The organism is Candidatus Omnitrophota bacterium (assembly GCA_023819145.1).
GTDB lineage: Bacteria > Omnitrophota > Gorgyraeia > DTHP01 > DTHP01 > JBFWKV01.
The window spans coordinates 1-115343 of sequence record JAMWCW010000001.1; the positions used below are offsets into that span (position 1 = coordinate 1).

Sequence of the window (115343 nt, forward strand, 5' to 3'; positions counted from 1 at the left end):
TTAACAAACCTAACGAGGATAACGAAATTAACGGACCCAACCTATTTATTACCATAGACAACCACAAAGTTTAAAGATATAATTACAACTGATATTTGCACGTGGAAGAGGAAGGAGGGAAAAATATCTTGACAAAATATGTCTTATCTTGTATATTTGCATTGTGATTGCAAACTTGCAAGAAAGGATGAATAGATGCCTAAGCGGTATATTAATCGTCAGATAGAGCATATACTTAAAACTGCGGTAAAGCAGTTTCCTGCAGTAATCGTTACCGGTCCGCGTCAATCAGGGAAAACCACCCTTCTTACACATCTTTTTAGTAAAATCCATAATTATGTAACATTAGATAACCCTAATATCCGTCTTATGGCTACAAAAGAGCCGGAATTATTCTTTGAGAATTATAAGCCTCCAATTATCATCGATGAAATTCAATATGCTCCTCAATTATTTTCCTATCTTAAGATAATGATAGATAAACAGAGGACCAAAAACGGACAATTTCTATTAACCGGTTCACAATTATTTCCTCTAATGGCAAAGGTTAGTGACTCTTTAGCAGGTAGAATTGCCACTTTAACTTTATTACCGTTTTCTGTAAAAGAGCAATTTGGAAAACAATCTATTTTTGGTTTAGAAACCATTAAAAAAATAGTGCTAAAAGGAGGATTCCCGGCGGTAGTGGTTAGAAGAGATTTAAATCTTGAATTGTGGTTTTCGAGTTACTTACAGACTCATCTTGAAAGAGATGTTCGGCAACTGCGCCAAATTGGTGATTTAGGGGATTTTCAGAGGTTTTTGGGGCTTATGACTGCCTTTAATGGTCAGGTTTTAAATCTTTCTAATTTATCACGAGATTTAGGTGTTGCAGTTAATACTGTCAAGGCATGGTTATCTATCTTAGAGGCAAGTAATCAATTAATTTCTATAAAACCGTTTTATTTAAATAAAGGAAAACGCCTAATTAAAAGTCCCAAGGTTTATTTTATAGATTCAGGACTACTTTGTTATCTTTCAGGCATTGTAAGTCTTGAGCAAGTTTTCAAAGGGCCATTATCAGGGCAACTTTTTGAAACCATCGTTCTTTCAGAGATTCTTAAGAGTTTCTACAATAAAGGAAAAATCCCGAAGGTCTATTGGTGGAGGACATCGTATGGTGAAGAGGTAGATTTTATCATAGAAGACAAAGGAAAGATTATTCCCGTTGAAGTTAAATTAACTTCCAAGGTAAATCTACAGATGTGTAAAGGCATTATGGCATTTTGTAAATTGTTTACTGAAAAAATTGATAAGGCTTTTTTGGTTACTCTTACGGGAGAAAAAGTGATTTTGAAAGATAAAATAACTGCTATTTCTTTCTCGGAGTTTACAAATCAACTCTAAATTGAATTAATAAAAATTAGCGCAATTTTCTTGACTTTCATAGGATTTTTTTATTGAATATCTACTTGAAGAGGTAGACAAAGTTTATCCTTTCCCAATAATTTTTGCACCCCGCCACAAGCTTTAATCCAGAATAAACCTTAAAAATTATCTCTGATATTTGCGCAAGGAAGGAAAAATTTTTTCTTGACAAATTTATTTAGTTAAATTATAATTAGCATATGCTAATTATAGGAGGTTTTTATGCCTAGACCGTTTATTCCCAGAAGAGTATGTTGTCAGCCACAAGCTAATTACTTTAAACCAAAAGGAATTCCTCTTGATATGCTTAGGGAGGTAAATTTAACTTTAGATGAATTAGAGACAATTAGACTGGCAGATTTGGAAGGTTTATATCAAGAGGAGGCAGCACAAAAGATGGGTATTTCGCGTCAGACATTTGGAAATACTATAGATTCTGCCCATAAAAAGATTGCTGATGCTCTTTTAAATGGCAAGGCTTTAAAAATAGAAGGAGGTGTGGTTAAAATGGTGGAGAGACATTTTGTTTGTTATGATTGTAAACATACCTGGTCTGTGCCTTATGGTGCCCCAAGACCTGTTGAATGTCCACAGTGTAAAAGTACAAATATTCACCGAGCTCCTCAAGACAGAGGTTGGGCAAGAAGAGGTTGTGGTGGTGGTCGAGGTAGATGTGGGAGGTTTTAGGGATGAGAATATGTATTCCTACGGAAACAGATAAAGGTTTAAAAGCACAAGTTTATTCCCACTTTGGAAGTGCTCCTTATTTTACTATTTATGATACAGAGAAAGAGACTATAGAGACAGTCACCAACACTAATACAGACCATCTTCATGGTAATTGCCAACCAATGAAAATACTTGGTACAAAAAAATCGATGTGGTAGTCTGTAAGGGGATGGGAAAACGGGCGGTTCAAGTGCTCAATGCTTCGGGGATAAAAGTATATCGTGTTGATGGAGAGACAGTAGATGAGGTCATAAGAGAATTTAATCAAGGCTTTTTAGAGGAAATTACTCCGGAAGATTCTTGTAGCCAACATAGATGTCATTAACGTGCAGATAAAAGCAATAGCTTTAGGTTCAACAAGATGGCAGCGGTTCATTCGCAGATGGGGTGTTTCGTTTTTAATTGATGAAGATATCCTCTTTGATACATTAGGCAAGCCAAAAGTATCCTTAAACAATCTAAAGAAGTTTAAAGTAAATCTTCCCAACATTAAACACATCATTATTTCCCACGATGATTGGGACCACATTTCAGGGTTGTGGTATCTGCTACCGAACCAAAAAGATGTTACAGTTTATATTTGTTTCGGTTTTAAACAAGAAATAAAACAGAGAATCATTTCTTTTGGGGTAAAACTTATTGAAGTAAAAGATATGCTCCAGATTAAGGAAAAGGTTTATTCTACAGGTGAACTATATGCTGAGTCAGAAGGTAGAAAAATATACGAACAATCCCTTGTGATAGACACAGGTAAGGGGTTAGGGCTGATATGCGGATGTGCGCACATGGGAATAGTAAATATAGTCAAATATGTCAGGAAACATTTTCAAAAAAATATTTACTGGCTTATCGGAGGTTTTCATTTAAAAAATAATACAGATGAAGAAAATAGCATTGTTATAAAACAGTTAAAAGAACTAGGCGTTTCTAAAATCGTTCCTACACACTGTACAGGAAAAAGAGCAATTAGACAGATGTGCAAAATATTTGACTCTGATGTTATTCAAATAAAAGAAGGAGATATTATAGAATTGTGAAGATTAAAAATAAGTATAAAAGAATAAAAAAATTTTTCTATTATGACAATCTTTGGAGGTCCATCTCAAAATTGTTGGAGTTATAGATGATTTTTATTCCTCATAAGAAGCCGTCTCTTCAATTTAAGATAAGAAAGTTTTTTAATCAAACCCACAAAAATGACGAATTAAGTGAAATTGACGAACTTAACCTATTTAATTACTATAGACAACCTACCAAGTTAAGAGATATAATTACACCAATATTTACAGGATTAACCAGCCATAAGAAGTTAAAATTTATCTAAAGTGTACCCAACGGCGATAAATCCTGTTTTTACACTTAATTATTAAGTTACGATGAAAATAAAAGTAAAGCCAGAAGATTTTATTGTAGATGAGGAAGCAAAAATTGAATTTAAGAGAAACGGCAAGTTTAAAGTTTATCTTTTGACTAAGAAAGGATTTAACACTATTGATGTGTTTATTAATTTGTCAAAAAAATTTAATATTCCCTTTAAGAAATTCGCCTACGGCGGAAGAAAGGATAGATATGGGTTGACTACGCAGTACATTACTGTCGAAGGCATTAGATTAAAAGATGTAATAGAGAAATCATTTAAATTAAGTTATCTTGGAGACACAGATAGGCCGATGGGGCCGGATTTAATTCTGGCAAATGAATTTAAAATAACCATACGTGACCTGCAAGAAGAAGAAATAGAGCATGCTCTACGACAATTAGAATTTGTCAAAGAATACGGCTATCCTAATTACTTTGATGACCAGAGATTTGGTAATTATTCTCGGCAACAGGGTTTTTTTGCGGAGAGATTAGTAAAAGGCGAATTTAACGGGTCTTTAAAAGTTTATCTTACCGCTGTTCATCCCCAAGACAAAAAAGCAGAGAAATGGCGAAAGCAACTATTCTTCAATAACTGGAGGGATTGGCATAAATGTTTGAATCTAGCAAAGACGAGTTTTGAGAAAGAAGTTTTTTTCGTTCTTTTGAAAGGGGGAAATAAATCTTTCTTAAGTGCTCTAAATCTAATTCCTAAGGATGAATTGAGTATACTCATATCTTCTTATCAGGCTTATCTCTGGAATCAGTTGGTAGAAAGAGTGGTTAGGTTTTATAACAAGGATTTATTAGAATGCCGGGGAAATTACTGGAGTTATTTTTTTACAACTCTAATGAGAAATTTGACCATCTAAAGAATCTCGTTATTCCTCTGGCTTCACAAAAGTCAGAGATGCCCGATATCTTAACCGATAGGATATACAAAGAAATTCAATTCTTAAAGAGCGTGGATTAAAACCCGCCTCTTTCAATTTGAGAAAATTCAGAAAAGTGTATTTTAAACCTACAAAAAGAGAAAGCGTGGTTATCCCCCAGATAAAAAATGTTCTTGTTTCCAGTGATGAAATCTATGAAGGGAGAAAAACTTTATATCTTCATTTCAGACTACCGCGGGGAAGTTATGGTACAATGCTAATTAAACGTCTAATGGCCAAGGAGTGTCTATGAGATATAAAGCCATTACCTTATTGGGCATTATTCTCATCTTCGTTTTGGCTCTTGTTCATTTACCATCTCTCCTTACTTATTTAGTAAAAAGAGAGATTCAGCGCAATTTTAAGGGTAGCGAGGTCAATTTAGAAAAATGTATCCTGAAGCCAAAAGAATTTCGTTTGGTTAATTTTGAGATTAAACAAGGAGATATTTTTAGTTTTAAGACAGAAGAGTTAAATATAGAATTTACCCCTCTTTCTCTTTTACAGAGAGAAATTAAAAAATGTGTTGCTAAAAAGGGGTTCTTTTTTCTAAATTTTGAGAGCTTCGGGAAGGGTTTTTCTGGGGGAGCACTTCCTTTTAAGATAAAAGCGTTAGAATTTAAGGATATAAATCTTAGTTTAAAAGCAAAAGATTTTGATTTAAAAGCTTACTTATTTTATGCGGAATTAAATCCGAATGAAGAATTAGTCAATTTTCTTAATTTAGGGGTTAATTATTTTTCTTTCCATGGTCTTGAGTTGAAAGACGCTTTATTAAAGATAAACCGTGGAGCGCAAGGAAGTTTAGAGATTAAATTCATTTCTTATGGCAATTTAAAGGTAGAGGACGTTAGAGGGGTTATTCAGTATCATCATAAAGATAAGTTAGCGCTAAAACCTTTATCAGCAAGGTTCTTAAAGGGCTATATCGACGGCGAAATAAATTTAGAACTGGGTCGTGAGTTAAAATACAATAGCAATCTGCTTTTTTATCAGCTTGATATGAAAGGGATTGAAGAGGCGTTTAAACTGGATAATAAACTACAGTTAAGTGGATTGCTGGGAGGCAGGTTTGTTATAGAAGGCAGGGGTTATAATTTAGAGGTTATAAAAGGAGAATTTTCTTCTCTTGGGCATGGAGGGACTTTGATTATTAAGGACAAAAATTTGGTAAGAAATTTGGCGGAGAAATCAGGACAATCTTTTGATATAATATGGGAGAGTTTTAAGGATTACCATTTTGACGAGGGAGACATAAAGATATTTTCGGAGAATCGTGATTTAATTCTAAAGATTATTTTGGAAGGAAAGCGAGGGAAACGCGGTTTAGAAATAAGATTACATGAATTTGAATGGAGGAGGTGATTATATGAAAAAGATGTTTTTGTTTCTATGCGTTATTTTTATCTTTGGCTGTGCCAGCGTTGCCGTAAAAGCACCGAAGGAGCCAATCAAAATAGATATTACCATGCGTCTGGACATATATCAACATGTACAGAAGGATATCAATATGATTGAGGATATGATTTCTGGAGGGAGCAGCAAGACTGATAAAATTAAAAATGAGACGAAATCAAGCTTTTTCTTGGGAGTTGCTTTTGCCGAAGAGGAGTTCTTGACCCCTGAGGTAGCGGAGGCGGTTTCCCGAAGGCGTAGCAGGACAGAACAGTTGAATATCTTGAAGAGAGAAGGCATAATTGGTGAGAATCGTTTAGGGTTGTTGGATATAAGGGAGACAGGAAAAGCCGATAATAATTTAGGCAATTTAATCAAGGAAGAAAATAATGACCGGATGATTATCTATAAAGCGATTGCCAATAAAAACAATATTTCTATAGAAGAAGTGCAAAAATTGTATAGTGGGCGTCTGCAAAAAGATTCTCCTTCGGGCACACCCATTGAAATTTTTAATGCCTCAAAAGGTAGTTATGAATGGAGCATTAAGTAATTTGCATTTTTCAGAATTTTAGGATAAAATAATTTTTCCTTTGCGAGGGTGGTGGAACTGGCATACACACAGGCCTAAGGAGCCTGGCTCTTTGGAGCGTGAGGGTTCAAATCCCTCCCCTCGCATTCGTTATTTGAGTTTCGAATTTTGAATAAAAGGAGTAGAAATGGGGAAAGTTTTATTAGTGGTTTTGATTGTGGTCGTGTTTACGCTTCTTTCTAAACGCTGTGTTTGTGGCAAGAAAAAGGAAGAGAAGAAGTAATTTCAGTTATGTTCCTCTTCTTTCCTTTACATAGTTTGACCCTTCCAGAGATTTGGCATATTCTTTTAATTCTGCACCGATCTGGGCAATTTCTGCCACATGGGAGAGTTTGCGTTTTTCATTGGTTACTACCGCAATGGAAATCGTCATAAGGGGAGTTTGCAGAGGATTACCTTTTCTGTCTTTTCCTAAAATGTATCCCTTTGAGCGGTCTTCCTCATCATATAGTTCAGGGACCATCTTATCAAATTCCTTGATGATGTAAGGGCAAAGGGTATCAACTTTATCGGGAGTAGTAATGATTATAAAGTCATCTCCTCCAATATGCCCGATGAAATCTTCTTTATTTCCTCTGGCTTCTGTTCCTTTAATTAAGACTCTTGCAGTCTCCTGAATTGCCCTGTCTCCACGTTCAAAACCATAGCGGTCATTGAATACTTTGAATTTATCAAGGTCTATATAGCAAACCGCAAAATTTTTATTCTCTCTGATGCGATTTTCAAGCTCATTTTGTATTGAGACATTCCCCGGTAGATGAGTCAGAGGATTGGCATCTAAATCTATCTCTGTCCTGCGCATAACCATCTTTACACGGGCTACCAATTCCATAGGTTCAAAGGGTTTGACAATATAATCATCCGCTCCTGAATCTATTCCTTTTATTTTATCGGCTGTTTCTCCTCGTCCGGTAAGCATAATGATAGGGATATGTCTTAAGAGGATATCTTTTTTTATGGCACGGCAGACTTCCGGTCCGTTAAGTTTAGGCATCATGAAATCAATGATGATTAAATCCGGAGGTCTTTTCGATACCTTATCCAAACCCTCTTCGCCGTCACCTGCTTCGGTAACTTCATAACCTTCTGCTTCCAGCACTATTCTCAATACATCCCTGATATCTGGTTCGTCGTCAACAATAAGAATTCTTTTTTTAGCCATGTTTATTTAACCAAATTTGGTCTTTGTTTTTCGGGTATAGTAAAACTGAAGGTGGTTCCTTTTCCTAAAGTGGAATCTGCCCATATTTTTCCTTTATGCGCCTCAATGATTTTTTTACAAAGTGAAAGTCCCAATCCTGTTCCTTTCTTCTCCCGATTTATGGGATTATCTGCACGGAAGAATTCCGTAAACAGTTTTGGAAGGTCCTCAGGAGAGATTCCAATTCCCGTATCGGAAATATCCGTTCTTATAAAGCCGTCTTCTCGCTTTATATTTATATATATCTTACCTTTAAGAGGCGTAAACTTTATTGCATTGCCCAGAATATTTATAAATACTCTTCTTAGATGGTCATAATCGGCGAAGATAGTATTGATGTTATCCTGAACTTCTAACTTTAATTCAATGTTTTTCTCTTCGATTTGAGGATTAATTAGTTCCAAAACATTGTTCAAAAGTTCTTTTAAGGGAATTTCTTTAATGTCCATCCCCACTTTACCTGCTTCAATGCGGGATATATCCAATAGGTCATTGATTAACTTTGCCAGTTCCGAAGATTGTCGGTCAATTCTTTCCAGGCGTTCCTTCTGGACGGGAGCAATTTCACCTAACTTTCCTGTAGCAAGTATCGAGGCGTATCCTTTGATAGAGGTAAGGGGTGTGCGCAATTCATGGGCGACTGCTGCTACAAACTCCGATTTTATTTGGTTAAGTTTTTTTAGTTCCTCGTTTGCTTTTGCCAGTTCTTTTGTCCTTTCTTTTACCCGTACTTCCAATTCCTGATAAGAATGCCAGAGTTGTTCATAGAGGCGGGAGTTTTCTATACCCTGTGCAATCTGGTTTGCTAAGATAGAGATAAGTTCTACATCTCCTTCTGTTACTCGGGAATAAAGCGATTCATTGCCCATGACTACTATACCGATTACAATTTCTTTTAGATATATGGGCACAATGATTAAGGAACGAATTTTTAAGAGTTCTATCAATTCTTTTTCTTCAGAATTGGCAAGTTCCGGTCTTTCTACGAGAATAGATTTACCTTCTCGGATAATATTTTTGAATTGGGAATGGTCTTCTATCTTTTTCTTAAATTGGGAAATGTCTTCTTCCACAAAGCCTATCCAATGTCTGCATTTTAACTTCTTTGTTTCTTCGTCTAATGTAATGATGAGGAATTTCTCAAAACCGAGTTTATGAATGAAATTTTCTTTAATAGAATTAAAAACCTCCTCTATATCAAAGGTCATATTTATGCTTCTTCCCAGCTCATGTAGCGTGTAGAGTCCGTTTATTTTCTTATCCAGTTCCTGTTGTATCTTGTTTAGCTGTAGGTCTGTTCTTACGATCAGTTTTGCCTGTTCATCCAATTCGTTATATGCCTGGCGCAACTTCTCAAAAGCGACTTCACTTACTTTTCTTTTTCTTTCCTCCGCTTCAATCATCCATAAGGCGGTAAGGAAAAATGCTACAAGGATTAAGATACGCATTATCTCTCCGGCATAGGGGCCAAAGATTTGATTGAGGAAAATACTGGCGATGATGCTGAGTACTGCGGTGATAAACAAAATGCTTGTCTTTACACCCATTTATTCTCCTATGGCTAAAACAGTAAAGGAAGCGTTTTGAAAATAAGTCTGTCCGATATTTATCTCCGAAGTAAGAGGAGCCTGTTCACCGTATGTATAGAATCCGGCAAGCGGGGTATTTTTGCCAAAAACTTCTCCCACTACTTCTATCTCATTATACTTATATCTCCCTAAGAGTTTTTCACGGGATATGGAACTGAAGGCAATTACTATTTTAGGTTTAGCACCATGGAGGTTTTTAAGGGAAGTGAGCGCAGCGTGAGAAGCAGCCTCAAGGACTGAATCCTTATTCCCAATCATCAAACGAATTTCCTCTCCCTGAGGAACTTCCGCTCCACAGACAAGGGCACCTTCTTCGGTAACCGTGTAGGGATTCCTTAATAAATACTCTTCCTCTCCGGCTATAGCCATACCCAAAGGATAGAGAATAGCTAAGCTCGCGAGCGGTTCGGTTTTTAATTCCATAACCTCTGTGCCGAAATATTCCTCATATATTTTTACTGCGGGTTGATTATCTATTTCATAGATGATATTAGCTATTGCTTTTGTTACCTTGTGGGGTTTTCCTAATGGCTTCCAACCATGGCGGGAACCTATGCCAAAACTTAAATCTCCCCCCATCAGTACCCCTACAACGCTTTCCGAGAGCACCAAACGGTGGCAATATTGATAGGTTTTTCTAAAAAGGAAGTCATCTCCCGAAGACCCGCCGACAATGGGAAAACTTCTTCCCAAGATTTCTTGGATTCCTTTTAAAACATCTGCACAATTTCCTGTTAAGCCATCGGGAAAAATCACAAATAGCTTTCTTCTCAGTTCTCCTTGGGCACCGCTTTCAAGAAATTTACGATTGGCGCTTAAAGCAGACTTACGCCCAGCATCATGCGAGTTTCGGTTTATTCCTTCTCCCCAACCGAGAGCGAACTGGAGTTCATCAGATTTTAGCAGCACCACCGTTACCGAATGTCTTGCTACTCCCAAAGAGGTAAACTCTCCCGCCGTGCTTGAACCAACCAGAGGAGTTTCTTCTAAAATTGATTTTATTCCCTCTATAGTTTTTTCCTGCTCATGCACTGCAGAGATAAAGGCAAAAGCCAAATGAGGATAATCTTCTTTTAAGTCTCTTAAAGCAATTTTTGCTGCTTCTTTACCTGCAGAAAAACCTGCGGGATTTTTACTTTGTCCTATGCCTACTTTTAAAGCCATAATTTACTAAATCATAGAATAATCGTTTGCATATGTCAATAAATTTCTTGACATTAATACCTTAGCCTAATAAAATAAAATACCTAATTTTACATTTTGATTTTCACACTTTTGGACTTTTTGGCCCCATCGTCTAGCCCGGTCTAGGACGGGAGATTCTCAGTCTTCAAACACCGGTTCAAATCCGGTTGGGGCTATTAGGAGGAACAAATGTCAAAAATTGAGGGAGGAAACAAAATGAATGAGGTATTGGTAAAAGGAAAGAGGAAGGCTAAGTCAATGAAGGAAGAGGAGATGAGTTTAAAGACAGATTACGGATATTTTACAAATGATGGTAAAGAATATGTAATTATTAACCCCCAGACTCCTATGCCTTGGATTAATGTGATTTCCAATGGAGATTACGGTTTTGTTCTTTCCCAGACGGGCTCAGGTTTCTCTTGGTACAAAAATGCAAATTTAAGCAGAATCAACCGCTGGGACCAGGACTTAATTACCGATACCTGGGGTAAATATATTTATATTCGTGATGAAAAAACAAAAAAGTTTTGGTCGGTGTCTTGGAAACCTACATGTCCCTCCTTTAAAAATTATAGAGTAACCCATGGGATTGGCTATACGAAGATTTATTCTTTATACGAAAACATTGAACAAGAACTTCTGCTTTTTGTTCCGCTCGAAGAACCTTTGGAGATTTGGTGTCTTAAATTGAAAAATCTTTCCCGCCAGGCACGCAAGTTGAATATTTTTTCTTATTTAGAGCTTCTTCTGGGAAATGCTATGGACCCCCACCGTGAATTTCAGAAGACATTTATTGAAACCGATTTTGATAATAAAACAAAAATATTCTGGGGAAGAAAAAGAAAGATTCCTGTCCCTGACCATATCTCTACTGGACTTTCCGAATACCCCATTTCTTGCTTCCACAGTGTGAATATTGAACCCATTGCCTATGAAGGAGAAAAGCGTAATTTTATTGGGATGTATAGAAATCCTGCTTATCCGCTTGCCTTAGAAAGAAAGAAACTTACCAATACAACGGGGAGATGGTTTGATTCCGTCGCCAGTTTACAGGTAGAGCTTAAACTTGCTTCTCAGGAAGAAAAGACTGTTGTCTTTATTTTAGGCTCTTGCGAAGATGAGAATTATGTTAAAGAATTGGTCAAAAAATACAGGAATGTAGAAAAAGTAGAAATGGCTTTTCAGAAAACAAAAGATTTTTGGGAGGGTTTACTTTCGGGAATAAAGGTAGAAACTCCTGACCCTGCCTTTAACTTTATGACCAATTACTGGTTAAAGTATCAGGCAATTTCCGGAAGGCTTTGGGCAAGAACCGCCTATTACCAGTCTTCAGGTGGCTTTGGTTTTCGTGACCAGTTACAGGATTCCTTAGCTTGTCTTCCTTTAGCACCCGAGCTTACCAAGAAACAGATTATGCTCCATGCCGAGCATCAGTTTACGGATGGCACAGTTTATCATTGGTGGCATAACCTTTTGGAACGCGGTGCCCATACCAATATGTCCGATAATCTCTTATGGTTAGTCTATATTACTCTTCATTACCTGAATGAGACAGCGGATTTCTCTATCTTAGATGAAAAGGTGAAATACGTTGATGGAGAATCTGAGCCAATATATAATCATTGTATTAAAGCAGTGGATAAAGTTCTTTCTCGTTTTTCTCCACGCGGACTTCCTTTGATTGGAGCGGGAGATTGGAACGATGGACTTTCCAGTGTGGGTTTAGAGTGGAAAGGCGAAAGCATCTGGTTAGGACATTTTCTCTATGGGATATTGCAGCAATTCGCTCCCATTTGCGAAAAAAGAAACGATTTTGAAAGAGCGGGTAATTATCGGAAACGCGCTGAGGAATTAAGGGAAAATATCAACAAATACGCTTGGGATGGTGCTTGGTATATAAGAGCAACCAAAGACAATGGAGAAGTTTTAGGTTCTTCATCCTCGAAAGAAGGAAAGATTTTCCTCAATGCTCAAACCTGGGCAGTGATTCATGGAACCGCTACGCCGGAAAGGGCCAAAGAATGTATGGACTCGGTAGAGAAACATCTTTTGCGTGAATACGGACCTTTACTGTTTTATCCAGGATACACTCAACCCGATAAAGAAATCGGTTATCTTTCTCGTTATGGTGAGGGCTTAAGGGAAAATGGGGGAGTCTATACCCATGCAGCCACCTGGACGATTATTGCGGAAGTGATTTTGAAGCGACCAGAGAAAGCTTATGAGGTTTATTCCAAGATTTGCCCCGCAAAAAGAGGGTTAAAACCAGAGATTTATATGGCAGAACCTTATGTTACACCGGGTAATATTGATGGCCCGCAATCTGCCTATTTTGGAAGAGGGGGCTGGACTTGGTATAGCGGTTCGGGTGCTTGGTTATTCAAGGTGTCCTGTGAGTGGATTTTAGGTATCCGCCCCACATTAGAAGGTTTATTAATTGACCCCTGCATTCCCAAAGATTGGGCAGGTTTTAAGGTAGTCAAGAGATTCCGTGGGGCAACTTACGAGATAGAGATAGAAAATCCCCAAAAGGTAAGTTTCGGAGTAAAAGAAATACTTCTTGATGAACGAAGGTTGGAACACTCCCTTATTCCTGCGCTTTCTGATGGCAAAACCCATCAGGTGAGAGTGGTTTTAGGATAGATATTTTTATCCCTTGACAAAATTCAAAAAGCGTGTTATACCTTTTAAAGAAAGTTTCTTACTTTATAAAACGAAAAATAATTAACTTAAACAAAATCAGAGATTAGAAAAGGAGGTGAAAAACAATGAGTAAAGTTTTAGGAGGTTTGTTTTTAGCAGTGCTGCTGTTGGTGACCTCTTCTGCTTCTGCCCAAGAGAAGCTGGTGATTGCCGATTTTGACAGCGGAGTAAAACCCAACAACATCGGTGGCGACTTTGGGGCTTGGGATAAAGACCCTGCGGATTTTACCCAGATGTGTGTGGAGAGTTTTAATGTTACGGAAAGATATGGCGAATCTGGTTTTTGCATGGCCATTGATTATGATGTTGACTCTCCTAATCCTGCCTACAATGGTTTCTGGATGAAATTAAACGGCGCAGATTTTTCCAAGTATAAGAAACTATTGCTTAAGGTAAAAGGAGATGTCACCAAAGGTTACACCAAAGTAGTTAAAATAGAATTGAAGAATAATAAAGGAGAAGTAGGGAAATACTATATTACGGAAGTAGCCGATAATTGGAAAACTTTAGAAATACCCTTCTTAAAATTCGCTGGAATTACCGACTTCTCTAATATGACTGAATTTGTTATTGTTTTTGAAGATTGGCGTTCGACTAAAAAAGAGGGAAGAATCTATATTGATGATTTGATGGTAAGCGAATAATCCTAAAAGTTAGGGAAATTGGGCGCAGCAAATTTGCTGTGCCCAATTTTAACCGCCAATGAAAAAAGTTTTTATATTTTTTATAATTTTTTTATTATCAGTAGATTATGCTTTCCCCCAGGCAAAGAAATTGTCCCTTGTCCCCGAGAAACTTTTTACCACTAAATATATCGATGATTTTAATGATGGAGCTCTACCTAATCTTTTGGGAGGGGGGATGAAGGTTGAAGTAGAATCTCCTTCTGAACTTTCTTTTTCCCACGATAGAGCACAAGCCTTGGAGAGTAAAGGATACAGTCTTAAATTAAAGTATCGTCTTTATCCTCAGAAAAAAGCAAACCTGATTATTGATTTAAATGAGATTGATATCAGCCAGGCATATGGAATTTCTTTTTGGATAAAGTATTTAAAAAGGCCAAAACTGGAAATTTTCTTGGAGGATGGCAAGGGTAATCGGACAGGCGCGGCTTTAGAGAAATATCTTATTCCCCAAGAGAACTGGCAGAAGATTTCGCTAATGCGGGGAGATTTTCCTGATATTGATTTCAACTGTTTGAAAAACCTTACACTTACCATCTACGCTTCTGAGGTGGAGACGGGAGAATTTTTTCTGGATGAATTTTTATTTTTTGGTCCTTCCTATCTATTTTTTGAATCTATAAAGGATAATCTCTATGGCTTTCCTGTAAAAAAGAATTTAGACTCTAAATATTTACTAAATAAACCCGATGAATTTTTATTAAAAACCATTGCCCACGATACCTGGCTTTATTTTAAAAACTCGGTAGATAGAAAGACGCATTTACCAGTTGACTGGATTGATTTGGATGAAACTAAGGAATACCGCATTGGAGACTATACTTCGCCGACAAATATTGGGCTATATTTTCTTTGTTTAGTAGGTGCCTATGATTTAGGTTTAATTACTAAAGAAGAAGCAGTAGAGCGTATTGGGAATACCCTTGAGACTTTAAAAAAACTTTCCCGCTGGAAAGGTCTATATTACAATTGGTATTCCACGACGAACTTGCAGATTACCCGCAGATATATTTCGTCAGTAGATAATGGTTGGTTAGCTGCCGGACTTATTGTTGTCAGACAGACATTCCCCGAACTATATATTCCCTGCAGTGCGCTTTTAAAAGAGATGGATTTCTCTATCCTTTATGACCCAGTAGAGGGAAAGTTATACTTAGGCTACGAGTTAAACCGTGAACCACCCGTGCCCACTCCCTATCATTATGGTCAAATTGCTACGGAGCCACGGGTTACCTCTTTGGTGGCTATTGGGAAAGGTGATGTCCCTCCTGACCACTGGTTTAGAATCTTTCGGACTTTACCTATTTCTTGGAATTGGCAGAGGCAGAAACCACAAGGAAGATATCGGGAGTATTTAGAAATAGATGTTTTTGAGGGCTATTATGAATATAAAGGGTTTAAAATTGTTCCTTCTTGGGGTGGAAGCTTGTTTGAATTCCTGATGCCTTTGTTGGTTCTGAAAGAGAAAGAGCTTGCTCCTAGAGGTCTGGGATTAAATAATTTAAACGCCATAAAAGCACACATCGATTATGCCTTAAATGAGCAAAAGTATCCTGTCTGGGGACTTTCTCCTTGCGCTACTCCCGAGGGAAGATATGGAGGGTATCATGAATACGGAGTAAAAGATTTGGGAGCTAAAGGATATTCCGATGAGGGTGTAATTACTCCCCATGCATCAATATTAGCCATTGATTATCTTCCTGAGGAGGTGGTGAAGAATATTCGCCAGTTGCTTAAAAATTTTGATTTATACGGTGAGTATGGAATGTATGATTCTGTGGATATTCATACCCAGAAAGTTGCTTCACGTTATCTTTGTCTTGACCAGGGAATGATTTTTGTTTCTTTGGCAAATTACCTGACAAAAGGGAAAATTCGTGAGCGCTTTCACCAAGACCCGATAATTAACAGCGTGGAGTATTTGTTAGAAATAGAAGAATTTTTCTAATAAACTCTTAAACGCAAAACCCTAAACTCTAATTTAAGTTATTTTAGAGTTTGAAAATTTCGCGTCTTGGATTTTTAAATGAAAAGGAGGTGAGTTTTTATGTTTAAAAGGTTTTTTTGGTCTTTGTTGGTTATTTTTCTCCTTCTGGGCATAAGTCTCTCCTTATATAGTTGCGCTCCCAAGAAGGAAGCAAGTAAACCCGAGGAGAAAAAAGAGGAGGCAAAAGGGGTAATTACTGAATCTGCTAAAGTAGAGGAGCCGGTACAGGAGATTGAGGTAACCGGTGAACTTGCTAAGCCCAAGCTTAAACTCACCCGCGAAGGTGCCTTAATCGCTGCTGACTTTGACACCTGCAAAAAACCTAATAATCTGGGAGGAGACTTTGGCGCCTGGAACAAAGACCCTAATGATTTTTCTCAAGGATGTTTTGACAGTTTTGTTTCTACTATTAAACGTGGAGACGATGGTTGTTCGATGCAAATAATGTATGATGTGGATTCTGTGAATCCTGCCTACAATGGATTCTGGATGAGATTGGAAGGTGTTGACCTTTCTGCCTACAAGGCAATTTCTTTCTGGTTAAAGGGCGATGAGATGCGTGGATTTACAAAGGTATTTAAGGTAGAGTTGAAAAACACCAAGGGGCATTTAGGAAAATATTATGTAACCGAAGTGACTAAAGACTGGAAAGAGATTGTTATCCCTCTGGATAAATTTGCCGGGTTAGAAGACAGGACTTCCATGCATGAATTTGTGATTGTTTTTGAGGACAGGGTCGCCACTAAAAAAGAGGGAGCAATCTATATTGACGATATTACATTCTTAAAATAGGAAAATAAGGCAAGCATTGCTTAAAATTCTGCCTTAAATTAAATTTCTGGTCCACCTTGACGATTCAGATTTTTCATGCTATACTTTTTGTAGATAAGGCACAATGCTGCGGGCGGTAAATAGGAAGGCGGAGTTAAAATTTTAGCTCCGCCTTTTTATGTTTCTCTATTTGTATTTGTGGTTTTATACCGATTTCTTTCCTTCAAGAGATGGTTGTAAATTCGTGGCAGAGGGTTTAATTCTTGAAGTGCCTCTTGACACTGTCCTATTTATAAGCTACATTTTTAAAGAGAGTTTTTTATTTATAAAAGAGAGGGTTTAAAATGTCATTAAAGCAAAAATTTAATTATGTGTTTCTCTTTGTCTCGATATTGTTTTTTACTTTTTTTTCTACAAATTCAATAAGCGCATTTTTTTATTCCCAGAGTCTACCTCTTTTTAATCCCGATTTAAACACACCCCTTTTACAATCTTCCGAACAGCGGTCACAATTAAACATCCAGACCATTCAGCGCGAGCAGAGCAATTATTTTTTTATATAACATTGGTATAGACCCTGATACTAACCTTCCGCATAACTATGTTTTTGTCAAAAGTGATGGTGAATTGGAAATAGGATTCTACAATACCCCCACGGATATTGGGTACTACCTAGCATGTCTGGTGGGAATAGCAAAGGGAGATATAAGAAATGATACCGTCAGTCAAACAGATGCCATCAACAGACTAATTCATGCCTTGGAGGTTCTTAAATCCGCTCCCAAAAAAGATGGTTTACTTTATTGGTATGATATTTTTTATCCTGAGATAAAAATCTCTCCTACAAATAGTTATGTCTCAGCAATAGATAATGCATTTTATTCTGCAGCATTGGGTTTGATTATAGGGGCTTTTATTGACGACCAAAGCCAGTCGGCGCAGAGACTTGTAAATTTGGCTTTTGAACTACTTGCTGAACAGAAAGAAGGTTGGTCTCAACTTTATGACCCAGAGAGAAAACTTTTGCTTGGAGGTTATTCAACAACTGGCGAAGACCCTTTGTACTATATAGACCGGGCATACAACGAAGGACGTTTGGCAACGCTGATGGCAATAATTTTGGGAGATGTTCCGCGGGATGCTTGGGAGAATTTAGAAGAATTTTATTTAGATTATACCTTATCTCATGGCAAAAAGATGAAAATTCTTGCCCCTTGGGAAAGCGCTTTCCAGGCATGGATGCCGTTGGTCTTTGTGCCCGAGATGGAATGGTCTCCTCAAGGATTTAAGATTGCCCACCAGAGATATTTAGAAGTACAGATTGACTGGGCTCAACGGGAAAATATGCCTGCTCTTTACGCCGAATGTTCCGACCCTTTTACGAAAGATAAATATCAATATATTACAGGTATAGCCATACCTGGTGCCTCCGAGTCTTCTGCGTGGGGTGTGCCCATTCGCTCCGATATAGGTTCAGTATATGCAATTGGACTTGCTTATATGGTAGATGAAAAAGTTGGAGAAGATTTTTTTGCCAAATTAATTACGAGGTTTCCTGAAATAAGTTCTACGCTAGGTTGGTTTGATTCAGTGGGAAGGAAAGGAACAGAACCAGAGGTTTTTTGGGCTACGAGTAGGGCTTATGTGGCCAAGAACCAATTTGTATTACTTTCTGCCCTGAATTACCAAAATAACCATCGCTATTTTACACGATTTTTAGAGGTTATAGGAAAATTAGAGTATATAAGAAGTCTTTATAATAACAAATCATTTAATTTTTAATATAATGGATTATTTTTCTATAAAAAAAAGTAGTTTCTGGCTATGTTTAGTCTTCTTACTTTTGTCTCTAAAGGAATTAAGTGCCTTTATCGGCGTTGGTGATGATAATCTTTATAATATTTCTGCTACAAGTGGTGATTATTACCAAGTTGTAAGTCCTGCAGTTACTTCTTTGTTTCAACGGGCAAAAACAGAAATCTTTCCCCCTGTATTTAGTGATACTTTAGCTGCTTCCATTGGTATTATAACACAATACAGTTGGAAGAGTTTTCCCGATAATCCCAATCAGAGTATTTCCGCAGTATACGACTATGACCCCTATTTTGGTGCGCTTCCTATTTTGCGTATTGATTATGATGTTTCTTCTTACTCCGCAGGAGTATTTAACGGTTATGCCTTAAAAATTAATACACAGGATTTTTCGCAAGATTTTTATAACCCTATTGTTTTCTATATTCGCGGTGACCCGACATTAGGGTTTACCCGGAGGTTGAAGATAGAATTTAAAAATAGCCGTGGCAAAGTAGGTTCATATATCATTGAGGGAATTAGTGAAAACTGGCAGAAGATTACTATTGATAAAACCCGCGTAGGCAGAGATTTTTCCTTTAGAAGCGATTGGCAGGATATAGAAGAGATAGTTCTGGTATTTGAAGAATGGGGAGTTACTGCGCAGGAGGGAAGAATATATTTAGCAGGATTTACTTATCCTGAATCCTGGCAGGTTGCTTCTGCAGTAGAAAATATTTACGCAGAATTGAGCCTTCTTTCTCCTGATGAACAACAAAGAGTGCTTTCGCAGATTGTTGGTCCGGGGGTAGCCTATAGTTTCAAACCTTTAGATATCGCATCCATAAAAAATTGGATTTTATCTTCTCAAGAGCACATTGCTAACGATAGCGGAATTTACTCCTTGAACCAGATGCTTAGAAGTTTAGGTTCTCATACTCCTTCTTTTTCTGATTTAAGAATTGCGGGGGTAGTCTCTTCCCTGCTGGCAGGGAAAGAGGGAAGAGGAGGGTATAATTCTTCTTTATATGACTTATACCGTTCTGCACAGCTAAACGGTCATCCGATTTATGCATTTAGACTTCCTAATTTTTCCGCCTTGGAAGATTTCTTTAACAAAACAGGTAAAATTCCCCTTGTTGCCGAGTTAAAGACTGGAGAGTTTGTCCTCTTAAATGGATTTGAGAGAGGCGGGTTTCTCTGGCTAACCAAATTTGTCAAATTTGATTGCTTGGGTGAAGAGGTAACGATGAGCGAACAAGAGTTTACTCAACTCTGGACAGGTAACATTCTTAGTTTAAGAACTGCCTCTTCCTATCAGCCGTTAGCCAATGAAGAGGTTTTTCAAGGAACAAGTATAACTTCCTATATTGTAGAAGAAATGTTAGAGAGAGCAAAAGAACTTTCTAATACAGCATATCACCCTCCAGAGATAAAGCCCGTGAGTGTGCTTGACCCTCCTCTTTATGGTCGTCCTGAGGCAGAGGGTTTAGTTTATCAGGAATATCTGGCTATCGGAGGAGACAAATTTTATGATGATGGTTTGTGGTGGTTTCAAGCAAGACCGCGGGGAAGTCAAAATAAACTTCCGCTTAAGGTATTCTTGTATGACCCGAAAAGTCTTCGTTATAGTGAAGTTCCTTATGATTTTAATCGCTATAATTATTCTCGTGCTACACCGCCAATTACCTATGTTCCTCCAGAAGGGAGGTATATTACTGCTTTAGATATTGGACACATTCTGGTATCAGGAAGTTTTCCCCAGTTTTTTACCATTGGTGGGGATGGTTACATGCGTTTTGTGCCTTTGACAGAAGGTAGGGAAATGGGAGCATCTTTCCGAGTAGCTGGGCAAAACATTACCCACTCCCGGCAGGGAGGGGATCCTTACGATGAGAGTTTTCCTATTGTCAGGGAATTGTATGTGAAAAAGGTTTCGGAGAGCGTTATCAATCTCGTTGCCCTCGTGGATGCTGAGGGTTTTACCGGGGTTTTAGATATGTATCTCTATCCTCAGGAAATAACCCGTATGGAGGTAGATGCTCGGTTTTTTATGCGACGCGATATGCTAATTTCCCAGGAGCCAGATACAGGTTTTGCGGGGTTTAGCAGTATGTTTTTCTTGGGCGATGAAAAAAATGACGCAATGATTGGAGAAGTACGTCATACTCCTTGGAATCCTTATGATGAAGCCCATGATTCCGATTATTTAGTGGTGCATTTTGCGGATGGGAGTAGGGTTGAGCAACTAATTAATAGACCCTTCGAAGCAGGAAGGGTAGATAGATACGACTTTTCTAAGCCCGATACAGAAATTGTGGGGTTTTCTTTGCAACAGAGAGATAGAAATCCCAGCCACTACCGTGCTTTTCCTACCTCTGATTATACTAATCGTCCATCTTTTGATTTAAGAGTGCCTTCCTCCAACATTCCTCTTAGTGTAAAACTCTATGAGATATCTACCGATAACGAGTATGTAGATAATATAGTCGCTTTTTTGACCATGGGGAGGAGTTTATACCGTGGAGAAGAAGTACATATAAGATATGAGGTAACCGCTTATGATTACCCGGGATAAATTGGGGATTGTGGTCTTAATTTTTGGTCTGTTAGTCGGAGAGGGTGAGGCTTTTTATCTGGGAAAGAGTAATGATTATAATCTTCCTCCCGCAGGGGAGACTACGACTTTTATGCAGGCTAAGAGTGAAATACCGGCGATAACAAATGCCGCCTTACCTGATGTCTTAACCGATACAGATGGTTCCTTGGGGATTGATGCTCCTTACTGCAAATATATTTTAATTTATAACCTTACTCCTTTTTACATTGCGTTGGACGATAATTTAAGCCGAATAATTGATAGTGCTTTAACGAATTTTGGCATTGAGGACATAAGGTCCTATCTTTCTGCTTATAACTTAGAAATAATAGATTTAAGGTCAGCAATATTCCTCCTTTTAAAATCTCCATACTACGTTAACGGTAACCTTGCCCTTCCCGATGAGGCACTTTCTGGTTTAGATTCAAGAACAAGTGCACTCTTTTTGCTTGCCCAAGAATTATCACAAATGATTCCTTATGCGGATAAAGAATATATTCGTAATTTTAATGTTTCTATTGTTGAACCTGATATAAAATTAGGGCTATCTTATGAGAAGATAAAAAGCGTATTTCTTCAAGTCCGTCAACAGAAGATATTAGAGGGAAAAGTTGATTATGGTGTGTTTTATAAATATAAAGATGAGATAGAGCGAGCAGTAGTTTCCGCAATTGCCGGTTTTAATTATTCATCAGATCGTTTTCATCTCCTCTCTGAAGAGATTACGCCTCAGGCAAAAAATGATTTTTATAATCGGATTAGATTCTGGTTAAAGACGCAGGAATACATTCCACCTGAGATATTTTCTCTTGTTGAGGATAAGGCAAAGGAATTATTTGATTCTCTTCGAATTAAGAAAGGGCTATTTCCTACAAGCCCCTGGCAGGGAGAGATTGCCCAGATCTATCGCCTTTTTGGAGGCGAGATTCCCAATCAACTTGAGCGGGGGAAACTCTCTCCTTTTGCTGACTGGGGTGAGGATATTTATAAGCGTCTCTGGGATATTTCCAGTAATATTGAAAAAGCGTATTCTTCCTTTGGCGTTTTGCTTAAAGGTCCAGATATGACTTTGGAGCAGTTAAAGACAAAAATAGATTCTCTTGGTCCTGCAATTGTCGGTATAAATAGGGAAGGTAGAAAAGATTTTGTCAAGGTTTTAGAAATTTTCTCGCCGGATAAAGGGGAAGGCACAGTAACTTGTCAAGATGCAAATGGAAATGTTTTTGCTCTATTGCTTGGTGAATTTTTTACTTATTGGGACAGGTTTGTTTACATTCCTGAAGAAAAAAGTATTTCGGCTTCGGTAATTTCTGATTTTGATTTTTCAAATGATAGATTTGGTTTAATTAAAGGTTATGGCCAGTGGACGATTAATGAATTTGATGATTTAAAGGCAAAAATTGGTATAAACACAAATATTCCTTTATCATCCACTTTACCTTATTTTTATACCCAATATCAGATTGGGGGAGAGAAAACTTACAAATATGCTGGCTATTTCCAGACTGGCATATGGCTTACTTTTAAAGAAGACATAAAGTCGCTATTATTACGGGGCAGTGCCTTAAGTTTTGATGCTTATGTTTCCGCTTATCCAGGAATTAAGTATGTAAGGATAGAACTGAAAGAAGATGAAACAGGAAGAATAATTAGTGAATTCATCATCCCCCGCGAACGCCTCAATTTAGCAAACTGGAATACTTTTAAGATTCCCATTCACTATTATCCTGCGGGAACATTAGTGCTTACTTTGGGGGTAATCGGAACCTATCCCGGTCTTTACGCCCCCCAGAACCATTTTCTGGCGATTGACCGCCTTTATATTGAATAGAAAAACAAAAGCGAAAAAAAATCTTCCCTCCCTTGACGATTGGCAAAAAATATGCTACATCTTATATGGAAAATAAAAAATTAAAAACATACATAATTATTACCTTATGGCTAAAAGGTAGAAAATGAAATATTTATTTTATATAAAAATTGCACTAGACAATTCCCTAGCGTATTTAAGGGAGGAAAGGGAGGAAAAACGGATGAAAAATTTGGCAAAGAAAATAATTAGCTTACTACTCGTGGAATTATTCTTATTTTCTCAGACAAATTTTGGACTTACAACTCTTTTATCACCTCCACCACAACATTTATCAGTAAATAATAATCAAGATAATCAAACTCTCTTATTACCACCACCTCTTTGTGTTGATCAACAGTCATCTTTTCCCTCTTCTGTGGTGAATATACCTGAGGAGAGGATTAGAGCAGAACTTAAACCTTTGATTGAAAAATATCTTGAAGATACCAATAGATCGTTGAATGATTTGAATACTGTAGTTAATAATTTCAGCTATTTAGTAATAGGAGGAGATGATGGTTTAGACCTTTTCGCCTTAGAGGAAGTAAAAGCCATATTAGAAGACTCTCTTACACGACAACTAGAAACCCCTTTAGCTCAGTTTTTAGGAAAAGCTGTGCTTGATTTAAGCCAGCGCGAAGCGGTAGTTAAACTTTCTGCCTGGAGTGGTTTATATAAAGCGGTAGGAGGATTTTTAAACAGGGACTTAAAATTAGAAGATATAAAAGACCAAAAAGCGCTCAATGATTTTGCTTTGCTGATAGCAGAAAAAGGCTATGCTTTGGGGGGTATAAAAAGGGTTTTGGGAGATGAGAAGGTAAAAGCACTTTATAGTTTAGAGGAAATATGCAATCTGCTTTCCCAGTTGCGCGGAGGCGAAACAACCTTGACCTTATTACAGGCGTTAAACGGAAATTTGCCCTCAATAAACAATTTTACTCCTTTTTCAGCAATCCCAACTGGTTATGAAGGAGGATTCAGTTTATCAGGTAGCCGGCGTAGTCCAGCTGATGCGGAGATTGGATTTATTGTGCCTTCCCTGGAGTTAACAAATATTGCCTTCAAGATAAAGATAGATTTAGAAGAAGGTAGTGTTATGCCCGCAGTTAAATTAGAACTGGTTGATGCCCAGGGTAATAAAGCGACTACTACCTTAGATGAGGTTACAGATTCGGGTAAGGAATATACAATAAGTAGAGACAGAGATGATTTTAAAATAGATCTAATAACTACAGCATTTGACTGGAGTAAGATAGAACGAGTTAGCTTATTTTTAGTTACCGGTGGAAGTTCTCAAGGAAAAATAACCTTGAGTGGATTGGACGCTTTTTTACTTAGAGAAAAAAAAGAAGAGGTGTTATCAGCCGAGAAAATAAACTTTTTACTTAATTATGGGCTTTTGGGACTTAAGAAATGGGAGTTACCTCTGGATATAGAGTTTATCAAATACATCGGTCAACTTTTAGACCATGAAACTACACGGAAAATGGTGGCTAACTGGATGGCGGTTCTACCTTATGCTCCTCAGCTCATTTGGCGTGATTTGTTTATGGAGGGTTGGAATATTAAGGATGAAGGCATCTTGGGCTATCTTACACTTACTGCCTTAGAGAGGACCGGGAAGAATAAACTCAGTCCCGCAGAGATATTGGCGACCATTCAATCCCTCGTAAGTGAATTTGAAAAGGGTGATTTTGGGATAAGCGAGGATAGGGTCTTGGTGCAATTAATGGAGAATGCTTTGGGAAGAAAACTTGATTTTAAATCTTATATGGATGTTATGGCATACCGCTACTGGAGTAAATTAAGAGATTTATTGGGTCAGGAATTTGTTAGCGAAAAATTAAACAGCCGTAGTTTGGCTAAGAGCTTTCCAAAACTTGGAGATAAAATCGAACTCATAAGAAGATTAGCTTCGGCAATAGGATTTGATATAAAACTTATGACATCTAATCCTGATACTTGGGATTGGTTCTGGAAAGAAATGGCAATAGGCACCTCCCCAGATATGATTGTGGATATAATTTGGGGAGGTTTTGTCTTTAAAGAATTACTCGAAGGAACTCTCTGGATAGGCGAAATAGATGTGCACCATCATATCGAACAGCCTTTCTGGAGATATTTTGTGGAATATCTTCCTTATTCCGGAGCTTCCAAAGAGCAGGTAGTGAAATTTATTTTAGAAAAATACCGAAATTTACCTTATGATTCGGTAGCAGTGGGTTTCCCGGAAGTAGCTTCCTACGGAATTACTACTGCAGGTAGAACTTCCTATAATGTAGAGGCGCAAGGTCATCCTTTTACCGCGGATGAAACTAAGAGAATGCTTTTGCTTTATCCAGCGATAAACCAGTTACTTTCCCAATTAATCGGTCTTCCTCAGCAAACCGCGCCTGTTTTGAGCATTAGAAGTTTCTTCACCGATGAGCTTGATAGGTTGTTAAATTATTTTCTGGAAGCGCGGGATTTCTCCAGCGGAGCGATGGCTGATGCCTTGAGTGGAGTAGATAATTCTACGGCTGCCGGAGGATTTTTAGTGATGGCGGCAATCATTGCTGCAGAAGTGGGGAAGATATCAAAAGATGAGGCTAATAAGATTATTGGTAATTTCGTAAAATTTATCTCCGTGACCCAGAAGATGCATGGTTTGCTTTCCCATTATACACGGGGAGGAACAGCAGAGCGTGCAGGAAATTCAGAGTTTTCACTTATTGATACTTATTTAGCAGTTTCCGCACTCATTGCTTACCGAAATTGGCAAGGTGCAGAACCTGAAGTAGTAAAAGCAATTAACGCTTTTTTAGGTGCGGTTCAACTGGAAGCATTGCAGGTACAGGCTAGAACGACAGGACTAATGGCCCGGGGTGGTATTTTGAACTTTGGGGTTACACCCGAAAGGGGTTTTACCGGAGGAATAGTAGATTTTTATAACGAATATATTCTCTGCTATCTTATTGCCATTGGTCAGACAGATAATCCAAATTTTGCCAGAGATATGGCTTTTTGGTTCTATAAAGGCATCACCCGTAAACAGGGAAGCGGTGTTTCGGAAGAAGCATTTACTTATCCCTTTGAGAACTCGCTGTTTCAGTTTCAATATCCTTTGGTTTTTCTGCCGATGATGTTTTTAAGCGACATTGGTAGTGAATTCGGCACAACTGACTTGAATCATTTTCGTAACGCCGTAAGCGCCTTTTTAAATACCCATGCCACTGCGGTTAAGGAAGGAGATAAATTTCGCTCTTTTAACTATCATTCTTGGGCGATGAATGCTTCCGCTGCTTTAGCGAGTTATTATTCAATGGTTATAGGGATGCCTCCCCGGGATAAAGATGGAGGGAAGAGTTATTATGATGGTACTATTTCTCCCAATGCTACCTTTGGCGGTTTGCCGTTTATGCCTTATCTTTCTTACCAATCTCTGCGCTATTTGACACTTGCTTTTCCCCAGGCACAGGGTAGATATGGGTTTGTGGATTCGCTAAATCCCGAAAGAAACTGGTTTTCTCCCACCTATTTCAGTTTAGGTCAGGGGCTTGCTTTAATGGGTATCTGGGATACGCTTAATTACGGAAGATTAGACCGGGAATCTGCCTGGAGCCTAAATTTAAGAGATAAATTCTACCTAAAATCTTTGTTTGAATTAGGATTTAGAGAAGATTTAAGCCCGCAGTTTAGTGCAGTATATCAAGAGCTAATAAACGGTGCTTTAGGGATAGAGGAAGCAGTCAAGGCGATAGTTACGGAAAAGGATTATGCTGTTCTTCGGGAATATCTTACCAGTAAAGGATTAGATACTACTGTTTTGCTTCAGAAATGGCAGGAAATTGGTCCTTGGGGTTCAAGTTTAGAAAGAGGGGCAGTTATTTCCTTTATTCGGTCTAAAATCGCCGATGGCAGATTGGATAATGCCGAGATTCAGGAAATTCTGAGGCAAGCAAGGAGTATTGCTGATTACAACCTCATTGCCGAAGTGCTTTTGGGTGACCCTCAAAAAAACAATGGTTTAATGCAATGGGCATATGATAAAGAGAGGAATATCTATAAATTAAAATCCGATGAAGGTAGCCCTAACTATCTTCTGTTTCCGCTTCTAATGCAGTTGAGAATAGAACAGACCAAATTGACTTTGAGTAATGTTTTCTCCGAACCGGAGATAGTTGGCAAACAAGGCCTTGACCTTGCTCAAGCCTATCTGGATAAGGTAGAAGAAATTGCTCGCGCTGCCCAATTACCTGATGAACGGGCAATTTTTGCTTTTCAACATTTTACAGAGAAGGCAGAAGGATATTATGCAAAAGCGATTGAGATATTGCAGGGTTTAATTGATGGTAAGATTGATTCTTTAGAGGAAGTTAGAGCCCAAGCACTATTATTTACCGCTTACAAGAAAAACTGGCAATATGACCAGCAGAAAGAAGCATTTAAACTCTTAGCCCAGGCAGTAGAGGGTAATGTTACTTTTAGGACAGAGGCAATAGATATTATCGCCTCTTATTTTGGTAGAGAAATTCTTGCTGATTATTACCAAGCATGGGTCCATCCCCAAAAAGCTCTTACTTCAGAACAGGAGACAAAAGTAAAGGAGGCGATAGCCACTGCTCTGCAATATCCTGACCCCGATAATCCTCCTGCTGGGAAAAGTTATGTAGATGTTTTGCTTAATAATAAGATTTCCCTTATCTTTTTTAGGGAAAAATACTTAAGGCAGCCGGTAGTTATCAATCCTTATGATGCTACGCAGGCCGGGCAGATAGGCTATTTTGTAACTCAATTGTTCACCAAAGGGGCAAGCGAAGAGCAAATAGTGGGAATGTTGACCGAGATGCTCAGGTATAAACCTTTGGTAGAATCTGTTTTGGGAAGGGAATTAGACCTTCAGAATAACCGCAATGATTTATATTTGCTTTCCTTAGCGGTTGCACTTTCTCTACAAAATCTTCCTGAAGCGCGCATTGCAGAAATTATCGGAGGGACTATAGTTTCTCCAGAGAATTTAGAAACGGCAATTGCAGCGGTTCAGAATTTTATGCTTGCCCGAGATTTAAGGGCTTTTGTGGATAAAACCTTACAGCTTTCTCGCTATCTGAGAAATAAAGAAAATGTTCAGATTGCTTTTGATCCTCTATTAGGAAAGTTTTTGGGACAGGATTTGCCCACAGAAAAATGGACCGATTTTCTTATAGATATCTTGACTGTAGATAATATAGAGGAATATTTGACTTACAAGGTCATTGGGGAATTAAATAAGATTGAAAAGATAAATATTGAAAAAAACGCTTTTTATGAAAGGAGGACAACCCGCTATCGCTATAAAGATGCCTATTTTGGTGACAATACCAATCTGGATTTGGAAAATGAAAGGGTAAGAGAAATACTTGATAAGGCTTTTATTATTAAAGCGGAATTAGAGGCTATCTATCAAACTATAATAAATGTAGAAGAATCATCTCTTGACCATCTTTTACTTACTTCTTTGGTACGGCTATCTTTAGATTCAAAAGTGAATATAGAGGAGTTATTAGGCTCATTTACTGCTACATTGAGAAGTAAAGGTATGGTTGAGGAAAAAGCGCAGAAAATCTTTCTTACCTTTATTTTACCCAATATGCCTTTGAGTTTAATAAGCAGAGAAGGTTTTGAACAGTATGTAGCAGATGTTGTTCAATTGGCAGGAGAACTGCGTCTTTCTCTTTCAACTGCAAAAGATTTAGCCGTGGTTTCAAGTATAGTTAATCTTAAATATGCGGGGATAGAGAGTATTCCTCAAGATATAAAAGAATTATCAGTCCACTACCAAGCCCTTTTGCGGAGTCCGAAATTAGCCGATTTAAGAACTGCCCTTGGCCCTTGGGCAGGAGTAGTTTTGCCCGAGTTAGAGCGGATATTGGGCATAGATTTAACCCTTGCTACTGGAGAACAAATTTCCCAAGCAAAGCAGTGGCTTAATGTTTTAACCCTGCCTGAATTTTCTCAAGTAGCTTCTGCGGATATAGATTTTCTTAAGGTCTGGGCGAATATTGCGAAAGAAGCAAAAATTATTGCCCAACTAAGAAAAGAATTAGAAGGATTTAAAGATTCTGCCATTAGGTTCTTGGAACAATATGTTCTCGGTGAAACCTTCAATTCTTCTAATCCACAACATCAGGAGAAATATTGGGAATGGATAGGATATAGAATGCCTTATGTAATGGAATGCATGCATAAGTTTATGAAATTAGATACTGTTGAAGAGCAGAAGAAGATGTTTGTTCTGGGAAGTTCAGTTGATGCCACCATATTCAAACTTTCTACTCCTCAAACGCTTACTGTTTTGAGGCGTAGAGAGATTAGCCCTGTGGTTCAGGCATTGTATGGTGAAGGGGATATAAGAGAAGCCTACCGTTTTGGGGATAGCCCGATTACTGAGGACAATTATGCCTATCGAGCACTGTTAAGCTATTATGCGGAATTGACTGACAAAGAAGGCAATTACCTTCCCTTATCTTTACTGGCGACTACTCTTCTTTTAGAAAAGGAACTGGTGCGTGATGCAGGATTAGAAGCGCTTTATCAGGCACATTTTAATCTTGTTACCGGGCTTCCCACAAGAGAGGGAGTTCCGCTTACCGGAGCGATAGATGTTTCGGGAATTAGCGGTTTCTATGTGAGCCAGATGGAACAATGGGCGGGTTTAGGTGCATTAGATTATCTTTTGGCATATTTAATGAAAACAGTTTCTCTTAGCGAGGCGGAGAGGTTTGTGAATATGGGAGTTGCTTCGGCTATTGATGTATTTTTAACTACCGGTCAATTACCACCAATCCAAGGATTACCTTCAGGAATTATGGAGATATTCGCACCAGCGTTTGGAGACTGGCTGTTGTGGATTAAGGAAAATTATGCTAAGGCACTGCTCGGATTTTCAGAAGAAGATGTAAGGAGGATAATTAAAAATGATACTTTTGGCTTTATTACCAAAGCGCTTAACCAGGCATATGCCTTAAAAGAGAGCCTTGCCAGCGGAGATTCGGCAAACATAGAATCTGTTTTAGTAAAATTATTTAATTTAGATGGCAATCCTGCGTTAATGGAACATTTAAGAAAATTGTTGGAAGAAGATTATAATCCAGAAGACTCAGTAAAGGGATTTGATTCCTTGCGCTTACTTGCTCAGATTGCCCAGATTTCTACAATAGTACGACCCTCTGAGGACGGGAAGTTCCAGAATACAAGTATAGGAAGAGTGGGGTTGAGAAAGGAACTGGAGATTTTAAGCGCCGTAAGGGGAATTGTAGAAAAAGAATTCGGCACACTTGATTTATTAAGGAGAATAGATGCAGTTTGGGTTATTTCTGGTTTTGCCACTCCGGTTATCTATGGAGAGAAGACCATTGGTCAAATAGAAACCGAGATTAAAAAGATAGCCACTGCTTACCGTATGCTGAGAACGGTTTTACCTCAGGAGGTTTTTGCAAGTACTGACCCCTTGAGTTTACTCTCCAGTCCCTTTATGTCAGGGGTGCTTTCTTTTATTAGCCAGAGATTGCCAAGTCCTGCATTTAACATTACTTTTGATGTGGACTTAGAATACATTGTTGCTTACTTAACCGATGCTCAAGAAAAGCAGAGAATCGATAGGTTATATAAGGCAATAGTTGATGATAAAGAAGGAGTTTTAAAGTCTTTCTTGATAAATCCTGTAAATACCAAGGATGTAAACCAGGCAGGCTTTGTCAGCGCTCTGGTAAATCGTGCTTGGAGACTGATAAAGGATAAAGGTTTAACTGAAGAACAGGCAATTGGAGAAGTAAACAAATGGCTTGAAGGAATTAGAGAATTTTTGGTATCCGCAGGGCTTCATACCGCGGATTATGTGGCAGAAATCATTGCTGATTATCGTAAGATGGGGCTCTGGTCGTATTACTTGTCGTTCATTAATCCCGTGGCTGAACAGGAATTAGCCCATGCACAATTTTCACCCACTTTTCCTGATTTTGTTTCCCGTTACAATTATTCCTTAGATGCTTATCTTCAGACGCTTCCTAATTACTCAAGGATACCTGAGGCACAGCGCACAGAATTAAAAAGTTTATGGGATAAGGTGTTAAGTAATCCTACAAATAGTGGGGCTCTGGAACGCTTTAGAGATGTCCATGAGAGGATTACGGGTTATTCTGCGCGTGTTTTTGTGGAAAATTTTGTAATTGACCAAGTTTTAAAAGGGAAAGATGTAAGTAGTTTAATTGCTGTGGCTAATGGACTCTGGAGTGATTTTAGAATTAAAGATTCACGAGATTTAGAGAAAATTATCTGGCAATTGGGTTATAAACCTGATTGGTCGGATAGTGATTGGCAGAAATTTAAGGCGCTTTATGAAAGATACTTAGAAACCACACTTTTTACCTCACAAGCTTATGTTTTGCCCACAGGAGAAGAAGCGCAAGCCTTAGAACTCTTCCTTAGTTATTATCTCTCTTCTCGTTTAGGAGAAAACCGCATGAGTTCTTTAGAGGCAATGCGTTTCCATCAATGGGCGGTTTTGGTAAATACTTTCGGGAAAGGAACTACTATTGAAGAAAAATGGGAAAACTTCTTTAAAGAAGTTGTTTTGCCCATGCGTCAGGAAATTGAAGCTTTAATGCCTGATTATTTTGGACGTGACCCAGTAACTGGAAAAACCTATTTTGATAAATACAATCCCGTGCATGGAGGGGTAGTAGCTTACTTTATTGAGCAGGCACTGTTTAAGATGTTTATGAATAGAGAACAGGTGAACAAACAATGGAGTCAAATGCCTGCACAAAGAGGATGGCTGGTAGGCCCACGTTTTGACCAAAAAGGGAATAGAATCGCTCAGAAGGTTTCTAATCCATATAACAATCCTCAAGAATTCTTAAGACTTGTTTTGGATGAGGTTTTAGCAGACTTAAAAGTGGCGGTTGAACTTAAACCCTATGTAGAAAAAGCAAGGATGGCCTTTATTGATGTTACTGACCCAAGAATGGCAGGAATCTTATGGTTCCATGTAAATACGCTTAAAGACCCGCCACGCGACTGGACGCAGTTTAGTTCCTTGGGCACTTTGAAATCTCACTTAGAAAAAGAAGCGCGCATCATGCTTACGCTTGCCCAGCAAGGGCGATACTTGGATATCTTTAGTCCCGAAGATATGGGAGAGCTATCCTATTATGCTCAAGAAGGAGGAATGCCTTTAGGAAAATCTCTACGTTTAGAAAAGTTGACTCCGGAAAATGCCTTTGTCTATTTTGCCTATCCACAATGGTCCAAACTTCTTTTAGGGCAAACAGATAGTGCCTACGCCAGGATAAATGAACTTGCCCCAACCATTAAGAGATTAATCGCTTCTAATCCCTACTGGAGAGATGGGCTAACACACTGGGTTACTGATGGTTATGGTTTTGACTATGCGTTTCTTCTTCAGATTAAAGAAGAATTAGGTATTGCTTATTTATTGCAAGCTGAGGTAGCAAAGTTCTTTGGGGTGGAAAAACTTGATTTCAATAACCAAGAACATTTGGCAATGCTCTGGGAATATACGCAGCGCACCTACTTGAAAGCAAAAGGAAAACTAGAGGAAGAAATCCGTGCCGGAAGAGTAGCCAATGTGGATTCCGAACGAGGCTGGTCAATGCTTGTAGGTGATACAGGGAAGAATGTTTCTAAGATTGTTTTAGAAAAATATGGTCTGGACTTAACCTCCCCTGGCTGGGATAAGTATTCTCCTCTTCGGTTCTGGATTTTAGAGATGGCAAGCGCAGTCATACCTGAAGTTAGTTATGAACTTCGGGTTTTAAAGGCGGTAAGACCTATTGTAGAGACTATTGAAAAAAGAGCCCTTAAGTTAAACGATAGCTTAGATATGCGACTTTTAGAGAATTATAAAGAGATTGCGCTTGCTTTGGGAAGAGAAATTGTGTTGAATGCACATCGTGAAGAAATAGAAAATTTAGGTAAAGAGGCAATTTTAAGAACTTATGAGAAGGTAGTGCGTGGATTAATCCAGAAGGGAGATACCAAGGAAAAAGCAGAGGCCAGAGTACTTTTTGCTTATCGTGACCAAAGAGAAGCATTAGGAAAAACTGTCCTGTTTGCTAAATATCGAGAAGAAGCAGTTAATTTAGGAGTTCAAGAATTGGCAAGAAGGGCAGGTTTAATTACTCAACAGGCACCACCTACTCAACAAGCACCTGTAGAAGTAAAGCCTATTGAGCCTCCTAAACCACCGGAAGTTCCCCAACCACCTGAGACCCCCAGACCACCGGAAGTTCCCCAACCACTAATTCCTCCTGAGCCTGAGCCTGAGCCTGAGCCGTTTGCACCGCAAACTCTTCCTACCGTACCAACGGTAACCATTACTCAGACGCCTTCTATCACTTTAGCTTTTGAAATCAGCAACGGCTTAAGCCTGACCTGGTCAAGGATAAAAGATTCACAAAACAGAGAAGTTTCTAATTATCAGTGGGAAATTTTGGACGCAAAAGGAAATGTTGTGCGTAGTGGAGAAACATCAGCTTTAAGCACTTGGATAAAATATGAGGGACTACTCAGTGGAAATTATCTTTTCCGTGTAAGAGGAGTAATAAGAGAAAAAGGCATATTTATTGAAGGCGAATGGAGTGAACACAGTTTTAGTGTAGAAGGAGCACGAGAGCAAACTACTGAAACACCAGCTGCGGAAGGCAAGTTAAGTCCTGTGGTATTGGCTCCTTTTGTTTTTAAAGGAACAATTAGTGGAGGAGGAAATCTCAACGTTGGAGAGGAGAGTATCTTTAATCTTTGGGGGAATTATAATGAATTAGATAGTGGGTATATAATAATAAGAGAGAAAAATACAGGGAGAGAAATAGAAAGAATTGTCGTAAATAGCGGAGACAATCGTTATCGTTATTCCTGGACTAATGCCGGACAATATGTGATTCAGTTGGTAGGTACGAAAGCAGGTGCAACTTATAATTCTAATGAAATAGAGGTTTGGGTAAAACAACCAACTAGTGCAACGAGTGTAACCAGCGCAACGACTACTTCTCGTGTACCCGTAGCAGTTAATTGGTCAGCTTATCAATCACCCGAAATAAATCCCCGTGTAAGTGATTCTGAGAATGTCCGCCAGCGAGTTAGCCATTATCAAGGAACTACTTCCAAGGATTCCACAGCCCGTTTCTGGAGCGAAAAAGTTTTTGCGTCTATTTTGGCTACCGTAAGAGATAGACAAAAAGCATTTGTTTTAACCGATATGACAATGTTTGCTTTCACATCTGTTTTTGGAACTTTGCCCAATATGACTGAAAAAGGAGCAGGAATCTGGCACAATGAGATAATTAGAGCACCAACACAACAACAGTATATCAGTGCAGGTGTTTTTGCTCAGAATTTAGTTATTGATTGGACAACTAAAGCTACAAATTATTTCCGCATGAATTATTACTCTGGTTGCAACGCGGATAATTTAATTAAAAAGGCAATTGAAGAGGCAAACCGCTTTGTCTGGGAACGTCAGCATTTATATTTCTAAAATTTGGGATGGGGGATTGACAAAAGGTGAAAAGCATGTTATATTTTATTAGGGAATAAGCAGCGAAGCGGATTAATGCTTGAGAGAAGGTATAAGAGAAAATTAACGGGTAGCAACAAAAAGAAATGGATTATATATATTAATATTAAGTTTCACCTTTATTGTGTGCATGAGAGTGTTTACATAAATTTAACTTTTAACCATTAAACCGAGGAAAGAAAGGAGGGATAAGATGATGTACAAGAAGATTTTGATGGTAATAGCAGTAGCGGTGATGTTAGTTTCCATCTGTGGCATTAGAGAAATAGAAGCATGCGGTAGAGGGCCAACGCAATCTCCGATTATGATTGCTTTAAAATATCTTGTAGAGATTTGTGAGGCTAATAAAATAGACGCTTCTATAGGCAATATTTTATCGGCTGATGAAACTATTAGATATCTTGATGCTATTATTCCTTCTATAAGAGATGATTTTACTGCTATTGCCAAAGACGTAGATTTATATTTTAGATTAGTACGAGGATCTTGGGTTCCTGAACAGGTAATAAGCGTTGTAGAAGCATATTTGAGGCATAGAGGATACGGCGGTATGCTGGATAATGCTTTGAGTTATTTTGCAGAGGACTGGAGTTTTTTACCTGAAGAAGGCATAGATTTAACTGCCCTATTTGGTGGTCTTGAGAATTTAGAGAAAAAATCCACAATGGAGACTTTGACTGTTACTACTAACATAAATCCTTCAGGGGTTATTAGTCTTACCACAACGAGACAAATGACCGAGAAGAGTCTTATTGATTGGCTTCGTGATTGGTTTATTTTTAACCGAAAGATGGGAATTGGGTATAATTCTTTTGTTGATATGTTTAAAAACCATCTTCCCATCATAGTTAATTCCCCCGATTTAGACAATTTTTTCAGGGCAGCAGGCTATACTGGCGGGTTTGATAAAGGAAATTGGTTCCATGTTTCTGAGGCATTGTACTGGGCAGGTACCCTACAGATTTTATCATCGAACACTCCTGATACTTACCAGCGCGAAGGCTTAAATTTATTAAAAGAACAGGCAGAGGCTATTCTTGGCAAAACACTGGGTAAGGGTTCCCGATTTAGTACGCAAGAGGCAATAGAGGTGACCAGTAAGATGATTCGGGCAGGAACAGAATTAATTTCTTACGTAGAGAAATATATCGGGAGAAAAATTGATTTAGCCCAGAGTTACGACAAAGGATTGCTTTCTTCATATGTGGATGGGATTTTTGGCAGGATAAGGAATTTATACTATAATCCCGCCACGAAAACTTGGAAACCAGTAGATTACAACAGCGTCTTTACCAAGGCGATAAATGATATGAAAAAGGTAATAGATATTGGAGTGAATAAGATTGGGAATAGCGTTTATCTTGCCTTCTTTAAAGACAAAGGCGGTTCTGATTATATGGCGAAGATGAGGGCTTACAATGTGGTTATGGGATCGCAATGGGATGAAGCCCAGCACGTGAGGGCAATTCTAAATTCCTGGTCGTATCATGTTATAAATATAGAAGACTATACCGGAAATCCTACAGGAGCGCTTAACCTTGTAAAAACACTACTTGAATATGATAAAGGCGAAGGCAAAGTGTTTAAGGATAAAGTTGATACCTTTTTGGGGATTAAACTCAATCTGCTTAGAGAATTCAGGCATCAACAGGCATATAGTAATATGGTCTCTTTAATTGGCGAGGTGCTTTCGCGAGCAGATTATTTTAAGATTAGCCAAGGTAATATAGACCAAGCATATAACGCAGTTAAGGAGATGCTCGATTTAGCCCAAGGAAAAGACACCGGAGGAAAGACGTTGTTAGATAAAATAGCTGGATATCTATTTCCAAGTATTTCAGGTGCGCGTAGAGATAGTTTAGAGATGACTTCAACTCTCTACGGAGGCACAATCTCGGGTATAGCCACCTTCTGGACGCAGGTGCTTTACGCCCGGACAAAACAACTGGGAGATTTTAACAAGGCCATGGCTTATGTTGATGCCCAACTATCCGCAAGAAAAGAAATAAGGCAAGCGTTAGAGAAGAAATTCGGTATACCTTTAATGATAAATCCTGCGGAAATTAAATACGAAGATTTAAGACTACTCAATTTGTTTGAATCTGTTTTGGATGGAGATTTGGCTAATTTGGAGAATACTAAAAGGTGGGTAATAGATTATATTAATTCGGATAAAGTGAGATTTGCGAATTTTATCTTGCAGAACGCTCAACAAGTAGAGCTTGACCTCGAGGCTTATAAGAAGGCAAATGTAAGACAGCCACTTTATCCGGAATATCCTACCGCGCCTATCTTGACCGCGGATGTAGGCTTAAGTGGTTATGCCTTTGAGCTTCCGTTGCCTGTTTTAGAAGATAACAATGACAATAGTGGTTTGGCTACTGCACCACCGTATTTAGGGGATTTTTCATCAATTTTTAATTAATATCAGCATATTTACTTCCCTCTTCAAGAGGGAAGTAAATTGAGGGCTTATTAATAATTTTTTAAAAGGGGGTATAATGAAAAGAGGGGGATTAAATATTCTTTGTGCAGTGCTTTTTTTCCTTCCGGCAGGATATTGGGGAGATAATTTGAAAATTTCTGTTCTTTCTTCACAACAGACTCAAGATGCCCAGAAAGTGGCTGCGATAGCTTCTCCATCATTAAGCGAAATGGTTTCAGGACGTCCCACTGTTGAGACACCTTTTTTGGCTGGACCAGAGTATTATCTACCTTTTATTACTTTGCGCAAAAATTTGGATAAAAAGCACATTTGTTCTTGGGTTCCTCGGCAGTCCTTTTGGACGGGATGGCTCGAACCTAACAATTACTGGACAAGAATTGGTGACTTTATCAATCTCGATTATTTGTTGGAAGAGTCGGAAATAAATAGCGGAAAATTCATTCTTTATAATTTAGAAATCATTGATAGACTTTTACAAATGGACGTTAAACAAATCGCCGGCAAAAGGGTAAAGAAGATTGAAGAAATTTCTCCACTTAAAACTATTGGGATTGGCAGTCGCTTTCCCGAGGACAAAGATAAAATTTACCTTGACCAATTACCGGGGATAAAGGGAGTAAAATTTATTTTAGAAGATAATTCCGAGATTGTAGTCTTACCATCTTTTTACCAACAGCCCACTTTGGCAATCTTAACTTACGGCGGTAATAATAGAGACAAGAATGTTTCGGTTGCCATAACCCAGAAATTGGAAGAGAGCTTTCTGGATACGGTGCTTAACCAGGTAATAATCTCAGCTAAGGAGGAGATTAGAACCCAGACCTTGGAAGATGTGGTGAAGAAATATCTCTTTGGGGAGATACCTGCACAACTTAATTATGTCCAGTGGAAACGCTTGGTAGAGGAGATGGAGAGAGTAGAAACTGAATTAAAGGAAGTGACGGTTACTACCTCTTTAAGAGAGCTTTTAGGAAATGTTTTGCCCTCAATAAACAATTTTACTTCTTTTTCAGCAATCCCAACTGGTTATGAAGGAGGATTCAGGTTATCAGGTAGCCGGCGTAGTCCAGCTAATGCGGAGATTGGATTTATTGTGCCTTCCCTGGAGTTAACAAATATTGCCTTCAAGATAAAGATAGATTTAGAAGAAGGTAGTGTTATGCCCGCAGTTAAATTAGAACTGGTTGATGCCCAGGGTAATAAAGCGACTACTACCTTAGATGAGGTTACAGATTCGGGTAAGGAGTATACAATAAGTAGAGACAGAGATGATTTTAAAATAGATCTAATAACTGGAACGGCATTTGACTGGAGGAAGATAGAACGAGTTAAATTATCTTTAGTTACCGGTGGGAGTTCTCAAGGAAAAATAACCTTAGAGGATATCGATTTAAAAAAGGAATCTCCTGCTTCTGTTTCTTTAGGGACGATGATGGCAGAATATAAGTTACGGGCATACCTTAAACCTTATGTTGCCAAATTCTTTGACCTGCCTGTTTATTCTCCCTATTTTGACACCAAACCCATCGTTAAAAAATGGTTTGATTGCTTTGCCAATGCTACCTCTGCTGGCGTAGTCAAAGGAGATTTTTCTGTAGCGGAGGTACTTGGGTCTATAGGTTACTGGGGTATGCTTAAAGCATTTCTTACCTCTCTTCGTCAGATTATAACCTTGCCTTCTAATCCTGTAGAGGAAAAAATACTTTTAGATTTTGGTGGAGATATTTATTCTTTTGTGCAGGGACTTGACTTGTCTTCGGCAGTTCCCGAGGGAGTGGAGATAGAGTCATTGACTTTTGAAACAAAATTGCTATTATTACCCGAGGATATTTTGCTTTTTATAATGCGGGAGGCTTATGAAATATAATAAAAGGAGGGACTTATGTCGAAGAAATTGTTAATTATATGTTTTTTAATTATTTTCACTAAAGTTACTTCTGCGCTGGATTTAAGTTTGGGAGAATTTTCCTTAGGGCTTTCTGGTAACCAACTTTCTCCGCAAGGGGGAATTATTACTCCTTCACGGCAAACTGTTCTTCCAGAACCAGCGATAAGGGATAGGGATATATCGTATATTGAAGCATTATTGCCTTATATTGCTGCGTATTTAGGGGTGGACGAAATACCAAAAGATTCAGAAGGCAGTTATTTTTATAATACCCTTTATTGGCTTACCTTGCCGTTAGTGGATAGATTTAGTTTTGATGCCCGGGAAGTAGGGAAAGAGGTAGAGCGCAGAATAGAAAACTGGAAACGTCAGGGAATTGAAGTTTCTTCCTCCTGGAAGGAGATAATTCGAGGCGATGTCAGGCGAGATTTTGCTGCCAGGCAGATTATTCAGGAGATGTTAGATAATGGTTTAGTACCCACTATTAGTTCGGTGATTAGCTGGATGTCTGATCCGCAACGAGCACAGACCTACCTTTCACCAGCGGATATAAGCTTCCTTATAGAAGAACTCCAGATGCGTATCTTCCTAAAGGAGAAATATCCTGATGTTTTGGGTGAACCCGGCTTAACCTATCAACGCGAGAATTTAAGTGAAAAAGAGTTTTTATTAAGGATTATGAAAGATAAATTCAAGTTTGTTTTAGATATGTACACAGAATATAGCCGAGATGGTAAAACATATGGATTTATTTTAGATTCCAATGGGGGTATGGATACAAACATCGCAGCAATGGGCATGGGTTTAGTGGCTTTGACGCTTTTAGAACAGAAGATAAAAGAGGGGGTATGGAGTTATGATGATTTCGGTATAAAGAGCGGTACCATAGAAAGAATGATAGGTAACTGTCTTAATACGATGGAAGAAATCTTAAACAGACAGCCACAGGGTGAATGGGTGGAATATCTGCTAAAGAGATTTCCTTATCCTATAGTGAAGGCATTGGCGGCAAAAACGAAAGAGGAACTTGTTAGTGTTAATCTTCTGGATATATATACAGAATTACTGGCACGAGGTGATTTAAAAGATGAACAAGGAGTAATTGGAAATGATTTGAAGGACAAGGTTTTAACAGAAGAGGATATAGAAAACATTCTTAAAATTGCTGATACCCCCGAGATAAGAATTAGGGAGCTTGAGAAAATAGAGAAATATGGTTGGGGAGGATTGTGGTACCACTTTATCAGCCCTGATCCTAAAAAAGACCTTGCTCGTAGTAAGAAAGATGTAGAGATTTCTACTATGGATAGTGCTCTTCTTCTTCTCTATGCCAAGTATGCGGGGGTATACTTTGGAGGTTCAATAAAGGACACTATAGAGAGCATGCTAAAGAGATTTCCTGTTTCCGATAACTCTCCTTTTTATATTTCCCGAGAACGTGGTTATTGCCATGGTTGGAGAGTGGTCCCCGTGCAGGGTGATACCCCCACGGGATTCCTACCTTATGACTACCATGGAGATGAGCGTTTAATTTTAGACATTCTGAGACTCTCTCTGCTTTCGGAAGGGGAGATTACGTCAGAGGATTGCAAAATATACGTAAATCGCGTTATGGTCCGCAAAACACGGGAAGGTGATTCAGTTCCACCTGCAGTTGGTTTCTGGGGAAGTTACCAAGGAGCAAGCTGGACCTCGGAATACTTTAAAAATTTAGTGGATGTGAGTTCAAAGGAAGAGGTTTGGTTAAGTACGAACTGGTTTGGCAACGCTGTCAAAGCGCTTATGGCTAACAGGCATTATGCCTTGCAGAGAGGATATAATCCTTATGGGGCAGTTATTGGTTCTCAGGAGCTTCCTAAATATGGGTATAAAATGGACAGAGGTTCTGTACCTTCTATAATCTATGAAAAAACAGGGAAACCCCCCGATGATGGGGAAAGAAACTTTGCTCCTTCCCAAGTAGGAGTCTCTTATTTACCCTTTGAATCTACAGAGTCGCTTTGGGTGCAGTATATCTCCAATCCTAAATTGGCAAGAGGTCTATATGGGTTTCGAGAATCCTATACTCCGGGGACGGAGTTTGTGTCTCCCAGTAATTACACTTTGAACGAAGTAGGGTTGTTGTTAAAAATTGAAAATGCCCTTACCGGCCTTGTCTGGAAAACAATGATGGAAGATGAAGGAACGCAGTTAGCGCTACGGAGAGCAGGATTTAATAGAACTGATTACAATCACATTAATCGTTCAGGGAACTTAGAGAATACTTTAAGAGAGGTTATGGGGAATGGTAGAACTCTAGAAGATGCGGAGAAATTAGTCCAAGCAGTGACAGATGAGGTAAGAAATATGGTTTTATCTCAAGATGAGTCCAAATTAAGTTATTTCCGAGAGTATGTAGAATATAATGACCAGTTATATGAAAAGGCATTAAATATTCTCCAAGGTCTTTCTATAACCAGCGCCCCACAGTTGGCAGTAAAGGTTGCTGCTTTGAAATTTGTCATCTATAAGAATCAGAAGTTTGCCGATGAAATGCTCGAAGCAGCAAAAGATTTAATTAAAGCAATTAAGTATTATGGATGTATAGAAGAAGCCACTTCTATTATTAGTAGTTACGATTATGAGGCGGTAGCAATGTGGAAAGATTGGCGAAAAGATAAGGAATATATTTATATATTGGATGAAAATTCTGATGGAAATGTTTGGGATGATGTAAGTCAGAAATTAAGCAAAGCAGTGGCTACGGATAATCATTTTCTTCTCGTGCATTCCCAGTTGGAAGAGTATCTGACTACAACACAGAAATTATATACTATCCTTCCCTCAGATTCCGGAGTAATTTCTGCCCTTCTTAATGGTGCGGACTACCCCGGTGGCCATGTGAAGGGACTGCGAGAATTAAGAAATCAGTATGGGCTTTATAAAGCAATGGAGATAATGGCGGAGGAATTTAAGATTCAAGCATCCCTCAGGCCTTATGCAGAGAGATTGCTGGGTCGTAAACTTGACCTTACCAACCCTGACGGAAAAGATGCAGGATTCTTATCTGCGTTAGCACATGAGGTTAAAGGAGGGTTAGAAAATCCTAAAGCGGGAGAATTGACCATTGAACAAATGATTTGGAAGATGGAATTTACGCAGCAGTTAATGAATTTATTCCAGAGAGGTTCGGGGCATAAATTCTTAGATCTTATGGAAGAAGATAGTCAGGATGCAAGGTGGTATTATTATTGGCAGAGTAATTTATGGCATGACATTGCGCGTAGCGCAGGTTTACCCGGTTTTCATCCTCCCGGAACATATCATCCGCGCTACTATATATGGAATATCCAGCGGACCAGTGGTGTAGGTTATCCTGCAAATTATTTGGTTTCTCCAGCTCAATTACCTCTTTCGGGAGAGGAAAGCATTGAAGTTAGAGGAGAATTAAGAATACCGCTTTTGTATGGAGATTTAACTGCTATTGATAGAATTAATTTACAATTAAAAGCCGGTAGCGGGCAATTTGACGAGATAGAAATTAGAGATAGAAGTGGCAGAAGGGTTGTTTTTAAAATGGGAGGACTGTCGATGGAGAAATGGTATAATATAACCTTGCCCGTATATGGTATTTATTATGGCAGTGCAGATGACCCTACAAAACCCACATGGCTACAAGATTCAACCTGGGCGAGGTGGTTGACGCTTAATAAATCTAACGATGCCAATGAAAAAGAAGGTTTCTTCTGGAGACTTAGGCAAGATGGATATTTAGGTCTAAAAGAAGAGTTTTCTGCAGGTGGTGATATTTATGTGGCATTAGATGAACATGTTGATTGGGGTAACATTAGTGAAATTGTTTTTAGAACCTTTGGAACAATGTATGTAAAAGGGATTTATCAGTATACCGATGAGAGAATAGATATTTCTAACTTTACGAACTTAGTAGGGCATTTGGGAAAAGGAGGAGCGATATTATTTCGTATGAAGCCAGGAGTAACGATAAGCGTTCCCGGAACCGATAATCCCGGTTATAGTCATGCCTATAGACCAGGATTAAACCTTGTTACAGAAGGAGGGGATGCCTTAATCATAGATATGAAAGGAAACAAGGTGAGATTTGTAATCCCTGCGATTGGCCCCAATATTTTTGAAATAGATTACTATAAGTTTATAAATGAAATAATGGCTGGTTCTGTAGGATATAAACTCCTGCTTTGGGGACCAAAGGAGTGTAGAAAAAATATATAAATTATGTGTTTATAATAAGAAAGGAGTGGTTAAAAATGTTTAAGAAAAACACTCCCCGAGGAAAAATCTATAAGTATATTTGTGTGGTTGTGATTGAAATATTTATTTTTACATCCATTGTTTCTTCTTGCCCGTCTTTTCCTGCCTTTAATGATATTTTTTTGTTAAGAAGAATCAGAGGAGGAGTTTCTGTGCCGGGAGTGACAGGATTTAGTCCTGCAAGTGAAAGTGAATTGTTAGCATACCTTTCTTCTTTAGGCATTACTCAAGAAACGGTCCGCGGTTTAGGTGCCACCAGTATGGAGATTAGTGTTATTGATGCAAATTCTGATGGAATTCCAGAGGTTATAAAAATTGGAGATTATGTGACGATAGAATCCTCAATAGAAGGTTGGAAAGTTACTACTACCTTGAATTCTGGAGAAGAAGTTCCTTTTAGGTTTGTGGGAGATACCCTCCATATTAAAAATCCTAATGGTTCAACAGCATTGATAAACTCCCAGTATGTTGAGCAGGTTGACGAAGATTCTGTATCTGGTATAACCTATGATTTCAATGCCTTGCCGGACTTCTTTAGTTCCACTGATTCTGGACAATCACTTCAGGGATATCTCCAGGCAGGCTTAGAAGAAGATGGGCCAACTTATGGACTTGACGCGATGAAAGATGTAGGTATTGCTACGCTTGTATACGATAAAAGTGGAAATCCTACTACCGTAGTCGTTAGATATGACGAAAAAACTTCTACCATGCAGTCATTATTCTATAGAGGACGTCAAGTGCTTGAGTGGATTAGAAGTAGAATTAAATCTGGTAAGTCTGCTATTGAAGCGGTAGATGAAGCGGTAGATTCAGGTTATGGAAGGACAACAAAGGTCGGTGAAGGTGGAGAATTCGTAGATAAAAGTAAAAGGGGCTGGATTTTATTAGGACTGTCTTCAGCAATAGCCGCAGGGTTAGCGGTTTTATATACGTATGCCTTTATGAGTGTAGATGTCAGCTCTGTACTCACCCAGGTTCTCAATTATGTGTGTGCTACCGTTACGGGAATGTTAACTTATTCTATGTTTAGGCCGGCGGTAGCTCGAACCCTTAAGGGACTGGCCCTTCCTTTTTTAAATGTTCAAGATTTGGTTCATGAAGTGAAAGAAGACCCGGAAGTTTTAGAAAAAGGACTGCAGAGAGATGCAATGTATGTAATTTCCCATTATAGGAATTTCGATGTTTTAGAGAAGGCTTTAGAAGCCACAATTCAAAAGAACGCAGAAGATATATTTGTTAGGGGTCTTATGAATGGTAAATTTCATGTTGCATTGATGGGTATGGACAGTCTTAATCCCGCAAGTGTTGTGCGGGAAATAGAACTAATCAGAGATTTTACAGAAAGGACTTTTGAATATCAAGGTAAGAGGTATAGATATGGTGATTTTATAACTTTCTCATATTTCTTACGTAATCCTGCACATTTTATGCCTGAACAGGCAAGTGCTAAAGGATGGAAATGGCTTACTTTTATGTATTTAATAGACCTTGTCCAGAACGGGAATAGACTTCCTACCGCATATACTGAGTCTGAATTTGGAAGATACCAGGTTCCTGGTGACCAGCCTTCGTTCGCCGGGAGTCATCAAATAGTAGATGCTTTACTTGCTAAGGGTATAATCGATAGGGCAAAAGCAGAGCAACTGCTTAAAGAAGGGTTTATTACTTTTAATCAACCGGGCTATGTTGACTTGGCTAGTTTCTTAGGTATTCCTGAGGCCGGTGGTAAGGGTAAAGGGAGGATAAACGACTTTCTTATTGTTGATGAAGGGAATATCGTGGAAGGTCCTCATGATGGCAATATACATGGTGACCTTTTACGCTGGGCGGCAAAGGTTGCTTGGTCAGAGGAACATCTTACAAGACAAGACGGAAGTCCCTTTTACGATATGTATGTTCCTCGTTTAATAATTCCTGAATCGGGAGAATTAAAGGAGTATACAAGGACTTTATTAGAACAGTTGAATGCTCTTGATGATAAACAAAACTTAGGATACGTAATTGCTGAACAATGGTTTTATAATCTTTTTATGTCCTCTGGCAAGGCTTGGATTAAAGGGGATAGATTTATTGAGCACGTTTTCCATCCAATTCAACAAACCGCAGACCTTCCCCCCCTGAGACAATTTGCCCAGAGAGTTGCTGATTTGGGAAAAACCCATCCCGAAATAGCAAAGATTTTCAGACCCCTTGTATTTTTAGCAGAAAGATATGCTGCTACAGAATATCTTCCTGGCTTAGGAGCGATGGTTGGACCGAATATGACCTCGCACGACCATTGGGAGTCTTTTGTTAGTGCTTGCATGAGGATGTTAGATATAATTGTTCTTGATGATAGGCCAGAAACTATTCCTAAATCGGTTGACCAAAGTTCCAGATTTGTGTATGGAGATGCTACTAAATGGTACCAAAAAGATTTACCTGCTTCGCCTTTCGGAGATTTCTTAAGAAAAGTTTTAGGACTGGGTAAAGTCGATGTTACTCGTCCTTCCGCTCCAGAACATCATTTAGAGCACAAAGCAGCAGCTGTAGAATATGCTTTTGGAGATGCGAGATTCTTGGGATTTATAGCCTGGCAAATGCTCATGGCATATTTACCGGGATATATGGATTTACAGAATTTACCACTGGCTCTCGGAGTCGGTGCTTTTACCGCCCTCTTTGCGCATTCCATTATGCCTAAGTTGATTGTTCCTTTGATTACCGATTGGAAAACACAAATTAGCCCTCGTCTTGAGACAGCTTTTGCTAGTGGTGAAGCAGGAGAAATTTTAAAGGCAATAGGGAGTGGATTTTGGGCTTTAGGCAAGGATACGGCTTTGGATTTTCCCTTGAGTTTATTGGGAGACTGGTTTGTTTATATGCCGATGGTTTTGATTAAACCTTATCTGTTGGCAAAGAATATAATATACAATAAAGTATGGAAAGAATTTATAGGTGGAGAAAGAACTTGGTGGATTAAACCTGTGCATATTGCTTTAGAAGGTGCTGCAAAGGAATGGAAGAAGATGCATCTTGACACTGATAGGATTTTTAGTAATGTAGTTGTGCCTTTAATGGGTTATGGGCTCTTCCATTTATTGAGTGAACTCTTAGGCCCTGATTGGAGATGGATGGGAGCACCTCTGTTTGTTTCTTGGATGGCATGGCCAATGGTTTCTAATGCCGAATGGGGGGTAAGAAAAATTACGCAATTAATAGAAGCGTTCTTTAGGTAAAAAGGAGCAATAATGAGAACTGTTCGTATGAAAAAATTGAAAATTTGGATAACAATTTTCTTGCTTTTATCTTTCACAGAACACAGTTTATTTAATGTTTCTCTACCAAATAGCGCAGAAGGATATTTATTAAGAAGGATTAAAGGTGAGAGTTTCTCACCGACGGTCGTACTGAAAGGTTTAGGTTTTAAGGACGCACTTGAATTAAGAGTTGTAAAAAGCATTGATTCCTTAGCGAGTTTTAAAGATGGTGTTATTGAAATCTCCGAATCTTTACTTAATTCGGATTATCTCCTTCTTTTGGAAACAGAAAGAGTAGTAAATGAAAGAAAATATGCCCAAGAATTTAGGAGCAGTTTAAACTTAACTGAACAAGAGATAAGAGCTTTAGCAAGGGCAAGAGAAGTTGGTCGTTTTCTCAGTTTATCTCCTCAACAACAGGAGCATACTTTAGAAGCCCTAAGAGACATAGGAACTTCCGAAGCGCAACAGCTTCTGGTTTTATTTTCTAGAGCAAAAGAAAATGGTTTAGGGAGTGTTTTTGGTGAGATTTTTGCAGGGATGGGCTCAGTGCGAAACCGAGAAGTTTTTCTAAAGACTAATCCCAATTACAGATTTTTTATAGAGCGGTATGGACAAGGAGATGAACAAAGATGTCGAGAAGAATTAGAGAAGATTCTGGGAAGAAATATAACGGAGGATGAGTTTTTTAGAATTGTATTGGGAACTGTAGGTAGAGATGCTTTATTAAGGCCATCTCAAATAGCACTTATCAGACATTCTGCCCGTGCACCTCCTTCAGAAAAACCAGATATTACGGTTATCGGAGGAAGCACGTGGCCTAATTTATTAGCAGATAAATTGCGGGATGAAATACAACAAAACAACGGAGAAGTAACCAGAACAATAACCGTTGTTGTCTCTACCACCGATGATGGCGGTAGTTCTCGTATTATACAGAATATGTTAAGAGCTACCGATGCTTATCGGGTTTACATATTTTCTCCCGGAGATGCCATTAATGATTGGAAAGGATTTTCCGAACCAGCAATTCAAGCATTGATGGAGATACGTTTTAAGGGAGGTCGATATAAAAGTATGAGTTTTGAAGAAGCAGTTAAAGAAGCAATTGACCAGGTAGAGTCGGCATATCGAGGAGGATTTAAAGTAAATGTCAACGGCGAAGAAAAAATACTTTATTTACCCAAAAATTGGCTTGAATTTGTTTCGGATTTATTAAATGTCGCCCGGCATGTTGACGAAAGGTTTATTGCCACAGGCATTTTGTCTTTGGAGGGTCAGAGTTTAAGAAATCTCTTCTATATTGGCCTTTTAGATTATGCTGGTTATTTAGATGCAGGAGTAGTAAAAGGTGGAATGGAGAGAGGAAAACTTATAAGAGGAGCGAGCCTTTTAGCTCAAGCCCGTATAAACAAAGGATTTATTGATCAGGCTAATAAATTAGTGGCTAACATCCTAGGTGTAGGAGATATGGGATGGGTTGTTCCCAGTACCCATGATGAAGGAGTTGTTGTTGCCCGTCTCAGAAACGGAAATGTTGTGACCGAACAAACAGACATTTCTCGGCCTGCTCCTCGAAATGGAAGAGAACCATCGCGGGTTATAGGGGTCGATGGCAATCCAGTTTATAATCACGATGCTTTCACTAATCCTTCCCCTATTGACCATATGGAAATATGGTCTCCTGTTCGTAATCCAGATGGTAGAGAAACTTTATTAGATGAATATAATGAAGATGGAAGTCGAAAAAGAAAATATCAACAGGTAGCCGGTTATTTCTTACAAGCGGTAGCAGAAACGATAGAAGCTATTAGAAATGCTCAAGGTGCTATTTTTATAACCTGTGGAAGTATTTTAACCAGTGTGGGAGCGAATTTGGTAGTCAAAGGGATTGTGGAAGCGTTGAGGATAAAGAAAGCAGAGGGAAAAGTTCCTATTATTTTATCTTTAAAACCACTTACTTCTAATGAGGATTGGGGTATGGAAGAAGATGGTTCTCATATTATAGGCGTGCTCTCTGCGCTTGAAAAATCCATTCAAATAGCCTTAGGTGATCCAAGTATAAAATTGAGTGATTTTATAACTCACGTCGTTCTCTTTGATACTCAAGATGGAAGCGCTATTACTCCTACGATGGCAACTCAGATTAAATCAGGAATGTTACAATTTCCCGATGGTTCATTTGTCTTAGGTGAATATTCACATTTGGATCGAAGACCAAGAGGAGTGATGGGGGTAGCAGATAATCCCGATTGTTTACCTCAACGCCTTGGACAAATTGGCACAGAGGTAATAAAACATTTAGAAGAACTTACAAGTTCTAAAGATCCCCAAAAACCTCCACAAGTGATTCCTGGGTTATGGTATACGCACCTGAGCGCAATAAAGAAAGCGTGTGAAGTAAGAAGCCTCAGAGATTTGGGAGTGGAAAGCAAGAGCGAGGTGGAAGCAAGAATTAGAGCGCGATGGGGAAATTTGGGAATTGTTTATTGTTCCGAGATAGAAGAAGTCATAGAAGATTGGCGTTGGTATTTGCCCCCGACTTTACATGCCAAAGATTTGGAATATACCTATCGGTTTAGCTTAGAGGCTATATGGAGATTAATAACCGGAGGTATATAAAAATAATGAGGGATTTTTATGGTGAAAGAAGTTTCTAACAAATATGTAGAGATAAAACGTGGACTTTCTCGATTGGAAAAGTCTAAATTAGGACTTTTCTTTCTTTCATTGTCCTTTGTTTACTCATTATTTATCTTCACCATTAATTTTGACTTTGATAAAGTTAATATTACCCGAAGGATAAAGAGTCCTCTTCTAGATTTAGCTTCCTTGCGTGATGGAACAGATTTTTTCCCTTTTATGCTCTGGGAGGGGAAATTTACTGAGATTGTTTCTCGTAAAGAAGTTGCCAAGGAAAGAGTGGCTATTTATATTTGTAGAGGAGAGGGGAGGGTTTTAAAATTTTTAGTGGAGGTTCCCCAGGTTGAGGCATTGTCTAAGGATGACTTTGAAACAGTCTCTAACTATGTTGCCCTTAAGATTTATCACGCCCTTACTTTATTTGGTGGAGAAAGTTTAGTTATTAATGGAAGCCCTAAGCTTTATGAGTCGGTCAAAGATAGGATTTTAAACTCTCTTTCCAAACAGGGAATGGATATAGGAAGTTTCTTAAAAATGGTCAGGGAAATTGACTCTTTTGATATTAACAGATATGCAAATTTAGAGGATACAGAAAAAACTCAATTAGAAAGACTTGCCAAGCCCATCGAATCACTTTTTGATTGTGAAGAAGATAGCCGTATTGCAATTATTCCTCGTTCAGAAATGCAGGGGACGGTGATTGGTTTAGATTTTGGTGGATCAGATATTAAAATTTCTGTTTTAATAAATGGAGATTCTAAATTTGAGAAGAAATTAAAATGGGATTCAAGTCATTTTTCATCTCTTGAAGAGCATAAAAGATATGCCAAAGCTCTTTTAAATTTCGCTCGATATTATGTTTCTTTAGAAGCTGTTAAATCAAAATATTCTGAATTATTTAAAGAATTTAGAGAAGCGAAGGAAAGATACGAAATTAGCCCTGCAGAGTTAGAAGATTTAGTTGAACTAGCTAAATCTTTGGGTATTAAGCCGTTGGAAGTAAAAGGGTTGGGTATTAGTATTGCTTGTGCGGTGCATAATGGCAGAATTACTGGGCCCGCACCAATGGTGGGAGGCCTGAATATAAATGACCCAACGATAAAAGAGGAGGTGGCAGAATTCGGTTTTTGGATAGGTGAAAAATTATTGGGTTTACAACGTGAAAGAATAAAGATAATTAATGATGGTGATGCGGGAGCAGTATATTCTTCAGCCAATCTTGGTTTAAGAAATGTTTTAACTTGGAGTTTAGGAACCGGATTGGCTACAGGATACGTGGATAGAAATGGGAGGATTGCTACAGATTTACTTACCGAAGGAGGAAATATTGTGCTGGATATGTCTCAGTTTTATAGAGACGATCCCATTGGTCATTCCGTTACTGGGGTTCCTGGAGCCCTTCAGCAGTATCTCTCGCAACGCCCAGTGGTGAGAATGGTGATAGAGAAAGGAATTATTGACATTACTAATCCAGAATTCCGCAACCAGAGAGGAGATATAGACCAGAGAAAGATTCTTATCAGGATTCAAGAGATGTATAGCGATCCTGCAGTAGATAATATAGTAAAAAATCAGATAAAAGAAATATTTGAGACTATTGGTGTCTATCTTGCCCATGCTGTTGCTCAGGTTCAACCTTTATTAGGGATAGAAAATCTAATTATTTTTGGACAAGTGGTAGTGGGTGAGTTTGGAAGAATTGTCAAAGAAAAGGCAGAAGAGGTTTTAAGAGAACAATATCCGCAATTGAAAATAACAATTCATTCCGTAGAAAATCCTGATTTTGCTCAGGCAATTGGAGCTGGTTATCTTGGATATTCTCCATAAAAACAAAAGATAAAATAAATTTAATCACTAAATTCAAACTCTAAATATCAAAATGCGTAGCACAAAATAGGTTTCTAAGACAAATCGTAAAGACAAATGTTCGTAACTCAATAGAAAATGTTTTAATATAGAGGATATTGCTCATACGAAGTAATTTTATAGAGAATGTCCTTAGTGGGAAAGATTGGCAATCTGAAGTTAATAAGAGATGAATGTAGTATTTTAAAAAATTTTTTAATTTATGATTCAGCTACTCTTGACACTTTTATAAATTATGCTATCCTTTTTAAGGATGCATTAATTTTTTTAACTTTATTAAAATAAAAATAATTAACTTAAGGGGGGAAAGATGAAAAAGAATTTTGAAGGAATAGTTCTTTTTAGTTTTGTATTTTTGGGCATTTTTGTTATACTATTGAAAATGGACCTTAGCAGTGATTCTATCTTCAGAAGATTAAAAATCCCATTTCAATCTACACAAACCAATATGTCCGTGCGTGAGGAACGGTTCCCTTTAGACCCCAATAAAGGAGCTTGGCGAGAAAATCCTACGCAGGATACCCACTGGCTTACTTTACCTCTTGATTGTCAGGGTATGCTTGAGAAAATCGTTGATTTTGCCCAGAGGCATAAAGGAGAATACACCCATATTGTGGTTATTGGTATGGGTGGTTCATCTCGTCCGGCAGATGTAATTCGAGGAGTTTTGGGGACAGAAGAAGGTTGGGCAGAAATCCATGTAATGGAAAACCTTGACGAAGCAGATATTCAGAAAATTAAAGGAGAAATTGACCCTACGCGCACTTTGTTTATCTCTATTTCTAAATCAGGGACAACTGCGGAAACCAATGCCTTAACCAGAATTGCTTATGATTGGATTATTCAGGCAGGACTTGACCCCTCAAAACACTTTATTGCCATCACCACTACTTCCCGAGATAGTTTCTTGATGAAATTTTTGAAAGATAATAATGTTCCTTTAGAAAATATTTTTGAACATCCTGACCAGGTAGGAGGAAGATACACAATTTTTTCGGTTATTGGGATGCTCCCTGCAGCCCTTGCTGGTCATGATATAAACACCATTCTTTCCTTCGCGCGGCAAGCAATGGAATCTCAGGTTAAGTATGATTTAGGTGAGTTTTTAGCAAAGATGGAGTCAGAAGGAAGAATCTATATGCGCGTAGTTCTACCTGAGGAACTGGCTTCATTAGGCCCTTGGATTGAACAGCTGGTAGCAGAAAGTTTGGGTAAAATAGACGTGGTGGGAAGGAATAGAGGCATTGTCCCTGTGTTGGAACGCGATTATGATGAAGGGATTTATAATGAGGGTACCTTTTGTTTAAGAATAAAGTTGGGCAGTTCTGATGCTCGGGATGGTTTTACTGAGAGAGTAAAGGCAAAAGGAGTACCTGTTTGGGAGATTCAGGTAAATAGTCCTGAAGAGGCAATTGGTGGGCTCTATTTATTAGAATTTGCTACCGGTATGGCAGGAGTTCTTATGGGAATAGACCCCTTTGATCAGCCCGGAGTAGAAGAAGGGAAGAAAGCTACTAACAGGATGAAAGAAGAGATCCTTGCCCAGATTAATCAGGGCAAAACTTTAGAAGAGGCCTATGGTGATTTTCTTGAAAGCCAAAGGAGTATTTATCGTGTGGAGATTGCTCCAGGTGTAACCTTGGATTTTGGAGCCTTAATGCAAGTGGCACGGGATGAGTTTTTTGAATTTATCTGGGAAAAGAAAAAAGATTTAGATAATTTAACTGCCCAAGAGATTTATGCACTCGTTCTAGAATTTGCTAAAAGTAAGGGTAAAACTTATGGCGCAATCTTACCCTATGCACAGGAAACAACCGAAAGAGCAGTTACCTGGAGTCAGGCACGGGGAGTTTTAAGAAGGTTTGGATTGCAAGATATCTATGGAATTGGTCCAGTATATGAGCATTCATTAAGACAATATTTACAACAGGGACCTGATAAAGGAATTCCTACTTTTATTGTGGTTAATGACATTGGTACACAGGTGATTCCCGGGGAAAAGATTCCTGGTTTTACCACCGGAATGCAGAATGTCTTACAGGCATTAGGTACACAGCAGGCTCTAACTAATGCCGGTAGATATACCATAAGAATAGAAATTGAAGGACCACTTACCCTCGATAAACTGCGTGTTTTAGAATCATTTTTCAGCGGCATCTAACCGCTAACCTCATCCACCTCGTAGGTGGCCCCCTTGCCCACCTACGAGGTGGGCAAGGGTCTAAACGAAGATGTTTTCTAAAAATATAGTTCTAAAGACAATTCTAACTTTTATCTTTTTCTCTGCAAATTTTCTCTCTTCTCTAAATCACAATTTAGCTTTCCGTAGACAAAAAACTTATGCTTATAGTGAACTTTATATTGGAAAAAATAGAGTAATAGTTTCTGCTGATTATGAAGAAATGTCGCAGACTGCCTGCCGGATGCTCATGGCAAGAGTTCATCAGTTGGCTAAAGAAAAGGAAGAAATAGTTATTGGACTTCCTACGGGAAATACTCCCAAAAGACTTTATGAAATCTTAAGGACAGAGTATAAAGATGACCCTGTTTGGAAGAAGGTTATTTTAATACAGCTTGATGAGTATGTGGGAATAGGACCAGATTCATCTTTGAGTTTTCGCCAAGAATTAGAAGAACAACTTTTAAAATATCTTCCCTTTAAGCGATTCGTAGGTATTGTTGGCGGAGCTTCGGATATAGAAGAAGAAAGAGTGCGTTACGCAAGAGAAATAGAAGCTTTAGGAGAGATAGATATTTTGGTTTTAGGAATTGGACAAAATGGCCATTTGGCTTTCAATGAGCCAGGTTTTATTACGGGAAACTCAGTGGGAGTAGTGGAATTAACTCCCCAGACAAAAGAGGTAAACGATGTAGATTTTACCCATGCTTATACCTTAAGTCTTAAAACCATCCTTAGCGCAAAAGAAGTTATCCTTCTTGCTTCCGGAGAGAAAAAGAAAGAGATTATAGAAAAAACGATTTTCGGGATAGTTACTCCTTTTGTTCCTGCTTCTTTTCTTCAGAATCATCCTCAAACTACCTTTATACTTGACCGCTCTGCAACATCTGATAAGATATTGAAGTAAAAAATGTTAAAGAAATTTATTATCTTACTGATTTTTATTCCTCTGCTTTCACAAAATTCTTTTTTAAAGCGTGATTTCTCTTATAGAAGAATCCTCGCTCCCAGAGCTTCTTTCTATTTGGCTACAAGTGATGGCCGACCAATTAGTTTAGAATATGGGCAATTCCCTGATAAAGAACTCTACTTGCGTTTTCTTAACCCCCAAGAAATAAAAGAGGCTGCAATTAATTTCGCTGCTCGTATTGGTTCCGCAGATGACTTTTTAAAAATTCTTCTTACCTTAGGGGCCTTAAGGCAGTACCAAGCGAGAGAAATTACTCTTATCCTTGAAGACTGGACTCCGTTTTCTGAAGAAGACTACTTGTTGATTTCTATCTTCAGGATATTTGCGGATAAAGTTTGTCTTGCCTATACCCAAACCAAAGAGACTTATTTTTTGCCGATAAAGCCGATCACTCTCCAAGAAAAAGTAACCGGTCCAATACATATTGACTATGTTACATATCTTACACCACGCTTTAAACCGACCGTAGAGGAGGCAGTTTCCCGTTTGCAAGATGCAGAAAGCGCATTTATTAAAGTAAGCCAAGATTTTAGCGGGCACTGGGAAGTTTCTTTACCTTTTAATTTAGTAGGGAAAAATGTCGTCATTATTCACTCTACAGAAAACTCAGAAAATATTTTGTCTTTAATTTTAACCAGCGCTTTAATGAGATTAAAAGGGGTAAAGACAGTTTCTCTGATTAATACCTATCAGGGCTATAGTCGTCAGGATAAAGAGTTTAAAGAGGGAGAGTGTATCTCGAGCTACATTTTACTTAAAGTATTAAATTCCCTTTTAGACCATAACTTTACGGTAAATGTTCACTATGGAAAAAAGAGCGGTTTAATTGATCTTTCTCCAGAGGTCTGGATAACTGATGATGAGGCTAATCGCCAAACCCTAAACGTCCTCACCCCCCAGGCGGTTTACAACCTCAATGGTTTTGTGCAGTTGGCAGAAGGCTTATTAGGCATCATTAAGAAGGAACAGGGTATAACTGATTTGAGAAGTTTGCCCCTTCTTCTTATTTCTCCCGATGACGGAAGTTTCTTTTATGTAAAGGAAGCAGTTAGTGTACTTAGAGACCGTTATGGAATAGAAGCAATTTCTGGATATTTAAACAAAGAAAGGCTTGGTTCTAGCGAAGTAGTAATTACGGGAGAAATTCTGGAAAATGATGGAAGACCACTTACTTTTCCTTATAGTTTAAAAGATTATTATATCTTTATCCTTGATGATGAAACCTCAACTGGTTCTACCATAAAATCTGCAGTTTATCATTTGGTAGAAAAATTGGGAATAGACTATAATAAGATTTATGCGGGAGTAGTCCATGGAAAATTTTCTTTAGGGACAGAGGAGTTTTATAAACTAAAAGATAAAGAAATGCTTCCTCAAGTTTTAGTCACTTTAGACACTTTAGAAGTCCCTGAGGGAATAAAAACAATTTCTTCTTCAGCACTCATCGCGTATTGCATCAAGCGCATTTTGGGATTAACTGAGCCTATTCGTAGTCCGTAATCCGTAATTGGTAATCGGTAATTCGTAATTGATAATCAAATGAAATTATGATATAAGAAAAATATGCTTGATTACTTAGGGATATTTAGAGAACTTAATAAAGAAAAGATTAACTATATCTTAGTTGGTGGTTTGGCAGTCAACTTTTGGGGTATTCCCCGCATGACCTACGATATTGATTTACTCCTTTATTTAGAGGATAAAAACTTAAAAAGATTTTTCCAATTGGTAAAAAAATGGGGGTTTAAACCAAAAGCGCCTGTAGAATTAGAAGATTTCTTAGATAAGAAAAAAAGAGATTTCTGGATTAGAGATAAAAATATGAAAGCCTTTACCTTGGTTAATTCCCGATGGGCAATTTCTGAGATTGATATAATCATTAATACTCCACTGGATTACAAGAAAGCAATTAAGAAAGTAAAAAAATTTGTTCTAAAAACAATACCCATACCTGTCATTTCTCTTGAGGATTTAATCAAGATGAAAGAGGGCTCAACGCGGCTTCAGGATAAAAATGATGTAAAGAATCTCAAAAAAATTTTAAGTAAAAGATGAAAATTGTAGGTTTTGGTTATCACTTAAGTCACAGAAAAATAAAAGAATACCAAAAAATGCCTTTAGAAAAAAGACTCCTCTGGCTTTACCAGGGAAATCTCTTGCGTAGGGCATATCCTAAGCGTATTATTAAGATGCAGGATAAATTTCGCAAAGGAGAGATTTCGTAATTTGTAACTCGTAATCCGCAATCGGTAATTAAGAAGCACAAAACGAAATTAACAAGCTAAACGAAAATAACGAACATAACGAGTAAAACGGGATTTCGTAATTCGTAATTCGGCTGATTCGATATTTGTAAATTCGGGAAGTTCGTTAGTTCCGTAATCTGTCCCTAATGCAGTAACTACTTCTGTAGAACATCGGGATCCCGAAGCGATTATTAAATAAGCGAATTCATTTTGGATAAACTGTAATTTCTTGATAGTCGCATAATTTTGTGGTATATAATAATAAGCCAACCCAAGGAGGCTTTTAAGAATGATATCCGATAAAGACAAAAACATAATTTTACAAAATGCCAAGAAATATAAAGTTTCTCAGGTTATCTTATTTGGCTCATCTATTGCGGAGGGTATTGATGCTAATGATATAGATGTTGCTATAAAAGGTATTGAGCGCCGCAAATTTTTCAAATTTTATGCCGAATTATTCAAAGCGCTATCAAAACCCGTAGACCTGATAGATTTATCAGAAAAATCCCTGTTTAACAAAATCATAGAAGAAACGGGAGTCAAGATTTATGGCTAATCTACCGAGACAGATTATCGCCGAGAAAGAGAATGTAGAGGAAGTGCTCAAGAATCTTAAGATTGTTTTGTCAAGAAAGGATAAATCCATAGTTGAATTGGCTGCTCTTGCTACGTTTCTGCATAATATTTATAATGGCATAGAGAACATCTTAAAACAGACCCTAAAGACAAAAGGTATTGATATTTCTAAATCGGAAACATGGCATAAAGAATTACTGAATATCTCGGTAAAATCTAAAATCATTACTCAAGCGCTTGCCGATAAATTGTTCGAGTACCTTACTTTTAGGCACTTCTTCATCCATTCCTATAGTTTGATGCTTGAGGAGGAAAAATTGGCAGATTTGACCAGTAATATGTCTTCTGTCTGGTTGGAGTTTATGCAGGAGATAGAGCAGTTTTTCCCTCTTCCTTAATTCGACTAATTCGTTGGTTGTAAATTTGAGAAATTCGTTAATTCCGTAATCGGTAAACTGTAATCGGTAATCCGTAATCAAAAAAGTGTAAAGTTTAAAGTGCAAAGCGTAAAACAAGCTCAACAAAATTAACTAACCAAACGAAAATAACGAAATTAACGAACCAACGAACCCAACGAAATTAACGAACCTAACGAGCCCAACGAACACAACGTCACCACCCCTTGAATATTTAAGGGAATCGTGTTATATTTAATATAGGGATTGAGAATTTGGAATTGGTAATTCGTAAAACTGACGATTGATAACTAAAAAAATAATTTTTGAGCCCTTGACAAAACTTAAAAAGCATGTTATATTTAATTATAGAGAGGGAAATAAGCGTTCTTTGAAAAAGAGTTTATAAGGGGGTGAGAAAAAAATAAAAATTAAATATCAAAGATTTTAAATTCCATACTCGTGCATCGGCTGTTCCGACGCATTAAAATAAATTCTTAAAAATCGTTACCATTCGTGAATAAAAAAGAAGGAGGGAGAAGATGAAAAAGATAATAGGAGGAGTGATCGTTGCAACAATAATATTAATTCCCCTGAATGTTTTAGCAGTTGAGGTAAGCAATACACAGTTTGGCGCGATGGTACAAGATAGCATTACAGAAACTACGATTCAAGGAATGCGAATAAGCGGTCCTCAATTAAGGGATCTGATTGTTCAGCCGCCAGCTTTTCTGCAGGCCGAAATTAATGCTATCGTTGGAATATTTAATGCGATTGATATAGAGGGGCTTGCAAGCTCCGGTAAAACGGTCTCGGAGATAGTTAGTGAAAATCAGGCAGCATTAGAAGCAATAGTTAGACGATTACTAATAGCTCATGTCTTAAAGACAAAAGGTATCGCAAACCAAGCTGCTAAGCAAGAGGCAGAATTGGTTGTTAATGGGATTCTTCGAAGTGAAGCTGGCAGAGCTTTTCTCAATCAAACAATAACGAATTTAGTGGATTAGATTAGTTAATAAGAAGGGGGATGTTTCCCTGTAAGAGGATATATCCCCTTTGCGTATGGACGATATTAATAAAATTTAAAAAGTTATTAATATTAATTAAGATGAAAACAATAGCTGTAAAAAGAAAACTGGTAGCCTTAGTCATTCTAGAAATTCTTCTATATAATCAGTTTGCTTTTGCATATGACCCAATAAAAGGATTTGTCCCATTTGAGCCGGTTATATCGGAAGGGAGAATTAATGCAGGTGGTATAGATTATATAACGCAACCCTTTCTTCTTACTTTTCCTTACGTTCCAGCACCTGCTCAAGGTCCAAGCTACACAATAGGGGGAACTTTCGTCCTCCCATCTGTCGAACAACCTTATTCAATGATAGAGTTTGCAAAAATCATTGAACCGTCTTTTATCCCAGATTTATCATTTCTAAATTCATTAGGAAATAATCCAGATGTCTGGAAAGATGTTTTTAATTATGATGGCGGTCAATACCTCAATATGATTAATACTGCCCGAAGGTTATTTACAATGGATAAAGATTATATTCCGATATTCCTATTTGAAGATTCTAGAAGAGTGAAAAACGTTTCCGAGTGGAAAAGTATGGTTTCGCGAGATGAGGCCTATTTACCCCACGAATTTTTTGGAGGCATTGTGGATTATGATGGTTTTTCGGCTGGATGGGAAAGAACCATAGAGATGGATAATGGTATGGTTCTCCAACAGCGAAAAACATTATTTCAGAAAGACAAGAAAAAATGGGATATATACGGATTTACCGATTTAGGAAATGGAGAAGAATTCTTTCTTATAATAGAACAAAATAATTTTGAATCATCTATAACTTCTTATATTGCGGCCAGAACTCCCGGGAATGGGCTTACGCCAATATATGAATTCTGCAGGAAGAATTTCCAATTGAATAAACGCACATCCGGATATGTAAATAGCTATGATACAGAGATCTTTATCAGGCCTCGCGGAGGAGGAAGACAAAATATTGGCTTGAAGGTTACCGTAGAAGGAAATGTTAATAAGAGGAGAACAGACGGTTCTATTTCCGAGTTTGATTACAGATTATTGACTGAAGGTAGCATATCTATTGATGGTAATAAAATCCCAATTAATAGCGTGGTAGAATACAGAGACGTATGTTTGGACGAGAGATTTTCCGTGCCATTTTCTTATAGGCAGTCCGGTTATTCAGAAGGGAATATGGGTTTAGATTTTGCGACCTATTTCAAAAGAATAAGTCTCAGCGAGGAATTATTTGTTGATTTTAAGATAGATGGTATAGTTGCTTCTGATCAAAGCCAGAAATCTATTACTTATGTTAGACACTTTTCTGATTGGGATTTAATATTGGATATTTCCAACGTAGATCTTGATATGAAAACTATTTACAGTCTATCGCGCCAAGATTTACATGATATTTTTAATTCAAGTGCAAAAACCAATCTGAACCTGCGGAGTTCTTCAGGCGATAAGGCATATTCCCTTAGTTGGTACGGAACGTCATCTAGCATAAGCATGACGGGACAAAGTACCAAGATGATTGATCTAGGTTACAAAGCCACTTTGTCCAACTATACCATTTCTGTTGCCCAAAGAGCATCATTGTCTCTGGGTAATTTATTTAATGAGGATTTTATGATAGATAGCTTTATAGCTAATTTAGAAAAAAATGTGCCTAATTTTAGCACAAATACACACACTGAGGTCATAAGCCAGACATTTAAGTCGGGGAATAAAGTAATTAGTATTAAAACGGCCTATCTAATTGATTTTAAAAATGGCCTTACGACAGTTCAGACTACAACAACAGAGATAGAAGCAAATGATGAAGCTGAATATTTGAATAACCTGCTATCAGGCAATGGTGTAGTTAAAAGGATTTTATTGAAGAAATATTCCCAGTTGCCGACTAAGGTAGCGAATGGCACATATCAGTACAATCAACTATCATCCAATAACGTAGTTTTATATGCTAACTATGTTGATAATGATGGAATTATTGACGGGGTATTACTTGATTATAATAAACAAACAGCGGAAATTCTCAGTTCTAAAGGCGAGGGTAACATTGGTTTTAGGCAATATAGTCGTTTACCTTTGAAATCCATATTGGGCGACAGCCTTTATGAATTAAAACAATTAAAACAGTTTATAGAATCCTCCCCCGCGGGGATGGAGAAAGCGGGAATTTATAAATATGACCAGGATAACTACGCATTCCAGAAACTGTGGGAAATAACCAAAGGAGAGGATGGCAGTTATACTTACTCTGTCCTGCCGGTACTTAATTTTCAGGAAGAAACCCCGTATTTGTATAATCTTCTAAAATATACGGGACAACTGGAAAAGTTTCTGAACGGTGAAGAAGTTACAATAGACCTCGTAAAAGAATTAAATGATAGAGCAAAAGAAATTGGAGCAGGCAGAGATAAGGCAAACGGATTTATTCATAGTCTCATCGAATTCTGGGGTAACTATAGGAGAGTTTTATTCAACGAAATGAGTCTTTTGGGAGCCAGCGTTGTTAATGGTTACAACGGATCTGATTCCCGGGATTTTGTTCTTAAGATAAAATTAGGAGATGTAAGTACTTTAAGTAGCTTAAGGGAGAAGAAAAGGATAACCGTCATGCCACTATTCGAGGAGGTGAGCGGAATAACTATTATTGAACAGGGGACGGAGATGGGTTCGGTATTAAAGAGAATAGTCCTCAAATCCTCAATGCCACCCCAACCTAAAGATTACTTTGACTTCCTATATAATTATTACTTAACCCATACCGTGGAACGGGAAAGGTGGCAAGAAGGTTACGTTATAAATAACGGGATTGAGGAAGTTTATGATTCCCAAAACAGACTGAGGATTCGTCTGCGAATACAAGATGGAAGGGTTGTTGATATAGAATATCCAAATCCAAATATAGAATCATCCCCAGTTTTGAAGTTTATCAATGGTGATATCGTGCAGCCGGGATGGAATTCAATCTATGCTTTGTTAGGGAAAGAATATATAATGGGTGCTTTGAGGCATTTAGATGAAGAAATAGGAAAATTTACAGGAAAATATAGAGGCGTAGAAGGCTTAAAATTAGCCGAGGAAGAAGGCGTAATTTCGGATTACATAGTTCCGTTATTTGGCCCTGCGGGGAAAATTATGAAGATTAGTCCGGAAACCCTGTTAATAATTTTAGGGAACGCAATAATCATTAATAGGATAGGAAAGATGATAGCATTTGAACTTGTTGAAGAGGATGGTAAATATAGAGTAAATATTACATTGAGAGATTCTAACAGAATTATAGAGGCAAAAAGCGGTTTATTACCACCCGCTATGCTAGACCCCGAAGCTTGGGGCCCCTCGGTTTATAGATTTATGGGTTGTACCCGTGGTTTTGTAGATATGCTCAGCAAAGGATCCGATGTATACTTAAGCAACATAAAAGATATGTTAGTTTTTCTGCAAAGTTTTGTTACCGAAGGTGGTCCGGGAGGAGACAACCCATTTTCTTCATGCAATATGTTAGAATACCCCAATGATGATTATTTCAGGTTTCAGGAATATGGTTTAAACGAGAGCACGATGGCATTGGGGATTTCGGAGCAGTTTTTTAATAAAATAAGTGAATTCAACTATTATTGCAATATTTCAAAAGTTGCAGACCAAATAAAGGATAAGAGGAATGAGTGGATTACCCTTCCTTCCGCTGGTAGCCTTTCGGATATATTAGGAAGTTATTCCTTAGAAGGTTTTAGGATATTAAATGATTGTATTTCCGGTTTAGTATTGGGGGGTAAAGGAACTGGTTCTGCCGCTTTTAGAGTGGGCGCTTCAAAAATTTATATGGTTGATTCTGCAATAGCATACGATGAAAACGGCATCGGAGATTTGACTTACATAAATCCATATACAACAGAATTTGAATTCGGTGATGATAAACCACATCCTCCAGACATGTATCGTCCCGCAAACAAAGATGGTTTCATACAGTGGGTTAACTCAATACTTTCAAAAGAGCTTCAACGGGAGGACGAGGTCACGAGAAGCAGGATTTTTGATGCTTTATGGGAAGTTTATCAGTTTGCCAAAAGAGAACATAATATGGGTATATTTTATTATTATTTGAGGGGGGCAGGCAATAGTGGATATGAAAGCGGAACAGAGATGTCCAGGTTGATGGTTGCGGCCGATGCCGAAGGCCAAGAAGGGCCTTTGCACGATGTTGCAACTATTATGACTATCAGGGATGGCAGACATACCAGCAAGCCAAATATTGCAAAATATTTTGGCATCTGGAGAGATTATTTTAAATATCTAGTGTTTCCAGAAATGGGAGATAGCTGGGAACCTGCAAGCGGACAGCTTGTTCTTAAATCTAATGAAATAAAGGTGAGCTGGGATTTAATTGGGGCAGTTGCTGCTACGGTGGCAGTGTACATTTTGGATAGAACAGGAGTATTGGATCACACAATTCTTCCATGGATTAGTGCAAAGCTAGCATCAGCCGGCTTGGGCGGGGTTGCCAAAGTAATTGGATGGGGTGTTAAAGCAGGCGTGGGTGGCATAAGAGGCAGTAGCATATTTACTTTTTTCTGGGGTTTACCCCTTATGTTTGGCCAGTCAGGAAGCGTAAATTTTACAACTTGGTTTAATTCACTAGGCGCTCAATTCTGGACTGGTTTTATGTATTCAGTGCTGTTCGGTTTGTTTTTTACGCCTGCGCAGTTGGGCATTGGAGACATGGCTCCACTTATAAGCTGGGTGGGAAGGCCTTTTTCATGGGCATTAGAACGCATAGGAGGTAGCATATCACCATATAGCTCTGCGTTAGGCAGTATGTTTAATTTTGGGGCTAAGAGTATCAGGGCTCTGCTCAGCTACGGAAACGCTTTACAAGGCCTTATTCAAGGACCCAGAGGCGCTAGTTTAACTAACTGGAGGTATATATTATACTATCATCCCACTGAACTAATGGAAGAAACACTAATACCTGCCGCTATTAAAACCATGTTTAGAGATGGCTCACAAAATCTATTGTTTGCCTCCTCGCCCATGGTTAGAACAATTAGAAATCTCGCTATCGCGAACTTGATTAATACCGAGACATTTGGTGGCATGGCCGAGATGCTCGATTTTTTTGAGAATCCCTTGGGCTTAGTTCTACTTCCTGGAATAATGAAGATTTTTAGAAATTATGGATGGTCAGGAGTTGTGGGTCTTCGAGTTCCAACTGATTAGGTAAACCTATGAAAATAAAGCTTCTTATTCCAGCCTTATCTTTAATATTATTATTTATTACCAGCAGTCCTTCTTCTGCGGAGACGGAACGGGTGGCACATGAAGATGCGGACTTATTAAACAAATACATTCATATAATGCAAGAAAAATCTCTTTATTTAAAGGGAATTCCTTCCTCTGATATCAACATAAAATTACCCGTTGATGTAAATTGTGAATATTTAAATTCTTTCTTAGGTGAAATTAGGAGAAAAGGATTACCAATAGGAGCATATAAATTGGATAAAACAAATGATATTGAGAAATTGCCTCCTCCTTTTTTAACGTATTTAAATGGTTCTGGCTGGGTTATTGTAGTAGATAAATCGTTATCCGGCTATATCATCAAAGATAATAAAACAGGCGTAAGTCGAGAGATTTCACAGAGTAAATTTATAAGCAGTTGGGTTAATATTATTTTATCTCCCTTGTTGTGTGGTACATGGTTGTGGCAGTACTGCCAAACAGAAAAAGAGGCAAACGATTTTTATATTATTTATTCCTATCATGATGAAGATTTTGATAGTATTAGGAAAGCCTTAGATGAGATTATGGACTTAGCAACAAAGAAAGGCAGAAGGTTAGTATATATAGACGAATTGGGTTTGATTCCGCTTGATACAGTAAATAACTATATAAAAATTTATGGCTTATCCGAAAAGGAAGCATTTGATAAGATAAAAATCGCCATATCAGAAGAGAATAAGAATATAGAGAAAGGTATCCCGCTCTATGATTCTTTAGATACTTACAGTAAAATTTATAACTATTTAGCGGAACATAAAATAAAAGTAATTACAGAAGATTTAGAATATATTAATTGGCGTAAGATAGTTTTGCTAGATTATTTAAATAATCTGCAGTTTGCGGTTCGTTCATTCTTTTGCGGGAACATAGACCTTTATCTAGATTTTATTAAAGACTACAATTATGGTTACTGGGAGTATAACATAAAAGAGAGAGACAACAATTTTATCCAACAAATAGAGGCTGTTATAAAAGATAATCCTGAGGACTTATTTTTTACTATTAGAGGAATTGGACATTCTGGTTTAGAAGAGATGTTGACCAAAAGAGGGTTTCAAGTCAAGTTTATTGTCCTTGGAGAAGGATTTACAATCAATAATCTTACATATAAACATTTTATTCAATTGTGCAATAATATAAATGTATATCTTGGCGATGATAAACAGCTATATATCTTTAGCCTTGTTCAAGAATATTTACGGAACTATTTCTTCATATTTAGGAAATTGAATTCTAGAATTGCAGTAATAGAGGCCAATAAGCTAATTGAGAAAATAAATGTAGATGATATCTTAGCTTTAAGCAAAGCTATTTATGAAAGCATTAAAGATTCCGGATTGTTACAGGATGAGCAGAAAGTTTCCAAATATATATATGATTGGGTTGTTTCAAAGATCGGAATTATAAATAAAGAATGAGAATAGAGGAATAAATACTATTGATTGGTTAATTAACAAAGAAAGAGTAGTATTTCTACCTCGTAGGTGGACACGATGGTCACTTGCGAAGTGGCGAGGTTTATCTTCCCCGAAGATTCAAAACAACTTTCTTTATAAAAACCAAGTTTATGGTATAATAAAAAATTAAAAATAAAAAATAAAAAATGAGACGGTTTTACTTAACTTTTATTTTTTTAATCAGTGTTCTATTTAATTTTAATTCTTTAGCTCTTTCTGCAATTTCTCCTTCCGAGGAAGTAAGAGAGATTTCTTTTCAGAAAAATCTCTCTTTTCTTTTCTCAGAGTTTAGCAAGTCTCTGGGCAAAGAAATAGAATCTCTCTATTTTGAAAGTCAGTTAGGTTCACTTCCTAACAGCGTTATTTATGAGCCGTATATTAAGCATATACTTGAAGTTTTTAGAAAGAAAGGGATATTCTTACATGCTTTTAAAATTACTCCAGAAGAAGAAAATATCTCGGTTCTTAAAAAAAATGGTTCGCCGTTTATTGCCTATTTAAAAGATAAGGGATATGTTTTAGTAAGAGAGATTTCTGCTGAAGGAATTGTTTTATGGATTGAGGGTGAAAAGCTGCTTATTCCTGAGAAGGAATTCTTAGAATCTTGGTCAGGTTATATTTTATCTTTACCTTTAGTAAATATAATGGCCGAAAGGGTAAGGGATGAGCGGGTTAGAGGTGGTCGGTTTATTATTGCCTATGCATACCATAAGGAAAACTTTGAGAAATTAAGGCCAATTTTAGATAAGTTGCGCCAAGAGGCAGATTTTTCCGGCAAGAAACTTATCTACATTGATGAATTGGGGCTTATTCCCAAAGAGTCAATAAGAAAGACCCAAAAGACTTATAAAATAGAAGAGAAAGAAGCATTTGAACGTGCAAGCAAAGCTTTGGCCGAAGAAGTAGAGCGTTTTTCTCGGGGGGTTTCTACCTATGACGAAAATCCTTTCTATCAGGCACAATATTCATATTTAGCAAAGTATAAAATTATCTCCTATATGGAAGAACTTGATTATGCTAATTGGCGCCATATTGTGCGTTTTGACGAGTTAAATATCCATAATAAGGCAATAAATGCCTTTTGTCGGGGAGACCCTAGAGGGTATGTTAAGAAACTTAAAGAATACAATCAGGGTTTTTGGCTCTATAATGTTAAGGAGCGTGATGAAAATTTCCGCCGGCAAATTAAAAGAATTGCTCAGGGAAACCCTCAAAGTATTATCTTTACCTTGAGGGGAATAGGTCATTACGGCCTGGAAGAAAAACTTGATTTAGAGGATTTTACCATTGAGACTTATGTAATTAGTGAACGGGGTTTTGAAGAAAGTTTTATTTCTGACCAATTGTGCCAAGTTCTTGATAACAATGGGGTAGAAATTTCTCCTGAGGAAGAAAGAATCTTAATTTTAAGGAGTTTTCCTGAAGAAGCCTTGCGCACCTATTTAAATAAAGAGGTGGAAGATTTGACTGTTACTACTTCTCTTGCCAAAAAAATCGTAGGGAGATTAAAGGAAAAGGAGATTAAGATTCTCTCCCGCGATATCTCTTATGCTTTTGCCAAAGAAAAGATTAAGAAACCCGATGAAGTCTGGGAGTATGTATTTAACTGGAGTAAAGCGCGGGGCAAAATAACCCTTCAAGATAACCTTACGATGGGTCTTCCTTAGCAATTCTTTCTTGTGAATTTTCTGTTGTTCCAGCCAGCACACATCCTTGACGATAGCCGATAATTGTGGTATCTTTAAAGAGGAAGCAATTGCAAGAATAAAAATCTTGAATTGTTTTGTAAAAGTATACCCTGTTTGGGCGATTTTAAGCCGGTTATAAAATCTTTTTCTTAAAAATGGCTTAGCGGTGATGAAATTTAGAAGAATGAAAATGGGGCTTGTTTTATATTTTGCTGTGGTATGGTCTTTTCTATCCGGTAGCTATCTTATCTTACCTCAAAAGAGCCAAATTATCTACGATAGGCTAAGTGCACGTAGAGTAAAAAGTGACTCTCGTTCAGATTACAATCTTACTTATTGTGCTCCTCAGTATTTTATTGATGGGATTAAAGAATTTATCCCACCCTCTTATTACCCTATTGCTTGGCGGTTATATGAACATTTACGAACAGGTTATAGGGGGGAGCTGCTTTCTTCCGATTTAAGAACTGCATTTATCCAACTATTTAAGTATCATGGTATTAGGTCAATATTAGATTTGGGTTGTGGGAGGGGTAATTTTTTGTTTATGCTTCAACCTCTCGCTAAGGAAGCGGGGATAGAACTGGTTGGTGTAGATTTAGAATTATCTCAAGATGTTAAAGAGAAAATGAGCAGGCTTGGTATTGAATTTTACGAGGGCGATTCCGAGGATTTAAGCGAATTGGTGGGCAGGAGAAAATTTGACATTATTGTTGCGGCAGGAGTATTGGGGCAAGCTCAAATTTCTCTTTCTAAAGAAAATCTATCGCAGGCCCAAAAGCAAAGCACGCATATTGCTCTTGCGGCAGTAGATGCATTAAGTAGTAATCCTTACGCAGTGTTTATTACCGCTTCAATATTCTCTTTTTTGTTTTTAGAACGCAGTAAATTGGAAGAGATGGGTATTAGAATCGTTTATTGGAATAATGAAGAGATGAGGGTGAGAGAAGAGACGAGCTGGGATTCCATAGATGACCGCATACGTGTTTGGTATGGGGAGAGATATTACGGGGAAGATTGTCCAAGTATTGGATTCTACAACCTATGGAACCAAAGCGCCAATGTTGCGGTTATGCAAAAACGAAGATAGAATCTAAAGGGAATTATTCTCTAAAAAAACATCTTAAATAGATTATGGCGTAGTTGCAGGGTTTTACTTAAAAAAAGTCTTCCCGACTAACTGAGTTGTTGATAGTTCGTCTTTCTTAATTTTTGTTAAGATTAGAGGGGGGATTCTAACTTTATTTTTTGCCACGCTCGGCAAGGATTTTATCCCAGACCTCTCTTTGATATTGAGTGAAAAGTTCGTAAAGTCTTGACTCTAAAACTTTTCTTTCCCCTTCTTCGCTCCATAGTCTATAACTTTCCGAACAGAGCTTAAAAGCAATCATTAAAAGCTCATATTTATAACCTAATACTTCTCTTAAACGCTGCTCCTCTTTTTTTAGAGATTCTTCTAATTTTTCGTAGTCAATATTTATCGCTTCATAATCAATTAAATAACCATCCTCGCCGGTTTTAGGATTATAATTTTCTCCTTCAATCCAGTGTTTACCTACGCGTCCATCATCTGCTTGTACTGTATCCCGCGTATAGTCTATACCCCAGCTTTTGAGCTTAGGTAAAAACGGGGGGAGGGGCCTATATTTTTCTGCTTCTCCTGTCCAGGGATTCTGTACCCATCCGGAAGGAGGAGAGTCTTCCCTTCCTTCTGCATATTGATAGATATAGCAACCATCTTGGTAAAGGGTAAGAATATAAGGGACGTTTCTTGCTGGCACTTCTCCCGTTAAGAACCAGTATTCATTCAAAAGAGCGCAAATAAGATGAATTTTATCTCCCCCTTTTGACTTGGCAATTAACAATAAAGGAGGACTAAATTTTACTCCTTTAAGTTCTTCTATCTCAATAAAATCAACCTGCCCAACGCGCCAATTATTTGCTGCTTCGCGTATTTCTTCGGTGGTGATAAACGAGGGATGAGTTTTTATTCTGCGTAGAGAAGAATAAGAGAGAGGTTCTATAAAGATAAAAAGAGCGTTAAATAATAGACTAAGCAAAGATAAGAGTAATAAAATTCTTGTTCTCATTTTTCTTCCCTGAGAAAATATAACACCTAATTTACCTAGCGTCAAGGGACACTTGACGATTTGCAAAAAGCGTGTTATATTTTAAACGAAACTAAAATTCCTTTATCTAAGGATGCGGTAACTAATCTTTCCTTTAAGCTTAAATTTAGAACCCCTATAATTAAATACATAAAGAAGGTGTTTATACAAATGTTATTGGTGAGGTTATTTTTGCTATTTGTTTTTGGTTTAGATGTATTATTTAATTTTTCTTCTTATTTATCTTGCCATAATTTTCTCTACGCATTACGCAGAAGTAAGCAAAGTAATATTTTTAGCTTAGGAATTGGTTCAAAGAAGACTATCGATGATTTGGGAGATATTTATGGCAAGGTTGTTTTAGTGAGGGTAGATTTTAATGTGCCTATTAAAGATGGACTTGTTTTAGACACCTATCGCTTAGAAAGAGCAAAAGAGACAATAGAAAATTTAACTAAGCGTGGTGCGAAGGTAGTTTTGATGTTTCATTTAGGCCGACCCAAAGGAAAGATTGTTCAAGAATATAGGATAGAACCGGTAATTGCTAAGTTTAGTGAAATGTTAGGCAAAGAGATTAAAATAGGTCCAGATGCCGTAGTAGGTGATGAATTAAGGGAGTTGGTTAGCAAGATGAATCCGGGGGAGGTAATTTCTTTACAGAATTTGCGTTTTCATTCCGGAGAAGAAAAACAAGATGAAGCCTTTGCGGAGGCAATTCTTAATTACACGAGGGCAGAGATTTACGTAAATGATGGGTCTGCCAATATGCACGGTAGCGACCAAGTGTCTGAAACTATCTTACCTCTCTTAATGCAGAGAAGAGGGCTTCCGACGGTTTTAGGAAAATTGGTGGTAGAAGAGTTTGGAATTCTGGAAAATTTTGTTAAGGGTGGTATAGATTTAGCCTTGTTTGGCGGTTCAAAATTTGAAAAGATTGAATCTATAAAGAATTTAGTGTCTAGTGGAAGAGTAAAAACTGTTTTTCTCTCGGGAGCAATGGCACACTTGTTCCTTAAAGCCAAAGGATTTGAATTAGGAAAGTCTAAAATTGACACAGAACTCGTGAGTGAAGCAGAAGAGATACTTGCTTTAGCCGAAAAGCGTGGCGTACGCATTGTGCTTCCTGTGGATGTGCGTTTAGATGATGGAAGTTTATTAGTTATTGCTGATAAAAAAGGAAATAAAATTGCTGATATACCGCCAGAAAGAGCCATTTGGGATATTGGAATTATTACTTTAAAAATGCTCAAAGACATGATGGAGATGATTCCTTCTTCAGGAAGAATAATTAGTAACGGCACCGCAGGATGGTTAGAAAAAGGTTTTCCTTTTGACTGGGGAACAAATGATATAAATAGAATGTTGATAAATCATCCTGCAGAAAAATTAATTTTAGGAGGAGAAGGAGCTTTTGCTGCTTTGAATATGTTGGCTGAATATCAGGGAACACCTGAGCAGTTTAATATGACCATTCTTACTGCAGGAGGAGCAGCACTTGCTTATCTAGCAGAAAGAGCGGATGAGCTTACGCCTTTTAATTATATTGATACGAAGTGATAATGAGTCGTAATCCGTAAACCGTAATCGGTAATTTGTAATAAAAAATAACGAACTCAACGAAATAACCAACTAAACGAAAATAACGAAATTAACGAACACAACGAACAAAATATCATCAACGCAGCCCTTGACGATTTGCAAAAAGCGTGTTATATCTTAATGTAGAAGAGAGGTACTTTATAAAACTTAAATTTCAATATCATAAATTAACTTTCTAGAATAAAAAGATGAGAGATTTTAATTATTTCTTTCTATTGGAAAGTGAAAAAATAGTTTCTCATTCTAAAGGGTATCAAGCCCTGATTAAAGCATTGGAGCATGGTTTTGAAGGATTAGACAAGGAAATAGCCAAGAGGTTAATAAATTCCTATTTATATTTAAATGAAAGGAGGGAATGTAATGAAAGGTTCTAAAATAAAATTTTTCTTAGTTTCTTTTTTGGTGCTTTCTTTTAGTTTTGGTTTTTCTTTTTCCGGTGATTCTTCTTTTTTATTGAGAAGACTCAGAAGTGTTCCTGTAGGTTATTTACCATCTTCAGGGATAGAAGTGGTAGATGCATTAGATGGTATGGTGAAGGTAGAGATGATTTTGCCTCAAACTTTTGAAGAGAATCCGGCGTTAGTTCCGACATTATCGGCTTTTTTTCGTGCTTTAAGCTATAACCGCGATATAGAAATCTCAGCGATTGTATCTCCTGTTTCTGCGGAAGAGTTGGCTAGAGCCATTCAGTCAAATTATGCGTTAGGTCCGTGGAGAGGGGTTAATGTAAGTGCTGAAGGAAACACCTTAATTATAAGAGGAATGGATACAGAGGTAAGAATACCTGTTTCTACAAGTTCTACAAGATCCACCGGCGGAGCCGATGTTTCTATCTGTCTAGGAGATGTCTCCCGTGCTCCTTCGATTCTTTCCGGGAAAAGAGCGCTTTATTTTCCTGTAGGAAGCATAACAACGCAAGAAGGAATAACTGCTTTACCTGGTTCTATTGGAGAATGGGATAGTGCGGTGGTTAATGTTTCGGAACTTACAGGTTTAGCAATAGCTTTACAAGCTCTGAGAGAAGAATTAGGAGGTTTTGGGATGGTGGGTAGAATAGATGTATTTTGTCCGGAAGGGGATATGACTATTGTGCCTTCGGCAAAAGAAGCCGATGTTTCTGATTACCTTTCTTCTTTAGGGATAACCTCCCCGGGAATGAGAGTAACTCTTCATACCACAAAAATATCCGGAGATATCAAAGGAGCAAGACTGGTAGGAATAGTAATTACTTTTCCCAGTAAAGTTACCAAAGAAGATTTAATAAAAATATTTGAAGCGCATCCTTTATTAGGAGTTGCTCCTGAAAAAGATTCTACTTCGGCAATGTTTACCAACCCCTATGAGACAAAACTTTTTTATCTCAATACCGGTAAGACTGTGGTAGACGAGCTAAAAGATGGTTCTACCATGATAACTCTGCGTGGTTGGGTAGGGGATTATTCTTACGCAGGAATGATGATTTCTGCCATCACTGAGGTGGGACAGCGTTTGTCGGAGTTAGGTATTCTTTCTACCCAGAAGGCAAGTGTAATCTATCCGGCAGTAGAGCATCCTAAAGTTCAAGTTCTTGCTCAACCGAAGAGAGTTATGGTCAATGGGGGAGGAGGGAGAATTGGAGTAAATATTTTGAGAAGTCTTATCGGAGATCCTAATTTTGATGTGGTGGCGGTTAACGGAGTGCGTAGTGCCGAAGCCTTGCGTCAGGGATTACTTTATGACGAAATACTAGGTCCTACGCGGGCGGTAATAGAAACCGGCAAGCAGAAGTTATTGGACGGGAGAGAGATAGAGTTTGTGACTATAAATGGCCATAAAATATATGTGTTTAATGCCCGTGAAGATGAAGAAGTGCGTCAACTTCCGTTAGGTGATTTGGGGATTGAGTATGTTTTAGAAGCAAGTGGCAATTATACTCAAACAAAGGATTTTGAACCTTTCTTTCAAGCAGGAGCTAAATATGGCTTTATCAGCGCTCCCGCAAAAGATAAAACTACTCCAGAGATTGTTCCCGGTGTAAATCCTGAAACTTTTGTAGCGATGGCAAGAGAAGGACTATCTCAAGTGGTTTCTTTTGGTTCATGTACTACAAATAATGCTGCTCCTGCCATAAGAGCAGTGCTTGATCTTTTAGAAGCAAGAGGATTGCAAGTAGAAGAGCAATTAGAAAAAGTCACTTTAGAGACAGTTCATGCAGTAACCCAGACCCAAGCACATCTTTTACCAATTCAAATCAGAGACCCAAATAAAGAGCCTGAGAGAGCAAGAGCAGGAGCACTTAATATTGTAGTTTCTAGTACTGGTGCAGCTAAAGTTATTCCTAAAATCATTGAAGAAATTGACAAAATGGAGGGAATAGCTTTGCGCGTGGGCAATCCTAATGGTTCGGAATCGCAGATTTCTTTCTATTTAGATGGTAAATCGCCCGTGACCAAGGAAGAAATAGTTGCTTATTTACAAGAAAGAGCGAGAACTGACCTCTTTAATATTTTAAGAGTAAATACTGGAGAAAAATTAGATTCCCTAGCGATAAACGGTTCAGATATTACTTCCATTGTGGAAGCTTCAACGGTGAAAGTTACTCCTCGTTATAATGATAAAGGAGAATATGTTGGCGATATGATCGTGCTTAATACTTGGTATGATAACGAATGGAGTTATACTCAACAGTACTTAAGGGGAATTATTATGTTTACCCTATTACTGGAGAACCCTGGTTTAACCCCCGAAGAACTCTTGGTGCGTAGTGACAGATTGGGTGTACATGCCTATGCTCCTATCCCATAGAAAATAAGATTTATTCTCGCAAAAGGAGGAATTATGCGGATAAGCAATTTAGTAAGAGTTATTTTTATTTTCTTTTCTGTTCAATTTTCTCTCTTTTCTGGTGAACTCCGGAATGGAGTAATCTTAATTTCTCGTCGGGCTAAGAATCAAGAATTTTTAATAGTGTCTCCCTTTCAAAAATTACTCTCTCTTTTAGGAAACGGATTACAAACTGGTCTTAACTTTGATGAAGGGATAGAACTTTTTCGCCAGATAGAGAGATTGCGCTTGTCTGTGGAGGAAACAGAAGATTTTTATTCTTTTATAGCGAATAATCTTGTTGATTTTTTGGTAGTTTCAGAAAGGTCAGGAATTAGAATTGACCTTCTTGATATTCGCGACCTTTTCTCGGCAGCACAGAACTATGCTTTGGGGATAAGAAGAGATGAGTTGGGATTAAATAGGGGAGGAAGGGCTCTTTTAAATAAGATGTTAAGTGTTAAAGATATAAAAATCATTGGTGAACAGCTTTTAGAAGCACTTGACTCCTCTTTTAACAATGGCAGGATTGATAAAGCTAATTACCTGAAATATAGAGAGCGTCTTGAAATTATTACTCTGATGGCTGGACTCTGGGCAACTTCACCAGTGAGTTCTAAGAGTATGCTTAGAGCTTTAGAAGGAGGAAATACCGCCATTATGGCCGCAAATACCCAGATGTCGGTAAGTATTCCCGGACTTATGCTTGCTTCTTTAGAATTTGGAGCTCCCCTTATGTTTGAATCGGCAATGAGTGAAGTCAACCTGCAAGACCCAAATGACCCTGCGAAAATAGCTATTGGTTATATCGGTAGAAATCCCCAGGAATTTGCGGAAGTAGTAAGATACTATGCCTTTCTTTTAGGTTACGACCTGCCTTATGCCATTCATGCTGACCACACCACAGTAAGTAAAGATACAGCGGAGGCAATTGACTATGCTAAAAGACTTAATCAAGCACAATTATCTGCAGGATATACCTCTTTTGCTATTGATCCTTCATCTCTTCCCGCAGTGAGAGAAGATACCCAGTTAAAAACGCTCAATGCCATGGAGGTGGAAGAGTTCTTGAGGCTTGGTTTTGATGAAAGTTTAGCAAAAACTTTAGCCGCGCGAGAATTTAAAAAATTAAAAGAACTCTCTTCTATTGAAGGAATAGACGAGAGAAAGATCAATATTCTGATGGACTATATTGAGTCACAGATTCTAGTTGCAGTTTTGAATAAAATGGGGTATGAAGATTTGATGAGCATTCCACGTATGCCTGGAACTATTGCCCGTGCCATTGTAGAGAACGGTCCGTTTACTTCCTTGGAAGAGCTAAAAGAAATTGATGGGCTGGGTGATGATGATATTTTCTATATTGAGGGAATAGACAATGCGGTTCTTTTGTTTGATTATTTAAAGGCTTACTTAGATTTAAAGCGGATTATTGAGATAAATATAGAATTAGCAAAATTTATTCCTGAAGAGTTTGGTTTAGAGGTGGAAGTTGGTCATATTGGAAGAGTTGATCCACTGACGGGAGAGGCGGTGATGACTACTCCTTTAGAAGCGGTAGTTTTGATTGAAGCATTACAAAGATTTGGGATAAAACCACAGCTTTTGGCGGTAAATAATGGAACAAAACACGGAATTGTCTTCATTGGGGGTAAAGAGGTTCCTACGACTGTAGATGTAAAAAGAACCGATGAAATAGCGAGCGCTATAAGACCTTTAGGAGTTTCCCTTGCTCAGCACGGAACTACTGGTACGCCTTTTGAGGTTATAAAAGATCAACTTGCGGGAAATATCCTTAAAGCCAATGTAGGAACCGAGTGGCGGAGAACTGTTTTAAGAAGCATGCCTTTGGATTTATTCTATAGAATGGTAGAGTGGACAGTGGAAGAAGAAAAAAGGAAAGCTCCAGAGAAATTTTCTGGACTTCTTCCGGTAAGAAGTTATACACGTGAACAACTGCTAAGTTCAGAGTGTCCTTACTATGCTTTAATTATTGATCCTATAAAACGGGCAATAGGAGTTTTTAGAGCTGAAATTGATAATATTTCTGGTGAGGATTTGGATTTAATTGTAGAAACAACCCGCGAAGTAGCAAGAGAGTATTTTACTGCTTTTAATGCTCTAGAGAAAGTTTGGAAGATTGTAAAGTATTTGGGTTGGGGATGGTGAGATCTTATAATTCTTCTTAGTAATTGAAGTTGTCTAAAAATTATTTGCTACTAAAGGAGGGATTGTAGAGATGAGAAAAATATTTTTAGTTCTTTCTTTTTGTTTATTGTTTTTTCTATTTTGTCCTTTAAATTATAATTCTCAAGAATATTTTTCTTTCCGTAGAATTCATCGTAATCTTTTAATCACTGACCCACAACTTTTAGATGAGGCATATTTGTTGAATATCCTCCATATTGGGGGTGGATTGGGTTCCATTGTAGTCGATGCTCGTAGCGGAGAGCATATTGCGAGATTGAGTATCTCTGGGAAAAGAATTATTAGTCGTGATGGTTTTAGCGTGCAGGATATTTTAAAAGGGATAGAAGAAGGGCGATTCGTTACTGTTACTCATCAAGAATTAGTTCAGAGGGCTCTTGAACATAGAGAGAATTGTGTGCTTGTCTTTACAGGTGGTGGAGATTCTGCGGGTATAAATGCAGTAATCAGTTCTGCAGTCCAAGGATTAAAGAAATTGAAACCAGAAATGACTGTTTTGGGTTTAAGAAACGCAGGAGCCAGTCTGGTGGTTTCTCCGGAAGAATTTCCCGAACATCTTGTTCTGATAGATGAATTATACGCTGAAGATGTTGCGGAACAGGGCAGTACTTTTTTGGGCTCTTCAAGGTATAATCCTTTTAAGAAAGCAGAAGATATGGCAAAGACTCTGGAAAACATAAAGGGTTTTGGAGCGTGGATTTCTACAGGAGGAGATGATAATCTTAAGGTTGCCCAGAGATTATCCCAGGAAAATCCGGAAATGGTGGTTTTGGCTACTGCCAAAACCATCGATGGTGATGTGATGGTTAATGGAAGAGGAGTGCAATGTTTGGGATTTGATTCAGCAGCGAAGATGTATCGGGACGAAATTTATTCTATTGCCCAGAGTGCCAAAGCTCATGGAGAGAAAGAACAACCGCTGGTAATTGTGGTTGAGGTGTTTGGAAGGGATTCCGGAAGGTTGGCTTTTGAATCGGCGCGCCCCGATGACTTTTCCGGATTGAATGCGGAGGAAATTCGGAGACAAGTTGACCTTGCAGGAACGATAATGATCGTTGTTCCTGAGGAGAAACATGCTGACGGGACTCAAGCGACCATTGATGAATTAGTAAAAAGGGCAGAGGAAATTATTGCCCGCGAAAATGCAGTGGTAATAGTTGTTGCTGAAGGTTATCGGCCAGGAGATATGCCGGATATTGTAAAAACTTCTTCTAAAACAGATGCCTACGGACACGTTCAACTTGCCGGCATTGGTTCCGCGCTTGTTCCGGTTTTAGAAAAAAGAATTCCTAAAGCAAAAGTAAGAACCTCTCTTCTTAACTATGAAGGAAGGGGAACGCTTCCCAGCGAATACGATGTTACATTGGGTTATAAGATTGGTTGGGAAATGGCTGAACTAATAGCCCAAGGAGTGACGGGTGGAAGGTTTGTAGGATATTTCAATGAAATGGATGCCCGTTTTGAACTGCCGGTGGTGCTGGAATTGGTGAATATCTCTAACCAGAATACCTTAGAGCTTTATCCCCGTCAAATATTAGAGAGGAATAGGGTTTTGGTGCTTGATAGGTAAAGAGATAACTTATTTTATTTGGCATTTTTAAAACAAATAGGTTTCTGAGTATTTGTGCGATATTTAATAATAAGAAAAATAGTAATTATTTTATTTTTTTTGGCTCTTTCTCAGACAATAGTATTTTCTCCGGTGTATGCTCGCAGAGTGAAGTGGTTTGGGGGTGAGTTATCACTTCTTCAAGAAAATAATTTTTTTGTAGGGCTGGAAGATAGTTTGAAAGAGTTTGTTATTAAATTCGAGGATGCCAGAGTAATAAAATCTATCTCTCAGCCAGAGCCATTAGAAGGGGATGCCCCTTTTGATTCCGGAGAAAAGATAGTTACCTATAAAATTGAGGTTTTGACAGATAAAGGGGTTAGCAGTTTAGTAGTGAAATTGGTAAGTAGCAGAGAAGCAAAAAATTTCTTAACTGCTTCTTTAAGGGGTGTTTCTCCAGGTCCAGCGATTTTTGTAGAACAGGGGTGGGAGAACAGAAATGGCGTTAGCGAAGGTTATTTAATCTATCGGTTCTTTGAAGGAGTGAAGTTAAGCGAAATTTGTAATCAGGAACAGGCAATTGATATCCTAAAGAATAATCTTTGGATTATTGAAGAATTAGGTATTAAACTTGCGAATTTAAAGAAAGCAGGGGTAAAATATAGAGATTTTTTATATTATAATACGCTTATTGATTTAGAAAAGAGAGCTCTTGTGATTGTTGATTACGGTGATAGGCATTGCGCTGATCCCTTTATTCAGGTAAGAGATTGGTGGTTGCCTTTGATGTTCAATACTGAACCCGAGATATTAGAGAAAGTTATTAGTTTATTTGTAGAAGTTTATCAGAGAGAATTAAATAATTAATGAGATTTGCTACTCTTAAAGAAATTATCTTGCGGCGAGAAATGATCACAATTTTAAGGGGGAGGAAGTGATATGGGTATGAGGAAAATATTCATATTTTGTTTTATTCTCATAAAATTTGCCATCTTTTCATTTTCTTTTAATTTTTCCTCTTTAGAAATTATTGCGCATCGCAGAACTAAAATTTCTCCTTTAGTAGCAAATCATGAGTCTGTAAGGAAAGTTTTAGTAGATATTTTCTACAGAGCAGCAGGATTTCAAGGGGCTTTGCGCAGCGGAACAGCACAAGAACGGCGAGATATTTTAAACCAACCTGAGGTAAAGCGCGCTGTTTCTTTGCTCCAATATGGTTTGAGTTTAGGAAGTACAACTTTAAGAAATCAAGTGGCTTATCTTGCTGAACGTTTAGGGATAAGCGCGAATCCCGCAGTAAATATTGGAATCTATCAGGGAGAAGCCGAAATTTTTGATATTCTGGGAAATATCTTTATGCCTGAGGGAGATGGTTTAGTCTTTTATCAAAAAGGAACTGATAATCCCGAAACTCTTTTTAAGCCTTTTTTGGCTCGCTATGGAGCCAAAATATTTGAATTTGACCCTTACTTCGTAGAGCGCAATTCTACTCCCTCCTATTCTACAGAATTAAGCGGTTTTGAAGCGCTGATTTCTTTAGCTATTCAAGAGGGACAAAATCCGCGTTTTATCTATCTTAGCGGAAAAGGTTTAACCGAAGCGCAAGCAAGAAGAATTTATGCTTTGGCAGAAACTTACAATCTTATAATTATTGAGGATATTACCAACGCAAACCCTACAGATTATCTACTTTCTGCAAACGATTCTCAAGGGAGAGTAATTTCCATCGGAAATTTTGACAAGTATTTAGGGGCTGCAAATCCTTTAAGTTATGCCATTGCGGGAGAAGAGATTATGCGTCTTATGGAAATTGCTATTGGCGGGATAAGTCTTCATCCCAATGCTTTTATTCAGCCGATAGTCTCGGAAATTTTAGCCCAAAACGGTATACCTTTCTCGGTAAATGTTTCCTATAAACCCATCACTCTTTCTGAGAGTGTAAAAGCAATTCTTGCTTCAACAGGTGCAGACCAGCGCTTAAAACCCTCCATCATTAGAGAAATTCTTAAAGGGGCAGTTTCGGATATGGTGCGTATGGGAGGAGGGGTTCCTGCCGAGGAGTTCTTCCCTTATGTGGAAATTGCCCAGATTATAGAAAATATGAGCCCTGAGGAATGGGAAAAGGTAATGGCTGGGGACCCGGCGATTAATTTAGAGTTGCGCAGTGTTTTTTGCCGGTGGCTTGAAGAAAGAGGAATAAAAGCTGACCCCCGTCAGGTTTTGGTAACCAATGGGAGCCAGCAGGGTTTGGATTTATTGGGAAGATGGGTGGGAAAAGAAGGAGTTGTTTTTGCCGAATCTCCTACCTATGTAGGAATGATTACGGGAGTTGCTCCTTACGGAGGCCTTCCTTATGGTAGAAATATTCGGCATTGGGATTTACGCACACTCACTGGATTAGAGAATTTAGAGAAAGAAATTGAAGAGAACTATCGAGGTAAAAAAATTGTTTTATATGTTACACCAAACTTTGGTAATCCTCCTTCAGGGAATATGTGGACGATTAGCGAAAGAAGGAATCTTCTGGCTTTTGCCCAGAGGATGCGCTTAAAGGGATACGATTTGCATATTGTAGAAGATGATCCTTATGGAGAACTAAATTATACTGGTCAAAGAATTGTAGATATCAAAGAGTTGGATACAAACGGAACAGTAATTTATTTCAACTCCAATTCCAAAGTCTTTTCTCCGGGAATGCGTGTGGGGTACATTGTGGCTGATGAGAAAATAATTCATGAATTTGCTTCTCTTATGGATGAAGTAGGTTCTTTTGTTCCTACACTCCCCCAACTTATTATTACTAAGTTTATCGAGACAGGAGCGATGGATAGACATATTGAATTTTTGATTGGTGAATATTCAAAACGTGCACGGGCAATGGAAGAAGCTTTAGAGGAATTTATGCCTGAAGGTGTAACCTGGACAAAACCTGAGGGAGGGTTATTTATTACTTTAACTGTTCCCTGGGATATAGATTTTATGGCCATGCTTGAGGAGGCCAAAAATTACGCGATTCCCTTTAACTTTGTTCCGGGTATCGCCTTTAGTGTGGATGGCTCAAGTGCTCATAAAATTCGTCTTTGCTTTTCCACAGAGTCTGAAGAAAGAATAACCTTAGGTATTAAGGCTTTTGCGGAGTTGATAAAAAAACACCTTGGCCAATAGATTTTTTTGTAATATTTATATCTCCCTTTGGTTATAGATAATAGGGGGGCGAGAAAGATGAAGAAATACTTAAGAATTAGAGGGATATTTATTTTAGTAGTATTTGTAGTATTTTTATTTACGCTTTTGATTCCTGTAAAACATTCCTTGGCTTATCCCAGGAGTTATCCTTATTTAGTTTCTAATTCATTACCAGCTTTTTCCGCGCGAGGGTTTAATGAAGCGCTCTTAGCGCGAGTTTTGCGCGAGATTATCATTATCTATAAATTCTTGGCTCAAATCGAAAGGGTTCTTAATGAAAGAGGAGAAAATGATTTTCCATCTTTAGGTAGGGTCATCGGAGACAGACCTCAGGAGAGAGAAAATTCCCAAAATACTCCCCCCAAAAGAAGTAATTTAAGGGAAGAACCTGCGGGTAACCGTCATCTAGACCCAGAAAATCCTTCGGCAAAACTACCAGAAGGGTCATCTTCGTCACCTGCTGGTTCTCTAGGAAAGATAAAGATTGCGATTATTGATATTGACTCTAAGCACGCCGCAGAAGTAAAGGCGGTAATGGAAGAGACAATTCGGCGTAAGAATCCCGGGGCAAAAGTAGAAATTCGTACCATTATTCTTCCTGGCAAATGGCAAAGGGATGGTTCTAAAGCGGTGGCTACCAGTGATATTTTAGACGCTTTTGCAGAAGCCAAAGCTTGGGGCGCAAAGGTAATCAATATGAGTATTGGTGCACAAGGAGGTGTAGACGGTATAGTGCTTAGTGCCTTACGCGACCTTTCTGAAAGTGGCATTCTGGTAGTAGCGGCATCAGGTAATGAAGGTAGTTATGATGCTTGGGGGCAAGCTGGCCGATATGTCTTATCAGTGGGGGTAAGAGGTGCACCTTATTCCAATACCGCTGATTTATATGTCGATTGGGGAGAGCTTCCACCTGGATTAGAAGGCACATCTTTTGCTGCTCCGATTATTGCTGCGGAAGCGGCTTTAGCCTGGTTAGAAAACCCTTCCCTTAACTTGGCAAGTTTGCCTTCTCAATTAGGTTCACGGGACACAGTTTATGCCCGGAGTAATCCTCCGCAAAGAAGTTCGCAGGGGTTTCACACTTCGGCAATAGAGTTTGTAAGGCCACCTGTTGTTTTTTATACGCCGGTGGAAGAAATGCCTTTTTACGAACAGAGTTTTTATTCGCCTGTTGGCTGTTTTCCGTCTTTTTGGTAATTTTTGTTTGTTTTCTTCTAAATAAAGGGGACACTTACTACCGACTCTTCATTGGTTGTAAGAAAGTAAAAGATATTAAACTTGAATTCCGAGGAGGTATTATATAAATGAAAAATAGTAGAGGAAAGATTTATGTTATGTTTTTGGGTTTGTTATTTTTCTTTCTTAACTCATTATTATATTTAGACTTATCTGCGGGATGCTCTTTCCGGCGAATCAAAACTCAACCTGCCAAAGAATCTGCGCTGGTGCTTTTTTTCCACGAATTAGGTAGAGAAGATATTTTTTTAGTGGGAGGAAAAGGGGCAAATTTGGGAGAACTTTCGCATATTGCCGGGATAAGCGTTCCCGAGGGGTTTGTAGTTACCACCACCGCTTTTCAAAAATTTTTAGATGCCAACCCTGGATTACAAGATAAAATTATCAGGATTATAAATAGTATAGATTGGGATACCCCTTCCAGTATAAACTCTGCTGCGGAAAAGATAAAAGAAGCGGTTTTGCGTGCGAACATGCCGCGAGAGATTATTGAGATGATTAAAGCAGGTTATGGCCATTTAGAAGAGATCTCCGGAATAAAGGATGTGCCCTGTGCTGTAAGAAGTTCGGGAGTTGCTGAGGATTCTCCTAACTTTTCTTGGGCAGGTCAATTCCGCACTGAATTAAATCAGAGGGGAATATATCAGGTTTTAGAGGCGGTTAAATTAATCTGGGCAGAGTTGTATAATCCTGATGCCCTTACCTATGGACATCAGAATGGTATCGACCCGCGCAAATTTTCTATGGGAGTGGTAATTCAGCGGATGATAAATTCAGAGAAATCAGGAGTGGCTTTTGGACTGGAGTCCGATACAGGTTTTCGTGCCAATCCCGGAGGAATGGAAGGAGTTTTTTATATTGAAGGGGTTTATGGTTTAGGTGAAGGGATGGTGCAAAATATTCAAGAACCTGATGGATTTTTGGTAGTAAAGATGCCTAATGGTGAATTTAAAATTATTGAACGCATTTTCGGTTCCAAAAGAGAACAGATAGTTTATCGGTCTGGAATGAGTGGGACAGAGAAAACTTCGGTTCCCGAAGAATGGCGTCAGAGATGGGTTTTTTCAGAAGCAGAGGTGTTAGAGATTGCTCGTGCAGTTTTTGCCTTAAATAGCCACTATAATCATCCCCAGGATGTAGAATTTGCCTGGGAAGGAGGAAAACTATACATATTACAATCACGCAATGAGACAGTTCATGCAGATAAACCAGTAGATTTAATTGAATGGAGAAAGTTTAGAATTAACCTTAAATGAAAAAAGGGGGAGATAAATAATGAAGTGGTTACATGTTAAAATTTTTTGGAGTATTGCCTTTTTAATTATTGCCAGCCTACTTTATGTTGATAATCTTTTTATGTTTTCTTCTTTAGATTTTATTACAAGAAGAGTATTAACTCCTTCTTATACAGATTCTCCTTCGGTTGAGGTTCCCTCCGGTTCTCCTAAAATAATTGCCCGTGGAGAAGGGGTAGGTGCTAAAGGAGCGGGGGTAGGACGAGTGGTTATCATTGATGAAAATAGTTCCATCCCTATTCGTGAGCAGGCAATGCGTGTGCGCGAAGGAGATGTACTTGTTGCTTATCGCACCGATCCTTCTTTGGTGGATGCCATGCGCCGAGCAGGTTTGGTGATTACTGAAATTGGAGGGAAAAATTCTCATGCTGCGATTGTCGCTAGAGAATTTAATTTAAATGCGGTTATTGGTGTGCCCAATGCTACGCGTATTTTTGCTCAAGGGCAGGTAGTTACTGTTGATGCTGAGCATGGAGTCATTTATGCTGGAGCTTTGCCGCTTGAAGAAGATAGTGTTTCCTATCGCGTGAGTGAACTTCCGTCTACGAGCCCTGTAAAGATAGGGATACTTTCCTTTGATACTGCTCGGGTGAGAGCGATGTTTCCTTTGGGTTTGTATTCTGATTTTTACGGTATAGGGCTGATGCGTGCAGAGTTTGCTTTACAAAATATTGGCATCCATCCGTTAGCAATATTGGATTTTGATAGAGGTACGCTTAGAGATGCAAGGCTACAAACAGAAATTACGCAAAAAATCAAAGGCTATGCGAGTGCGCGAGACTATTACATCTCAAAACTTTCTTCTGCAATATTTTCCAATTCGCTTATTCTACATGAGGGGCAAAAGGTTATTTACCGCACCACTGATTTTAAAACCAACGAATATGAAGATATGTTAGGAGGGGATGTTTACGAGCATAAAGAGCCCAACCCCATGATGGGCAATCGCGGTTTACAGCGAATGATTAGTCCTGAATACCGGGAAGCATTTGATATGGAACTCGAAGCATTTTTACTTGCCTGGAAAGATAATCCGGGAAAGATTTCTATCATGGTTCCTATGGTACGCACTCCCCAAGACCTTCTGACTTTTCGTCAAATTCTTGAGGGAAAAATAAGGAGTATGGGGCTCTCGGGTATGCCTGAGGTAGTAATGATGTATGAATTGCCCGCGAATGTTTTTCAGATAGAGGAATTTATTCACGCCGGTATAAATGGTATTTCCATTGGTTCAAATGACCTGACACAATTTATTCTGGCAGTAGACAGGGACAGTGGTTTATTTAGAGAAGGAGGTAGAGAAGAATATGATGCCGTAAATAGAGCAGTATTGCGTGCTATCGGCATCGGTATAACTTCTTCTAAAGCCCGCGGTGTAAAAACAGGTATTTGTGGGCAAGCGCCATCAGACCATCCAGATGTTTATCCTGCAATTCTTACTGCTTTAGGAATAGATTCTATAAGTGTTACTCCCGATGTGTTTCATAAAGTGGTAGAAGCAGTAGCCCAAGCACAACAAAATCCTTCTTTTGGGATGAGATACCTTTCGGGTTTAGATTTATTTTTAGGCTACGATACCCAGACTAATCCCAAACGAGAATTAAAGAAGATAATTAGTTCTGATGATATACTTCGGAGTATTGGCATTCATCCTTTAGCCTTACTTGCCTTTGACCGGGGAAGTAGTTTATTGAGTGATACGGCGATAAGTAGGCAGATTGTTTCTTTTGCCGGAGAAGAAACTGCAGAACGGGCTTACTTTGACCGTGTATATAGGGCGGTAAAGAATGCTTTACTTATGGATGGAGAGGTAGTTTATAGAACAGGAAGTTTGCTCAGTACCGATTATAAAACGCTTGTGGGAGGAGATATTTTTGAAAAAGAAGAAGCAAATCCCTTATTGGGTGCGTTTGGAATGTACCGCCTGCTCAGATATGGTTCAGAAGATGGCGCTTTGAGTATGCGTGATATTTTTAACATAGAGATGGATGCAGTTTTAAAAGCTGTGCGGGATACCGGTAAAGTTATTCATTTAGAGTTAGATATGGTGCGCACTTTTGGAGAATTACAGGAGGCAGTTTCTGTGATTAATGAGGCAATACGCCGTACAGGGATTTCTCCAGATAAGGTGAAAATTGGTCTAAATGTTTCTACTCCGGCAAATGTTCTGCTTATTTCTGATTTTATTAACCAAGGGAGATTAAGTTTTGTGAGTATCGACGAAAAAAGGTTAGCCTGTTATCTTTTGGGGGTGGATTCCTTGAGTATGGTTAGCCCCGAGGCTATTGAACGAGCCCTATATATACCTCGTCAACTGGTTTATACAGCATTAGCTCAAAAGGGAATCCCTTTAGTTAACTCCCCCTAACCGGGAAAAACCGACCCCACCTCGTAGGTGTCCTTTTCACTGTATTGTAAGTTGTTTTTATATGGATACTTATGTGGGACGATTTTGGCCACCTACGAGGTGGGCACGGTTAGTTTTGGTTTGGGTGTGGGTTGAGGAAAGTAGATTTTGGGTTGAGGAGTTAGATTAAGGAAAAATAAAAAACAGAATAGAATGTTTTGAGGTGTAAAGAAAGTTTACCCCCACAATGATAGAAGATGTCAGTGTAAGTAGATATTTATCAGTAACTTATGGATAGATGCTCTTAGAATGTAATTTTAATTTACTTTCTTATTTGCCTTATGAAAAAAGGAGGAAGATAAATTTTCTTGTTTTATAGTCGGAAAAATCTGTCTTTGGTGATTATCTAATATTCTGGCATAAATTTTGCTTACTCTAGTAACAGAAAAAATGTCAGAATTAAAAATTGAAATAAGAAAATTTTTACCATCTCTGCCATTGACGATAAGAGAAAGATGTGATATAATTTATATAGAGAATAATAATAAATAATGAATAAAATAATAAAAATGATAAATATGGAAAAGAAGAGAAAATATATTCTTATCTTTTTGGGACTATTTTTGCTTATTAGTGCCTATGTAGAGGCAAAGGTGCGTACTCAAGTAATTCGCAATAGCCCCGTCCCGGAAAGAAATGTGGGAATTATTCCTGAGGCGCGTTCGGTAGAAGACTGGGCACGGGTGAGAACTCAGGTTATAAAAGAAACAGAAAGGAGAAACCGTCAAATAGAGACCAGCCAGAATCTTCCCGATAAAATGGAAGATAGCCGGAGAGAGACAGAAGAGGAACGCCTCAAATCCGCTTACAAAATAGAAAAAGATGCTCGGGAGATGAAACAAAAAATAGAGCAGGCTTCTCCCAATGAGGTGGTAGGAGAAAATCCCGATGGGACAAAATGGTATCAATACTCAGGAAGATTTGACATCTTCAAGAACTGGATAAAAAACAAACTCAAAGAACTTGGCCTCTTGGATAAATGGAAGGGTGAAAGTTTTGAGGAATTAGTTCAAAAATATGGTAAAACCAATTTTGACCTCACCTTCAACAAAAAATCTTGGTCTTATTTTGGTAAGCGCTCCTCGACTCTGCAAACCACAGAATTTCAATTTAGTTTAACCAATCCCGAAGATAATTTTGAAAAATATATTCAGACGCGCTCGCGTCAATTAATCTGGGATAGCGCCAATAATCGCGAGGCAGAAATTGTGCAACATACTATAACCGATGAGATAGAATGGGCAGGTAAGTTCTATGGCACGCCGGGAAAAACCGAACAAGGAAGGCAGATGCTTTCTTCTCGCCAGAGAACTTGGGATGAGACCAGGGGAACTTATTCTGAGGTAAACCAGAGAAATGTCTATGAAGGGAATTTCCATATGCCCATTAAGACCATCCGCAAGGTCTTTGAATCGGGCTACGATACTAAAGGCAATTACTATGAACGCCGATACGAGATGACCCGTGAGAATATTGAATGGGCGTGGGTTGTTTCAAGTGACCCAATTTCTGGCGGAAGTTATGAAACAAAGAGCTTTGACCAGACGATGATTGATTATTCCACGCCTGATAAAAAGACAATTTCCCACCATGAGTTTACTTATACTGATGATGGAGTTCCGGAAAGTCAATTGATTGTTAGCCGAGAAGTTGGTTTAGGGCTAAATCATATTTCAGTAAGTTTAGAAAGATATCTTGACTACTACAAAGATGGTTCTTTGCGCCAAGGACTGAGTCTTGATCTCACTGGTGATTTTCCTGACGTATATACCGCCGTAAAAGAAGGAAGAACTTTACAGAATTTAATCAATAATAAAGAAACAAAGTCGCAAATCGAAGCACAGTTGGGACGCAGTTTAAACTTGAACAATCCTCAAGATTTAAAAATCTATACCGCTTATCTGAGGGAAGGATTGGGGGAAACAGCAAGAAAAATCAGTTTGAGTTTTGCCGAGAAGAAACACAATGACAAAGCATTCCTTGCCTGGGAAAAAGAGACAGTTGCCATTGAAGGAAAAGATGAAAATGGGAGCCTGATTAGTTCTAGCAGTGAAATAGAAAAAACTTATACCCAGTTCTTACCCTTTGGTCAACCCACAGAGATTGAGCAACTGATAAGAAGCGAAGCCACACCAAATGTAGAAACAAAATTAAAGATTTCTTTAAAATACAACAAGTATTGTCAGGTAACTGAACAGAGAACCGAAACGCGAGAAACAAGCCTTGATGGCAAACTTAATAAACACACGATAAGCATAAAAGATAAAATTGTTTACAATGGTTTAGGACAGGAAATTTCCTATCGTGAGCGAGAAGAAGAATATGATATAGATGGAAAGCGCATTGGCAATCGTGAAACTTTAGTAAAAAATATTACCTATAATGAAGATGGCTTGCAGACCGGTTACGAGATGCAGAGCATAACCAGAGGAATTGATACTCATGATGGAAGTATTTTTGAGATAATTACTGAAACAAAAGTGCGCGATATCCGATATAATGAATTGGATATGCGTATATCCTGGAAGGAGATAAGTATAGATTTAAGCAGAAGCCCGGGATTAATTAGTGAGAGAATGTATCAGGTAAAGGCAATAGATGAATTTGGAAGAATTACGGAGATAGATATAAAAGAACACACTTATGGCACTGCTTCCGATGGAACCTCTCTAAATACTGAACGCACCATTAACCGCAAGATAAAATACAACTCTTTAGGTCAGGAAGAAGAGGCAATTGAGGAGGTAATTGAGAAGGCAAAGACCACTATCTCAACCATTAAATATGCCTATGACCAGTATGGGAGAATTTCGCGCGAAGAAAGAAAAGTGCATGTAACGGGGAAAGATGGAGATAGCGAATTGGACTATACTTATACTCTATTGCGCTATGGATTTGAGTACAATGATGCAGGACTTCTACAGAGATATAAGGCTAAAATCCGGAATGAATCTACAGCCGATATAGAAATAACTCAGGAGGTAGAGATTGGCTATGACAGTCTGGGAAGAGTAGATTATCAGAAGACTCAAGTCTGGGAAGATACGCGAAGCGGAGATAAGGCCTTACACAAATACACACTTACCGTAAGGGAAAACATTACCTATAATGAATTAGGATTAGAGACAGCTTATACTGAAACAGAGGAGGAATTTGATGAAGATGGAAAACGCATTGGCAATCGTAAGGTTAAGGTAAGTAACATTACTTATAATGAAGATGGTTTGCAGACTGGTTATGACATGGCGGTAATAGTAGAAGGGACTGATACCCATGACGGAAGTAGTTTTGAAACCTTTACCGAGATTAAAGTGCGCGATATTCGTTACAACAATTTAGGCATCCGCATTAGTTGGAGAGAAACCACCATAGATACAAGTAGGAGTCCAGGATTAACTACCGAAAGAAAATACGCGGTTACAGAGATAGATAGGTTTGGTAGACCTATAGAGCTTATAATCAATGAGCATGCTTATGGCTCTGCTTCTGACGGGACAAGTTTAGATACCTTCCGCAAGATTACACGCCAGATAACCTACAATTCTTTAGGTCAGGAAGAGGAAATTACTGAAACCGTAGAAGAAGGGGCAAAGAAAACCACTTCCAAGATTAAGTACGAATACGATGAATGTGGCAGGATTAAATATGAAGAAAGAAATATTCATGTAGAGGGCGAAGAAGAGGGGGTTGAGTTGGATTATATTTCTACAATAAGGCGTTATGGATTTAAATACAATGATGCAGGGCTTGTACAGGGCTATACGGCAGAAATCTGGAACGAGTCCAGTCCCGACTTAGAAATAAAGCAGGAGGTAGAATTTGGCTATGACAGTCTGGGAAGAATAGACTATCAACGAAGCGAAACCTGGGAAAAGGGAATAAGTAAAAAGCGCGATAAACATGGTGAACCTACAGGCGAGGAAGAAGAGGTTGAACGGCATACAATTTCTGAGAAATATGATATCCAATATAATGAATTGGGCTTGGAAACTTATTATAAAACCGATAGAAAAGAATACGAGGATGGAGAGTTAATCCGCGATGTTACCGAGACCACTTCGGGAATAAGGTATGATAGTAAGGGAAGAATGACTGAATACACCACCCATAGAACTGGTCAAGAGAGATTCCTTGAAGACAGTGGAGAATATGGGGAATTAAAGAGTGTAAATATTACTACCCATATTTACAACATTACCTATGTTGATGGTCTGGATTTAAGAAAATCCTGGAGAGAAGAAATTTCTGGTTATATAGGGGGACAGGAATTTAAGGCAAGCACCCGTCAATATGAAATCTTAGAATTTGACCGCTTTGGAGAAGTGGTAGATATAAATATTGAAGGAGATGGAGTGGAGGAGGAAAATTCTGCTCCTCAGATTGATACGCGGGGAACAACTTCTGGCCCAGAAGTTAATCAGACCACCAGACCTTACTCTCCGACAGGTTCAATAAAGACAACAAGTGTTCGTCGGGGACCAGTAAGAGGTTTAGGAGTGCGCGGAAAAAGTAGAACTTATGCAAAAAGACCTTCCGGAATAAGTCTTTTGAGTAGTGAATCCAGTCAGCGTAAGAAATTAGAAGAGGAAGCAGAATATATTACGCCAGATAAAGAAGAAGAAAAATAGAAAAAAAATTACGGAGGATAACAAAAATCTTTCATTTTAAGTAATTGTAATTAAATAGTTTAAAAATTAATTTTATAAGCATGTAACTTAAGTTTACAATTATTAAACATTTTAGGGAGGAGAAAAAAGAGAGATAAAAAATGTAAATTTAATTATATTAATTACTTATAAATGACGATGATTTTAGAGGAAAATTGGCATTAAACTTGCTTATATAAAGATGAAAAATTAAAATTTTGAAAAAAGGAGGGTAAAAAATGAAAAAGACAAGATTTTTACTAAACCGGGCCGGGGGAATTTTAATACTTTTCTTAATTTTGGCTTTTACAAAGCCGGGAGAGGGATTATTTTTTACTGGTGATGACCCTACTCAATACCATATGAGTACTGGATGCGGGATGTATGGTAATGGTTGTAATGCTTTTGGGGATCAAGAACGGCAAACTCCAGGCTTACTGAGGCAAATGAGTTCGTCACCGGCGTCTATTCAATTTAAGGACGGAATTCCAGTGACAGGGGATTCAGTGAGGTGGTCTCTTTTCGATCTGGATAATGATGGTAATGTTGATTGTTATATAGATGAAAGTGGAAATAGATATTTAAAAACTATAACCTCAGATGGCATAATAACAGGTTATATTTTAGCAAAAAATCTTGAAAATGGAGATTTAGATGTTCAAGTATATGGATATACTCAAACTTCAGGTTATTTTCCTATAATTCCTATAGAACCACTTGATCACACAGAACAGAATACTCAGGTAGTTGAAACACAATACCGTTTAGTGGCACATTTTAAAGTAGACCAAGCCGCTGGGCTTAATTCTTTAATAAAAGCTATTTTAGATGATACTCGCCTGCAATCATTCCTTCAAAAATTTGATCCCAATATGAATAGTATGCTTAATGTGGGTGGCCAACAACTGAAGTTAGTTGAAAGTTTTACATATAACGATACAGACTCTGAATGGAATAAAAATGACCAGGAGGAAAAATATTACTCCTCTATAAATGGATATTTAAAAAGGGAGGTAATTTCTGGAAAGGAATATTATTATGTCTATAATTCCGACTATACCTTAGCTGCGCGCTATACAAAAGATACTAGTGGTGATATCACAAGCTTGACATTTATTACTCCTTCTGGAGGAGCTTTTGAGCGAGGTAAGTTAATTAGTGGGACTGAATATGAATTATCCGGGGCTTCCTTGGGGTATCTGAAGGGCTTATCGGAACTCTCGCTAAATATAAATAATATAGGTTCTTTAATGGAAAAATCTGCAATAATAGCGGGAACCTCATGGCTTAAGTTAGGCGAAAACCACTATTTTCAGCTTAAAAAAGGAACAATTGAGCAGGTAGTAACTGTAACTGTAGCAGACGATGGAAAATCTTCTTCTTTAACTTTGCAAAGGCTCAAATTGGAAGATGATAAATTGGTAGTAGTAAATGGTCAGTCAATAACTGTTTCCAACGCGCTTTTAACTGGCAAGTTGCCAAGCGGATACTTAGATTCCTCAATTACTTCCCCTAAAGTCTTAGACCTTATTTTAAAAGGAGCCTCCATAGATTACACTCATCAGAGAATTTATTTTGATTATACAGGAAAGACTTATGCTTATGATGTTACTGGAGAAGGCTTACAGTATTATTATGTTTATTATATGGGCGGAGGAAATACATTACCATTATTACAAATTTATGGTCCTGATACTAATATAACAACTGAAAACCCTGATTTAACTTTAACTGTGCCACAAGAATTAAAAATCACTAATTTTACTTTTAATGTTAAAGGAACTAGCGCTACATTATCTTTCCAAGCAGATGGTAAAGAATACACATATAACCTTCCTACTAGTAAAAATGGTTCTTTTACCTTGAGTATTGATCCCCAAGCCACTGGTGCAGGGGTAATTGCACCTACTATTAAAATACTACCACCCGCATTAAGCGAGGAGCAAAAAAGATGGATTGCTAGTATTTTGGGTCTAGAAGACGATCCGGGTGGTCGAACAGCCGTACAACAATTGGATAATTTATTGGGAGATTCCCAAAATTATTTTGTAACTGGTAATTATTTTGGGATTCAATCAGGAGAGAGTATTTTTATATTTAATACTTCCTCACTAAGTGCAGGTAGTAGATATCTTAAATTTGATGGTAAAAATCTAATAATTAATGAGGGTACTACAACTATAACTATAGGAGATTTCGCTAAAGTTTTAAAGAGTCTAGGATTCTCTGCTTGGCTGGATGCTTTTAAATCTATGGAGGAAGATTCTCTGAGGACCCTTTTTGGACTAAATCCGAGCAATTCAGCCAATTTCACACTTGCCTTTGAGAAGATTATTACTGAGGCGCAGAAAGAGTTTTATAATTTCTCGTTTGAGAAAGACACAAGTGGTAGTAATTATTCGCCTAGGGGATATGCTAAGGCTATGTTGGATAATTCCCGATCTGTTGTTGTTGTTGAGTTTTATATTAGTGATGGGGATAGTTTCACCAAAGTTTTAGGATTTGATAGACCTACATTACTGCAAATATTAGATAGATCAGAAACCTTTGAAGGCTTGTATGAAAAAGCTAAGGGATTTGTCAGGAATATTAGTTATGTAAAAAGGTTAGATGGAACTTATGTTTGGGTATGTAGTATAGGTAATAAGTTTGTTCAATTTTATTCTATTGGAGGAGGAAGTGAATGGTGGGCATTGGCTGTTGATGCTACTGGTGATGTTACTGTATATGATAGCGGATGGGAGATAAAATATACAATTGCTAAAATAGAGTTAGAATCGTCACCATCACCAAGCGTTGATTTAGTAAAAAGCCTAATTTTTGATGAGCAAACATTGCATCTTCTTCGGTTAAGTATAGAGCAAAGAGGAGACGGTGGTGTAACAGGTGTAACAATCCAAAGAAACAAAATAGAAGTGTGGGAACTGAAAAAAGCTTCGGCGAATAGTAATGCGTTAAAGAGGATAGAAAAATTTACTTTGCTTGGAGAGGAATCTGTGGTAGCAGGAAGGGCGACCCCACTTGATCCAGAGCCAGTTATTGAATTCGGCAGTAGAAAAATAAAGGAAATCCAATTTACCAATTTTGCGGGGATGGTAACCTTCGCTCGAGGAATTAGTTTTAAGACTCAGGGTGATAAAAGTTATCTGATTTTAGGAGGAAAAATTTATGAGCTTTCTTTAGCAGAAGATGGATCAATCTTTACAATTAGCCAAACTCCTATTATTACGATTGAGCAACAAACTTGGGAAGCAATAAGAACACTTATTGCTTACGAGCGGACAAATACTGGAAGTGTAACTGGCCCGAGTGCAATTGGCTGGGCTGATATTAGTATAGTAATAGAAAAAGAGGACAAAGTGTACTTTGAGGTGCCAGTGAAATCAATTGATGAGGGAAGATATGTATTGAGATTTGATAGTAAGGGACAATTAATTAAGAGAGATGGTGCAGTATTGAGTTTTACTCCCACAGATTCAGATGAATCCCAAAAAGCAGAAAGCTTTAAAACATTTTTGCAAAATAATGTAGGCAATCTTCCTTTATCTGCAGCAGGCAAAGCCTATGAGAGATTTTGTTCACAGTTGGCAATTGCTGGTGTGGCTAAAGTAGATTGGGAGATATTTCTTCGTAGCTGGAATGAAGGGGCAAAAACTCTTGAAGGCTTTAGTGACCCCGGATGGGGTGGGGGACTTAGTAGGAGCGAACTTATCGCGGCATTGGAGCTTAGTGATGAGCAGAAACAACAGCAGTTGCGTAGAATTGAGGCTACAGATATAAATGGGTTTAATAAATATCTTTATATTGATGACAAGGGAAATATAGTTTATGTAGAAGAACTACCTGATCCCTCGAAAGGAAAATATAAAGGATATTTATTAAGGTATCAGTGGAATGATTCTGCTAATCCTCCGGAAGCGAATATTTCTGGAGTATTGGTAGGAGCTATGCAGCGTTCAACTTCACAAAATGTTTTATCACAAAATGTTTTATATGGAATAGTAGCAGAGGTTGATAATGGTGGGGGTTATGTAAAATTGAATGATAAAGGATTTGAATTAAATTTAAATATTATATTTAAAGGTAATAACAAGGGGTATGAGAATCTTTTTGATTTTGAAACATACAAAATCGAAATCAAGGTTAGTAGAGTGGATAATACATTGACGCAGGTAGAAACAACGAATTGGGCTAATTCTAATGCGCAAAGATGGTATACGAGCTCTACCATTACTACAGTAGTAGGGCTACTGGAGGATGGGAAATTTGAAAAAAAGCGAGAAGAAAGGGTATTAAAAAATAATGAGGGGGAGCAAGAAACAATCACTTTTCCTGAATTTGATGGAAAAGGCAACCCCACTAAAAAACAGGTGCATTCTTTGAGGAAAGTCGATATTGAGGGTTGGGAATGGAGAGAGGATAATTATACAGAGACAGGAACTCTTAACAGTAATCAACAATGGGTGAGGAAAGGTTATGAACCTAATACTCAAAGGACAATTAAGCTAAGTAGAGGAAATGGGGATTATCTACAGCAGGAGTACTCTATAGATGGAAATGGAAAAGCAATCAGATGTGTTATTGAGGAAAAAAGAGGTTCGGTAACTGCCAAAGTAGAAGAAGAAGTAGTAGGTGAAGGGGATTTATTATTCTTAGGAGAGAATACACAACTTACCTTGAATATTAATGGAGATAGGATAGATCCCAAAACAGGACAAACGGTAAGTGTAAGTGGCAATAATGTAGTAAGGTCTGTTTATGTATTTAAGGACGAAGAGGTGGCAGCACTTAAACAGCAGGGCTTAACCATAAGGGCTGGTATTCCTTATATCCTTGATAAATATGAAGATGGTTCGTTTAGAATATATACCGCATTTGTAGAACAAACATATCTTGATGCACAAGGAAAACCTAAAGCGTATTATGTGGCTGGAGAATATGTAGGAACCCTTGGTTCAAAAAAAGCCAGTGACGGTGCCAGTGGCGGAGGCGGTGGAGGAGGTGGAGGAGGTGGAGGAGGTGGACCGGCAGGAAGTGACAAAATTCCTCCTTCACAAATAGCTAATCAGGATACAGGAGAGATTGTTGGTGGTATGGAAGGGCAATTAGATGGTTTTGTGAAAAGAAGCTATCCTGAGAGAGTAGAGGAATTAGCTCATACTTATCGGGCAATGGGTCCGGGAATGAAGGAGAGAGCACTTTCTATAAACGATAGAGATAGTGCCAGAATATATCTATTGGGGAGATTTCTTTCCAGAGATAAAATTAAACAAGTTCTTTCGGTTCTTAAAAATAAGAATCTTTCTATTGAGGAAAAACGCGCTTTACTTAAGAAACTGGGGCTTTCGGATAAATTGCTTGACTTACTCCTTAATGGTGATGAAGAAGCATTAATTAAAGAAGCTCAAAAAATGCTCCTTAAGGATTTCGGGCTTTCTGATGAGGAGATTGAAGAATTCTTCAAGAGCAGTGATAAAAAAGGATATTTGCAGAAGAAAGGACTTTCTGATGAACGCATTGAGGCGGTAATGGAGATAACAGATTTAGAGAAGGCTCAAGAGGCAATCCTTAATCAGGAGGCAGTTTTGGAAGAGTTGCTCAGTGAGGAAGAGAAAGCACTTATGGAGGAGCTTTTTGCTTTGTTAGAGGAATATACCGGATTTATTAGTGATGAAGAGTATGCGGAATTAAGGGAGATTTTGGTAGATTTGGGGCTTTCTGAGGAGACCATAGATGATTTAATAGGTAAAAATGCGGATGAGTTTATGAATAGTCAGTTGCGGAATTGGGCAATGATGGATGAGAAAAATATTCTTGAATTGGCAAGGATGCTTTTCTTTGATGAAGACTTAAAGTTAGATAAATGGACTGCGGAGTTTATTGTAAAAGGTGATGAGTTTATGGTAAATGAGCTCTTAAGTAAAATTAGACAAGCAGTAAAAGAGTATCTTGAAGAGTATTGGGGTAAAGAGGTCAGTGAAGAAGAAGTTAAAGGTTTGGATGAGGCGACTAGAGAGAAAATTGCCGATGCTTTACTGCAAGCGATAGGTAGAGGAGGACTTACGCTGGAAAATGCTTCTAAAAAAGTAAAGGAAATTCTTGCAGAGATTATCCCTTTGAAGGAAGCGAAAGAGGAGAAGAGCCCTATTCAGCCAGCACCTTCTCCGGAACCGTTACAGCCACAATCTCTTGCTGCGGTAAGTATTCAGGGTAACTGGAGGAGCAAAAATAATGATGATGATATTCCGCGGTTGTTAAGAGAAAAAAATGAACTCAGAAGCAGATAGGTTAAACAAAAGTAATTAACCCCAAACCCCTGCCCACCGCGTAGGTGGGCATTTTTTCTTGACATAAGCTTATAAATTTGCTATATTTATTATAGAGTTTAAGGGACACCTACGCGGTGGGATAGGTTTTATTAATTATAGGAGAGTATAAAGAAGTTAACGAGAGTTAAGGAGAAAAAATGAGAAAGAATTTTCTGGCAGTAGGAGAAATTTATCACGTGTTGAATAAAAGTATTGCGGGTTTTCAGATTTTTAACGATGAAGATGAATATCAGCGAATGGCTGGGCTTTTTGCCTATTATCAAAAAGAGAATCCTCCAGTTAAGTTCTCTAAGTATTTAAATTCCAATAAAAAAGGTTCTGAGGGGGAGAATACAGGAAATAAATTAGTGGAAATTATCGCCTATTGTCTTATGCCTACCCATCTTCATCTCTTATTGAGACAGATGAAAGAAGAAGGGATTTCTCTTTTTATGGGAAATGTTTTAAATAGCTACACCCGCTATTTTAATACCCGACATAAGCGCAAAGGACCTCTCTGGGAGGGTAGATTTAAAAGAATTCAAGTAAAAACCGAGGAAAATTTATTGCACCTTACCCGCTATATCCATCTTAATCCGGTTACAGCGTATCTGGTGAACAAGCCCGAGGATTGGCTTTTTTCTTCTTATCGAGAGTATTTAGGTCAGGTTGATGGTAAGGAGAAAATTTGCAATTTTGAAGATTCTTTAGAGATAGGCCCTGACTATAAAGAATTTGTGGAAGATAGAATTTCTTACCAGAGAGAACTTGCTCAGATTAAAGATTTAATAGTTGAAAACCTCTCCACCTAAACCTTAGACCACCTCGTAGGTGTCCTAAATCGATGATTATAAGTGTAAGAAATTATGTAGCTTATGATGAAGGAAATAGACCACCTACGAGGTGGGTACGGTTTATAACGGTAGGAAAAGGAAGGAAGAAGAGGAAAGGTAAGTGAGAGGAGGAAAGAGGGAGATGAAAAAAAGAATTCTGTTTTTGGGGATGGTTGGAGTATTATTGAGTTTTGTTTCTTGTGGAAAGGCAAAAGAGGAAGTTTACGAATCAGAGACAAAGGCAAGCGAAGAGGTGAAAATAGCTATGGTAGAGGAGGGAGAAATGGCCCAGAAACCTGAACTAAAATATGTGGAAGGAGAGCTTTTAGTAAAGTTTAAACCCGAAGTTTCTGCAGAAGAGATAATTACGATCCTCAAAGACGAATATCAATGCGAGATTATTGATATTATAAAAGGATTAGATGTTTACAGGATAAAAATGCCCAAAGGAAAAACTGTCCCCGAGATGGTGGAGTTATTGAGTAAAGATGAACGGGTGAAATACGCCGAACCTAACTATATCTATCGCTTACAGATGTAGAGGTAAAACATGAGACGCAGTATAATCGCGAGAGATAAAGCGGAATTAGTGCGCAAAATGAGGCTAAAATATTTATTTTCTTTTGGCGTAATCAGCGGGTTTGTTTTTTACTCTGGCTTGGCTTTCGCAGAGGAAAAAGCAGAAAAGCTTGAGGATTACAGCAAGTACGGTTATACCCTTAAATATAAAGACCCCAAGGTCTATACTACGCAACCGGGAGAAAAAGAATCTCCCTACCATCAGAAAGAACCCCAGCTTCCTCCCGCTTTAGAAGGCAGAACCAAATCGCCCCAATGGTCTAAACCAGAAAAGTTGCAAGAGGTTAAACCGGAAGAACTCTACATGCCTCCCTTGGAAGCAATTTTAGGCTCATTACCACCTCCTCGCGAAGAGGAAAGCGTAGAAGAAAAGATTTTAACTAAAGAAGGGGAGATTTCCTTAGAGGCTTGGGGAGAAAAAGTAGAGTTAATGATTGAGGAAGTTCTGGGGAAAGAAGCTGAGGTGAAATTGGTAAGAGAAGGATTTTCTTTTACTACGCCGGTTACTCCCGTAGAGGAAGAAGAAGAAAAAGAAGTCCAAGAAAAACCTTCTACCTCCCTTTTCTCTGATACTTGGGAGATGCTTATCCAAGAAGGAAGGGTTACCCTTAAACCTTTAGGGAAAGTCTCACCCGAAGATTTAGAGAAAATTGCTGCTTATTTAGTAGACCTCTTAGGAAGGGGCGGAGAAATAACTAAGATAAGTCCGGAAGGAATTGAGGTTGAACTAAAATAGATACTGTATCAAACCATATCAAGAAACTTTCTCGCTTATTTATTCCCAAATCTCACGAGAAAAGATAAACCGTATCAGAGCCGTGATACGGTATTTAATTTCCTAAATTACCGAGCCACTCTCCATAAAGCAAGGGTATCAACTGTATCATAATTCTTTAAAAACCCTTGCCAAAATCCCTGCCGAAAAAGATAAGAAAAAAATATAACCAAAATGATTTTTTTTCTTGACAAAAGTTCTTAATTATGATAAGGTTAAAACCCTGATACTGTTTGATATAGTTAAACCCCCTTTAAAACAGGAGGGAGAAATGAAGAAAGGTTTATTAAGGAAAGGAACCTTCATCGGGTTTCTTTTTTTATTGTTCTGGACAAGTAAGGTGAAGGGAGAAAAACAGGAAAGGAGTTTGGATAGTATAGAGCTAAAAGAACGGAATGAAGGGATACGGTTGATTATCTTGACCGACCAACCAGTAGAATATTCAGTGTATGAAACCGACCTTCCTCCACGGCTGATTGTTGACCTCATCGGTACAGATATTTATGCCCATTCTAGAGTACCTTCTCATCTTGTGGTAGATAAATCACAACTTAGGGCGGTGAACTTGCGTTGGTATGGCAAGCCTCCAGAAAAAGAAGGAGAACGGGCAAAAGTAGATTTGATAGAGTTTTTGCTAAAGAAAAAAGTTAAATATAAAGTGCTTAAACAAAATAACCGGATTATCGTAGATTTGGATTTACCGGGTTTTGTGCCTACGAAAGAGATAACGGAGGAGAAAGAAGTAAAAACCCCTTTAGTAAATTTAGAACCCAGATTTCTGGAAGAAACCGAGGGTTGGGAAAAATGGATGGACATTGCCCTTGCCAATTACAAACCACTCCATATCGCTTATGAACAGGTGGAACTGGCACAGATAAAGGTGCGCGAAGCAAGAAGAATGCTTTTCCCGATTACGGTGATTAAGGCTGGACGCACCCGCGGTGATACTTCCGTAAGGGATGTCAGTTTTACGGAACAATCCTTTGGGATTCAGATGGAACAACCCATTAGCCAGGGAGGAGAACTGCGTTATAAATTGGAACAGGCTCTGGTTAATATGGATATTGCTCAGCGCGAGTATGAGCGGATAAAGGCAGATTATATGCTGGAAGTGAAACGCGCCTATTACAATTTACTGATTTATATTATGAATGCAAAAATTTATGAAGATATTTTTAAGGAAGCAAATGATTTTTTGGAAATGGCCAAAAACCACTATGAAAAGAAATTAATTACCCAGTTGGAATTCCTCAATGTCCAGTCCCTCTATAGCCAGATTAAATACCAGCTGGTGGCTGCCCAGAAAGACCGCACCTTGGCAGAGCTTACTTTCAAACAAGTGCTAAACTTAGACCCCACGGTTACGCTGGAGCTTGAAGGCTGGTTAAAATTTGAAAAGCTTAATTTACACTTAGAACGGTGCAAGGAAATTGCTTTTAAGAAGAGGCCAGAGTTATCCATTAATGAGTTGATTGTCCGCTTTAATGAGTTAGGACAGAAAGCAGCAGATTCCAAAGAGAAACTTAAAGTTAGTCTAAGCGGATATTTGGGCACTACGGGAAGTGCCTATGATACTGAAGAGTTAAAGATGAAATCTGACTGGTTTCTAGGGCTTAAACTGAGCAAGGCATTTGGAGGGAATACCTTAAATACCTCCCTGGTCAAGGAAGAGACGGTTCCTCGGCTTTCTCTTTCCCAGGAAAAAACCGGGAGTATAAGCGCCTCTGCAGAGTTTAATCTCTTAGATGGACTTAGTCGTTTATCAGAGAAAAAAGGAGCCAGCGTAGAATATCTGCGCGCGGTGAATGAATTGTGGGAGGTGAAAAAGACTGTGGAATCAGAAGTGGTCAGTTCTTTTAACGAGTATCAGAAAGCCCTTTATCAATTAGATAATGTCTGGGAACGTATCCAGTTTCAGAAGAAGCGCGTGGATGTGACGGAGGCGCGCTGGAAACTGAATGAGGCAGGTATTTCTGATGTGCTGGAAGCAAAGATTGCCCTTGCTTCGGAAAAAGCATATTACAATAATCTCTTAGCCAATTACTATGGGGCGTTGAGCACGCTTACAAAAGCGTGCGGTCTGTATAAATATGCGGAGTTGATTCAAGGAGCTTCTCCGGAAATATTCTGGCATCGGGTAGCGGGAACAGAGGAACTTGATTATACCCAACTGCATAAGGAAGTTTTTCTTCCTAAGGGCGAGAAAATAGTCAAAATTGAGGACCTTCCCGGAGGGAAAATTATTGCGGTAAATAACGAAAGTGGTTTTGCCATCATTAATCTCGGTCAGGACCAGGGTGTAAGAGAAGGAGCAGAGTTGTGGGTGTATCGCCGGAAGGAAAAGGTGGGAGTATTAAAAGTCAGTAAGACCAAAAATGCTACTTCTTCTTGTAGGATTGCCCGTGCGGAAGCAGGAGAGAAAATTAGATTAGGGGATGAAGTAAAGGTAATACCTTAGGTAAAATCAAAAATTAGCAAAAGGAGGAGAAAAATGGCAAAAATGTCTCCTAAGAATTTAAGGATTGTAATTTTGATACTTATGGTGGTGTTAGTGATGGTTTTAGCGAAGAAATTAGCCAAGCCACCTCCGCAACCCCCAAAAGGGAGGACTACTGCTACTAAGGTTAGTCCCAAACTTACGCGGGGCGCAGAAGTGAAAAAGGAAGAAAAAAAGAAGAAAAAAGAGGAAAAAGCACCTCAGATTCCTTCTGCCTTGGAACAATTGCTGATGGGCACGGGTGAGGCAGAGAAAATTCCCGTTAAAGTTTATAAAATCTCCCGCACCGATTTTCAGGATGAACTGCCCATTGTGGGAACAGTAAGGAGTATTCCGGAGATAGACCTGAAGTTTGAGATAAATGGCAGAGTGGCAGAAATCCGGTTTAAGGAAGGAGAGCGGGTGAAAAAAGGAGAGCTTATTGCCCGGTTAGACCAAAAAGATGCCCAGTTAGAACTCTCTTGGGCAGAGGCAAAATATAATGCGGCGTTAGCAGAGGCAGAAGCAGTAAAGAAACGTGCAGAGACTATTGAGAAATTGTATGAAGTAGGGGCAATTGTAGAAGCACGGGTGGAAGAAGCAAGAGCAGAAGTCAAAGCCTCAGAAGAAAGAGCCAAAGTAGCAAAGGCAGAAGTAGAATCGGCTAAATCAAGACTGGAAAAGACTAATCTCTATGCTTCTCAAAATGGGATTATGGGCCCCCGGGACCTAGATGTAGGAGAGTTTGTTACCCCCAATGAACGTTTGGGAACGCTTTTTAGTGAAGAGAATACTTTTATTGAAGTGGGGGTGATTGAAAAAGATATAGGTAAAGTTCAGACGGGTCAGAGGGTCATTGTAAATGTTGACGCTTATCCCTATACTGATTTCTATGGAGTAGTAGAAAATATCTTTCCTAACTTAGAAGCACGTACCCGCACCTTGAATGTACGCATCAGACTTATAGAAACCAAAACGACGCTTCTTCCAGGAATGTTTGCCCGGACAAGGATTGTGGTCTATACGAAAAAGAATGCCTTGGTTGTTCCCAGCACCGCACTGTCAGTAGAAGGGAGAAGATATTTTGTTCCCGTTGTTAAGGATAATCGGGTAAGGAATAAAGAAGTGTTTACCGAGTATGCCACGTTAGACTATGCAGTGATTGCCCGTGGATTGGAAGAAGGGGAATTGGTTATTGTTGAGACGCCGGGATTAAAGAAATTAAAAGACGGAACTCCTGTGGAGATTACCGAGACCCAAGAGAAATTGGCCTCGGGTAAATAGTATTTTTGGTTAAATAGTTAAATTGGTTAGATGGGTAAATAGTTAAAAGGTTAAATAGTCAATTAGTTGATTTAATTTGCGAAGATGAGATTACCTGAGTTTTCAGTAAGAAAGCCGGTTACGGTAACCATGATTTTTCTGGGAGTGGCGCTTTTAGGATACATTTCCTGGACAAGACTTCCCCAAGCACTTTTTCCTGCCATTACTTATCCCCAGATTACAGTAGTTACCGTTTACGAAAACGCTGCTCCCGAAGAGGTAGAGATTCTTATCACCAAAGTTATTGAAGAGGTGGTAGGTACTGTACCTAATCTTAAACGCATTTCTTCTATCTCCAAAGAGGGTCTTTCCACAATTATTCTAGAATTTAACTGGGGAACCAATATGGATTTGGCTTCTTTGGCAGTGCGGGAGAAAATTGATTTAATTAAAGAAAGACTTCCCTTAGGCGCGCAAGACCCGATTGTAATGAAATATAATCCTTTTGAACTTCCGGTAGTGATTCTTTCGGTTACCGGACCAATCAGCCCTCTGGAATTACGCGAGGTCTGCCGTAAGGTAATCAAAGATGAAATAGAAAAAATTGAGGGTGTTGCCTCCGCAAACATTACCGGAGGATGGGAAAGGGAAATCATCGTGGAAGTTGACCAAGGAAGACTTTCCGCAAACGGAATTCCTATTTTGCGCATTGTTAATGCCTTGAAGGAAACAAATTTTTCTTTTCCTGCAGGGACAATAAAGGAGACATTTTTTGAGTATCTGATTCGCACCATGGGAGAATTCGAAAGGGTTAATGAAGTAAAGAGTGTGGTAATCGAAGCAATGGAACCCAACCCACCAAAGACTCGTTACGAAATGTTCTTGCAGGAAAGAGAGAAGAAAGAAAAAGATAGACGCCTGATTTCTCTTTCCGATTTAGCCACGGTAAGAGATGCTTGGAAGGAACAAACCTCCATCTCCCGCTACAACGGCAAAGACAATGTGACGGTTTCGGTAATGAAACAGGCGGATGCCAATGTTGTGCTTACCGCACGTAAGGTAAGAGAGGTTTTGGAGAAGATTAAAGATAGAATTCCTAAACAATTGAATGTAGAAGTTATCTATGACCAGTCGGAATTTATCCGCGCTTCCATCCAGGATTTAAAGACAAATGCCTGGCAGGGAGGCGTGCTTGCCTTTTTAGTACTTTTGTTATTCTTGCGCGAGTTCCGTAGTTCTTTGATTATCAGTCTCTCCATACCTGTTTCCATTATGGCTGCGCTGTGCATGATGTATTTTCAGGGCATAAGTATCAATATGATGTCCCTAGGAGGATTGGCTTTAGGAGTGGGAATGATTGTAGATAATTCCATCGTTGTTTTGGAAAACATTTATCGTTATCGCAAACAGTATGGCAAAGGATTTAGGGAAGCAGTTATTTTGGGAGCAACCGAGATGGGCTCGGCAATTACCGGTTCGACATTGACTACCGTTGTCGTTTTTGTTCCCCTAATCTATGTGGTGGGAATTGCCGGGCAACTTTTCCGAGAAATGGCTTTGACCATTACCTACTCTTTGCTTATTTCTTTGGTTGTTGCTTTGACGCTTGTTCCTCGTCTGGCAGCAATAGGTAGCGAAAAAAAAGAGATAGAGATTAGTAAAGAGGTAAGGAAAAAAGAGCCAAAATTCTTCTTAAAGATCGGTAATGCCTATGCAAGACTAATTGCTATTTTTTTAAAATTTCGTTTTATAGGTCTTTTTCTCATTGGACTTGTTTTTATTTTGAGTATTGGGATGCTTGCTAAATCGGACCGAGAATTGTTGCCCAAAATTGATGAGAGGCAGTTTGTTCTGAAATTAGAGATGCAGACCGGAACAAAATTAGAAGTAACCGACCGAATATGCCGAGAGGTGGAGAAAGCACTTTTAAGTATTCCCGATATAGAAGGCGTAAGTTTGGCTATCGGTTCTACACGTGAGGAAAGAACCGGTGAAGTGGTGGAGACGATGGGTTCGCACCAAGCACGCTTTGTTGTGAATTTAAAGAAAGTGAATCGCCGGGACCCTGGTTATCGCTCGACGCAAGAGATAATTAATGTTTTCCAGGAGGAATTGGCGCATGCAAATTTGGAAGGAGCGCGTCTGGAGTATATTTTGCAAGAAAGTGTGTTCAAGATGGCTTTTCAGGCAGGTAAACCCATAAGTTTAGAAATAAAAGGGCATGATTTAAAAACTCTGGAAGCAATTTCCAAAGATATGGAGAAAATGTTGCAAGGAATTTCTGGGGTTTATGGAGTTACTTCCTCACTCGCTCCTCCCCATCCTGAAACAAAAGTCAATGTTTTAAAAGATAAGGCAGCTTACTATAATCTCTCGGTAAACGATATCGCTATGTCTGCCCAAGTGGCTATCAAAGGACATGTCGCCACCAAGTTTAAAGAAATGGGGCAGGAATATGATATAAGAGTGCGATTGAGGGAAGAGGACAGGAATGAGATGAATAAACTAAGGCAGATATTGATTCATTCTAATGCGCTTGATGTGGATATTCCGCTTTCTGATGTTGCCTATATTGTTTCCGGAACCGGTCCAAGTCAGATTGAAAGATTAGACCAGCAGAGAGTAATCGTCCTTTCTGCTAATATTTATAAACGTGGATTTGATAAAGTGGCGAAGGACATTGAATCTGCTTTATCCCGCTACAGGATACCCGAGGGATTTACTATAAAGTTGGGAGGCGAGCGTAAGGATATGGAAGAATCTTTTAAATCATTGCGTTTTGCCCTTATCCTTTCACTTATTCTCAACTATATGGTTATGGCTTCGGAATTCGAATCTTTATGGCAACCGTTTATTATTATGTTCAATCTTCCTCTATCAATAATCGGTGTTGCCTTGGCAATATTTTTCACCCGTACCACTTTAAATTCGGTGGTGATTTTAGGAACGATTATGTTGGGAGGAATTGTGGTTAATAATGGAATTGTTTTAATCGAGACGATAAACAGCCTCCGTAAGGAAGGGATGGTTGTAGAGAAGGCTTTAATCCAGGCAGGATTACAGAGGGTGCGTCCGATTATGATGACCTCGTTGACTACAATATTGGGACTACTTCCGCTTGCTTTGGGTTTAGGAGAGGGAGCTGAATTGCGTGCGCCGATGGCAATTACGGTTATTGGAGGGCTATTATCCGGAACATTCTTGACCCTTTTGGTGATTCCAGCTCTCTATTTAATCGTGTTTAGATTCTTTGCCCTCTTTAGAAAGAAGGAGGTTTTAGTAGAGATTGAGCCGCCGGAAATAATTCACGAAGGCGTAAAGCCCATTCCTGTAGAAATAACCCCGGAGGTAAAAATACTACCTGAGAAAGAAACAGTTCCTCAAATTTCCGGCATTCCTTTTGCCGAAGAGAAACTTCCTTTAGTGGAAGAGGAGAAACTCGGCGGATTGAACGAACGTCAGAAAAAGTTTTTAGCAGAGTTAAAGACAAAAATTCGTCTTACACGCAAAGATTATATTAAATTATTTAATGTTTCTATGCCCACTGCTGCACGGGATATTAAGATTTTGGTAGAAAAAGGTTTTATCCGTGCTAAAGGTCCTGCAGGACCGGGGAGATGGTATGAACTGACATAAATTCGAAGCACGAAATCCGAAGCTTGAAACAGGAAATTTAAAACTAGAAACTCTCGTTCCTTTGGGGCGATGTAATTTGTAAATCGTAAACCGTAATTCAGGAAAACGAACCCGAAGAACAGAACTGACTGAACGAGCTAACGAACCAAAGGGAGTTAACATTAAGTAAAATGAATCTGCCAAAATTATCCATTCATCGGCCAGTTACTTTTACCATGGTTTTCTGGGGAATAATTCTTGTAGGCATAGTTTCCCTACAGCGTTTGCCTGTAGAGATGATGCCCAATGTAGCTTTTGAAGATATCTCCATAATTATTCAGATTCGAGGAGGAATTCCTCCTTCTGATGTAGAGATGCTGGTTACTAAGCCAGTGGAAGAGGCGGTTGGTGGTGTGAGTCACTTAAGGGAAATTATTTCTATCTCTGAGGAGGGAGAGTCGCGGGTGGTTTTAAGGTTTGAGCCCGGAACCAATATGGATTTTGCCGCATTAGAGGTGAGAGAAAAATTTTCACGTATTGTTGATAAACTTCCCCGAGAAATTGAAAAGCCAGTGATTGCAAAATATCAAAAGACTGATGTTCCAATAGTTATTCTTGCCGTTACCGGAATAGGTTATACTCCGGAAATTTTAAGACGCTTGGTAGATGAGAAGATAAAAGAGCGTTTTCAGCGTTTGGAAGGGGTGGCTAATGTGGAAGTAGTGGGAGGGAGAGAAAGGAAAATTCTCATTGAGGCAAGACAAGATGACTTACAGAGATACGGGATTCCCTTAGGCCGTGTGCTTAATATTTTAAATTTGAACAATCTTAATCTTCTGGCGGGAGAGATAAAGAGGGAAAGAGATAAATTTCTTATTCGCACGATGGGACAATATGAAAATATTTCTGATATTGAGAATTTGGGAGTGGGGGTTTCTCATCAGGGTTCAGTAATCAGACTTAGAGATGTTGCTTTTGTGAAGGACTCTTTTCTTGAACCCATAGATTTGGCACGTGTGGATATCCAGCCGGTAGTTTCTTTGTATCTCCAGAAAGAATCAACTGCTAATACCGTTAAGGTAGTTGAATCGATAAAAAAAGAAATTGAAGAAACCCGCTTCATTATTCCTAAGGATATTGTAATGAAACTGACTTACAATCAAGCGGAGGCAATTCGTGATGCTATTTCTGCGGTAAAGAGTTCACTTTTCTGGGGAGGTATTTTGGCGATTATAGTACTTTTCTTTTTCTTGTGGGATTTGAAATCAACTTTAATTATTGGTATTTCTATTCCGGTTTCTGTCATCGCTACTTTTGCTTTTATGTTTTTTGCTAAACTTACTTTGAATGTTATGACTTTGAGTGGGCTTGCTTTAGGCATAGGGATGTTGGTGGATAATTCTGTCGTGGTTTTGGATAATATTTTTAAAAAAAGAGAAGTCGGCCTTTCGCAGAAAAAGGCTGCAGAAGAGGGCAGTTCTGAAGTAACTTTGGCGATAACTGCTTCTACCCTTACCACGATCGTAGTTTTTTTGCCGATTGTTTTTGTAAATAAAGAGATTAGACTTCTGTATGTAGGGCTTTCCTTAACGGTGGTTTTTTCCCTGCTTGCCTCGTTGTTTGTGGCAATATCTTTTATACCGCTTTTGGGTTCGCGTTTAGTGATGCGTTCATACGGAAGGAAGATAGAAAATGTTCCCCGTGCGAGGAGATATTTTATAAAAATAAAGAAATTTTATCGAAACGCTTTAGCTAAAGCTCTCCATTTTCGTTATGCAATAGTGCTCGTTGCCTTCCTGCTTTTTATTTTTGCTCTCAAGATGGGGAAAAATTTAAAAACCGAGTTTATCGGAGTAACAGAACAAAATGAATTCACCATCCATGTGCAATTACCGGTGGGAGCGAAATTGGATGTTTCGGATAAGTGCGTAGAGCAGATAGAAAGGGTAGCCAAGGAGCTTCCTGAAGTCAGAACAATTTCTTCGCGCATTGAGCGCTGGTCTTCAAAAATATATGTAAGACTCTATCCTTTAGCCCAACGTGCAAGGTCTACCCAGGAGATTATTAATGAACTCCGTCCCAGAACTGAGGAGATTGAACGTTACTATGATGCCTTCATCTATTTTGAAGAACCTCAGGAAGTAGGGACACGGGAAGTTTTTTTAGATGTGTTTGGTTATGATTATGAAGTATTGAAGAATCTTGCCATTGCTATGGCAAGTAAACTCCAGACAGTAAAAGGAATGACCGATGTCAAGATAAGAATGCGCGAAGGACGGCCAGAACTGCGATTATTTATTGATAAAGAAAAAGCAGCTTCATTTGGGTTAAATATCGAAGATATTTCTACCACCATTCATGGACAGATGCGTGGTTTGCGTGCTACCTATTACCATACGGAAGCAAAAGAGGTGGAAATAGTAGTGCGTCTTCATGAAGACGACCGTCGGCGGTTTAAAGATTTACATCGTCTTATTCTTACCTCTCGCGATGGAAATAGTGTTTATCTTAACCAGATTGCGAATTTTCGTTTTGATATCGGTCCGAGTGAAATCTGGCGCAAGAATAAACAGAGGATGGTTCAGGTGAGTGGAAGCAGAGGTTCTATGTCTTTGAAAGAAGCGGGTGAGAAAATTAAAGAGGCCTTAAAGAGCGTGGAATTTCCCAAAGACTATTTTTATCGCTTTGGTGGTGATTATGAGAAAATGTTGAAAAATCAGAAAGAATTTACTTTTGCTATATTTTTAACTTTATTTTTGGTATACTTAGTAATGGCTTGTTTATTTGAGTCATATGCTCAACCGTTAATTATTATGATGACAGTTCCTTTGGCAGCGATTGGTGTGGTTTCTATAATGCGAATTACGGATACTTCTATAAATATTGGCGCGCTGATTGGATTTATGATGTTAGGGGGAATTGTGGTGAACAACGCCATAGTTTTAATTGATTTTATTAATTTAAAATTGCAAAATAAGAAGCATAAAAGGTATAATTTACTCAAAGCTTTGATTTTTGCGGGAGAGGATAGGTTGCGTCCGATACTTATGACTACCATTACTACTTTATTGGGACTTACGCCGATGGCCCTTGACCGTTCGGAGTCCGCAAGTCTCTGGTCTCCTCTAGCGATTACCGTTATGGGAGGTTTGACAAGTTCTACTTTTTTGACCCTTTTTATTATTCCCAGCTTATTCTTGATTTTTGAAGACATAAAGAAATTTATATTGGCAGTTGTAATTGAAAGAAAGCCTTTGCTGAGTCTGAAACTTCTGCGAAGGACTACATAATAAATAACAATAGTTTAAATATATAACAATTTAGCAGTTTAACAATTTAAGACGATGAGGCAAATTTTTCGCACACTCTTAACTGCGGTGTTTGTGCTTTTACTTTTTGTAATGGCTATTGCCTTATTTTATCTTGCTTCGGAAAAAAGAAAAATTACCAATCAATATAATAAAGACCGTGAATTGTGGACCATTAGAAATAACGCCTTACGGGAGAGCCTTAAGAAGAGTGAGGAAGATATCTTGAATTTAAAGAAAGAGTTGGAAGGTTTAAATGTTGAGTTAAAAAAGGCTAACGATGAATTAAGTGCATTGAGGTTGAGTTATGAAAATTTGAACAAAGAAAATCTTTCGCTCAATCAGAAAATCAATGTTTATTCGAGAGAAAGGGAAGGGCTTCTGCAAAAAATTGCACGTCTAGAACAGGATTTACGCATGGTTCAAAACACAAAAGCCCCACAAGAGGAATCTTGGGCGACTCTTTTGAAAGAAAAGGTTGATTTACAGATGCGCATAAATGAGGTAGAAGAAAAACTTAAAAATAACCGTTTATTGATTACCCAATTGGAGACAGAACGGAGGAAGTTGGGAGAGCGTTTAAGCGGGGTTCAACTGGATAAGATTGGCATAGAGAAGAATCTTGGAAGTGGTGGGACTACCAAATCAACTTCTCCCCGTGATATATTGAAGGCAAATTTAGAAAAAGAAAATATGGAGCAGAAGTTAGCAGACTTGGCAATAGAGAAGGATAATTTGGAAGAGCGGATTATTTCCTTAAAAGAAGAAGTAGATAAAGCCGATGCAGAGAGAGATGTCCTTAATACCCAGATAGAACGTATAAATCAATTATTGGAAGAGAAGTTAAGCCAGATAAATAAAGTAAGAGAAGAATTGGAAAGTGCGCTTAAGGAAGCAAAACGCATAGCTCTTGCAGGAACTTCTCCTGTAGAACTCCCTCCGGTGGTAGTAAAGAAAGGAATAGCAGAAGGGACTCAGAAATTACCTCCGCCACCACGCATTCCTCCTCCCAGAACCGAACAGGCGAATATAGTTTTAGTTAACGAAAAATACAATTTCGTGATTATAAATGTGGGTAAAAGCGAAGGGGTTGTAGAAGGTATGCTTTTTGACCTCTATGAAAATAAAGAGAACATTGGGCAGATAAAGATAAAAGAAGTCAGAGAAAGACTTTCTGCAGGTGAGATTGTAGAATTGAAAAAAGGTAAGAGCATAAAATCTGAAACCACTCTGGCAATATACTCTCCTTGATATTCTCTTCTGTAACCCGAAATAATGCAAAGAGTTATATTTTCTTGCTATTATACGCGTTTTTAATCTAATAAAATTTTTGCAATCAATTTCTTCATCTACCGTTATAAATTTGGAGCACAATTACAATAATTACTTGACAAATATAGAAATTTCAAGATAATCCCTTTTAAGGAAGGGATAATTTATTAGAATAAGCTGTTGTAAAGAATAGTAATACTGTTTCCACCAGATGTTTTCTTTTGGTTTAGTAAAGGGAGGTGATTATTTTGCAGAAGACATATGAGGTTTTATTGCCGGTAGTTATTTTCTTTTTTATCTTTATTCTTGGTTACATCGTCAGGAAGTTAATCTTAAATAGATTGACCAAGTGGACAGAAAAGACCAGAACCAGCATCGATGATATTATCGTTTCTTCTATTAAAGGGCCGTTTATTATCTGGTGCATTATGTTGGCAGTTTATTCAGCGTTCAAATTTTCTCATTTCTCAGACGAGGTAGTAACTTTTATCGGTAAGGCGCTTCTTTCTTTAGGGATTTTATCAGTAACGCTGGTTATCGCAGGTATTGCGACGCGGATAATTAAGCAATATTCTTCAGAAAAAGAAGGAGGATTACCTCTTCCTTCACTTACAGAGAATATTGTGCGGATAGTAATCTTAGGGATAGGCATACTTGTAATATTGAACAATCTTGGGATATCGATTACCCCGCTTCTTACTGCTTTGGGTATTGGGGGGCTCGCAGTTGCTTTAGCGCTTCAGGACACACTTTCCAATCTCTTTGCGGGATTTTACATTTCTTTTACTCACCAGATTAGCGTTGGAGATTTTGTAAAATTGGAATCAGGTGATGAGGGTTATGTCTTAGATATTGGCTGGCGTGCCACAAGAATAAGAATGCTACCCAATAATGTAATTATTATTCCCAATAGTAAACTGGCGCAGTCTATAATTACCAATTATTATCTTCCGGATAAAGAAATGGCAGTGTTAGTTCCTGTAGGTGTGCATTATAGTAGCGACTTAGATAAGGTAGAAGAGATAACTATTGAAGTAGCCAAGGAGGTAATGCGTGAAGTAGAGGGAGGGGTTCCAGAGTTTGAACCTTTTATAAGGTATCATACTTTTAATGATTTCAGTATAAATTTCAATGTAATCTTAAGAACAAAAGAGGTTGTAAATCAGCATTTAATTAGACATGAATTTATTAAAAGATTGCACAAACGATATAAAAAAGAGAAAATTGTAATTCCCTATCCCATAAGGGCAATAAATTACGAACAGGAAAAAACAGGGTAATAAGGAAAGAAAACATTATGTGGACAAAAGAGAGTTTAGAAGAGTTGATTAAGACGCGACTGGAAGATTATCTTTTGATTGTAGTTTCTAATCGTGAACCCTATGTGCATACTCTGAAAAAAGGAAAAGTTGTTTGTCAGAAAGGTGCCGGAGGAGTGATCACTGCTTTAGACCCCGTCATGCGGACATGTAAAGGAATCTGGATTGCCCAAGCCTCTGGTGAAGCCGATAGGAAAGTAGCCGATAGAGAAGGGAAAGTTAAAGTTCCTCCCGAAGAACCTTTGTATGAATTAAAAAGAGTCTGGTTAAGCAAGGAAGAAGATGAGGGATATTATTATGGTTTTTCTAATGAAGCCCTCTGGCCCCTTTGCCATATGGCTTTTATCCGACCTATCTTTAGAGAATCAGATTGGGAGTATTACAAGAAAGTTAATGAGAAATTTGCCAAAGCAGTACTTGAAGAGACAAAGGGTAAAAAAGCATTTGTTTGGATTCAGGATTATCATCTGGCACTTTTACCTAAATATCTTAAAGAGGCGCAGTCTAACATTATTACAGCACACTTCTGGCATATCCCTTGGCCCGGTCCTGATGTTTTTAGAATTGCTCCTCACCGTCAGGAGATATTAGAGGGACTGCTTGCCAATGACCTCCTCGGTTTCCATATTCGTTATAATTGCGATAATTTCTTGGGTTGTGTAGATAGAGAGCTGGAAGCAAAGATTGACCGTGAAAGATATTCGGTAATTAAAGGTGGACACGAAACCCTTATAAGACCTTATCCCATAAGCGTAGATTTTCTTGATATTGCCCGAAAAGCTGATTTCCAAGAAGTGCAGGAACTAATAGGACAACTGCGGGAAGAATTTTCACTTAATTATGAGTTTGTCTGTTTGGGACTTGATCGGATAGATTATACAAAAGGGATTCCTGAAAGATTACAAGCGGTGGGAAGATTTCTGGATAAATATCCCCAGTATCGGGAAAGGTTTGTCTTTATACAAATGGGAGAAATTTCCCGTTTGCATATTCCCCAATATAAGCTCCTGAATGATGAACTTAATGCTTTGGTAGAGAAGATAAACTGGAAATATGCTACTGAATATTGGTCACCTATCGTTTTAGTAAGAAGACATTTAAGCTATCCGGAACTGCTCGCTTTTTATCGTTTAGGTAACCTCTGTATTGTTTCCTCCTTGCATGATGGGATGAATTTAGTTTCTAAGGAATTTGTATCCGCAAGAGTTGATTTGGATGGGGTTTTACTCTTAAGTCAATTTACGGGAGCAGCCAGAGAACTTACAGATAGTATTTTAATCAATCCCTACGATACCGAAGAATTTGCCGATAAAATCTATCAAGCAGTTAATTTATCTCGGGAGGAGAGAGAAAAAAGAATGTTAAAGATGCGTAAAATTGTAGAGTTTAATAATATCTATCGCTGGGCAGGGAAAGTGATTTCTGAACTTTTAAAATTTGAGTTTAAGGAATGAAACATTTGGTTAGACACTGGGAAGAGATAAGAGGGATAATAAAGGACAAAAAGGTTTTTATTTTTCTTGACTACGACGGCACGCTTGCTCCTATTGTAAATACTCCTCAAGAAGCAAAATTGTCTTTGGAAATCAGGGCATCGCTCCTTAAATTAGTTAAAAAATCCAATTTTAGTCTGGCGGTTATTAGCGGAAGAGAATTGAGGGAAATAAAACAGAGAGTGAATATAAAAGGAATAGTTTATGCCGGGAATCACGGATTAGAGATAGAAGGGAAGGGAGTAAATTTTAAAGGTTTGGTTTCAGATGATTACCGAAAACTCTTGAAAGAGATTAAGCGGCGTTTATTAAAAATATTTGCCTCTTTTAAAGGGGTAATAGTTGAAGATAAAGGATTGAGTATAAGTATCCATTATCGCCTTGCAGAGAAGAGTAGAATACCTTTAATAAAGAAAGAAATTGAGCGGGTTGTAAAGCGATTAAAGGCAAGAAGGAATGTAGAGTTAAAAGAAGGGAAGATGGTTAAAGAGATAATGCCAAAGGTTAAATGGGATAAAGGCAAGGCAGTTAAGTGGATTCTTGCTAATAAAAAGGGTAATTACTTTCCGATTTATATTGGCGATGATAAAACCGACGAAGATGCTTTTCGGGTAGTTAGAAAAAAGGGAATTTCTATTTATGTAGGAAAGCCCAAAAGGAGTTTTGCGGAGTATTTTCTATACGATACCCAAGAAGTAAATAAATTTTTGAATAAACTTTTATGGTTGAACTAACGAGAGCAAAAGAACCATTTAGATTCTATACACGTTTGCATCTGACGGAACTTACTGGTTTTAGGGCGGTGAACCTTTCACAATTATTAGAGTTGATTAAAGAAATCCCAGGTTCTGCTATCTATCATCATACCCATAGATTCCTGCAACAACATCTTTATCTCTCTCCCGAACCACCTAATGATTTTGCATACTGGGTGAGAGAATTTCTGGGAGAGGATGAATTAGGAGAAAAACTTGCGAGCATCGATACCTTAGAATTTTCTACCATCCGTGCTTTAAGAGAGAAGATAATAGAAATGGTTGAAGTTTATCTTAAGGAGAAACCACGTGCAAGATTGAAGTTTGCTAATGAGGGAGAAGAATTTCATTTTGTTAAATCCGTAAGTTTCATCCTCCCTACTCCTTACATTGCCTATGACCTTAAAGAATTTGTAGAAATTATAAAGAAAATTACTATAGATTCCATATACTTTCATATTTTTGAAGCACGTTTACGTCTGGAGAAGGGCAGAAACGATTTTTCTTACTGGATAGAGACCTCGTTGGGAGATAGAGAATTAGCTGAAGAGATTTCTCAATTTGATCCTTATACAAGGACTCTTGAAGAATTAAGAAAAACTCTCATAAGGATAATTGAAAAGAGAATTAAAATTTAGAGTTTAGTATTTTATAAATGGCAATGGAAAAATTAGAAGCATATATTCCTATTGTGGGAGAATCGGTAATCAATGACCTGCGTCTTCTTGCCAAAAGTCTTAAAGGGAGAGTTATCCAGAACATAAATTCTACTGCTGTTGGAGGAGGAGTAGCAGAAATTTTAACGCGGATGGTACCTCTTTTGAAGGAGCTCGGCATAGATGCACGATGGGATTTAATAAAAGGAGGAGAAGATTTTTTTACCGTAACCAAGAAATTTCACAATGTCTTGCATGGAAGAAAAGAAGAGGTTACCGACAGAGATTTTGAGATTTTCCTTAAGACAAGTGAAGAAAACATTAAAGAGGTTAATATTGATGGAGACATTATCTTTATTCACGACCCTCAGCCAATTGCCTTGGTAGAGAAGAAAGGAAATAATAAGTGGCTTTGGCGTTGTCATATTGATGTCTCGCGCCCTGACCTTAAAGTCTGGGATTTTTTAAAAAGATATATTGTAAATTATGACGCCTGTATTTTTTCTGCTCCTGCTTTTTCCCAGCCTTTGCCTATACGACAATTTCTCATTGCACCCTCTATTGATCCTTTAAGCGATAAAAATAAGGATTTGCCTCAAGAAATAATTGATTCGGTTCTGAGAAAATATAACATTCCTCAGGATAAGCCGATAATTACCCAGATTTCTCGTTTCGACCGTTTAAAAGACCCTTTGGGAGTTATTGAGGCATATAGACTGGTTAAAAAATATAATGAGTGTAGACTTATTTTAGCCGGAGGTTTGGCTACCGATGATCCGGAAGGATTGAAAGTTTATGATGAGCTAAAAGAAAAAGCAGGCAAAGACCCATGTATCCATATTTTGCTTTTGCCTCATTCGGATATCACGGTGAACGCTCTACAAAGGGCTTCTGACATAATTATTCAAAAATCTCTCCGGGAAGGATTTGGTTTAACAGTAGCCGAGGCGCTTTGGAAAGCAAAGCCAACAGTTGCTTCAGCGGTAGGAGGTATTCCTTTACAGATTAAACATAAATATTCTGGTCTTTTGTGCCATTCTGTAGAAGGTGCAGCTTTTGCTCTGAAACAACTATTGAATAGTCCTGATTATGCAAAGAAACTGGGAGAAAATGGGAAGGAGCATATAAGACAGAAT

64 protein-coding genes and 2 tRNA genes (1 of these 66 running past the window's edge) are annotated in these 115343 nt (G+C 38.3%); 62 read left to right on the forward strand and 4 right to left on the reverse strand.

Annotated features, from left to right (window positions below; all coding sequences use genetic code 11):
* The first annotated feature begins 195 nt into the window (after nt 1-195).
* The 10 genes from NC818_00005 (at nt 196) to NC818_00050 (ending at nt 6500) form a co-directional block, all read left to right on the forward strand.
* Nucleotides 196-1386 (forward strand): ATP-binding protein, encoded by a 1191-nt coding sequence (locus NC818_00005; GenBank protein MCM8783153.1) that lies wholly within the window; start codon nt 196-198, stop codon nt 1384-1386.
* Between the two features lie 243 nt (nt 1387-1629).
* Nucleotides 1630-2094 carry a DUF134 domain-containing protein gene (locus NC818_00010; GenBank protein MCM8783154.1) on the forward strand — a complete coding sequence of 155 codons (465 nt, stop codon included), beginning with the start codon at nt 1630-1632 and terminating at the stop codon, nt 2092-2094.
* Between the two features lie 2 nt (nt 2095-2096).
* Nucleotides 2097-2294 (forward strand): hypothetical protein, encoded by a 198-nt coding sequence (locus NC818_00015; GenBank protein MCM8783155.1) that lies wholly within the window; start codon nt 2097-2099, stop codon nt 2292-2294.
* 11 nt (nt 2295-2305) lie between these two features.
* Nucleotides 2306-2461, forward strand: coding sequence for a hypothetical protein (locus NC818_00020; GenBank protein ID MCM8783156.1), 156 nt, complete (start codon nt 2306-2308; stop codon nt 2459-2461).
* Nucleotide 2462: 1 nt separating this feature from the next.
* Entirely contained in the window at nt 2463-3173 is a 711-nt protein-coding gene (locus NC818_00025; GenBank protein MCM8783157.1) for an MBL fold metallo-hydrolase, read from the forward strand.
* 339 nt (nt 3174-3512) lie between these two features.
* The gene (gene truD, locus NC818_00030; protein MCM8783158.1) at nt 3513-4367 is read left to right on the forward strand and encodes a tRNA pseudouridine(13) synthase TruD; all 855 of its coding nucleotides are present in this window, start codon (nt 3513-3515) and stop codon (nt 4365-4367) included.
* Between the two features lie 118 nt (nt 4368-4485).
* Entirely contained in the window at nt 4486-4680 is a 195-nt protein-coding gene (locus NC818_00035) for a hypothetical protein (GenBank protein MCM8783159.1), read from the forward strand.
* Nucleotides 4677-5792 (forward strand): hypothetical protein, encoded by a 1116-nt coding sequence (locus NC818_00040; protein MCM8783160.1) that lies wholly within the window; start codon nt 4677-4679, stop codon nt 5790-5792. The genes NC818_00035 and NC818_00040 overlap by 4 nt, the downstream gene beginning before the upstream one ends.
* A 4-nt stretch (nt 5793-5796) precedes the next feature.
* On the forward strand, nt 5797-6375 hold the full coding sequence (locus NC818_00045) for a YdbL family protein (protein MCM8783161.1): 579 nt from the start codon (nt 5797-5799) through the stop codon (nt 6373-6375).
* A 42-nt stretch (nt 6376-6417) separates the two neighbouring features.
* Nucleotides 6418-6500, forward strand: a tRNA-Leu gene (locus NC818_00050).
* Nucleotides 6501-6643: 143 nt separating this feature from the next.
* On the opposite strand, the gene NC818_00055 is transcribed toward NC818_00050, so the two are convergent.
* From NC818_00055 to NC818_00065, 3 genes are read right to left on the reverse strand one after another with little or no spacing between them, the layout of a single operon-like run.
* Nucleotides 6644-7576, reverse strand: a complete 933-nt coding sequence (locus NC818_00055; GenBank protein ID MCM8783162.1) for a response regulator — start codon at nt 7574-7576, stop codon at nt 6644-6646.
* 2 nt (nt 7577-7578) lie between these two features.
* Nucleotides 7579-9162 carry a GAF domain-containing sensor histidine kinase gene (locus NC818_00060; GenBank protein MCM8783163.1) on the reverse strand — a complete coding sequence of 528 codons (1584 nt, stop codon included), beginning with the start codon at nt 9160-9162 and terminating at the stop codon, nt 7579-7581.
* Entirely contained in the window at nt 9163-10368 is a 1206-nt protein-coding gene (locus NC818_00065) for an FIST C-terminal domain-containing protein (GenBank protein ID MCM8783164.1), read from the reverse strand. It lies immediately after the preceding gene.
* Between the two features lie 122 nt (nt 10369-10490).
* On the opposite strand from NC818_00065, the gene NC818_00070 reads away from it, so the two are divergent.
* The 27 genes from NC818_00070 to NC818_00200 all read left to right on the forward strand — a co-directional run bounded on the left by NC818_00070 (nt 10491) and on the right by NC818_00200 (nt 67609).
* Nucleotides 10491-10565, forward strand: a tRNA-Glu gene (locus tag NC818_00070).
* Nucleotides 10566-10578: 13 nt separating this feature from the next.
* The gene (locus NC818_00075; GenBank protein ID MCM8783165.1) at nt 10579-13032 is read left to right on the forward strand and encodes a glycosyl transferase family 36; all 2454 of its coding nucleotides are present in this window, start codon (nt 10579-10581) and stop codon (nt 13030-13032) included.
* 125 nt (nt 13033-13157) lie between these two features.
* A complete protein-coding gene (locus NC818_00080) occupies nt 13158-13736 on the forward strand; it encodes a hypothetical protein (protein ID MCM8783166.1) in 579 nt (192 codons plus the stop codon).
* Nucleotides 13737-13794: 58 nt separating this feature from the next.
* Nucleotides 13795-15723, forward strand: coding sequence for a DUF3131 domain-containing protein (locus NC818_00085; GenBank protein ID MCM8783167.1), 1929 nt, complete (start codon nt 13795-13797; stop codon nt 15721-15723).
* Nucleotides 15724-15822: 99 nt separating this feature from the next.
* On the forward strand, nt 15823-16554 hold the full coding sequence (locus NC818_00090) for a hypothetical protein (GenBank protein MCM8783168.1): 732 nt from the start codon (nt 15823-15825) through the stop codon (nt 16552-16554).
* A gap of 606 nt (nt 16555-17160) precedes the next feature.
* On the forward strand, nt 17161-18315 hold the full coding sequence (locus tag NC818_00095) for a hypothetical protein (protein ID MCM8783169.1): 1155 nt from the start codon (nt 17161-17163) through the stop codon (nt 18313-18315).
* 4 nt (nt 18316-18319) lie between these two features.
* Complete coding sequence (locus NC818_00100; GenBank protein MCM8783170.1) at nt 18320-20902, forward strand: glucan biosynthesis protein; 2583 nt, start codon at nt 18320-18322, stop codon at nt 20900-20902.
* On the forward strand, nt 20886-22754 hold the full coding sequence (locus NC818_00105) for a hypothetical protein (protein MCM8783171.1): 1869 nt from the start codon (nt 20886-20888) through the stop codon (nt 22752-22754). Before NC818_00100 ends, NC818_00105 begins: the two co-directional genes overlap by 17 nt.
* Nucleotides 22755-22956: 202 nt before the next feature.
* Nucleotides 22957-34290 (forward strand): hypothetical protein, encoded by an 11334-nt coding sequence (locus NC818_00110; protein ID MCM8783172.1) that lies wholly within the window; start codon nt 22957-22959, stop codon nt 34288-34290.
* Nucleotides 34291-34522: 232 nt separating this feature from the next.
* Nucleotides 34523-36754 (forward strand): hypothetical protein, encoded by a 2232-nt coding sequence (locus tag NC818_00115; protein MCM8783173.1) that lies wholly within the window; start codon nt 34523-34525, stop codon nt 36752-36754.
* Nucleotides 36755-36830: 76 nt separating this feature from the next.
* Complete coding sequence (locus tag NC818_00120) at nt 36831-38642, forward strand: hypothetical protein (protein ID MCM8783174.1); 1812 nt, start codon at nt 36831-36833, stop codon at nt 38640-38642.
* A 15-nt stretch (nt 38643-38657) separates the two neighbouring features.
* Nucleotides 38658-42893, forward strand: coding sequence for a hypothetical protein (locus NC818_00125; protein MCM8783175.1), 4236 nt, complete (start codon nt 38658-38660; stop codon nt 42891-42893).
* A gap of 35 nt (nt 42894-42928) precedes the next feature.
* On the forward strand, nt 42929-46153 hold the full coding sequence (locus NC818_00130; GenBank protein MCM8783176.1) for a hypothetical protein: 3225 nt from the start codon (nt 42929-42931) through the stop codon (nt 46151-46153).
* A gap of 12 nt (nt 46154-46165) precedes the next feature.
* Nucleotides 46166-48796, forward strand: a complete 2631-nt coding sequence (locus NC818_00135) for a YvcK family protein (GenBank protein ID MCM8783177.1) — start codon at nt 46166-46168, stop codon at nt 48794-48796.
* Nucleotides 48797-48814: 18 nt separating this feature from the next.
* Entirely contained in the window at nt 48815-50644 is a 1830-nt protein-coding gene (locus NC818_00140) for a hypothetical protein (GenBank protein ID MCM8783178.1), read from the forward strand.
* Between the two features lie 349 nt (nt 50645-50993).
* Entirely contained in the window at nt 50994-52844 is a 1851-nt protein-coding gene (locus tag NC818_00145) for a hypothetical protein (protein MCM8783179.1), read from the forward strand.
* A gap of 70 nt (nt 52845-52914) precedes the next feature.
* Nucleotides 52915-53769, forward strand: coding sequence for a glucosamine-6-phosphate deaminase (locus NC818_00150; protein ID MCM8783180.1), 855 nt, complete (start codon nt 52915-52917; stop codon nt 53767-53769).
* A 3-nt stretch (nt 53770-53772) separates the two neighbouring features.
* Nucleotides 53773-55332, forward strand: a complete 1560-nt coding sequence (locus NC818_00155) for a ribose-phosphate pyrophosphokinase-like domain-containing protein (GenBank protein ID MCM8783181.1) — start codon at nt 53773-53775, stop codon at nt 55330-55332.
* Between the two features lie 63 nt (nt 55333-55395).
* The gene (locus NC818_00160; GenBank protein ID MCM8783182.1) at nt 55396-55887 is read left to right on the forward strand and encodes a hypothetical protein; all 492 of its coding nucleotides are present in this window, start codon (nt 55396-55398) and stop codon (nt 55885-55887) included.
* Nucleotides 55884-56057 carry a hypothetical protein gene (locus NC818_00165; GenBank protein MCM8783183.1) on the forward strand — a complete coding sequence of 58 codons (174 nt, stop codon included), beginning with the start codon at nt 55884-55886 and terminating at the stop codon, nt 56055-56057. The genes NC818_00160 and NC818_00165 overlap by 4 nt, the downstream gene beginning before the upstream one ends.
* Before the next feature lie 310 nt (nt 56058-56367).
* Nucleotides 56368-56637: a nucleotidyltransferase domain-containing protein gene (locus tag NC818_00170; protein MCM8783184.1), complete on the forward strand. Its 270-nt coding sequence runs from the start codon at nt 56368-56370 to the stop codon at nt 56635-56637.
* Complete coding sequence (locus NC818_00175; protein ID MCM8783185.1) at nt 56630-57055, forward strand: hypothetical protein; 426 nt, start codon at nt 56630-56632, stop codon at nt 57053-57055. The genes NC818_00170 and NC818_00175 overlap by 8 nt, the downstream gene beginning before the upstream one ends.
* A 539-nt stretch (nt 57056-57594) precedes the next feature.
* Nucleotides 57595-58059: a hypothetical protein gene (locus tag NC818_00180; protein ID MCM8783186.1), complete on the forward strand. Its 465-nt coding sequence runs from the start codon at nt 57595-57597 to the stop codon at nt 58057-58059.
* 101 nt (nt 58060-58160) lie between these two features.
* Complete coding sequence (locus tag NC818_00185; GenBank protein MCM8783187.1) at nt 58161-63308, forward strand: hypothetical protein; 5148 nt, start codon at nt 58161-58163, stop codon at nt 63306-63308.
* Nucleotides 63309-63316: 8 nt separating this feature from the next.
* The gene (locus NC818_00190) at nt 63317-64792 is read left to right on the forward strand and encodes a hypothetical protein (protein MCM8783188.1); all 1476 of its coding nucleotides are present in this window, start codon (nt 63317-63319) and stop codon (nt 64790-64792) included.
* A gap of 185 nt (nt 64793-64977) precedes the next feature.
* The gene (locus NC818_00195) at nt 64978-66498 is read left to right on the forward strand and encodes a hypothetical protein (protein ID MCM8783189.1); all 1521 of its coding nucleotides are present in this window, start codon (nt 64978-64980) and stop codon (nt 66496-66498) included.
* A 190-nt stretch (nt 66499-66688) separates the two neighbouring features.
* Nucleotides 66689-67609 (forward strand): class I SAM-dependent methyltransferase, encoded by a 921-nt coding sequence (locus tag NC818_00200; GenBank protein ID MCM8783190.1) that lies wholly within the window; start codon nt 66689-66691, stop codon nt 67607-67609.
* 151 nt (nt 67610-67760) lie between these two features.
* On the opposite strand, the gene NC818_00205 is transcribed toward NC818_00200, so the two are convergent.
* Nucleotides 67761-68609: a hypothetical protein gene (locus NC818_00205; GenBank protein ID MCM8783191.1), complete on the reverse strand. Its 849-nt coding sequence runs from the start codon at nt 68607-68609 to the stop codon at nt 67761-67763.
* 189 nt (nt 68610-68798) lie between these two features.
* Here NC818_00205 and NC818_00210 point away from each other — a divergent pair, with 189 nt between their 5' ends.
* The 25 genes from NC818_00210 to NC818_00330 all read left to right on the forward strand — a co-directional run.
* Nucleotides 68799-70184 (forward strand): phosphoglycerate kinase, encoded by a 1386-nt coding sequence (locus NC818_00210; GenBank protein ID MCM8783192.1) that lies wholly within the window; start codon nt 68799-68801, stop codon nt 70182-70184.
* A 230-nt stretch (nt 70185-70414) separates the two neighbouring features.
* Nucleotides 70415-70600, forward strand: a complete 186-nt coding sequence (locus NC818_00215; GenBank protein ID MCM8783193.1) for a hypothetical protein — start codon at nt 70415-70417, stop codon at nt 70598-70600.
* Nucleotides 70587-73010, forward strand: coding sequence for a hypothetical protein (locus tag NC818_00220; protein MCM8783194.1), 2424 nt, complete (start codon nt 70587-70589; stop codon nt 73008-73010). Before NC818_00215 ends, NC818_00220 begins: the two co-directional genes overlap by 14 nt.
* Before the next feature lie 33 nt (nt 73011-73043).
* On the forward strand, nt 73044-75197 hold the full coding sequence (locus tag NC818_00225) for a helix-hairpin-helix domain-containing protein (protein ID MCM8783195.1): 2154 nt from the start codon (nt 73044-73046) through the stop codon (nt 75195-75197).
* A 70-nt stretch (nt 75198-75267) separates the two neighbouring features.
* A complete protein-coding gene (locus NC818_00230) occupies nt 75268-76806 on the forward strand; it encodes a 6-phosphofructokinase (GenBank protein MCM8783196.1) in 1539 nt (512 codons plus the stop codon).
* Between the two features lie 54 nt (nt 76807-76860).
* On the forward strand, nt 76861-77652 hold the full coding sequence (locus NC818_00235; protein ID MCM8783197.1) for a hypothetical protein: 792 nt from the start codon (nt 76861-76863) through the stop codon (nt 77650-77652).
* A 78-nt stretch (nt 77653-77730) separates the two neighbouring features.
* On the forward strand, nt 77731-79950 hold the full coding sequence (locus tag NC818_00240) for an aminotransferase class I/II-fold pyridoxal phosphate-dependent enzyme (protein ID MCM8783198.1): 2220 nt from the start codon (nt 77731-77733) through the stop codon (nt 79948-79950).
* Nucleotides 79951-80007: 57 nt separating this feature from the next.
* Nucleotides 80008-81168, forward strand: coding sequence for a S8 family serine peptidase (locus tag NC818_00245; protein MCM8783199.1), 1161 nt, complete (start codon nt 80008-80010; stop codon nt 81166-81168).
* 107 nt (nt 81169-81275) lie between these two features.
* Nucleotides 81276-82463: a PEP/pyruvate-binding domain-containing protein gene (locus tag NC818_00250; GenBank protein MCM8783200.1), complete on the forward strand. Its 1188-nt coding sequence runs from the start codon at nt 81276-81278 to the stop codon at nt 82461-82463.
* Between the two features lie 19 nt (nt 82464-82482).
* Nucleotides 82483-84870: a PEP-utilizing enzyme gene (locus tag NC818_00255; protein ID MCM8783201.1), complete on the forward strand. Its 2388-nt coding sequence runs from the start codon at nt 82483-82485 to the stop codon at nt 84868-84870.
* A 530-nt stretch (nt 84871-85400) separates the two neighbouring features.
* A complete protein-coding gene (locus NC818_00260; GenBank protein ID MCM8783202.1) occupies nt 85401-89537 on the forward strand; it encodes a hypothetical protein in 4137 nt (1378 codons plus the stop codon).
* A gap of 257 nt (nt 89538-89794) precedes the next feature.
* Entirely contained in the window at nt 89795-95842 is a 6048-nt protein-coding gene (locus NC818_00265) for a hypothetical protein (protein ID MCM8783203.1), read from the forward strand.
* Nucleotides 95843-96021: 179 nt separating this feature from the next.
* A complete protein-coding gene (locus tag NC818_00270) occupies nt 96022-96675 on the forward strand; it encodes a transposase (protein ID MCM8783204.1) in 654 nt (217 codons plus the stop codon).
* 163 nt (nt 96676-96838) lie between these two features.
* On the forward strand, nt 96839-97237 hold the full coding sequence (locus NC818_00275; protein ID MCM8783205.1) for a hypothetical protein: 399 nt from the start codon (nt 96839-96841) through the stop codon (nt 97235-97237).
* Nucleotides 97238-97246: 9 nt separating this feature from the next.
* The gene (locus NC818_00280; GenBank protein ID MCM8783206.1) at nt 97247-98011 is read left to right on the forward strand and encodes a hypothetical protein; all 765 of its coding nucleotides are present in this window, start codon (nt 97247-97249) and stop codon (nt 98009-98011) included.
* 310 nt (nt 98012-98321) lie between these two features.
* Nucleotides 98322-100508, forward strand: coding sequence for a TolC family protein (locus tag NC818_00285; protein MCM8783207.1), 2187 nt, complete (start codon nt 98322-98324; stop codon nt 100506-100508).
* A 33-nt stretch (nt 100509-100541) separates the two neighbouring features.
* Nucleotides 100542-101810, forward strand: coding sequence for an efflux RND transporter periplasmic adaptor subunit (locus NC818_00290; protein ID MCM8783208.1), 1269 nt, complete (start codon nt 100542-100544; stop codon nt 101808-101810).
* Between the two features lie 84 nt (nt 101811-101894).
* On the forward strand, nt 101895-105425 hold the full coding sequence (locus NC818_00295) for an efflux RND transporter permease subunit (protein MCM8783209.1): 3531 nt from the start codon (nt 101895-101897) through the stop codon (nt 105423-105425).
* A 170-nt stretch (nt 105426-105595) separates the two neighbouring features.
* Entirely contained in the window at nt 105596-108694 is a 3099-nt protein-coding gene (locus tag NC818_00300; GenBank protein MCM8783210.1) for an efflux RND transporter permease subunit, read from the forward strand.
* 54 nt (nt 108695-108748) lie between these two features.
* Nucleotides 108749-109963 (forward strand): hypothetical protein, encoded by a 1215-nt coding sequence (locus tag NC818_00305; GenBank protein MCM8783211.1) that lies wholly within the window; start codon nt 108749-108751, stop codon nt 109961-109963.
* 269 nt (nt 109964-110232) lie between these two features.
* Nucleotides 110233-111264, forward strand: a complete 1032-nt coding sequence (locus NC818_00310; GenBank protein ID MCM8783212.1) for a mechanosensitive ion channel family protein — start codon at nt 110233-110235, stop codon at nt 111262-111264.
* Nucleotides 111265-111281: 17 nt separating this feature from the next.
* Entirely contained in the window at nt 111282-112757 is a 1476-nt protein-coding gene (locus tag NC818_00315; GenBank protein ID MCM8783213.1) for a trehalose-6-phosphate synthase, read from the forward strand.
* On the forward strand, nt 112754-113530 hold the full coding sequence (gene otsB, locus NC818_00320) for a trehalose-phosphatase (GenBank protein ID MCM8783214.1): 777 nt from the start codon (nt 112754-112756) through the stop codon (nt 113528-113530). Before NC818_00315 ends, otsB begins: the two co-directional genes overlap by 4 nt.
* Nucleotides 113518-114189: a DUF5752 family protein gene (locus NC818_00325; protein ID MCM8783215.1), complete on the forward strand. Its 672-nt coding sequence runs from the start codon at nt 113518-113520 to the stop codon at nt 114187-114189. Before otsB ends, NC818_00325 begins: the two co-directional genes overlap by 13 nt.
* Nucleotides 114190-114212: 23 nt before the next feature.
* A protein-coding gene (locus tag NC818_00330; GenBank protein MCM8783216.1) for a glycosyltransferase crosses the window boundary here: on the forward strand, nt 114213-115343 show its 5' portion. 81 nt of this gene lie beyond the right edge of the window; 1131 of the gene's 1212 nt are visible here — the first part of the coding sequence; its start codon is at nt 114213-114215; the stop codon falls past the right edge of the window.

Excerpts from the sequence above, each read along its gene's own strand:
- NC818_00005 (MCM8783153.1), top strand. The coding sequence starts at position 196 with ATGCCTAAGCGGTATATTAATCGTCAGATAGAGCATATACTTAAAACT.
- NC818_00010 (MCM8783154.1), top strand. The coding sequence starts at position 1,630 with ATGCCTAGACCGTTTATTCCCAGAAGAGTATGTTGTCAGCCACAAGCT.
- NC818_00015 (MCM8783155.1), top strand. The coding sequence starts at position 2,097 with ATGAGAATATGTATTCCTACGGAAACAGATAAAGGTTTAAAAGCACAA.
- NC818_00020 (MCM8783156.1), top strand. The coding sequence starts at position 2,306 with ATGGGAAAACGGGCGGTTCAAGTGCTCAATGCTTCGGGGATAAAAGTA.
- truD (MCM8783158.1), top strand. The coding sequence starts at position 3,513 with ATGAAAATAAAAGTAAAGCCAGAAGATTTTATTGTAGATGAGGAAGCA.
- NC818_00040 (MCM8783160.1), top strand. The coding sequence starts at position 4,677 with ATGAGATATAAAGCCATTACCTTATTGGGCATTATTCTCATCTTCGTT.
- NC818_00045 (MCM8783161.1), top strand. The coding sequence starts at position 5,797 with ATGAAAAAGATGTTTTTGTTTCTATGCGTTATTTTTATCTTTGGCTGT.
- NC818_00055 (MCM8783162.1), bottom strand. The coding sequence starts at position 7,576 with ATGGCTAAAAAAAGAATTCTTATTGTTGACGACGAACCAGATATCAGG.
- NC818_00060 (MCM8783163.1), bottom strand. The coding sequence starts at position 9,162 with ATGGGTGTAAAGACAAGCATTTTGTTTATCACCGCAGTACTCAGCATC.
- NC818_00065 (MCM8783164.1), bottom strand. The coding sequence starts at position 10,368 with ATGGCTTTAAAAGTAGGCATAGGACAAAGTAAAAATCCCGCAGGTTTT.
- NC818_00075 (MCM8783165.1), top strand. The coding sequence starts at position 10,579 with ATGTCAAAAATTGAGGGAGGAAACAAAATGAATGAGGTATTGGTAAAA.
- NC818_00080 (MCM8783166.1), top strand. The coding sequence starts at position 13,158 with ATGAGTAAAGTTTTAGGAGGTTTGTTTTTAGCAGTGCTGCTGTTGGTG.
- NC818_00085 (MCM8783167.1), top strand. The coding sequence starts at position 13,795 with ATGAAAAAAGTTTTTATATTTTTTATAATTTTTTTATTATCAGTAGAT.
- NC818_00090 (MCM8783168.1), top strand. The coding sequence starts at position 15,823 with ATGTTTAAAAGGTTTTTTTGGTCTTTGTTGGTTATTTTTCTCCTTCTG.
- NC818_00100 (MCM8783170.1), top strand. The coding sequence starts at position 18,320 with ATGGATTATTTTTCTATAAAAAAAAGTAGTTTCTGGCTATGTTTAGTC.
- NC818_00105 (MCM8783171.1), top strand. The coding sequence starts at position 20,886 with ATGATTACCCGGGATAAATTGGGGATTGTGGTCTTAATTTTTGGTCTG.
- NC818_00110 (MCM8783172.1), top strand. The coding sequence starts at position 22,957 with ATGAAAAATTTGGCAAAGAAAATAATTAGCTTACTACTCGTGGAATTA.
- NC818_00115 (MCM8783173.1), top strand. The coding sequence starts at position 34,523 with ATGATGTACAAGAAGATTTTGATGGTAATAGCAGTAGCGGTGATGTTA.
- NC818_00120 (MCM8783174.1), top strand. The coding sequence starts at position 36,831 with ATGAAAAGAGGGGGATTAAATATTCTTTGTGCAGTGCTTTTTTTCCTT.
- NC818_00125 (MCM8783175.1), top strand. The coding sequence starts at position 38,658 with ATGTCGAAGAAATTGTTAATTATATGTTTTTTAATTATTTTCACTAAA.
- NC818_00130 (MCM8783176.1), top strand. The coding sequence starts at position 42,929 with ATGTTTAAGAAAAACACTCCCCGAGGAAAAATCTATAAGTATATTTGT.
- NC818_00135 (MCM8783177.1), top strand. The coding sequence starts at position 46,166 with ATGAGAACTGTTCGTATGAAAAAATTGAAAATTTGGATAACAATTTTC.
- NC818_00140 (MCM8783178.1), top strand. The coding sequence starts at position 48,815 with ATGGTGAAAGAAGTTTCTAACAAATATGTAGAGATAAAACGTGGACTT.
- NC818_00145 (MCM8783179.1), top strand. The coding sequence starts at position 50,994 with ATGAAAAAGAATTTTGAAGGAATAGTTCTTTTTAGTTTTGTATTTTTG.
- NC818_00150 (MCM8783180.1), top strand. The coding sequence starts at position 52,915 with ATGTTTTCTAAAAATATAGTTCTAAAGACAATTCTAACTTTTATCTTT.
- NC818_00155 (MCM8783181.1), top strand. The coding sequence starts at position 53,773 with ATGTTAAAGAAATTTATTATCTTACTGATTTTTATTCCTCTGCTTTCA.
- NC818_00160 (MCM8783182.1), top strand. The coding sequence starts at position 55,396 with ATGCTTGATTACTTAGGGATATTTAGAGAACTTAATAAAGAAAAGATT.
- NC818_00165 (MCM8783183.1), top strand. The coding sequence starts at position 55,884 with ATGAAAATTGTAGGTTTTGGTTATCACTTAAGTCACAGAAAAATAAAA.
- NC818_00170 (MCM8783184.1), top strand. The coding sequence starts at position 56,368 with ATGATATCCGATAAAGACAAAAACATAATTTTACAAAATGCCAAGAAA.
- NC818_00175 (MCM8783185.1), top strand. The coding sequence starts at position 56,630 with ATGGCTAATCTACCGAGACAGATTATCGCCGAGAAAGAGAATGTAGAG.
- NC818_00180 (MCM8783186.1), top strand. The coding sequence starts at position 57,595 with ATGAAAAAGATAATAGGAGGAGTGATCGTTGCAACAATAATATTAATT.
- NC818_00185 (MCM8783187.1), top strand. The coding sequence starts at position 58,161 with ATGAAAACAATAGCTGTAAAAAGAAAACTGGTAGCCTTAGTCATTCTA.
- NC818_00190 (MCM8783188.1), top strand. The coding sequence starts at position 63,317 with ATGAAAATAAAGCTTCTTATTCCAGCCTTATCTTTAATATTATTATTT.
- NC818_00195 (MCM8783189.1), top strand. The coding sequence starts at position 64,978 with ATGAGACGGTTTTACTTAACTTTTATTTTTTTAATCAGTGTTCTATTT.
- NC818_00200 (MCM8783190.1), top strand. The coding sequence starts at position 66,689 with ATGAAATTTAGAAGAATGAAAATGGGGCTTGTTTTATATTTTGCTGTG.
- NC818_00205 (MCM8783191.1), bottom strand. The coding sequence starts at position 68,609 with ATGAGAACAAGAATTTTATTACTCTTATCTTTGCTTAGTCTATTATTT.
- NC818_00210 (MCM8783192.1), top strand. The coding sequence starts at position 68,799 with ATGTTATTGGTGAGGTTATTTTTGCTATTTGTTTTTGGTTTAGATGTA.
- NC818_00215 (MCM8783193.1), top strand. The coding sequence starts at position 70,415 with ATGAGAGATTTTAATTATTTCTTTCTATTGGAAAGTGAAAAAATAGTT.
- NC818_00220 (MCM8783194.1), top strand. The coding sequence starts at position 70,587 with ATGAAAGGTTCTAAAATAAAATTTTTCTTAGTTTCTTTTTTGGTGCTT.
- NC818_00225 (MCM8783195.1), top strand. The coding sequence starts at position 73,044 with ATGCGGATAAGCAATTTAGTAAGAGTTATTTTTATTTTCTTTTCTGTT.
- NC818_00230 (MCM8783196.1), top strand. The coding sequence starts at position 75,268 with ATGAGAAAAATATTTTTAGTTCTTTCTTTTTGTTTATTGTTTTTTCTA.
- NC818_00240 (MCM8783198.1), top strand. The coding sequence starts at position 77,731 with ATGAGGAAAATATTCATATTTTGTTTTATTCTCATAAAATTTGCCATC.
- NC818_00245 (MCM8783199.1), top strand. The coding sequence starts at position 80,008 with ATGAAGAAATACTTAAGAATTAGAGGGATATTTATTTTAGTAGTATTT.
- NC818_00250 (MCM8783200.1), top strand. The coding sequence starts at position 81,276 with ATGAAAAATAGTAGAGGAAAGATTTATGTTATGTTTTTGGGTTTGTTA.
- NC818_00255 (MCM8783201.1), top strand. The coding sequence starts at position 82,483 with ATGAAGTGGTTACATGTTAAAATTTTTTGGAGTATTGCCTTTTTAATT.
- NC818_00260 (MCM8783202.1), top strand. The coding sequence starts at position 85,401 with ATGAATAAAATAATAAAAATGATAAATATGGAAAAGAAGAGAAAATAT.
- NC818_00265 (MCM8783203.1), top strand. The coding sequence starts at position 89,795 with ATGAAAAAGACAAGATTTTTACTAAACCGGGCCGGGGGAATTTTAATA.
- NC818_00270 (MCM8783204.1), top strand. The coding sequence starts at position 96,022 with ATGAGAAAGAATTTTCTGGCAGTAGGAGAAATTTATCACGTGTTGAAT.
- NC818_00275 (MCM8783205.1), top strand. The coding sequence starts at position 96,839 with ATGAAAAAAAGAATTCTGTTTTTGGGGATGGTTGGAGTATTATTGAGT.
- NC818_00280 (MCM8783206.1), top strand. The coding sequence starts at position 97,247 with ATGAGACGCAGTATAATCGCGAGAGATAAAGCGGAATTAGTGCGCAAA.
- NC818_00285 (MCM8783207.1), top strand. The coding sequence starts at position 98,322 with ATGAAGAAAGGTTTATTAAGGAAAGGAACCTTCATCGGGTTTCTTTTT.
- NC818_00290 (MCM8783208.1), top strand. The coding sequence starts at position 100,542 with ATGGCAAAAATGTCTCCTAAGAATTTAAGGATTGTAATTTTGATACTT.
- NC818_00295 (MCM8783209.1), top strand. The coding sequence starts at position 101,895 with ATGAGATTACCTGAGTTTTCAGTAAGAAAGCCGGTTACGGTAACCATG.
- NC818_00300 (MCM8783210.1), top strand. The coding sequence starts at position 105,596 with ATGAATCTGCCAAAATTATCCATTCATCGGCCAGTTACTTTTACCATG.
- NC818_00305 (MCM8783211.1), top strand. The coding sequence starts at position 108,749 with ATGAGGCAAATTTTTCGCACACTCTTAACTGCGGTGTTTGTGCTTTTA.
- NC818_00315 (MCM8783213.1), top strand. The coding sequence starts at position 111,282 with ATGTGGACAAAAGAGAGTTTAGAAGAGTTGATTAAGACGCGACTGGAA.
- otsB (MCM8783214.1), top strand. The coding sequence starts at position 112,754 with ATGAAACATTTGGTTAGACACTGGGAAGAGATAAGAGGGATAATAAAG.
- NC818_00325 (MCM8783215.1), top strand. The coding sequence starts at position 113,518 with ATGGTTGAACTAACGAGAGCAAAAGAACCATTTAGATTCTATACACGT.